Origin of the sequence: Clostridium sp. (genome assembly GCF_032576335.1) — a bacterium.
Classification (GTDB): domain Bacteria; phylum Bacillota; class Clostridia; order Oscillospirales; family Acutalibacteraceae; genus Faecalispora.
Genome location: NZ_JAWFXC010000001.1, coordinates 346,029 through 438,794, shown reverse-complemented (window position 1 = coordinate 438,794; position 92,766 = coordinate 346,029). Strand labels below are relative to the sequence as shown.

Annotated in this window: 88 protein-coding genes and 2 tRNA genes (1 of these 90 cut by a window edge); 42 read left to right on the top strand and 48 right to left on the bottom strand. The window is 45.4% G+C overall.

The window, feature by feature from the left end; genetic code table 11:
- Positions 1–276: 276 nt before the first annotated feature.
- The 6 genes from E7L17_RS02005 to E7L17_RS01980 all read right to left on the bottom strand — a co-directional run bounded on the left by E7L17_RS02005 (position 277) and on the right by E7L17_RS01980 (position 7,292).
- Complete coding sequence (locus E7L17_RS02005; RefSeq protein ID WP_316321587.1) at positions 277–741, bottom strand: gamma-glutamylcyclotransferase family protein; 465 nt, start codon at positions 739–741, stop codon at positions 277–279.
- A 44-nt stretch (positions 742–785) separates the two neighbouring features.
- Positions 786–1,673, bottom strand: a complete 888-nt coding sequence (locus E7L17_RS02000; RefSeq protein ID WP_316321586.1) for an amidoligase family protein — start codon at positions 1,671–1,673, stop codon at positions 786–788.
- 318 nt (positions 1,674–1,991) lie between these two features.
- Positions 1,992–2,924: a hypothetical protein gene (locus E7L17_RS01995; RefSeq protein WP_316321585.1), complete on the bottom strand. Its 933-nt coding sequence runs from the start codon at positions 2,922–2,924 to the stop codon at positions 1,992–1,994.
- Positions 2,925–2,936: 12 nt separating this feature from the next.
- The gene (locus E7L17_RS01990; RefSeq protein WP_316321584.1) at positions 2,937–3,686 is read right to left on the bottom strand and encodes a hypothetical protein; all 750 of its coding nucleotides are present in this window, start codon (positions 3,684–3,686) and stop codon (positions 2,937–2,939) included.
- Positions 3,687–3,989: 303 nt separating this feature from the next.
- Positions 3,990–4,517, bottom strand: coding sequence for a hypothetical protein (locus tag E7L17_RS01985; RefSeq protein WP_316321583.1), 528 nt, complete (start codon positions 4,515–4,517; stop codon positions 3,990–3,992).
- A gap of 96 nt (positions 4,518–4,613) precedes the next feature.
- The gene (locus tag E7L17_RS01980) at positions 4,614–7,292 is read right to left on the bottom strand and encodes a type I restriction endonuclease (protein ID WP_316321582.1); all 2,679 of its coding nucleotides are present in this window, start codon (positions 7,290–7,292) and stop codon (positions 4,614–4,616) included.
- Positions 7,293–7,701: 409 nt separating this feature from the next.
- Between E7L17_RS01980 and E7L17_RS01975 the strand changes: the two genes are divergently transcribed.
- The 3 genes from E7L17_RS01975 to E7L17_RS01965 all read left to right on the top strand — a co-directional run bounded on the left by E7L17_RS01975 (position 7,702) and on the right by E7L17_RS01965 (position 8,357).
- A tRNA-Thr gene (locus E7L17_RS01975) sits at positions 7,702–7,777 on the top strand.
- 61 nt (positions 7,778–7,838) lie between these two features.
- A tRNA-Tyr gene (locus E7L17_RS01970) sits at positions 7,839–7,923 on the top strand.
- Between the two features lie 134 nt (positions 7,924–8,057).
- A complete protein-coding gene (locus E7L17_RS01965; RefSeq protein ID WP_316321581.1) occupies positions 8,058–8,357 on the top strand; it encodes a hypothetical protein in 300 nt (99 codons plus the stop codon).
- 303 nt (positions 8,358–8,660) lie between these two features.
- Here the strand turns inward: E7L17_RS01965 and E7L17_RS01960 are convergent, their stop codons facing one another.
- Genes E7L17_RS01960 through E7L17_RS01935 form a run of 6 tightly spaced genes read right to left on the bottom strand, consistent with a single transcriptional unit; the run spans position 8,661 to position 10,616 of the window.
- Entirely contained in the window at positions 8,661–8,954 is a 294-nt protein-coding gene (locus E7L17_RS01960; protein WP_316321580.1) for a barstar family protein, read from the bottom strand.
- A gap of 55 nt (positions 8,955–9,009) precedes the next feature.
- Positions 9,010–9,303, bottom strand: coding sequence for a barstar family protein (locus E7L17_RS01955; RefSeq protein ID WP_316321579.1), 294 nt, complete (start codon positions 9,301–9,303; stop codon positions 9,010–9,012).
- Positions 9,304–9,361: 58 nt separating this feature from the next.
- A complete protein-coding gene (locus E7L17_RS01950; RefSeq protein WP_316321578.1) occupies positions 9,362–9,655 on the bottom strand; it encodes a barstar family protein in 294 nt (97 codons plus the stop codon).
- Between the two features lie 55 nt (positions 9,656–9,710).
- Positions 9,711–10,004, bottom strand: a complete 294-nt coding sequence (locus E7L17_RS01945) for a barstar family protein (RefSeq protein WP_316321577.1) — start codon at positions 10,002–10,004, stop codon at positions 9,711–9,713.
- 14 nt (positions 10,005–10,018) lie between these two features.
- Positions 10,019–10,291, bottom strand: a complete 273-nt coding sequence (locus tag E7L17_RS01940; RefSeq protein ID WP_316321576.1) for a ribonuclease domain-containing protein — start codon at positions 10,289–10,291, stop codon at positions 10,019–10,021.
- 4 nt (positions 10,292–10,295) lie between these two features.
- On the bottom strand, positions 10,296–10,616 hold the full coding sequence (locus E7L17_RS01935; RefSeq protein ID WP_316321575.1) for a phage minor head protein: 321 nt from the start codon (positions 10,614–10,616) through the stop codon (positions 10,296–10,298).
- A gap of 333 nt (positions 10,617–10,949) precedes the next feature.
- On the opposite strand from E7L17_RS01935, the gene E7L17_RS01930 reads away from it, so the two are divergent.
- Positions 10,950–12,665 (top strand): collagen-like protein, encoded by a 1,716-nt coding sequence (locus E7L17_RS01930; protein ID WP_316321574.1) that lies wholly within the window; start codon positions 10,950–10,952, stop codon positions 12,663–12,665.
- Between the two features lie 106 nt (positions 12,666–12,771).
- Here the strand turns inward: E7L17_RS01930 and E7L17_RS01925 are convergent, their stop codons facing one another.
- From E7L17_RS01925 to E7L17_RS01885, 9 genes are all read right to left on the bottom strand, one after another.
- On the bottom strand, positions 12,772–13,176 hold the full coding sequence (locus tag E7L17_RS01925; RefSeq protein WP_316321573.1) for an RbsD/FucU family protein: 405 nt from the start codon (positions 13,174–13,176) through the stop codon (positions 12,772–12,774).
- A gap of 15 nt (positions 13,177–13,191) precedes the next feature.
- Positions 13,192–13,806, bottom strand: coding sequence for an SIS domain-containing protein (locus E7L17_RS01920; RefSeq protein ID WP_316321572.1), 615 nt, complete (start codon positions 13,804–13,806; stop codon positions 13,192–13,194).
- 16 nt (positions 13,807–13,822) lie between these two features.
- A complete protein-coding gene (locus tag E7L17_RS01915) occupies positions 13,823–14,821 on the bottom strand; it encodes a ribokinase (protein ID WP_316321571.1) in 999 nt (332 codons plus the stop codon).
- Positions 14,822–14,948: 127 nt separating this feature from the next.
- Positions 14,949–15,407 (bottom strand): YhcH/YjgK/YiaL family protein, encoded by a 459-nt coding sequence (locus E7L17_RS01910; protein ID WP_316321570.1) that lies wholly within the window; start codon positions 15,405–15,407, stop codon positions 14,949–14,951.
- 12 nt (positions 15,408–15,419) lie between these two features.
- Entirely contained in the window at positions 15,420–16,460 is a 1,041-nt protein-coding gene (locus E7L17_RS01905; RefSeq protein WP_316321569.1) for a sialidase family protein, read from the bottom strand.
- A gap of 6 nt (positions 16,461–16,466) precedes the next feature.
- Positions 16,467–17,300, bottom strand: a complete 834-nt coding sequence (locus E7L17_RS01900) for a carbohydrate ABC transporter permease (protein WP_316321568.1) — start codon at positions 17,298–17,300, stop codon at positions 16,467–16,469.
- Between the two features lie 3 nt (positions 17,301–17,303).
- Entirely contained in the window at positions 17,304–18,239 is a 936-nt protein-coding gene (locus tag E7L17_RS01895; protein WP_316321567.1) for a sugar ABC transporter permease, read from the bottom strand.
- Between the two features lie 85 nt (positions 18,240–18,324).
- Entirely contained in the window at positions 18,325–19,638 is a 1,314-nt protein-coding gene (locus E7L17_RS01890) for an ABC transporter substrate-binding protein (protein WP_316321566.1), read from the bottom strand.
- Between the two features lie 72 nt (positions 19,639–19,710).
- The gene (locus E7L17_RS01885) at positions 19,711–20,634 is read right to left on the bottom strand and encodes a dihydrodipicolinate synthase family protein (RefSeq protein WP_316321565.1); all 924 of its coding nucleotides are present in this window, start codon (positions 20,632–20,634) and stop codon (positions 19,711–19,713) included.
- Between the two features lie 329 nt (positions 20,635–20,963).
- On the opposite strand from E7L17_RS01885, the gene E7L17_RS01880 reads away from it, so the two are divergent.
- The 6 genes from E7L17_RS01880 (at position 20,964) to E7L17_RS01855 (ending at position 28,710) form a co-directional block, all read left to right on the top strand.
- Positions 20,964–21,734 carry an IclR family transcriptional regulator gene (locus E7L17_RS01880; RefSeq protein ID WP_316321564.1) on the top strand — a complete coding sequence of 257 codons (771 nt, stop codon included), beginning with the start codon at positions 20,964–20,966 and terminating at the stop codon, positions 21,732–21,734.
- A gap of 197 nt (positions 21,735–21,931) precedes the next feature.
- Positions 21,932–23,410, top strand: a complete 1,479-nt coding sequence (locus tag E7L17_RS01875; protein WP_316321563.1) for an FAD-binding oxidoreductase — start codon at positions 21,932–21,934, stop codon at positions 23,408–23,410.
- Between the two features lie 333 nt (positions 23,411–23,743).
- Positions 23,744–24,895: a tyrosine-type recombinase/integrase gene (locus tag E7L17_RS01870; RefSeq protein WP_316321562.1), complete on the top strand. Its 1,152-nt coding sequence runs from the start codon at positions 23,744–23,746 to the stop codon at positions 24,893–24,895.
- Between the two features lie 352 nt (positions 24,896–25,247).
- Entirely contained in the window at positions 25,248–26,963 is a 1,716-nt protein-coding gene (locus tag E7L17_RS01865) for a methyl-accepting chemotaxis protein (protein WP_316321561.1), read from the top strand.
- On the top strand, positions 26,960–27,463 hold the full coding sequence (locus E7L17_RS01860; protein WP_316321560.1) for a chemotaxis protein CheW: 504 nt from the start codon (positions 26,960–26,962) through the stop codon (positions 27,461–27,463). Before E7L17_RS01865 ends, E7L17_RS01860 begins: the two co-directional genes overlap by 4 nt.
- A 251-nt stretch (positions 27,464–27,714) precedes the next feature.
- The gene (locus E7L17_RS01855; RefSeq protein WP_316321559.1) at positions 27,715–28,710 is read left to right on the top strand and encodes an aromatic acid exporter family protein; all 996 of its coding nucleotides are present in this window, start codon (positions 27,715–27,717) and stop codon (positions 28,708–28,710) included.
- 96 nt (positions 28,711–28,806) lie between these two features.
- On the opposite strand, the gene E7L17_RS01850 is transcribed toward E7L17_RS01855, so the two are convergent.
- The 10 genes from E7L17_RS01850 to E7L17_RS01805 form a co-directional block, all read right to left on the bottom strand.
- Positions 28,807–29,202: a MaoC family dehydratase gene (locus tag E7L17_RS01850; RefSeq protein WP_316321558.1), complete on the bottom strand. Its 396-nt coding sequence runs from the start codon at positions 29,200–29,202 to the stop codon at positions 28,807–28,809.
- 55 nt (positions 29,203–29,257) lie between these two features.
- Positions 29,258–30,454, bottom strand: coding sequence for an acyl-CoA reductase (locus E7L17_RS01845; RefSeq protein ID WP_316321557.1), 1,197 nt, complete (start codon positions 30,452–30,454; stop codon positions 29,258–29,260).
- Positions 30,438–31,517 carry an acyl-protein synthetase gene (locus E7L17_RS01840; protein ID WP_316321556.1) on the bottom strand — a complete coding sequence of 360 codons (1,080 nt, stop codon included), beginning with the start codon at positions 31,515–31,517 and terminating at the stop codon, positions 30,438–30,440. Before E7L17_RS01840 ends, E7L17_RS01845 begins: the two co-directional genes overlap by 17 nt.
- A complete protein-coding gene (locus tag E7L17_RS01835; protein WP_316321555.1) occupies positions 31,514–32,935 on the bottom strand; it encodes an AMP-binding protein in 1,422 nt (473 codons plus the stop codon). The genes E7L17_RS01840 and E7L17_RS01835 overlap by 4 nt, the downstream gene beginning before the upstream one ends.
- Positions 32,936–32,937: 2 nt before the next feature.
- On the bottom strand, positions 32,938–33,171 hold the full coding sequence (locus E7L17_RS01830; protein ID WP_316321554.1) for an acyl carrier protein: 234 nt from the start codon (positions 33,169–33,171) through the stop codon (positions 32,938–32,940).
- Between the two features lie 135 nt (positions 33,172–33,306).
- Positions 33,307–34,608 (bottom strand): acetyl-CoA hydrolase/transferase family protein, encoded by a 1,302-nt coding sequence (locus E7L17_RS01825; RefSeq protein WP_316321553.1) that lies wholly within the window; start codon positions 34,606–34,608, stop codon positions 33,307–33,309.
- Between the two features lie 13 nt (positions 34,609–34,621).
- Entirely contained in the window at positions 34,622–34,924 is a 303-nt protein-coding gene (locus E7L17_RS01820; protein ID WP_316321552.1) for a NifU family protein, read from the bottom strand.
- A gap of 81 nt (positions 34,925–35,005) precedes the next feature.
- Positions 35,006–36,454 (bottom strand): 4-hydroxyphenylacetate 3-hydroxylase family protein, encoded by a 1,449-nt coding sequence (locus tag E7L17_RS01815; RefSeq protein WP_316321551.1) that lies wholly within the window; start codon positions 36,452–36,454, stop codon positions 35,006–35,008.
- 154 nt (positions 36,455–36,608) lie between these two features.
- Entirely contained in the window at positions 36,609–38,024 is a 1,416-nt protein-coding gene (locus tag E7L17_RS01810; protein ID WP_316321550.1) for a hypothetical protein, read from the bottom strand.
- 604 nt (positions 38,025–38,628) lie between these two features.
- Positions 38,629–40,047, bottom strand: coding sequence for a sigma-54 interaction domain-containing protein (locus tag E7L17_RS01805; RefSeq protein ID WP_316321549.1), 1,419 nt, complete (start codon positions 40,045–40,047; stop codon positions 38,629–38,631).
- A 320-nt stretch (positions 40,048–40,367) separates the two neighbouring features.
- Here E7L17_RS01805 and E7L17_RS01800 point away from each other — a divergent pair, with 320 nt between their 5' ends.
- Genes E7L17_RS01800 through E7L17_RS01790 form a run of 3 tightly spaced genes read left to right on the top strand, consistent with a single transcriptional unit; the run spans position 40,368 to position 43,899 of the window.
- Entirely contained in the window at positions 40,368–40,793 is a 426-nt protein-coding gene (locus E7L17_RS01800; protein WP_316321548.1) for a DNA-binding protein, read from the top strand.
- Positions 40,794–40,834: 41 nt separating this feature from the next.
- Entirely contained in the window at positions 40,835–42,523 is a 1,689-nt protein-coding gene (locus E7L17_RS01795; protein ID WP_316321547.1) for an FtsW/RodA/SpoVE family cell cycle protein, read from the top strand.
- Positions 42,520–43,899, top strand: a complete 1,380-nt coding sequence (locus E7L17_RS01790) for a penicillin-binding transpeptidase domain-containing protein (protein ID WP_316321546.1) — start codon at positions 42,520–42,522, stop codon at positions 43,897–43,899. The genes E7L17_RS01795 and E7L17_RS01790 overlap by 4 nt, the downstream gene beginning before the upstream one ends.
- Before the next feature lie 83 nt (positions 43,900–43,982).
- Here E7L17_RS01790 and E7L17_RS01785 read toward each other — a convergent pair whose 3' ends face one another.
- From E7L17_RS01785 to larB, 6 genes are all read right to left on the bottom strand, one after another.
- On the bottom strand, positions 43,983–44,867 hold the full coding sequence (locus tag E7L17_RS01785) for an ATP-binding cassette domain-containing protein (protein WP_316321545.1): 885 nt from the start codon (positions 44,865–44,867) through the stop codon (positions 43,983–43,985).
- On the bottom strand, positions 44,864–45,880 hold the full coding sequence (locus E7L17_RS01780; RefSeq protein ID WP_316321544.1) for an ABC transporter ATP-binding protein: 1,017 nt from the start codon (positions 45,878–45,880) through the stop codon (positions 44,864–44,866). The genes E7L17_RS01785 and E7L17_RS01780 overlap by 4 nt, the downstream gene beginning before the upstream one ends.
- Before the next feature lie 16 nt (positions 45,881–45,896).
- On the bottom strand, positions 45,897–47,498 hold the full coding sequence (locus tag E7L17_RS01775; protein WP_316321543.1) for an ABC transporter substrate-binding protein: 1,602 nt from the start codon (positions 47,496–47,498) through the stop codon (positions 45,897–45,899).
- Positions 47,499–47,570: 72 nt separating this feature from the next.
- Positions 47,571–48,476 (bottom strand): ABC transporter permease, encoded by a 906-nt coding sequence (locus E7L17_RS01770; RefSeq protein ID WP_316321542.1) that lies wholly within the window; start codon positions 48,474–48,476, stop codon positions 47,571–47,573.
- A complete protein-coding gene (locus tag E7L17_RS01765) occupies positions 48,464–49,468 on the bottom strand; it encodes an ABC transporter permease (protein WP_316321541.1) in 1,005 nt (334 codons plus the stop codon). Before E7L17_RS01765 ends, E7L17_RS01770 begins: the two co-directional genes overlap by 13 nt.
- 137 nt (positions 49,469–49,605) lie before the next feature.
- Positions 49,606–50,379 (bottom strand): nickel pincer cofactor biosynthesis protein LarB, encoded by a 774-nt coding sequence (gene larB / locus E7L17_RS01760; RefSeq protein WP_316321540.1) that lies wholly within the window; start codon positions 50,377–50,379, stop codon positions 49,606–49,608.
- Positions 50,380–50,780: 401 nt separating this feature from the next.
- Between larB and E7L17_RS01755 the strand changes: the two genes are divergently transcribed.
- The gene (locus E7L17_RS01755) at positions 50,781–51,221 is read left to right on the top strand and encodes a DUF3842 family protein (protein WP_316321539.1); all 441 of its coding nucleotides are present in this window, start codon (positions 50,781–50,783) and stop codon (positions 51,219–51,221) included.
- 89 nt (positions 51,222–51,310) lie between these two features.
- On the opposite strand, the gene E7L17_RS01750 is transcribed toward E7L17_RS01755, so the two are convergent.
- The 3 genes from E7L17_RS01750 to rpoN all read right to left on the bottom strand — a co-directional run bounded on the left by E7L17_RS01750 (position 51,311) and on the right by rpoN (position 54,461).
- Positions 51,311–52,414 carry a glycerol dehydrogenase gene (locus tag E7L17_RS01750; protein ID WP_316321538.1) on the bottom strand — a complete coding sequence of 368 codons (1,104 nt, stop codon included), beginning with the start codon at positions 52,412–52,414 and terminating at the stop codon, positions 51,311–51,313.
- Positions 52,415–52,617: 203 nt separating this feature from the next.
- Positions 52,618–52,959 carry a DUF6176 family protein gene (locus tag E7L17_RS01745; RefSeq protein ID WP_316321537.1) on the bottom strand — a complete coding sequence of 114 codons (342 nt, stop codon included), beginning with the start codon at positions 52,957–52,959 and terminating at the stop codon, positions 52,618–52,620.
- Positions 52,960–53,114: 155 nt separating this feature from the next.
- Positions 53,115–54,461, bottom strand: coding sequence for an RNA polymerase factor sigma-54 (gene rpoN / locus E7L17_RS01740; RefSeq protein ID WP_316321536.1), 1,347 nt, complete (start codon positions 54,459–54,461; stop codon positions 53,115–53,117).
- Positions 54,462–54,833: 372 nt separating this feature from the next.
- Here rpoN and E7L17_RS01735 point away from each other — a divergent pair, with 372 nt between their 5' ends.
- The 12 genes from E7L17_RS01735 (at position 54,834) to E7L17_RS01680 (ending at position 68,707) form a co-directional block, all read left to right on the top strand.
- Positions 54,834–56,318, top strand: a complete 1,485-nt coding sequence (locus E7L17_RS01735) for a sodium:solute symporter family protein (RefSeq protein WP_316321535.1) — start codon at positions 54,834–54,836, stop codon at positions 56,316–56,318.
- On the top strand, positions 56,296–57,912 hold the full coding sequence (locus E7L17_RS01730; RefSeq protein ID WP_316321534.1) for a sensor histidine kinase: 1,617 nt from the start codon (positions 56,296–56,298) through the stop codon (positions 57,910–57,912). Before E7L17_RS01735 ends, E7L17_RS01730 begins: the two co-directional genes overlap by 23 nt.
- A 24-nt stretch (positions 57,913–57,936) precedes the next feature.
- Positions 57,937–59,298 (top strand): sigma-54 dependent transcriptional regulator, encoded by a 1,362-nt coding sequence (locus E7L17_RS01725; RefSeq protein ID WP_316321533.1) that lies wholly within the window; start codon positions 57,937–57,939, stop codon positions 59,296–59,298.
- 407 nt (positions 59,299–59,705) lie between these two features.
- Positions 59,706–60,476 (top strand): 5-oxoprolinase subunit PxpA, encoded by a 771-nt coding sequence (locus E7L17_RS01720; protein WP_316321532.1) that lies wholly within the window; start codon positions 59,706–59,708, stop codon positions 60,474–60,476.
- Positions 60,477–60,500: 24 nt separating this feature from the next.
- Positions 60,501–61,700: an NRAMP family divalent metal transporter gene (locus E7L17_RS01715; RefSeq protein WP_316321531.1), complete on the top strand. Its 1,200-nt coding sequence runs from the start codon at positions 60,501–60,503 to the stop codon at positions 61,698–61,700.
- 17 nt (positions 61,701–61,717) lie between these two features.
- Positions 61,718–62,458, top strand: coding sequence for a 5-oxoprolinase subunit PxpB (gene pxpB / locus E7L17_RS01710; protein WP_316321530.1), 741 nt, complete (start codon positions 61,718–61,720; stop codon positions 62,456–62,458).
- Positions 62,455–63,408 (top strand): biotin-dependent carboxyltransferase family protein, encoded by a 954-nt coding sequence (locus E7L17_RS01705; RefSeq protein WP_316321529.1) that lies wholly within the window; start codon positions 62,455–62,457, stop codon positions 63,406–63,408. Before pxpB ends, E7L17_RS01705 begins: the two co-directional genes overlap by 4 nt.
- A gap of 36 nt (positions 63,409–63,444) precedes the next feature.
- On the top strand, positions 63,445–64,812 hold the full coding sequence (locus E7L17_RS01700; RefSeq protein WP_316321528.1) for a 5-oxoprolinase/urea amidolyase family protein: 1,368 nt from the start codon (positions 63,445–63,447) through the stop codon (positions 64,810–64,812).
- A gap of 33 nt (positions 64,813–64,845) precedes the next feature.
- On the top strand, positions 64,846–66,207 hold the full coding sequence (accC, locus tag E7L17_RS01695) for an acetyl-CoA carboxylase biotin carboxylase subunit (RefSeq protein ID WP_316321527.1): 1,362 nt from the start codon (positions 64,846–64,848) through the stop codon (positions 66,205–66,207).
- Positions 66,208–66,295: 88 nt separating this feature from the next.
- On the top strand, positions 66,296–67,075 hold the full coding sequence (locus tag E7L17_RS01690) for a putative hydro-lyase (protein ID WP_316321526.1): 780 nt from the start codon (positions 66,296–66,298) through the stop codon (positions 67,073–67,075).
- Between the two features lie 42 nt (positions 67,076–67,117).
- The gene (locus E7L17_RS01685; protein ID WP_316321525.1) at positions 67,118–67,342 is read left to right on the top strand and encodes an acetyl-CoA carboxylase biotin carboxyl carrier protein subunit; all 225 of its coding nucleotides are present in this window, start codon (positions 67,118–67,120) and stop codon (positions 67,340–67,342) included.
- Positions 67,343–67,432: 90 nt separating this feature from the next.
- Positions 67,433–68,707 carry a hypothetical protein gene (locus E7L17_RS01680; RefSeq protein ID WP_316321524.1) on the top strand — a complete coding sequence of 425 codons (1,275 nt, stop codon included), beginning with the start codon at positions 67,433–67,435 and terminating at the stop codon, positions 68,705–68,707.
- A 174-nt stretch (positions 68,708–68,881) separates the two neighbouring features.
- On the opposite strand, the gene E7L17_RS01675 is transcribed toward E7L17_RS01680, so the two are convergent.
- The gene (locus E7L17_RS01675) at positions 68,882–69,361 is read right to left on the bottom strand and encodes an SAM-dependent methyltransferase (RefSeq protein WP_316321523.1); all 480 of its coding nucleotides are present in this window, start codon (positions 69,359–69,361) and stop codon (positions 68,882–68,884) included.
- 221 nt (positions 69,362–69,582) lie between these two features.
- Here E7L17_RS01675 and E7L17_RS01670 point away from each other — a divergent pair, with 221 nt between their 5' ends.
- Positions 69,583–69,960, top strand: a complete 378-nt coding sequence (locus tag E7L17_RS01670; protein ID WP_316321522.1) for a (deoxy)nucleoside triphosphate pyrophosphohydrolase — start codon at positions 69,583–69,585, stop codon at positions 69,958–69,960.
- A gap of 142 nt (positions 69,961–70,102) precedes the next feature.
- Here the strand turns inward: E7L17_RS01670 and E7L17_RS01665 are convergent, their stop codons facing one another.
- From E7L17_RS01665 to E7L17_RS01650, 4 genes are all read right to left on the bottom strand, one after another.
- Positions 70,103–70,834, bottom strand: coding sequence for a glutamate synthase (locus E7L17_RS01665; protein ID WP_316321521.1), 732 nt, complete (start codon positions 70,832–70,834; stop codon positions 70,103–70,105).
- Positions 70,835–70,930: 96 nt separating this feature from the next.
- Complete coding sequence (locus E7L17_RS01660) at positions 70,931–72,439, bottom strand: glutamate synthase-related protein (protein WP_316321520.1); 1,509 nt, start codon at positions 72,437–72,439, stop codon at positions 70,931–70,933.
- Positions 72,439–73,533: a glutamine amidotransferase family protein gene (locus E7L17_RS01655; protein ID WP_316321519.1), complete on the bottom strand. Its 1,095-nt coding sequence runs from the start codon at positions 73,531–73,533 to the stop codon at positions 72,439–72,441. Before E7L17_RS01655 ends, E7L17_RS01660 begins: the two co-directional genes overlap by 1 nt.
- A gap of 342 nt (positions 73,534–73,875) precedes the next feature.
- Positions 73,876–74,220, bottom strand: coding sequence for a helix-turn-helix transcriptional regulator (locus E7L17_RS01650; RefSeq protein WP_316321518.1), 345 nt, complete (start codon positions 74,218–74,220; stop codon positions 73,876–73,878).
- Positions 74,221–74,374: 154 nt separating this feature from the next.
- Between E7L17_RS01650 and E7L17_RS01645 the strand changes: the two genes are divergently transcribed.
- Positions 74,375–75,028, top strand: a complete 654-nt coding sequence (locus E7L17_RS01645; protein WP_316321517.1) for an HD-GYP domain-containing protein — start codon at positions 74,375–74,377, stop codon at positions 75,026–75,028.
- 450 nt (positions 75,029–75,478) lie between these two features.
- Positions 75,479–76,177, top strand: a complete 699-nt coding sequence (locus E7L17_RS01640; RefSeq protein WP_316321516.1) for a hypothetical protein — start codon at positions 75,479–75,481, stop codon at positions 76,175–76,177.
- Between the two features lie 91 nt (positions 76,178–76,268).
- Here E7L17_RS01640 and E7L17_RS01635 read toward each other — a convergent pair whose 3' ends face one another.
- The gene (locus E7L17_RS01635; RefSeq protein WP_316321515.1) at positions 76,269–76,661 is read right to left on the bottom strand and encodes a hypothetical protein; all 393 of its coding nucleotides are present in this window, start codon (positions 76,659–76,661) and stop codon (positions 76,269–76,271) included.
- A 4-nt stretch (positions 76,662–76,665) separates the two neighbouring features.
- Here E7L17_RS01635 and E7L17_RS01630 point away from each other — a divergent pair, with 4 nt between their 5' ends.
- Positions 76,666–78,039, top strand: coding sequence for a hypothetical protein (locus E7L17_RS01630; RefSeq protein WP_316321514.1), 1,374 nt, complete (start codon positions 76,666–76,668; stop codon positions 78,037–78,039).
- Between the two features lies 1 nt (position 78,040).
- Positions 78,041–78,472, top strand: a complete 432-nt coding sequence (locus E7L17_RS01625; protein ID WP_316321513.1) for a hypothetical protein — start codon at positions 78,041–78,043, stop codon at positions 78,470–78,472.
- A 120-nt stretch (positions 78,473–78,592) separates the two neighbouring features.
- On the opposite strand, the gene E7L17_RS01620 is transcribed toward E7L17_RS01625, so the two are convergent.
- Complete coding sequence (locus E7L17_RS01620; protein ID WP_316321512.1) at positions 78,593–79,519, bottom strand: pseudouridine-5'-phosphate glycosidase; 927 nt, start codon at positions 79,517–79,519, stop codon at positions 78,593–78,595.
- A 55-nt stretch (positions 79,520–79,574) separates the two neighbouring features.
- Complete coding sequence (locus E7L17_RS01615; protein ID WP_316321511.1) at positions 79,575–80,660, bottom strand: PfkB family carbohydrate kinase; 1,086 nt, start codon at positions 80,658–80,660, stop codon at positions 79,575–79,577.
- 325 nt (positions 80,661–80,985) lie between these two features.
- Here E7L17_RS01615 and E7L17_RS01610 point away from each other — a divergent pair, with 325 nt between their 5' ends.
- The 11 genes from E7L17_RS01610 to deoC form a co-directional block, all read left to right on the top strand.
- The gene (locus E7L17_RS01610; RefSeq protein WP_316321510.1) at positions 80,986–81,693 is read left to right on the top strand and encodes a Crp/Fnr family transcriptional regulator; all 708 of its coding nucleotides are present in this window, start codon (positions 80,986–80,988) and stop codon (positions 81,691–81,693) included.
- 69 nt (positions 81,694–81,762) lie between these two features.
- Positions 81,763–83,268, top strand: coding sequence for a YjjI family glycine radical enzyme (locus tag E7L17_RS01605; protein ID WP_316321509.1), 1,506 nt, complete (start codon positions 81,763–81,765; stop codon positions 83,266–83,268).
- The gene (locus E7L17_RS01600) at positions 83,265–84,101 is read left to right on the top strand and encodes a YjjW family glycine radical enzyme activase (protein WP_316321508.1); all 837 of its coding nucleotides are present in this window, start codon (positions 83,265–83,267) and stop codon (positions 84,099–84,101) included. Before E7L17_RS01605 ends, E7L17_RS01600 begins: the two co-directional genes overlap by 4 nt.
- A 341-nt stretch (positions 84,102–84,442) precedes the next feature.
- The gene (locus tag E7L17_RS01595) at positions 84,443–85,441 is read left to right on the top strand and encodes a LacI family DNA-binding transcriptional regulator (RefSeq protein ID WP_316321507.1); all 999 of its coding nucleotides are present in this window, start codon (positions 84,443–84,445) and stop codon (positions 85,439–85,441) included.
- A gap of 5 nt (positions 85,442–85,446) precedes the next feature.
- Positions 85,447–86,616, top strand: a complete 1,170-nt coding sequence (locus tag E7L17_RS01590; RefSeq protein ID WP_316321506.1) for a phosphopentomutase — start codon at positions 85,447–85,449, stop codon at positions 86,614–86,616.
- Between the two features lie 20 nt (positions 86,617–86,636).
- Positions 86,637–87,347 (top strand): purine-nucleoside phosphorylase, encoded by a 711-nt coding sequence (gene deoD, locus E7L17_RS01585; RefSeq protein WP_316321505.1) that lies wholly within the window; start codon positions 86,637–86,639, stop codon positions 87,345–87,347.
- A 144-nt stretch (positions 87,348–87,491) separates the two neighbouring features.
- Complete coding sequence (locus E7L17_RS01580) at positions 87,492–88,577, top strand: BMP family ABC transporter substrate-binding protein (protein WP_316321504.1); 1,086 nt, start codon at positions 87,492–87,494, stop codon at positions 88,575–88,577.
- A gap of 93 nt (positions 88,578–88,670) precedes the next feature.
- Positions 88,671–90,212, top strand: a complete 1,542-nt coding sequence (locus E7L17_RS01575) for an ABC transporter ATP-binding protein (protein WP_316321503.1) — start codon at positions 88,671–88,673, stop codon at positions 90,210–90,212.
- On the top strand, positions 90,196–91,323 hold the full coding sequence (locus E7L17_RS01570; RefSeq protein WP_316321502.1) for an ABC transporter permease: 1,128 nt from the start codon (positions 90,196–90,198) through the stop codon (positions 91,321–91,323). The genes E7L17_RS01575 and E7L17_RS01570 overlap by 17 nt, the downstream gene beginning before the upstream one ends.
- A complete protein-coding gene (locus E7L17_RS01565) occupies positions 91,313–92,239 on the top strand; it encodes an ABC transporter permease (protein ID WP_316321501.1) in 927 nt (308 codons plus the stop codon). The genes E7L17_RS01570 and E7L17_RS01565 overlap by 11 nt, the downstream gene beginning before the upstream one ends.
- A gap of 15 nt (positions 92,240–92,254) precedes the next feature.
- On the top strand, positions 92,255–92,766 hold the 5' portion of the coding sequence (gene deoC, locus E7L17_RS01560; RefSeq protein WP_316321500.1) for a deoxyribose-phosphate aldolase. Its footprint extends 157 nt past the window's final position; only the first 512 of its 669 coding nucleotides appear in the window; its start codon is at positions 92,255–92,257; its stop codon lies beyond the right edge, outside the window.

The following is a 92,766-nucleotide window of genomic DNA, read 5'->3' as shown; positions in this document are numbered from 1 at the left end:
GTAATTTGGTAATACCCATATACCCCAGCTCCTTGTAATTGAATACAGTCCAAAATGAAGTTTGGTAATTTGGTAATACCTCTATGCTGCAGCTCCTTGTAATTGAATACTATCCAAAATGGAGTTTAGTAATTTGGTAATACCTCTATACCCCAGCTCCTGATCGATAAGCAAACTGAGAATGAAAGCTGATGCCATTCCTCAATTTGAACTCTGGTAATTTGGTAATCGCTCGATTTGCTCAGAACTCTTCTATGCCTATATTCTAAATGGTTTTTACACTCCGTATTGAAAGCCACACTGGAGAGAACTTTTCTTTTCCAGCAAACTGGACTGTAACGCTTCTTGCAGTGGACTGATATTCAGGTCAAAATCCCGATACCCCTGCTCCACTATGTTGTAGTAGTGGACAGATGGCGGTGCGATAAAGCCACCTTTCATTAGATAAATCATGCCACTGTGCGTAGAACCATCAGAAAAAGGGATAGAAAGTTGTTCCTTCCGATAGAAACTGGGGTAGCCCTCATATACATCCAATTTTTCTTCGTCTTTCGAAGAAATGTGCCAGACTGCGACCGGTACACTGGAGCCGGGGCAGGGAACGATCGTAAGTACTCTGCGAAATTGCAATTGGTAATTTGGTAATTGGGCTACCCCAACTATTTCCGCATCGGGGCAGCGGTTTTTCATCTGTTGTTTGTTCATGTTGGAACCGTATGCGATATAAATCTTCTTTTTCATAGTAAGAACTCCTTTGAAATATTTTAGATGGGGAGAATCCCGGCTTATGCCGAAATCGGTTCCCCATATCTCCAAGCAGAATTTCCGGTCAGGTGCTTGAGCAGGTGATGTCGGCAAGTTTTGAACTCTTTCCCAATCAGCCCCAAGCGAAGCAGCCAGCATCGAAAGCTGTATTTTTCATTGTCTGTTTGTACTGCCTTGCTGCTTGCAAATTTCTGATTAATGGCCTGTGCGGAGATTGCCAGCGAAAACTGGATGTAGCTTTTGACCTCCCCTGCGTGCAGCGTGGCATTAAAGCAGCGGAACTCGATATTATGGTTCAGAAAGTAGCTGTGCAGATTCACCACATGATAGCGACTGTCGTTATAGTGAACGCTGCGTCTGCCATCGTCTACATACCACACATCCGCCAGCCGTTCCATTTTCTTTGTGGCTTTCGCTTTGTCCACCATGGGAGAGGGCAGCTTTTTACAGTAGGTAGTGCGCCTAGAATCTACATCTAAAGCCCGATAAATCATATCCTGCCGGGCGTGTACGATGCTGAGCAGATTTTTCAGACTGGTCACGGTGTGTGCGGATCCATCCACATGAACATGTATTCCGCAGCTGGAATTGGTGATTGCCTCGGCAGCTCGTATCTTTCGGACAATCGCTTGAATGGTTTCAATATCTTCATAGATACAGATGGGGGATACAAATTCGACCCGGTACTCGTCACTGGCAATAGCTCCGCTTTTTCGTTGAGTACGAATGGAGCTGTCTCTCAGGATTTCCCATTCTCGACCGGATTCATAGATGGTGTATTTGTCATACGAGCCGCCAACATGCTGAGCCGATACCCCAAAATGCGTTGCTACAACCGCAGCAGCCTGAGACCGGGTGATACCAGTAAACTCAATTTCAATCCCGAAACGCTGATTCCGCAAGTCCATTTTCGTAACCTCCACACAGCTTTTTATTTCTTCTCTGGAACTGTGTGTATGTTAACTCTGTTGTGCTTTTTGTTCCAGATGCAAAGTGACGTTTGTGTGGACTTCTTTGTGTTGCTTGTGCCTAGTTCTGAACAAAACAAAAGCCATGTGTGGAATTATGAGCAGAGGGAACAGGGGGAATAGAGGGAACAGGGGGAATAGAGGGAACAGGGGGAATAGAGGGAGCAGAGGGAACAGAGGGAGCAGAGGGAGTAGAGGGAACAGAGGGAGTAGAGGGAACAGAGGGAATGGAAAAGCTCCGAGGTATATCCCGGAGCTTTAGGCAGACCATTTCACAAGATGATACTTTTTCTGCTTTGCTAGCTCTTTTTTTCTCGCTCTTTTGATGCTTCTTTCATGGACAAGATCAGCAATAAACGAGGGAACCGGAAAGTTTGTCCAAATGAACTCTTGTGCGAGCTTATCTTTTGAGTCACTGCTTTTAGAAATATACCCCAATGAAGTTCGTGTCCATCCTTTTGCGAGCATCCCATCATAAACCAATCTGTCTTCTTCTCGTCCACATAAAATAATCTTATTCTTTGTTTTGGATAAGATATCATTCAGTCGCTCATAATCTTCCAGACTCCAGTCATTTTTGTAAGTCTTCGTATTGTAATAGGGCGGGTCGATAAAAGAAGTAATATCATCGTAGTCTATGTAACGCTCCAACACATCAAAGCAGCTACCGCAGGTTACAAGCATTCTTTGGATTCGAGTAGGATATTTCAAAAGACCCTTTTGCATACTCTGATCCTGAAAATACTGAATTGCTTTATTTTCATTATATGTGGTTCGGTTATTCGCATAGCTTGCATAGATACAGTAAAAGGTGTAAGCTGCAGCCAAAGTGAGATCTAAACCGGGTTGGTCACGTTGACTTTTCGCATGATTAAAAACATCTTTGGGGTCATGGGATAAACAAAGCTGTACCAGCCTGTCCACCAATTGAACTACCTTCCGGGTACGAGCCTCATCGGTTAGGCAAGCCATGAGAGCCGCCATTCCTCGCTCGTATTCGTTATATAGGACTTTATCATACAGAAACTCAGTTGCAACATTACAGGCCAGTTTCCCACCACCACCGCAGACATCCAGAAAGGCTCTTTTGGGGGATTCCAATGCGAGGTATTTAATCAAGGGCAGCAGAAATACCAGAAGATCCTTTTTTCCACCCTTGCAGGGCAGACCGAGCATTCGTTTTATTTTCATGAGTTTTCTCCCTTATTCTTTATCTGGAGAAATGCGGAATATGCTGCATTTCTTTTCGTTTCCGGTAGACAGAGTAACATCCTGTGGCTTTTTAAAAACTAAGAAACCTTCTTTTTCCATTTGCCCTTTGACCAATCCCAGCTTCTTTGTATCGGTAATTTCCAAAAGCTCGTCCACCTTTGAATTCAGGAGTGCCAGTACAATTTCTCCATCATATTTTTTCATCAGTCTGGGTGTATCAAGCCAAGCTCCGGTATACGCCTCCATTTGAAACGTGTTCTCAGATTTAAAGGCAATGCTCTCATAGTTGTTTTCAATATAAGAGCAAATCTGCTTTTTATATTCCTCAATATTAATACTATTCTCCTCTTCTTCACAGTTTTCCAGAAGATCGTCCAGCAAGTCTGATTCTGAGTAGATATCTTTTAGCTTTAAATATTCGGCATACCTTTTCAATTTTTCAAATTCCTCCAGATCACAAGAACCCCAATTATCCATTTCCTTACGAATGGACTCAGCCTCTTTCCCGGTAAAAGCAGAATACAAGAAGCAATCTTCTTCCTGTTTTCCAGTTTTGCAAATCACTTTAATAGCGTAGGTAAAATGCTTTTGTGCCTTTAGCTTCCCGTATTTTAATTCGATGTCCCAAAGTTGACTGTCCAGTTTTACTTTGCTATTGCATTCTACACTTTCAATCTCAGTGAGAGAACCCTTCATTTCTTCCAAGACCTCGGGGTTTGCGTTATTATTTAAGTTTGTCATAGTGATTAACACCTTTCGTTATTTAATGTTAAGCACCATTGCAATGGTTTGGAACATTTTGTGTGTTCCCCTGTCGACATCCTTATGGTATCACGGGAAAGGCTCCCTTTTCATTATCTTCGTTTTTGTGTGTAAGGCTAAAATGGAGATGCCAAAACTCCGATAACCGCATAAAACCTGTGTTTCTTAACGCAATTCTTCTTTTTTGTTTTGCGCAATTCACTTAAATACAATAAAGGCATGTACAAAAAAGAAGAATTTCCTTTTTTGTACATGCCTTTTTAGATTCTATTGCTTTTTAACTCAGGGGGTTAAGCCATGCTTTCGATACAATTCTAGAATTTTCAATTGGTTTTCTGTTGTTAGAATACAGCGGTTAGAATAGGGGTCAATCGTATCCTCCCCAGAGTAAATACCAATTTCAATGTCAAACTGTTCTCCTAGCTTAGACAGGATATATACGAGGAATCTATCAAAGTCTTTCCCTCGTTGCCACTTATAGCAGTCTGGATCTCTTTCAATGGGTTCAATTTCTTCTATATTTACAATTCTTCCATCCGTATTCTTGGCTTCAAGCTTAAAAGATTTCATTTGGAACAAATTATCCTGAACACGTTTTTGAAAGCTTTTTTCTAACTTCTCTCGGTCTGATTGATCGTCCTGCTGACTAATCCAAAGCTCTTTATTATTGGATATGTAGTCCACAATTTCATTGATATTAATATCTTTACGATTGAAATTCTTTTCTTCATTGAAAAATAGAAGAATTAGAAACTGAAGCTGTGTGGAGATAAGAATATCTGTGTTGTGGTTTTTTGGATCACGAATCATGTGGTTGCTCCTTTTTATTAAATCATATTTAACGGCTAAATGTGCTTGAGACTGCTTATAATAATGGATAAATTTTCTCATAAATAAATACGTTGTTTATTGATTAGTAACTCTAGATATATAAAGTAATTCAAATCGTCCATGATCTTTGCGAAACTGAATAACTTTTGCTGTTATAATATCTGCGATGTTAAAATCATAAGGATTATTAGTTCCTAAACTACGCATTGAAATAAAGCCATCTTCAATACATTCCATTGTCACAAATAAACCGTAAGATTGAATGCTTGTTACAAGGCAATCAACAATTGTGTTAGGGGGGAATTTCTCTTTTTTTTCTGCCATACTAACTTCGTTATCCCACTTTATTTTCATAGAACTAATTGCTTCAACGCATGGTGCTAAGTCAAATATTTTAATATTAACATCTCGGATGATATTTTGTGGTTGGGAAATATAATCTTTTCTATATTGCTGCAAATAGTTGATCATATCTTCCACGTTAGATAACATTGTAGTTTTTGATAAATATCCATCTCCAGTTTTTCCTGTTATTCTATCAGAAATATTCTGTGCAATTTCCAGATTTCGATATAAAACATCTTCAGAACATGCAGAAAGATAATTTATATTTCCAAGAAGTTGTAGGTGTAAGCTTCCATATGGGGATATACGGATTAAGTTTTCGCATGAGGTAACATTTTCTAAGTTTCCAGAAAGAATTAAACGATCCTGTATCATCGTTTCTAATTCTTGCATCAATCTAAACCGTTCATGCCCAATCAATTCCATATCCTGAAAAATCGTTTTAACCGTGAAAAATCCTTTTGTGCCGCTATCACCCTTAATATCTCTTCTATCATTAAGCCAAATCAATACATCGACTCTAACGAATGGGTCTACCCATTCGTCACTGAAATCTGAGGAAAATACATTTTTGATTTTTGAATTTTGGCTGGAATAATATAAGCGTGTTCCCCGAAGTACAGCTTCCATCATTCTATAGTGTGGGACTGTATATGTGCCGCCACTTGCTTTCACAGCAAAAATATCTGAAGCCAGCAAATGACCGCTTTTACAAAACTCAATAAACAATTCTATACCAGATCGAACGTCTCTTCCGGCTATAGAATAAAAAACACTGCGAATCAAACCATCTTGACGAATAGAATGAAGAATATATTTAAAATATTCCAAATATTCATTTTCTTTTAGAATTACTTTCATGCCATTTTCAATTACATAATCTCTATCTGTTTGAATATCATGCTGTTCTATACGACATATATATTTTAATCGCTCTTGCAGTACGGCTAACAAATCTGGTGGATCAATTCTAAATACATGATTCTTGATTATGGTATCTAAAGGAGGAACAGCACGATACTCATTATAAGTTGAGTCTCTTAAGGACATCATTACTAATGAGTTGTATTTATTTCTAAACCATTCGGCAACTTGAAAGATTAAAAGTTGTCGATCTGCTACGCCTTGATCAACATTGTCATATACAAAAATAATAGATTTAGAATATTTTATTTTCACATAATCCATTAGGCGTTTTAAAGTTAATTCTTTATCATCTTTAGATTGCTTTATAAGATTGAATAGCTGAATTTTGTACTCAGTTGTTCCAATAAGATAACTTCCAACTCCCTGTTCAAATTCTTTGATTTCTTCTTTATACAAGGTATTCAAAAAATCTACATTGGAGAAATTACAACCACCAAAATTATTAATAATATTTTCTATACAACACTCAACTGTCCATCCATATATTTTATCTTTAGACATAGGTGCATAGTTCATATTAATAATATTCCAGTAAAGATTATCAACTAAATCTGTTTTTTGAGGTATTGCAACATTTTGTATATAACGAATAAAGGTGGATTTTCCACTTCCTACATTACCAATTAACAGAAGCAAAGAGTTTTCTGACTTTATAGTATTTAATTGCTCACTTATACTATCGAATAAATTTAAAATATCATTATCATTAGAACTTATTGGTTTGGATTCATCTATTGACGGTAATCGCACACGTTTTATAACCTTGAGTATTGGTTCTACATGCGTATCTTTACGCTTGGAATGTACAAATGCGTTTTGGACGATATTTTTATACTCACTTTCACTGTCGGGACTTAATATGCTTCTGTACTCAATAGATAATGCTTGTCCAAAAGTGTTACTTTTAATTTCTGCATCTACAGCTCTTTTGAGGCCAATACGCCCAACAGGACGTTCGAAGCGAGAGTTTTTTCTTTTCTTTTTAATTAATTCTTGGTAAAATTTGACTATTTGTGTTTTTGAAGCAAATTCACACAATTTATTAAAATTTATATTACCCACGACATATTCATCAAATGAGATTTCAATTTGGGGTGTGCTTTCATCATAAAATCCTGCAAGTGTGTTTAGTCCATTACTAACTATGATACGTTTGCAAGGATTTTCTCCATGTTGCCATTGTGAATTAATTTCATGAGCATAAAGACGAGCTTCATTATATGCTTGTTCTAAAGAAATATTTGGATGCTTGGCTTCTAAAACTATTAATGGGATTCCATACAATGAAATAATGTAATCTGGTATGTATACTTTCTTTGCAGTTTTTCCAATTGTATAGGGGATAATGCTATGCTTTGTTAATATTTCTGAAGGAGAATAACCACATCCCATAGGATAGCCAGAACTTAAAAAATTATATAAGAATTTCTGTTCCACATCACTTTCATTAAGAAGATCAGCTTTTTCACAAAATAAACTCATACATTCACACCTCATTTTTACAGTCACTAACTATAACTAGTTGTTTAATATGCAAGATGTTATAACTAATTCTATTTTACTTTTTTACAAATTATAAATCAACTAAAACAGAGCATTTTATACATTTTCATGATAGAATATAATATCAAGTAAGTGTGCGAACTGCACAGATGTGAGAATCTTGGTATCCACTGGTATCCAAAGGTATCCACCTCACAGCACGAAACAGCCATTGCATCAAAGGAATACTGTATTCAGTGATTATGAGAAATCTTCTTTCAAGCCTTGTTAAACAGGGTTTTCACTTAACTTTCTGCGCCTTTCTCTAAAAAAGAACGGTTTTTTCAAAAAATATGTTGACAAAATTACATTAAAGTGATATATTATTCAAGCATTCTATTTCTGAAACGCTGGTGTAGCTCAGTTGGTAGAGCAGCTGATTTGTAATCAGCAGGTCGGGGGTTCAAATCCGTCCACCAGCTCCACGCTTCGGCGTTTCAGCAAGAGCGGACAAGTTACCGCGACTTGTTTTTGAAAGTTAAATATGGAGGAGTTCCCGAGTGGCCAAAGGGGGCAGACTGTAAATCTGTTACGTTTCGTTTCGGTGGTTCGAATCCACCCTCCTCCACCAATTTATGAAGATAATAAAAGGATTTGAATCCTCGTGATTCAAGTCCTTTTATTATCTTATTTTTTATGGTATACTCAGTTCAGATTATTTATAAAACACGCGGGCAGACGAATTTAAAACAACAGGAGACTTTTATGAGCGAATTCTTGCAATTGGAAGATTTAATAGACTTCTCAGATACCGGCTACGAAGAAGCAGTCGTTAAACTCTTACAAGATAATGGAATAACAATTGATGATTTTCAGTATGTTGGAAAGTGTGATTCCGAGTGCCCAAATTGTGAAGCGGAAAGCTTCAGCATTTGGCGAAGAAATATAGGCTTCATAAAAGACAAAGAAATATTTACTTTCGACTTAGATGCATCTGATGATATTTTAGACTTCGCAATATACTTGTGTAATAAGTGCGGAAAGTGGACTACTTATATTGAGTAATGTAACTAAGGATTACCAATCAATTACAAGTATCATTATGAGCATAATTCGAAGTCTGCGTCCGAATTGAGCAAATGATATAGAAAAAAGCTGCATGGTTGTTAACAACCATGCAGCTTTTTTCTATGCGTTCAAATACCCCGAAATAGTATTGTATTGTATGAAATTCGTCTTAGAACGCGAGGCTTTTGCTCCATCATCCATTCCACAAAATTAATTCATGCTGGGCGAAACAGAAGAAAATAAGGAAAATCCATCGGTATCCAAAGAAAGAGAAATTTGGATAGGTAAGCTTGGAAACAATCAGCTAATAATTTTATAATCAAAACTCCAACCGTATTTCGCATTTTCTATTTTGAGATCCGATAAAACAGTGTGCATTAATTCTAATTCAGGTAAAAACTCTTTATGTAATGTATACTCACCTATAACTTCGACTATTTCTGCATCGGATTCAGTGCACATAAGATCCCAAAAAGCATCCCAGTTTTTGCCGTACCACTCCGGGAAATCAAAAGCGATGCGAATCCGTTCGTGCAGTTCCCATAAATTTTTGCAGTCAGTTAGATCTAGAGTGACGGTTTTGTGTTCGTTCATGATATCCTCTTCTTTTAATAATAAGAACGTTATAATTATAAAAAGCTATAGGAAATTAGCTGATAATTCTATAGTCAAAGTTACAACCGAATTCTTTCCGTTCTTTTTTAACATCTGATAATACTGTGTGCATTAGTTCTAACTGGGGTAAAAATTCTTTAGGCAAAGTATGTTCTCCAACAATTTCAACCATTTCTGCTTCACAATCACTCCACATAAGATCCCAAAAAGCATCCCAGTTTTTGCCGTACCACTCCGGGAAATCAAAAGCGATGCGAATCCGTTCATGTAGCTCATCTAAATATTTACAGCCGGTTAGATCTAGTACAATTGTTGTTTTTTCGCTCATGAATACATCCTCCTCTTTCAATAATAAGAACGTTATAATTAGAAAAATCAATGGTAAATTAACTGATAATTTTATAGTCGAAATTCCAACCGAACTCTTGGCATTCCATTTTATTTCTTTGTAGTATCTCATGCATTTTCTGTATATGTGGTTCAAATTCTTTTGATAGAGTATATTCCCCAACAATTTCAACCATTTCTGCATCACATTCAGTCCTAAGGAAATCCCAGAAAGCACTCCAGTTTTTGCCGTACCATTCTGGAAAATCAAAGGCAATGCGAATTTTTTCGTGTAATTCCCACCAATTTTTGCAATCGGTTAAATCCAATACAATAGTTTTATCTACATTCACAAAAAACCACCTCTTAAAATCAAAATAACGTAATTGACAGATGGATTATTAATAATTAGCTAATAATTCTATAATCAAAACTCCAACCGTATTTCGCATTTTCTATTTTGAGATCCGATAAAACAGTGTGCATTAATTCTAATTCAGGTTGAAACTCTTCGTGTAATGTATACTCACCTACAACTTCGACCATTTCTGCATCGGATTCAGTGCGCATAAAATCCCAAAAAGCATCCCAGTTTTTGCCGTACCACTCCGGGAAATCAAAAGCGATGCGAATCCGTTCGTGCAGTTCCCATAAATTTTTACAGCCGGTTAGGTCTAGTACAATTGTTTTTTTCTCGCTCATGAATAAATCCTCCTTTAAATAATCTCAAAAAAAGTTTCATAGTGGTCGTAGGTAACAAACAGTAGGCCGTCGTTTGACCAGAGCAAGCGGTGCGTGTTTCGTCTACCGCTATAATAATTAATATCTGCTTCCCACCAGATACGTCCGGGAGCTTGTGGTAAGTGACCATTGCGATTAGAATAAATTCCCCCTGTAATCATTTGTCCTGGAGCAAATTTAGCAGGGGCTTTCCCTTTTTTCCAACCTAAAACTGATATCTCTTTTGTGGAGATATAATAGTCGGGCAAAATATTATAATTTTTTACCCACCAATCTGCCCCGTTTTCTCCATCCTTTGTTCCGTATTCCAGCTAATACAGCTTGCATTGCTTGAATGGTACAGCGGCAGTTCCTGTGTAATGGTGGCTCCAGTAAGGGGGTATCATTTATATCGAATATTTTACCGTGCATTTTTTTGCAGGGAATACATCTTTTTTCATCAGGTTTAGTTTCCCAATGCTTCCAAGTATTACTTTGGATTGTAGGTGGGGCGTAAGTATCTAGAAGTCCTTTGAAAAAACCTGAAACATAATCCTGTGGCAATACATACCCAAATGCTTTTTTTACATACATAGTTCTCACCTCTCGTTAAATGAAAGGAATTATATCCTCTCTATTAATGAGAAAAACAAAAGGTATGTTTGTATTAAATAAGGAAAGTTGTTTAATTTATTTTAAGTGTAACATAAAAAAAGATGGAATCCAATTGAAGTGCTCATTGAATTGCAACATAAGCGCCGATTTATTTACACTAGAAGATAGCATATAAATAAGGTGAATTGGGAGCTTGTTCACAAGCGAAAAATGAACCTACCTGTACAAGCGTGCATAGTTTGTACTACGGTGATTGTATATAAATTTCTTTATAGCATCACACGTATGTTTTTTAAAAGAGAGGTTTCTTTAATGGCTTCTATGCAATTAAGTCTTTTGGCAGCGGGTTCTATTTCTAGCGGAGCACCTGTAGTTTTTGATACTACTCTATATTCATCAGGGAGTATTCTGTATAACAATGCTACAGGTGTTATTACCATTCTTGAGGTTGGTAGGTATAAATTTGATTGGTGGGTGGCAACTCAATTTACATCAGCGAACAATGTCGCTTTTGCTATTCAGGCCCCCCAAGGTTCCGTAATAGGAAACTCCCCAATCAAAACTGGTGAAGCAGTAGGGTTTACAATTCTAGAGTTCGATACTGTACCAGCACAAGTGCGCTTAGTAAATAGTAGCTCTTCCACTATTTTCTTATCCTCCACTGTGCAGGTGAAATCATCCATCACAATTTTTAGTGGAGTGGGGACGGAGGGTGCAACTGGTCCAACCGGTCCCACTGGCCCAACCGGTCCTACGGGAGCGGCAGGTGTAACCGGAGCCACTGGTCCTACCGGTCCTACGGGAGCAGCAGGTGTAACCGGAGCCACTGGCCCTACCGGTCCTACGGGAGCAGCAGGTGTAACCGGAGCCACAGGTCCCACCGGTCCTACAGGAGCGGCGGGTGTAACCGGGGCTACTGGCCCAACCGGTCCTACGGGAGCGGCGGGTGTAACCGGAGCTACAGGTCCCACCGGTCCCACGGGTCCAACTGGTCTAACAGGCGATACTGGTCCTACAGGCCCCACTGGCCCAACTGGTCTAACGGGTGATACTGGTCCTACAGGCCCCACAGGTCCAACTGGTCTAACGGGTGCAACGGGTCCTACAGGCCCCACGGGCCCAACTGGTCTAACGGGTGATACCGGTCCTACAGGTCCCACAGGCCCAACCGGACTAACGGGCGATACTGGTCCTACAGGCCCCACGGGTCCAACCGGACTAACGGGCGATACTGGTCCGACAGGCCCGACAGGTCCAACTGGTCTAACAGGTGATACCGGTCCTACAGGCCCCACGGGCCCAACTGGTCTAACTGGCGATACCGGTCCGACAGGCCCCACGGGCCCAACTGGTCTAACGGGTGATACTGGTCCGACAGGCCCCACAGGCCCAACTGGTATAACAGGCGATACCGGTCCGACAGGCCCCACTGGTCCGACAGGCCCCACGGGTCCAACTGGTCTAACGGGTGATACCGGTCCGACAGGCCCCACGGGTCCAACCGGCTTAACAGGCGATACTGGTCCGACAGGTCCCACTGGCCCAACTGGTCTAACGGGTGATACCGGTCCGACAGGCCCCACAGGTCCCACCGGTGTAACGCCGACACTGGACTACTTTATGGCCGGACTTAATGCTAATATAGGTCCCCTATCCAATAATGCGGCTATCCCCTTCAATACGGTTGTGGTACCCAGCACAACACCGGATATTCAGCTCAACACCGCAACCGGAGTTATCACTCTTCAGCCTGGAACCTATCAGGTGATTGCTATCCTGAATAATCAGATTGAAGCGAACGCAGCTACCGGTCCTTATTTTAGACTAAACGGCGTTGTGTTAAATGAAGGAGGTGGTCTTATAGTCAACCATTCCGCTACAGCTTCTGCTGTATGGTCTACGGGTATAAGAATCATTCAGGTTACTACTGCGAATACTCAACTTGTAGTAAATCAAGCAAATACTTCATTAGACGTATTTGGTGATCAGCCCATGGGTACTTCTATCCAAATCTTAAAGATTGTCTAAGCTTATCCCTCACTCAATAAACCTGTCAAAAAAACGAGCACAGGCCCCTACGTCTTTTGATGTAGGGCCTGTGCTAATTTTGTCTTTAATAAATAGTGAGGTGAATTTACGCAACGCCTACGGTAATAAGAATGTTGGCAAAGGTACGCTTTTCTCCAGTAGAGATTGCGAGGCGCACCACAGGCTCCTTGCAGGCCTCATAAAAGCCGAAGCGGTCAATGCCCTCGAGCTCCATCCCGTTGAGGATGGTACGAAATTCGCCAAAGATTTCCGGTTCCCCGGAGCCGGGAAGCATAACTTCCGCTTTTTCAATATTGATGCAGGTTAGTAAGGTCTTCAAAACATCCGTAACGGTTGGAATACCATCAGTAAGGCCGAGGTATACTTTTTTTGCATCCCCGCTTTTGGCATTCAGAGGGTAATTGCCGTCGGCAATCAAAATTTTATCTCCATGCCCGCAAAGAGAAAGAGCACTCATAATCTCAGGGTGAATACAGCCAGATTTTAACATGCCGAAAGCCCTCCCTTATTTCTCGTTTTCGCGAAGATTACCCAATGTTCCACCCGGGTGCCACTTCACATATTCCTGTGGGGTCAGGCCACGCACAGCCTGCAAATAAACGCTAAGTGCCTGAAGCACGTAGATCTCAGCGAGAATGGAGGCACGGGGTGCACGGTTAAGCGGGCCGCCCTCTTGTGCTACTCCAGCCAGAAGCGTTGCGTCGGCTTGTTTTGCGAGCCATGATTCTGGATTACCGGTTACGGCAATTACATGGCAGCCGTTGTTTTTAATAGCAGTTACAGTCGATTTCAGCTCGGCTGTTTCACCGCTGTTTGAAATGCAGATGACAACATCTCCGGCAACAAGCTGGCCGCAAGAGCCGTGAACGGCCTCGGTGCCATGCAGGTAATAGGTGGGGCAGCCGGTAGAGGAGAAAAGCGATGCCATGTAAGCCGCCACATGAGAGGGCTTGCCAATGCCGGTAATGTGCATGCGGCCACCATTTTCTTTCGCCTTGATGATCAAATCTGCGGATGATTCTAGACTTTCAGGAGTTACCGACTGAATAAAACGGTCAATCTCTTCTGTAGAGATTTGCTGGAACTGGCTTAACACCTCGCGAGCTTCTTGTGATATCATCGAAGATTTCTCCTTTCTATTTCAGGCCATCCAAAGCGGATAGGGGGAAGGTCAAATCGTTTTCTCTCTGCATGAGCGCGACTACTTCCTCCAGCCGCGGCAAGGAGGGCTGTGCGCCCATCCGCGAAACGGTGAGCGTTGCGGTATAGTTCGCAAAATGCAGAGAATCCTTCAGGCTTAACCCTGCGCAGTAAGAGGTAGTAAACGCGCCTACAAACGAATCACCTGCCGCAGTCGGGTCTTTTACTTCAACAACATCAATGCAAGGCTCATATATAAATTCCTCTTTGTTTGCTACTACGGCCCCCGCGTTGCCAAGGGTTATCACAACGTTTTGAATGCCTTTTGCCAGCAGGGCATTTACGGCTTTTTTTACATCCTCCATATTTACCTGCTTGCCATCTTTGCGAATGGGAACTCCCGTTAAATCTGCCGCTTCATGCTCGTTTGGCGAGATGAATGTTAAGCGGGATAACATCTCATCCGTAAGCGGGGCAGAGGGAGCGGAATTGAGCATAACGGGAACTTGTTTGTCATATGCGTATTTGGCCACCAGCTCATTGATTTGCATGGGAATTTCATGCTGTAAAATGACCATATCGTATTTATCAATAATGTCCTGTAAAAAGGCAACGTCCTCGGGTGTTATTTCCATATTTGCTCCGGAAACAACAATAATTCGGTTTCGTGTGGTTCCGTTTTGAACCTCAAGCTGTACATTCCCAATGGCAGAGCAAGCGGTGCTGTGTACCCCAACATAATCGGTATTCACGCCCGCCTCTTGGCATGAGGCGATTAAACGGCGGCCAAAGTCATCATTGCCAACCTTGCCGACCATGGTTACATCGGCGCCAAGTAGAGCGGCCTGCACGGCCTGATTTGCGCCCTTGCCGCCGGGTGCTGTTTGGTAGTCCAGCCCCAGAACGGTTTCTCCTGCATTGGGGAAACGCTCCGTTTTTACGATAAGGTCCATCACAAAACTGCCAACGACTAGTATTTTCGGTTTTCGTGACATATGGATCTCTTCTTTCTTAAGAAATTTTACAATTATTATAAAATTGGTTCTTTGCAAAATATGCTTTCTTCCCTCGCAAAAAGTGAAGGAAGAAAGCGGAATTTTGTAATCGCGAAAGTTCGCCAGATTACGGTATTAATATTTTAATTACAACTTTTTTAATCGCTCCCGGTGTGTTTTCACAAACCAAAGGCATGTGTGCATCCTGCGGGAAGCAAACAACAAAGCTTTCGGGTACCAGCGGTACAAAAAAGCCTTTGCCGTTATCGTGGTAAAACGCAATATCCCTCTCGGTGTGATACGGCTCCTTTATGGTAAGTGAATCCGTGTTTTGAAAGCCAATCCATTCGTTACCGGTAATTAGATACTGAATGTCAATGTAACGCTTGTGTGATTCCCAAAGTCGTTCTTCTCGCTTTGCGGTTTCGGGAGCCTGAATCAAAGCAAAAACAGAATCCCCTTGGATGGGATATTTGCCCGGTTCCAGCGCATTTAGATTCGTAGTCTCTAAATAGTGCAGTGCAAGGTCAAAGAGCGTGGAATACCCGCGATATAGTGATAAATTGCTGCATGTATCAAAAATCATAGTTTCGCTTCCTTACTCGGATTTGTTGAGCTGAAAGCTCCAAAAAGAAATATCCTTACGGCAATTCGTATAAGTAACATACAGAGTATCACCGCTGCAATTAATGGAAGGGTAAGAATACTCGCCTTCTGTTTCTTCGAGCGTGTAAATGTCTTCCCACGTTTCTCCGTCATCCAGCGAGCAGGCAAGGCGTAGTGGGAATCGTGGCCCCCAGTTTTCGCCCACTGGGTTGTAAACAAGGAAGAGCCGCCCATCATCCGCTTTTACAAGGTCAATCCCACTGTTGTTATTCGGCAGGCTGGTGGGGTAGCCCTCGCACCACGTTTTGCCGCTATCCAGCGAATCGCTTCGAGCAATGTAGCCTTCGGAGGTACGCATGAGCATATGCACATTTCCATTTTGAGATTCCCACAGCGTAGGCTGTATGGCTCCCCGACCACCAAAGGACTGTACCGATACCGGAATCTCTTGGTATGTTTCGCTTTTGGTTGCTGCTTTTTCTAGCGGAATAAAAACCTCACTACTTTTTGCCCATGTTATTCCGTTATCATCCGAATAATCGGCAAAGCTGCGCCAAACCCCATTTTCCAGGGATGCCGGGGCAAGCCACCGCCCACTGGAAAGTACAATCAGCTTATTGCGTACCGGGCCTCGGCCTCCTACATCTCCGGGAACAAGCTCCCGTGCCGGAGACCACGTAAGGCAGTTGTCGTTCGATTCGCATACCCAAGTTTGCCAAGAGGCGATTTCGCGCCCTACCTTAAAGAATAAAAGCACGCTGCCATCTTTTTTTACAAATAGAACCGGATTCCAGTGAGGTAACCCGTTCTGCTGAAGAACCTGCGGCGCAAGCCATTTTCCACCGGTGCGCCGTGCACCCCAAATGGCTACGTCGTCCTCACCCTCGTGGCTGCCGGCAAACCAAACGCAGAACAAATCGCCGTTTGGCAATACAGCCAGAGTAGAGGAATGGCAGGCCTCAAAAGGGGGCTTCTCGCCTAATATACTCTCTTTCTCAATATGCCGGAAAAACCCGGCGGTTGCTGTATTCATGATTTATTACCCCTTAATGCCTGACGTTGCAATTCCCTCTACAAAATAACGCTGCAACAGCAGGAACACAATCATCGTTGGAATAATTGCCATACAGCAGGCCGCGAGCGCGGTGCCATACTGGAACTGGGCATTCGAGTTTACCGAGCCCATGAACTGCGCAATACCAACGGGAAGTGTGAGCATTTTATCGGAGCGGATGGCAATCATCGGCCACAAGAAGCTGTTCCAGTTTGCAATAAAAGTTAATATGGTCACGGTAGAAAGCGCTGGCTTTGACAGCGGCAGCATAATCTTTAAGAAGATTGTGAATTCACCGCATCCGTCAATTCGTGCGGCTTCCTCCAGCTCACGTGGAAGACCCCGGAAGAAGCTGGTTAGAATAAAGATACTGGTCACGTTTGCCGCCGATGGAAAAATAATAGCAGCATACGTGTTGAGTAAATGGATTTTTGCGCACATTAAATACAGAGGAATCATGTAAGCCTGAATGGGAATTAAAAGCATGGTTACAATTGTACCAAAAATGAACTTCCGCCCGCGGAACTCAAAACGACCAAGCGCATATGCCGCCAGAGAGGAGAGAAAAAGAATCATTAAAGTTCCTAAAATGGCGGTAATCAGGCTGTTCATGCCCCAAGAGAGGTAGGGGTATTTTTCCAGCACCGTAGAATAGTTTGAGAAAGTAAGTGTGTCGGGAATCCACTTGGGCGGGTAGCTGAGGATTTCCGCTTCAGGCTTTATGGAACATGCCAATGCCCACGCGAGTGGGAATAGAAACACAATGCAGATGATTAGTAGTAAAACGTATTTTGGCAGTTGTTTAAGTCCTTTTTCCATTCCTTACACTCCTTCCTCAACTTTTAGCAGTTTATTCTGAATGAAAATCATAATGACAAGGATGACAAGCACCGCAACCTCAATAGCAGAGCCATAACCCATTTCGTAGTTCTGGAATGCAGAGGTGTACAGGTACTGTACCATGGTAAGGGTTGAGGTTCCCGGCCCACCATTGGTCATCACATATATTTGGTCAAAAAGCTGAACGGTATTTACCATGGTGAGTGTAACCACCATGGAGGTAGTTGGTTTTAAAAGGGGGAGTGTGATTTTTAGAAAGGTTTGAAAACGCGTTGCTCCATCGATTAATGAAGCTTCATAAAGCTCCTTAGGGATGCCCTGGAGACCTGCCAGGAACAAGATGGTGTTATATCCTAAAAAGGACCAGATGATTACAACGGCAACCGAAATAAGTGCCACGCGCTCATCCGTTAGCCAGTGTACCGCAGATCCTCCCATTTTCTTTAAGTAAAAGTTGAGAATACCAAAATTGTTGTCGTACATCCAGTTCCAAATAATACCGACGACCGCCGGAATCAGAACATAGGGAATAATAGCGACAACGCGGCCAACATTGCGCCCGCGCATTTTCTTATTAAAAAATGAGGCCAGCAAAAGGCTTAGGATGATGAGGGGTGGCAATGTGAGAACAAAAAAAACGAGAGTGTTAATAATGGAGGTATGAAAGTTATCGTCGGTAATCATACGCTTGAAATTGTCAAGACCAATAAAGGACAATGAGCCGGCGAGATCCCACTTACAGAAGCTGATGAAGATACCAGCAATACTGGGGCCAAGGCGGAACACCGTAAAAACGATTAAATATGGCAGCAGAAACAGCGCCGCAATTTTGCCCTGTGAGGCTTTGAGCGGCTTTTGTTTCTTAGGGCGATTTAGGTTCGGGGCGATTACGCCCGTATTCGCTTGTCTGTTGGACATACGCTTATCACTCCTTAGATGAGGAACAACATTCTAATGAAAGGGCGGGCAGCCCGATTGGAGGATGCCCGCCGATAAAACCAGGTTAGCCTGCCAGAACTTTATTAATGTCGCTTTCAAGCTGTTTTGTAATCTCTGCCGGGTCCTTGTGGTTCAACATCGCGTTTTGAGCCGCGGTGAGAATCGGGCTAGGAGCAGCACTGGAGAATACCTTAACGGATTTCTTGTGTGCAGGCAGGAATTTTACATAATCCAGCTCGCTGTTAAAGGCATCAATACCTTTAATTTTTGTAGCGGCCTGCTGGGCTTTTACATTAGATGGAATCTGACCGGAGAGTGCCCACTCTGCGGAGTTATCGGAGAGCCATTTTACAAAGGTTTGAGCCGCTTTCACTTTATCTGCATCTTTGTTTTTGGGAATAGCGAGCAGCTCGGAAGCGCCCCAAACAGCCTTCTCACCAAAAATCTGCGGGTAAGCGGCGGTATCCCAATCGAATTTCGCAGCGCTGTTTACGCCGGAAAGCTGCCAGTTGCCGTCAACAACCATGGCAACGGTACCTGCTTTAAAATCGTCGATGGGAGATTTCTCACCGGCGGGGGTAACCTTATACTTGTAAACCAAATCCTCAAGGAATTGGAACGCTGCGGAGGTCTTTGTGCTGTCAAGCGAAACCTTGCTCATATCTGCGGTGAAGGGGTTGTAACCTTGCTGGTTCATAAGAGCAAATGCCTGATAGAACGCATGGTGATTCTGTAAGAAGCCAAAGCCGAACTGCTTAATGTTTGCAGCATCAAATCCGCTTTCGGTTGCATTTTTACCATTTGCGTCAATGGTGAGTTTCTGTGCGGCTGCAATCAGCTCTTCCTTGTTGGTGGGAGCTTTTTCAATGCCAGCCTTCTTAAACAGATCCTTGTTGTAGTACAGTGCGTGCATGTTAATATCGAGCGGTACGCCGTACTGCACGTCGTTTAGAATGGTGCCATCCCAGCCGGTTTTAATGTAATCGCTGGAATTGAGGTTCAGTCCCTTAATCGCGTCAGCATCGAAAACGCCCATATCTACAAACTGGCCGAGCTCAAAGGAGTGCAGAGCCACAACATCGGGTGTAGAACCTGCCTGGTAATCTGCCAAGAACTTCGTAAACATTTGTGACCACTGCAAAGAGGTAAAGTTAACCTGAACTTCTTTTTGGCTTTCGTTAAATTTCTTAACCAAAGCACCCATTTTGTCGAGGTCTCCACCAGTCCAGCCGCCATAGTAGTTGATGCTTACGGTAGAAGCGGGTTTGCTGGCTTCTCCCGATGCAGCAGCAGAGGACGATTGTCCGCCACCTGAGCATCCGGTAAACACAGAAGAAACCATTGCGATGCTTGCCAAAACGGCAACGATTTTTTTCATTTCTTTTTCCTCCCAAATATTTTTTACAGTTGATTTTTCCTCCCATAGTTCTTTAAAAGCAACTGCAAATAACTAAATTCCAAGTTTTTTCTCCAGCCTTTTGGTAAGGTGAGCCAGTTGAGAAAGCTCTAAACGCTCGGTTGCATTCTGAACACTTTGCCTGCCCTTACGTGCGGCTTCTCCCATTGGTACGCCAATCATATTTAGGTAGCATTTTGCGTTTGCAGGGTAATTTTTCATCTCGATGTAGGAACATACCGTTAAAATGTCCTGCACATAGTCGGTGGTTTCGGGGTCATCCTGCCAATGCTTTACCAGCCAAGAATACAGCTTCATTTGAAAGTTTGCCATTACGCCGCTGTACCCGGTTCCGCCTGCCTTTATACTGTCTACTAAGGTAGCGGTGTTGGCGTTAAACAAGTAAATGCCACTGTCTTTTATAATTGCTAGCTTCTCGCGAATCTGCTCCATATCGCAGCAGGTGTCTTTTAGAAATGCAAAACGCCCTGTGGAAATGCAGTATTTTAAAACCTTGGGGGTGAGCAATCGTTTGTACGGGAACGGGCATTCGTAAAAGCCGAGCTTTACGTCTTTTGGGAGCTGCTCAAGCAACTTACCTAGGCGTTCTATAAAAATGTCGTCGCTTTCATTTTCCGCAGCGAGGCGATTGCTGATAAGAATAACAGCGTCTACGCCTGTTTCTGCAATGCGGTTGAGTTCAATAGCTTGGTCGTTCAAGTCGTACGATACGTGCCCGGAAGCAATAACAGGTACTCTGCCGGCGGCTCTCTCTTTTACAAATTGGGTAAGCTTTACCCGTTCTTCCAGAGAAAGGTAAAAAATTTCGCTCGATTGGCAAGTGGAAAATAATCCGGCTGCGCCGTTCTCAATATACCAGTCGACCAGAGCGCCAAGCGCTTCATAGTCAATTTCATTATTTTGGTGAAACGGAGTAATCATGGTTGGCCATGCTCCGCATGCAAAGCTCGCATTCATAGACAATAGTCCCTCCAAGCTGAAATATGAGTTAAGTTTTGTTTAGATAAAAAGATAAGTGTGTTCATTAATGATGAACGATGTTCTCTTATTTTTGATTTTACTCGAATTTTACATATGTGTCAAGATATTTTTAGAATTAATTCGTAAAAATAGTTAACTTATCTAATAAATGTTTTACTAAATTATTTCATAAAGAGATCCTTTTTATTCTTTTAGAGATAGAATTGACATTTTAAAAAGTTTGTTTATAATAAATGAATATAGTTTTATAATAGAGAACAAGCGAGTTGTTGAAATGTTTAGAATGATTTGGGAGGAATGATGAAATGCCAAAAGAAGATGTTTACCCCGATGGCGTAAAGGTACGTTCGCTGTATAAGGCGGTAAATCTGCTGGATTATTTCAGTTCTGCCCATCCGGAACGGGGAATTAGCGAGCTAGCTGAGTTGAGCGGAATGCTCAAGAGCAGCGTGTACAATATTATGAGTACGTTTGAATCCTGTGGAGTGGTGGAAAAGAACCCGAAAACCAGCCAATATCGCCTTGGGCTGAAGATTTTAGAATGGGGCAATGCACTGAGCCAAGAGGATATTTTTGGCCGTGTGATTCGCCCGTTTATGGAGGAATTGACGGACCGAACCGGCGAAACCGTTTTCTTGGCGACTCCTTATGGAACAAACATCATCTACCTTGGTGCCGCATTCCCCAAAGGGGCAATGTCGGTTCGTACCATTAAGGGTGTGGTAGCACCTATGTACTGCACTAGTTTGGGTAAGGCGATTCTTTCCTGTATGGAGCCGTTTGTGACCGAGCAGGTGATTTCGGCTGGTTTACAGGAGTTTACCCCGTACACCATTACAGACCCCCAGCGCTTTCGTGAAGAAATCAATCAGATTCGTGCCGTTGGTTACTCCGTAGACAACATGGAGCATGAGTATGGCATAAAATGCGTTGGTGTACCGATTTGCAATGAGCGCAATCAGGTGATTGCGGCAATTAGTCTTACAGGGCCGTCTCTTCGATTTAACGAGCAGCAGATTGTAGAATATGCTAAGTTGCTGCAGGAATACGCACTTCAAATTCGCCACAGGCTTTAAATGCCTAGTTGCGTGTACAATTAAAATTACAAGGTAATAATAAAACGCCCGGCGGGGGAGTAAAAAGCTTACTCCCCCGCCGGGCATTTTTGGCCGTTGTTTTATTGAAATACGCATTTAGGCGCGGCGCCCTTTTTCAACATAGTATAGAATACCCTTTTCAGCTTATCGAAATACAAAAGAAAAGGAGGGGTTCTATGAATAGTGAAAGTTTTCAAGGGTTAGGCGGCCGTGTTGTTACGCCTTGTGATCCTTCTTATTCTGCCGCTAGGCAAGACTGGAACCGTGCGATACAGCAGTTCCCAGTCATAATCAACTATTGCAGTACCGCACAGGATGTATCTCGTGCTGTACTGTGGGCTAGAGAAAATTCGATTCCGCTTCGAATGCGAAATGGCGGTCACAATTACGAAGGGTACTCCAACGGGGATTGTGTACTCGTTATCGATGTAAGTGAAATGAGCGGAATCACTTTGAATGAACAGCAGCAAACGGTGACGGTTCAGGGTGGTGTAACAAACGGGCAGCTATACAATTTTGTTGCATCCAGAGGCTATCCCTTCCCCGGTGGTACTTGCCCCACGGTTGGTGTGTGCGGTTATTCACTGGGGGGCGGCTGGGGGCTTTCTTGCCGCATTTTTGGCTTGGGCTGCGATAGTATTGTAGAAGTACAGCTCGTGGATGCGCAGGGAGAAATTATTACCGCAAATGCCCAAACAAATCAAGATCTATTCTGGGCACTGCGCGGTGCTGGCGGAGGGAATTTTGGGGTCGTGGTTTCCGTTACGTTTCGATTGCCTCCCCCAGTGCAGTTTGTAACACTCATCGAAATCGATTATCTTGGTGTAAATGCCAATACGCAGGCGCTGCTTTTAGAAACTTGGCAGAATTGGATTGATGGTGCTGACGCTCGGTTAACACTCATCGCCCGAATATACAATTCAAAGGCGGATGGCCTTTCTATGTTGGTACGAGGGATTTTTTATGGAGAAGCCGCGGATGCGACACGGCTTGTTCAAAATTTTCTGGCCATTCCGGGTGCTGTCTTTAATATTCAATATATGACCTTTTTAGAGGCGGTTACCATTATAGGAGAAGCTTACCCTAGCTTTGAGGTATTTCAGTCCGTAAGTCGGTTTGTGTATCGCTCTTATTCACCGGAAGAAATTTGCAGATTGGTTAGCCTGATTCAGCAGCCAGCGCAGGGTTCTGTTTTCGCAGGGTTCTCTATGTATGCCTTGGGTGGCCAAGTAGCCAGAGTGGGAGAAGACGATACGGCATTTTACTACCGGAACGCCAAATATATTGTGTGGCTTCAAACCATTTGGGAAGAGAAACGCTACGCTTTCGTTAATAGGGAATGGATACGTGCCCGACTGCCAATTTTGGAGCCCCTTACGGTAGGCTCGTATGTGAATTTCCCATATTCCGACCTATGCTGTTACCTTACCGAATATTATGGACCGCATGTCGCAGAGCTAAAAATGATTAAGAAAAAGTATGACCCGTGCAATGTGTTCTCTTTCCCGCAGGGGCTTGCCCAGTGGGACGACGGCTATGCGAAAACTGTTTTTTCTGCGGAGCCGTTCGCGCCCTTCGGTAAAAGTGACACCGTACAAATTACAATGCCCAACACGAATTACCGCGGATTCCGCTATGTTCAATCGGAGCTTTAATTTAATATGTACGGTTAAAAGCATTAATAAAGTGAAAAGCGTTCCGATACAGATAATTTCAATGCATCTTAAAAACATTCCCCTACTGCGGCCGTGAATATTGTAAATATGACACGAAAATGTCGCAGTTTATCTTAAACGGTGACTTCCATGTTTTGACATACTACGACAAATTTTATTATATATTATCTTATTTTGCTTGTCAATGTGACGAAAAACACAGCCTTCGCGTTCATTTGTAGATAATTTTTAATGAATATGTTGCCCTTTTTTGATAAAAGCAAAAAAAATCGCCGTCAGCAAGAAACGTCATATTTGAAAGGAGCATTTTAAATGCCGCGAAAAGGAGAAAATATTTATAAGCGTAAAGATGGTAGGTGGGAAGGAAGAGTCATTTTACCGGATGGAAAGTACCGCTATTTATACGCTAAATCCTATAAAGAGGTTCGTTTAAAAATGAAAGACACTCGTGAACTGAATAAAACGAAGAAAATAGATAAGGAAATAAATACCAAATCTGCAAAAGATTTGTTTGAAAATTGGCTTACAGGAGAAATTACAACCCGGTTAAAACCATCAACGTACGAAAATTATTACTACTGCATAAACAGATATGTAATTCCTTTTTTTATGCATAACGCTAACTCTCAAATAACAGAAGAATCTATAAAACGATTAGTAGAAGAAATCAACTGTAATACCGCTCTTTCTGCAACGTACCGAAAGAAGATTCTATCCATTCTTAAGACTGCACTAAAAGAAATTAATAAAGAGTTTCCCCATGTGCCTGCTGTTGCAGAATTCGTTACGCTACCAAGAGTAAAAAGCAGTAAAAAAGTTGAGGTATTCACTATGAGAGAGCAAAGATTGATTGAACACATAGTATATCAATCGAGAGACAAGCGTCTTTTGGGTATTACGTTGAGTTTTTACTCAGGTATTCGACTTGGTGAGCTATGCGGTCTTAAGTGGGGAGATTTCGATTTTGAGGCAGGTGTTGTCTCCATTTCACGCACAGTGACTCGTGTTAAAAATCGAGAGATGAGTGATGAAAAAACAATCCTTCATGTGGGAACGCCCAAGAGTGAAACTTCAATAAGGAAAATACCCCTACCAGCTTTTTTAATTGATAGCTTAAAAGAATACAATGCCCTTTTAAAACACGAAGACTGTTATGTTTTAAGTAGTAAAACAGTTCCTTTTGACCCTCGTATTTACCAAAGGCTTTATAAAAAGGTTCTAGCTGAAGCAAACGTAAATGACCGTAAATTTCATACGATACGCCATACCTTTGCCACAAGAGCTTTAGAACTAGGAGTTGATATTAAAACACTTAGTGAAATTTTGGGTCACTCCAATGTAAATATCACATTAAATGTGTATGCTCATTCGTTCCAACGTATTCGCCGTCGATTCTACCGTCATTCCCGCTCCTGCAGTAGGTTGAATCAAGGGAATGGGAAACAAAGTCACCGTTTAAGATAAACTGCGACTAAAACATGCAAATCATTATACTAATTATTATTATATTCTTGCTGCATTTTTTTATTCAAATAAATAAAATTGGACTTTGTAGAAGTCCTTCAATTTATCATAATCGAATACGTTTTACAATGGTAGCTCTTCTGTAGAAGATTTAGTCATTTTTCGTAGACAGCGATAAATCGAGTAGTTGTTTTTATTTGCAGAGTATTTGCTACTGCAAGAGATAGATATTTTTTGCGAGCAGCTTTTCCCCAGCAGGGTGACGATTTATAGGAGGGAGGCAAGTCAGAAAATCTTCTCTGGAGGAGCAAGGAAAGAAATTAGAATAACATTACAGGAGGGTCTTGTATTTATGAAACGGTTTAGAGATAGGAATATTTCCCAAAAGTTACTTTTGGGTTTTCTTAGTATGGTGGTATTTATGGTTATTGTTGGCGTAGTTGGTGCCTATGGCATGATCCAAATCAACAATATGGACACCTACTTGTATGAAAGTCAGACTGCCCCCATCGAGGATATTTACGATGCAAACAGCAGTTTGGCATTAATTCGTTCTGAGGCTCGAGGCGGAATGATTTATGCAGGCGATCCCCAAAAGGTGGACGAATACTACCAAAAGTATTTGAAAGAAAAGAAAGATTATGATGAAGCAATTGCAAGATATAGAAAAACGATGTATTTGCCCGAGTCTGTTAAAATGTATGAAGAAACATCAAAGATGATTGAAACGGTGTTTGTTCCGGCTTTAGAGAAATCCTTTGCAAGTGCAAAGGCGGGAGACCGGGATGCGGCAGTTAGTGCAATAGTAGATATTACAGACGATATGAACACCATTTATGGGAATCACGAAAAAATGGTAGAAGCTCGTATGGAAGAAGCAAAACGTACCAGTGATTCCAACACCTTTGTTGCAATGATATTGTTAGCGGTTCTTATTGCCGTTAATGTGGTTGGTGCAATCGGCGCCATTTTTCTCGGCCGCAAAATCTCCCAAAGTATTTGTGTGCCAATTGGCCGAGTGGCAGACGCCGCCGGTGATATTGCTTTGGGTCGTATAGATGTTGACCTGAGCGATGTGAATTCTAAGGATGAAACTGGTATGCTGGCCACCGCATTTATTGAAATGCTCGAAGGTATCCGCAAGCAGGTAACGGTAGCTGAGCTGATTAGTAATGGTGATTTCACCCAGCCGGTGCCGCTTCGTTCCAATGAAGACGTGCTTGGGCTTTCATTGCAGAAAATTGAAGATGACCTTAGCTCAACTCTTCATACTATTCGCGCGGCTGCCGATCAGGTCAATACCGGGTCCGAGCAGGTGTCCGCAGCGGCTCAGGCTTTATCATCCGGTGCAACCGAGCAGGCGGCTTCCGTAGAGGAGTTGAATGCTTCTATTGTGAGTGTAGCACAGCAGGCAGAGCAAAATGCCATTAGCGTGAAAAAGGCAATGGATTATGTGAATGAAGCCGGGAAAGGGATTCTAGAAGGAAACAAGTGCATGCAGGAATTGAATCAGGCTATGCGTGAGATTGGTGATTCCTCACATGAGATTTCTAGAATTACAAAGCTTGTGGAGGACATCGCCTTCCAAACCAATATTCTCGCACTCAATGCCGCAGTGGAAGCTGCACGTGCAGGTAGTGCTGGAAAAGGCTTTGCGGTTGTTGCGGATGAGGTTCGCAATCTCGCGGCAAAATCGGCTCAGGCAGCAAATCAAACAACCCAATTAATTCAAAAGTCCGTTTCTACCGTTTCGCAGGGAGAGCAGCTTGCAGAAGAAACGCTGAAAATATTAATTACGGTTGAAGAAAAAGCGCAGATGGTAGACCAATCCATTCGTGAGGTAGAGGCATCTTCCTCCGCACAGGCGGCTGCCATTGAGCAAATTAACAGCGGGCTCTCACAGGTATCAGCCGTTATTCAAACCAATGCGGCTACTGCAGAAGAGAGTTCAGCCTCCAGTGAAGAACTGGCAACGCAGGCGCAGGCACTTCAGAGTGAAGTGGTTAAGTTCAAGCTGGCAGGTGTCAAAGATTGGATGCCCATGCAGAACGGAGAGTTGTTCTTATGACAGAAGAACAGTTTGAACAAGAATACCAAAACAAAGATGAGCTGGAAGGGCGTTATCTAACGTTTTGGGTTCAAAAGCAATTGTTTGGTATTTCTATTGATAAAGTGGTTCAGATTGTTGGAATGCAGGAAATTACGGAGTTGCCAGAACAGCCGGCTTATGCCAAAGGGATCATTAACCTACGTGGGCAGATTATTCCGGTAATAGACATAAGGCTTCGGTTAGGCAAACCGGAAGCGGAGTATACGGAACGAACCTGCATTATCATTACCCGTATAAATGAGAAAGACTTTGGACTAATTGTGGATGAAGTGGATGAGGTTACCAAAATTGTGAGCGACCGCATTTCGCCACCGCCACAAATGGGTAAGGATAAAGTTAGCTGTTATCTGACCGGAATTGCCCGAATGGGGTCACAAGAAAAGAATACGGAAAAAGTGGTGCTGCTCGTTCACCCCGGGAAGTTGATAAATGATACGCCGGAGATAATCCTGAAGTAATATTACCCCAAAGCTTTCTATTCTATTTTATCACATTTTAAAGGCCCCACTCCATGCAGTGCTGTTTTTTCACACTGTATAGAGTGGGGCTTGTACGTTTTTGACTGTAAATGAAGAGTACACCAAAAGTTCAGTAAGTCTCTTGTAATTTGATTTTTCCCTTATATAATAGAACTTATTATTCCATAATACTTTTATCAAAGCTTAATACGATATACTGAAGATAGATGTGAATACGGGAGGAAATGCGCTTGAAGGCAATTGTTAAATCAGCGGCAGCTAAGGCGGTAAAAGCAACTGCTGGTGCCTGCGCCGCCATTGGGCTAGCTCTTATTCTAGGGCTGCAATACCCCACAGCGGCAGGTATTATTACTCTGCTCAGTCTACAAGAAACGAAAAAAGAAACGCTAAAAACAGCCGGGCGGCGCATTCCTATTTTTGTAGCGGCAACTGCAATTGCGTATGTAAGCTTTCGTTTATTCGGCTATACCGTAACAGGGCTTGGTGTGTATCTTCTGGCTTTTGTTACGTTATGCCATAGTGTTTCTGCCGCGGCAGATATTGCAATGTGTTCGGTATTGGTCACCCACTATTGGGTAGAGCGCTCTATGAACCCTTGGCTAATCGGGAACGAATTCTTGCTTTTGGTTATTGGAGCGGGCATTGGCATTTTGCTAAACCTGTTTTTACCGGTTGGGATTCATTCCGTACGAAAAACCCAGGAGGAAATTGATTCTGCAATTTGTCGAGTGCTTGATGACATTGCCGAAGCGATTGAAAAACAATCCATAACCCAGCTGCCAAGGCTTCTGCTATTGGAGCAATTGTTGGAGAAAGCTCGTTTGCAGGCAAACCGTGCGGCAGACAACGCCTTAACTTTGGATTTAAATTATTACGTGGAATACCTTGATATGCGCACCAACCAATGTATGGTGCTTCGCCGCATTCAAATCGCTTTGCTCCGCTTAAACGGTGCACCCGCGCAGGCAGAACGAGTCTCGTTGTTCTTGCGCCGCATTTCCTCTTCGTTTGGGGAATCCAATAATGCGGCAGCTTTATTGACGGATGCAAATGAAATTCGGGCAGAATTTCGTGCAAGTGAGCTGCCTCGTACAAGAGAAGAATTTGAAGACCGTGCCGCCTTGCTCCATATTTTTAATGAATTGGAGCATTTTCTGCTCTTGAAAAGTACTTTTGCGCAGTCGTTAACGGAGGACCAAAGAATCCGGTATTGGAATCATAAATGATGCAGAAGACAGGGTATCTATATTAAATTGCATATTAACTTAAAAAGGCATTCATCGTTTACCTGCGGTAAATAATGAATGCCTTCTTTGAAGCCTTTATGCGGGTGGCAATACAATAGCGTAGCCAGATAGCACCAATTTATTGTGTTGGTTACGCATTAAAATTCGCAGGCGAGCAAGCTTTGTTTCCGGGTAGAGCTCGGTTACACGGCAGGATACGGTGACGGTGTCTCCACAAAAGACCGGGCGTATAAATCGTATCTCTTGGCTAACGTAAACACTGCCCGGCCCGGGAAGCTGTGTTCCAATTAGGGCAGAGACAATTCCTGCAAGCAACATTCCATGAACAATCGGAGCATCGAATCGGGATTCTCCGGACTCCATTTCGTGCAAAGGGTTTTGATCGCCGGTAAGGCGCATGTACTCGATTAAATCTTGTTGTGTAAAGCATTTACTGCGCTGTGCGGAATCCCCAACAGTTAGAGTTGTCAAGAATAAACCCTCCTTTCCGTTAATGAGTTAGGCTGTCATTATTTTAAGAAGGGTTTCATTCGTTTTGAATTTCAATGCTACGGCTCATGGAACAAATGAGGTCGATGCCATCCCAAAGAAGAGAGAACTGCATGCTGTTTCCCAATGGTACAATACGGTCACAACCCCTTGGGCGAGTGCAAAGCAAAAATTCGCGCAGCTCTTTTGGCGCAATCCCATAGTAGCACAAGGTTTGGCAGCGTTCCCCTAATATGGGTAGGAGTGCATCCAGTGAATGGGAAGAGGCCTCCAAGAACATGCCGTCACCCGTCCATAAATCCAGAAGCTCCGGTGTTAGCTCTTGGGTGATGACCCGTACTGCATAATTGCTTTTTCCAGCCAGTCTTATTTCTGGATTTTGTGCAGCCATGCGGCAAAAATGCTCTCGCTTTTTTACTGCATGAACGGGTAGGAACTCTCCATTTTGTCGGCAGAGCTGTTCTATTCTCTCCCATAACATGGTTTGTGCCGCTTTTATTTGGGCGGGTTCTCCCAGCCAAAGCAAGACGCGGGGAGAGGTGCAAGCCCATTGGCCTGCAAAAAAGGCATCTGCATAAAACCGTTCTGCGAGCTGTTCGGGGTGTGAGTCGCACATAAAAGCGGCTGCGTCGATGGCACAAACAGAATACCGGCTGGCAAAGGTAAGCTCCAAAGCGCGAGGGGAGAGTGGCAAAAGCCGAATTTGCCGAATGGCCTGATCCCCACCCCATAACACACGTACACGGCACTGTTCGGAAAGCTGAGCCAGAATCGGGTGGTCGTGCTCACATTGAAAACAGGTAATAAAGGGAATGAGAGAACGAAAATCGGAGCGGAGCAGGGAATCCATTTCACGGCACAATAGGTCGGCCTGCGGGAAATTTCGTGATGATAGCCGAACGGCGCAGGGGCACCCCGCGAGCAGACCTGCCGCCAGTGAATAGGCGAAGTTTAGGGGAACATTGCCGGGGCATACATGAAAAGCCAGTCCTCGCCCAAAGCGAAGCTCCTCGGTATTCCATTTAGTTTTTAGGCGCTTCAGGTTTTTAAGGCGGCACCAAAATGCAAATGCGGTTAGATCTGGGTGCGATTTTATCTCTGGATTCTGACGCAGGCGATGACTCAGCGCTTGAAAAAATGAAAGAATGCTCTCGTCAAAAATAGGGAATGGAGATACTTCATTCGTTAAGCTGGTAAAATCCCCAGTAAGGAGTGTTTTATCTTGCGTAAACATCGCTGCACCCCCTAAGCTGTGCCTGTAAAAGGCGCCCATGAATACGAAAGCTGCGACCAAGTCTGCCGCAGGGGCAATTATCGATTCCAAGGAATGTTGCAGAATCTTCCGTTAAGATGCTGTGGCCGGGGTAGGAGCGAGGCAACAGAGAAAGTACTTGAATAATGCCCGGTTCCCCTACACTGCACAAAGAGAAATCGTCTCCTCTGCGAACAAACACCTCTGAAAGCTCACTGGCATGAAAACGCCCGGCTTCGCACTGAAAGAAAATGGAGCCAGCCTGTTCTGCCATTCCGTAATAATTATAAATGTGGTGCAGCCCACAGCATTCTTCGAGCGCCCGGTGGAATTCTTCGGGAGGTACGGCTTCGTCCTGAAGCTTTTTCCAACCACCGCCATGAATGAGGGTTCCGGATGAAAAATCCACATACTCTCTATTCTCACGAAGCGCCTGACAAAAATACTTCCACACCATAAAAGTGAACCCAAATAGCAGAAAAGGCCCGCCGTTTACCTGCTCCAAAAAAGAGCGAATAAGCGGCAGGTTTAGTGTGTAATCATCCTCTAAGGCAAATACGCGCCGCCGCGCAAACATAGAAAAACCAAGAACTCCGGCTGCACGGGCAGAAAGCCCACCATCCTTACTTAGAATGGATGGGCGGTCAATAATGAGCATAGGCAAGCGTGCTCCACCAATAAAATCGGATGCAATGTGTGCTAAAGCCCGTTGTTGGTCCGCGGCAGTTTCTCGGTCTAACTCCACATGTACCTGCTGGCTACCCGTTGTACCGGAGGAGGTAATCGAACGGCTGTAATCTTGCCCTTCTAGACTTTTTAATTCCATGGATTTAAAAAGTCCGGAGGGTAGAAAGGGCAGTTCTTCAGTTCGGGTTGCAGCGTCCGGATGAAAATTGAGTGCCCGAAGCATATTGGCATATGGCTTGCAGTGGGCACTGTGGTAACGAGTGAGCTCCAATGCCGCTGGGAAAAACAAGGATTCCTTTACCGCCTGCGGAAGCGTAAAAGGTGGAAATTCGAGCAAGCGCTCCACATCCTTTGTCATAGCTGCTCCTCCAAACGGGTATATTGGATTTTGCCCGCCTCTGTGCGTGGGATTTGTTCAATTTCTATTGCTTTGAATGCACGGGTTGGGAAGCGAAGAGTATCGGATAAATACATAAGAATTGGCTGGGTGTCGCAATCCGCTGTTTTTTCTACGAATATCGTAATATGGTCGTCTTTCCCAACGCATGCAAAATCTGCTCCACTGAATCTTTCACGAAGCAATCTTTCGCATTCATCTAAGCTTACACGACTGCCGAATAGCTTAACCATCCGCTTTTTGCGGCCGGTAACGTAATAGTAGCCATCTGCGTCCCGCATTGCGAGGTCACCAGTGTGCAGTACACCGCCAAAGTCATCCTCGCGAGCCAAATCCTGCGGGCACTCTGCGTAACCGAGTGTCACGTTCGGCCCTTTGTATACAAGCTCGCCCTCTTGGTTTGTCTGCGTGATTTCTTCCCCGTTTTCTTGAAGCAGGCGGAAAGTACCGCCGGGAATGGCGATTCCAATACTGCCGCATTTTTCTTCAGCTCGCTCCCAAGGCAAGTAACTCATGCGTGCTGTGGCCTCAGTTTGGCCATACATGGCATAAAAGCGCTTACCGTGCTCTCGGGCATACACCGCACATTTTTGGTGCAGGCGGTGCGGTAGTTTACCACCAGCCTGCGTAAAGTAGTGAATACTTGGCAGCTCACGCTCAAAAAAGCCGGCACGTTCCAGCAGCGCGTAGGTCATGGGAACACCGCTGATACTGGTGGCTTTTTCACGCTCTAAATAATCCCAAAACTCCTGTTGAATCACACTATAATCACTAAGCAATATGGTACCGCCTGTGAGCAGGTGGCTGTGCAAAATAGAAAGGCCAAAGGTGTAATACAGCGGTAATGTTAGAATTGGACGTTCCGAGGTGGAGTCGAGCTCCAAATACTGCGCGATTGCCTGTGCATTTGAGAGGATATTGCTTGCGCTTTGGCGTACTAGCTTCGGGCTTCCTGTTGAGCCTGAGGTTGTGAGAAGAAGAGAAAGCTCAGGGTGAAGCTCTTGGCAGGGGTTAAAATCTGTTTTTAGCAGAGTGTATTCATAGAGCGTGTCTATCGGTTTGCAGGCAGGAAAGGCTTTTGCCTTACTTTGCGGAACCCACAGATAGGCGGGTTGGTAAAGCGAAAGCAAGTTCTGTAATAGCACTGGGTTGAGCTCGCCGTCCAAAAGAAGAGGCACAGCCTGTGCAGACAAAAGGCCAACATAGCCCGCAGTAAATGCAATGGTGTTGCTGGTAAGACATAAAACAAGGGAGTGTTGTACCGACCATTCGGCAATATGCTTTACGTCCGCAATTAACTGGGAATAAGTATGTATGTGGCCGCTCGGTTCTACCAAAGCAGGCTGCTCTTTTGGGTGTTGTTCCAATGGAAAAAACATGGTTAGACCTCCACGCCGTATTTCCTTAGAATTTCTTTCCCTTTTTCGTAGCTGTTAAATAGAATTACGTCGGTCGAATTGACAGAGATATCAAAGGTATCTTCCATCATGGTAATCATTTCAATGTGTTGCAGAGAATCCCATTTACCGCGCAGGTAAATCAGAGAGCTAAGCTCTTCTTCGGCAACGCCGAACAGCTCGATAAAAACGTGGTTGTATTGTTGCAAGTGAGTCATGGTTATTTTCCTCCAGAGAACAGTAGTAAGTGCGTGCCGCCTTTTTATGGCGCTTTTTCTTTGAGTAGCACACCGGAGGGGCCGTAGCCCCTCCGGTGTACCTGTTGTAGGAGAGTGTATCGTTATCTAAAAAAGTTATACTCCAAATCGTTGACGGAAATCTTCCATCAATTCCTCACGAAAATCAGGGTGCGCAATTTCAATTAAAGCCAGTGCACGTTCCCGTAAGGTTTTGCCCTTGAGCTTAGCAACACCATATTCGGTTATGATGTAGTTTACATCGTAACGGGAGGTGGTAACGGCTGCTCCGGCGTCAATCTGCGGCACGATTTTAGATACACGCGTGCCGTCCTTTTTTACGAGTGACGACGGCATCGCCATAATGCTTTTTCCGCCGCGGCTGAGGTTTGCCCCACGCACAAAATCAACTTGACCCCCTACACCGGAAAACTGGCGAGGACCAATGGTGTCTGATACAACCTGACCCATTAGATCTACCTGAATGCAGGAGTTAATAGAGATTAAATTATCGTTTTGTGCAATTACAGTGGGGTTATTTACGTAATCCACCGAGTACATAGCGACGGAGGGATTGTTGTTTACATAATCATACAGGCGTTTACTGCCCATTAGGAAAGTGACCACGCATTGGCCTTTGTGCAGCGTTTTGCAGCGATTGGTGATAACACCGGCTTCTACTAGCTCCACCACTCCATCCGAGAACATCTCTGAGTGGATTCCCAAATCTTTCTTTTCTTTTAGGAAGAGCAAAACGGCATCGGGAATTGCGCCAATGCCAAGCTGCAAGCAGTCACCATCCTGAATGAGGGAGGCACAGTGCTCGCCAATGGCACGCTCGGTATCGCCGATTTTAGCCTGCCCCAGTTCAATAATGGGGGTGTCTACCTCAACAATGCAGTCCAGTTCACTTACATGAATGAAGCTGTCGCCAAGGGTTCGAGGCATCTTGGGGTTGATTTGCGCAATTCGGATGTCTGCAATTTCAGCGGCGGGCTTTGTGTAGTCCACCGATACACCATAGCTGCAATAGCCATGCTCATCTGGCGGAGAAAGGTGAAGTAACGCCACATTGGGGTGCAGTTCCTCGCGCAGTAGGTCGGGGATTTGTGAAAAGTAAACAGGGGTAAAATCGCCGCGCCCTTTTGCAATGGCATCGCGCGTTGAAGCACCTAAGAATAAGCTGTTATGGCGAAAATTCTTTTGGTATTCGGGCAGGCAGTATTCGCCTTTTCCCATGGCTACCATGTGAACAATTTCCACATTTTTATAAGCGGCAGCATTTTTCACCATGGCGTCAATTAATACGCTGGGTTCACCAGTAGCGTGAGCTACAACCACGCGGTTGCCGGATTTAATATGAGAGACGGCCTGTTCTGCCGTCATTTTCTTTTGTTGGTACAGTTCCTGCCAGGACATGTTACGTCACTCCTTATTGATTTGTTGCACTGGCATGCCGAATGCTTAAAAACTCCCGTGCCTGATTTAGCAGAGAATCACTCACCCCGGCATCCAGTACAACACGCCGTACCTGCGGGAAATGGGATTGCACGGCAGAGGCAATGAATTCTTCAGTGGTAAGGGTGGCAGAGGGGCAGTTCGCACAGGTGCCCAGTAGGCGAACTGTCAGCACATCGTTTGAAAGGCTGACAATGGAGATGTTCCCTTGGTGTAGGGCAAGCTGAGGCCGAACTTCTTCATCCAGCAGGCGTTCTATTTTGGAAAGTAAGGTCATAAAAAAACACCTCATAAAGCAGAACCGGTTCCCGCTGCCCAGTGGAGTGAGCAGCGGAATGTAACCGGCATACTTTTGTAATTAGTCGATGTGAGCAATGGCTTTGGCAAGTTTCTTTTTCGCGCCAATGTTCCCCTGGCGGGCAATCATAATGCGCTGTGCCTGCGGAGAACCAGCACCGTGCATCGATTCGGTACGGTAGCCAACAGCCGCCGTGCCGAGAGCGAGGTTTTCAATCAGGCGCAGAACACGCAGGCGGGTTTCGGTAGAAACGGCTGCGGTGCCGCGCAGGTATTTGTCTACATAGGGGCCAACAACCGGGTCGCGCAGGTCTTTTTCAGACGGAGCGGTCACCATCAAGCCGCCGGCTATGTCTTCTGCAAGTCTTACAATCTCATAGGGGAAACGGGTAACGTTCTGCTTACATACGTTAGCGAGCAGCAGGTCGATTAGGTAGTTGCCGGAAAGAGTGGCCTTACCCTCGGCGGAACAAGCAATGCCGCAGGCAAACAGTGTTTCATTGAGGTGTACCATCTCAATGAGCTTATCCTTTACGGCAGAAGCACGCTCTACGCCGTTGTATTCAGCGGCCAAAGCGGCAGCGCCAATCAGAACGTCGCCCACGCCTACCTTACAGCCGCCGTAGCTCTGTCTGTGGTAACCGGCAAAGCGCTCTACGAGCATTCCGGCAAACTCAACCTCACCGTTGAGGAAGATGCGGTCATTCGGTACAAATACGTTGTCGAATACCACGAGAGCTTCTACACCGCCAAATTCGCTGTTTCCTACATCCATCTCACTGCCTTCCAGCTTGCGGGTGTCGCAGCTCTGGCGGCCAATAATCATGAGGATGCCTTCTGCATCGGTTGGTACAGCAAAGGATACGGCATAGTCCTTATCGTCCGGCCCCATAGCAATGGTGGGCATAACAATAACCTCTTGGGAGTTAATGATACCCGTTTGGTGCGCTTTTGCACCGCGAACCACAATACCATCCGGGCGGCGTTCAACGACGTGCAGGTACATGTCGGCATCCGGCTGTGCGTGAGGAGCAAGAGCACGATCCCCCTTGGGGTCAGTCATTGCGCCGTCAACGGTCCAGTCGTGCTCTTCTACATAGGCAACGAAGTTTTTAAAGTTCTCAAAGTAGTTTGTTTTGTATTGTTGGTCGGTTTCGTATGTAGTGGAGTAAAGAGCGTTAAACGCATCCATACCAACACAGCGCTGGAAGCAGGAAGCGGTTTTCTGCCCAAGCAGACGCTGCATTTTTACTTTTTTAATTAAGTCTTCTGTGCTGTGGTGGATATTACAGAAACGGTTGATTTTATTACCGGTAATGACCGATGTTGCGGTCATTAAATCGGCATACTGCGGGTCCTGAGCCAAATCGTAGGTCATACGAACCGAGTTCAGCGAGGGGCGCAGAATCGGGTTATCCACCGGATTCTCTATTTTCTCACCAAACATATAAATCTGCATATTCAGCTTGCGAATACTTTCAATGTACTGTTCTCCAGTCATAAGTGCCATGATAAAGTCCTTCTTTCTAAAATAAATGATTATGTGAATTGATTCCTGACAAATGGTTGTGAAACTGATTTTGTGAAATAAAGTTTTTATGAAATCCTTGTTATTGGAGTATTGTGAAACTAGTGAAATGCTTGGTTAAAAAGAATAAGAAAGATTATTTTGCAGCTACCAGCTCGGGTTCTGCTTCTTGGCTAATTTCGACTTTTTCTGTTTCATCTTCGCGGACAAAAACGTCAACATCATACTCTTTTTTATTACCGAGCAGTACCAATAAGCTAAGTACAATGCCTACTGCAAGGCCCCATGCGGCACCTCTGGCAACAATAACAGCCGCCATAACGCCTGCGATACCTAGATCGTTCATGGTACGGGCTTTGAGAATTCCGATTCTTACCGAGACATATCCCTGAACCATCATGGTCAAAGCCAGAGCAATATTTAAAATGGGTGTAACTAAAGTAACAATGGGCAAAAGGAAGTAACCGGTCAATGTACCAAACCGGAAAGAACCTGTGCCGCCGTAGATGGAATCCATGGATTTTTTACCATGGGTATAACGGTCGCATACCACTACCTGCATAGCAGCCCACAGAGGACCGCACATGGTAATATCGGGGCCGATAATTGCCATCAGGCAGTTACGCAAGCCAAAGATTAAATGCGAACGGTTGGGGTTATAGTCGATCAGTTCATCCGGGCGAGCTTTTGATGCGTCTTGCAGCAACGCTTGTGCCTGAATCATCTCACCAAACAAAATGACATAGGCAGAGAAAACCATTGGAATGGCCTGAATAAACATTTTTGCAGGAGGGAAGCCGATGGACCAAAAGGTCCAGTGACCCCATAGCTCCCCGAAAGATGGAGCTGAAAATCCCCACTGAATGGAGGGCCAAGCGGTTTCACCTACGAGCGGAGCTACCACCACTGCCAGTAAAATGCAGGGCAGAACACCTAAATTAGAGAGGGTTTGAAAGAACTTGTTTTTATGCCGTAAGCTCTTAAAAAAGTTAGAAAAGAGCATCCAAAATGCAAGACCAATGCAGATTACGATAGAAATAGGATATTTTGAAAAATAACCCGTTTGGCCAAATACGGTATTCACAGCCGCAATACCAGCGCCAATAATAATACCGGCCTGCACGCAGTTGGGAATGAGAGTAATGATTTTTTTGCCAAGCCCTGTAATACCGAGGAATGCGGCAAAAACACCCAAGCTCAGCTCAAATGCAATCAATGCCTGAACGCGTTCCGGCCCCATGGGGAACTGACTGATGTATAGCAGCAGAAGCGGTATTGCTGGCGTAACCCAACCGGGTACAACCGGGTCACCCAACAAAACATGAGTGCAGTATAAAATACCATTCAAGGTAACAATAGCCAGAGCAACGCCAAACGGCATTCCCAAATACTGCTGGAGAATGGGAACTGCACCAAGACAGACAGCGCACATTAAAAGACCCTGAATATAATCCGCAACTTCAAACCTATAATGTACACCTGGTAAGCGGATTTTAAATGGACCCGCCGGTATGTAAGGACACTCTTTGCCATATTCTCTTTCTAATGCCATGAATATTCTCCTTTACTGATTCTTTGTTTGCAAAGTGAATTCAATTGTCCCGCAGGCTTTCGCATTCCTTTTCTTAAGAAATGAAAATACACTTTCTTTCACGATGCTTTCCCTCCTTGCACCCTAATCGAACTCTACCCTCTAACCTCCCTCATGATTGTTTGAATCGTATTGCAAGAATCCATCTGTTATAATATGGAAGCAATTACGATGCCAGATGGTACAGAATGTACCACTTGCTTTTTAATTTTCTAAATCGAACAATTTCGACAACTTCCTTTTGGCAATCTCACAATAGAAAACAACACTCTAACTAAAGGGACAAGTTTTAAACTAGGTAAATTTTTATTAAATAAAACAAAAAGTAAAACGTTGTAAATTTATTATTTGACAAAAACATAAAAATGTAGAGAGTTTTTAGTTTCATTTTTAAAACTAAATTTCAGTTATGAAACAAAATGGGACAGGCAGGTATTATTTTTTTTAATGTATAGAACTCCCTGTTATGATGATAAAAAATTACGCCATGAAAGGCTACATGAGCCAATCATGACGTAATTTATGTAATTGCTTTTATAAAATAATTTTATCAATAAATAGGAAATTAAGTTATATCTTGGTACTTTTGGCGCTTGCGAACATAGGTGGCGGGGTCCATATGCAGGCTTTGCGCCGCTGCCCGCACATTCTTTTTGTTTTCGTAAGCCTTTTCAATATACTCTTTTTCAATGGTTTGCAGGTAGGCCTTTAAATCGAAGCTTTGGTCCCCCTCCAGTGATTCGGAACACAAGCGGGTGTTTTGCAGCATAAGGTGTGCGCTGTCTATTTCATCTGCCTCGCTTATAATAAACGAGCGTTCCATCACATTTTTTAGCTCACGCACATTACCCGGCCAATGGTAGCCCAATAAGCTGATTACTGCACTCTGGGTTAGTGATTTTGTGTCGTTGTATTTTTTGTTGAGATTTTCCAGCATATTTTGTGCCAGCTTTGGAATATCATCCTGCCGTTCACGCAGAGGGGGGATTTTTACCGGGAACACATTGAGGCGGTAATACAGGTCTTCCCGCAGCTTCCCGCTTTTTACCATTTCTTCTACATCTCGATTGGTTGCAGCTACTACCCGTACATCTACTTTCATGGGTTTGCCGCTGCCAATGCGGATGATTTCTTGCTCCTGCAATACGCGCAAAAGCTTTACCTGCAGGTTTGCAGGCAATTCACCTACTTCATCTAAAAAGATGGTTCCTTTATGGGCTATTTCAAAGAGGCCGGCTTTTCCTTCACGGTTCGCACCGGTAAAAGCACCGCGTTCATATCCGAACAGTTCGCTTTCAGCAAGTGACTCGGGGATTGCACCGCAGTTCACTTTAATAAATGGGCCGTCTCGCCGCGGGCTTTTTTTATGTAGGTAAGAGGCAACCATCTCTTTGCCAACTCCGGTTTCACCCAGCAGCAACACAGGGGTATCGAGTAGGGCGGCGCGGCCAACCATGCGCAGCAGGTTTAGCATTTTTGCATCACCTACTACCATGTTGCTGGTCTGCATCAGCTGCCTGCGTATTACTTCAATTTCACCCTCATAGCGCTGTGCCTGCTCCTGTTTTTGTGCGAGCTGTTCCTTTAAATTGTACAGCTCCGATATATCGCGTACATTGGTAACTACCATAATTACTTCATTCTGCTCGTTAAAAACAGGAGTGCTTGTTACGATAGCGCGCTTACCGGTTCGAAAGGTTTGGTCGATGGTAATGGTGTTCTTGCTCTTTAGAGCAATGAGGGAAGCGGAGCGCGAAATAATACCGTATTTTTCTAGCTCCAGCATATTTTTACCGAGCACATCCTCTTCCAGTAATCCAGAAATTACTTCGTAAGAATGATTAATCCATATGGTTTTTGCCTGTCCGTCGGTAATGTAAATTCCATCAAAGGAGCTTTCCAGAATGGCAATTAGGGCGTCGGTTGTGTTCATGGCATCCGGGAAGTTGGTAGCTTTGTGCACATGCACAGGTTTTCTCTGCATATGTCCTCCTTTGTCCGGTAGGTTTTTACTCTCTTGTTTATCTTGATTCCACATGGATATTATAACAAATATTTCTGTAAAATCAAATCTGTTTTTGGCATGTTTGCATTGTAAAAATACTGCAAAAAGGTTTTAAAGACAGCACAATTACAATACCGAAGTCCACAATTCTTTCAAAATCGTTATTTTTTGTAAAAGCTTTGTTCATTTACTTTCGCATATTTTCCGGGTATAATATGTGAGAAATAGCCGTATACATGGAGTTTGCGGCAAGCAGGTTAATTATAATTCTGCAAAACGACCGTGAAAGGACATACAAAATGGAGTATAAAAGATTCAAAGATGCAATTGTGGCAAGAATCGACCGTGGGGAAGAAATACTAGCGGTCATTCGTGAGCTTGCATTAAAAGAAAATATTAAGCTGGCAACCGTTCAAGGGCTTGGAGCTGTGAATGACTTTACAGTGGGTGTTTTTCGAACAGCCGAAAAGCAGTACGATTCAAATCAATTTTGCGGCAACTACGAAATTGTATCGTTAACGGGAACCATAAATACCATGAACGACGAATTCTACTGCCACCTTCACATGAGTGCAGGCGGTGAGGACGGCAGTGTAGTGGGTGGACACCTCAACCAGGCTATGGTTAGCGCTACCTGCGAATTGGTAATAAATATAATCGATGGCAGGGTAGACCGAACCTTTTCGGAAGAGGTTGGGCTGAACCTGTTCGATTTTCATAACTAGCTTATTGCTGCCGATACGGCTGTAAAGAAAGGGGGATTCGTTTGCTGGCTCAATTTTTTTCATTTTTAGTAACTGCGCTAACTGTAATTTTATTTGCTTTGCGAGTGCTGATACCGTTGCTGTCTCTTATTGTGCTTTGGCGCTGCTTTGTGTCACTGCGGCGCGGCCGCCGGCGGGAAGACCCGGTAATTGTATTAGAAGAAATGACAACACATGCGAAAATACCGGTGTTATATTGGGAGAATTCGATTGGCCGCAGCCGAAGCTGCGATATTGTTTTGCCAGATAATACGGCAAGCCGTGACCACGCGGTACTCATGCGCCGGGAGGCTGGCTGGCTGGTTACCGATACAAACTCAAAAGCAGGCACCTTTGTAAATGGAACCAAGGCGGCACCTACCTTGTCGGTAATGCCAGGAGATGTCATCGCAATGGGTTCCACCGCGTTAATGCTCAAGCGGGTAACGGAAAGCGATATAAAAAAGAAAAACAAGCTAATGGAATGGAACCGCAGTCTTCCATCTCCGTTTGGTCTGATGAGCACCGTATTTCTCATTCAAATCTTTCTGGTAGCACAGCTATGCTTTGGCGGTGCAGCATATACCTTTGAGCCGCTGATTCCATTTGGTTTACTGGCGGTGTTGGAATGGAGCTTGTACTTTTATTTTATGCGAGTAAGGCACCATGTGAGCTTTGAACTGGAGACCATTGGCTTTCTGCTCAGTGGAATTGGAATTATGCTGCTTTCCGGAGCCGATATAAAGCTGGCATACACTCAGCTTGCAGCGTTGGCGGGTGGTGTGATTCTGTTCTGCATTATGATTTCCTTTATGGGGGATTTGGATCGTGTTACCAAGTGGCGCCTTGCCATTGGTCTGTTTGCCGTGGCTTTGTTCGCCGTTAACTTGGCATTTGGTATTGCCGCCCATGGTGCAAAGAATTGGATTAGCATAGGGCCGGTTACCATACAGCCCTCCGAGTTCATTAAGATAGCCTTTGTATTTGCGGGTGCTTCGACACTTGACCGCTTACAAACCGCAAAGAACCTGACAGAATTCCTGGTGTTTTCCGGCATTTGCATTGGCTCTTTATTTTTAATGCGGGATTTTGGTACCGCATCCATCTTTTTTATTACCTTTTTACTCATTTCTTTTATGCGCTCCGGCAGTTTAAGAACCATTATTTTGGCCTGCTCTGCTGCGGCACTTGGCGCATTTATGATTTTGCAGTTTAAACCTTATATTGCAGACCGCTTTGCAGCTTGGCGGCATGTGTGGGAGTATTCCGATGGCACGGGTTATCAGCAAACGCGTGTACTCTCTTATACTGCCAGCGGCGGCTTATTCGGTGCCGGAATGGGACAAGGCCACTTGAAAAAAGTGTTTGCCGGTACGAGCGACCTTATCTTTGGAATGATTAGTGAAGAGCTCGGATTAGTGCTGGCCGTTGTGATTACATTCTGCATTGTGATGCTTGCGCTCTATACAAAACTGGAAGCAACCCGTAGCCGCTCTTCCTTTTACTCCATTGCGGCATGTTCGGCAGCCGGTATGCTGCTCTTCCAAACCGCTCTCAATATTTTTGGCGCAACCGATGTTCTTCCGCTTACCGGTGTTACTCTGCCATTTTTGAGTGCGGGTGGTTCGAGTATGGTTTCTGTATGGGGTATGCTGGCGTTCATCAAAGCATCGGATGAACGGACGTATGCCGCAAGGAGGAGAAGCACATGAAAACGACCGGAGGAAGAGCCGGAATTCTCTATTTAATGATAATTGGCTTCTTTGTTGGGCTTGGTGTATTCTTATACGGTTTTGTACTGGATGGTGGCTCTTGGGCCATGCAGCCGTTTAACAAATATGCTTCCGGTAATAGTCAATTAACCACCGCAGGTGATGTGCTGGATCGAAAAGGTGTTGTCCTTGCAAAAAGTGAAAACGGGAAACGTGTGTACAGCAGTGATGAAACCATTCGCCGCTCAATGCTGCATGCTGTTGGGGATACAAACGGGTATATTTCTACCGGAGTACAGTATCGCTTCCGTACTGAAATAGGGGGCTATAACCCAATTACTGGGCTTACCTCACCCACTGGGAAAAAGCAGGGCAGTGATATTTCGCTTACGCTTTCCAGTGAGCTATCGAAAATAGCGTACAATAAGCTGGGAGACCGCAACGGTGCTGTGGCAATGTACAATTATAAGACCGGTGAAATGCTGGTAATGGTAAGTAAACCAGATTTTGACCCTGCCAATGTACCGAAGGACATTGACACGAATACAAAGTACAATGGTGCATATCTCAATAAGGTTCTTTCCGCTAGTTATACGCCCGGTTCTATTTTTAAAGTGATAACCACTGCCGCCGCGATTGAGAATCTCTCCGATTGGGATACGAGAACGTTCCAGTGCAAGGGCAGTGTCACGATTAACGGCAATAAGATTACTTGTGACGGTGTGCATGGAACCGTAAATGTGAAGCAGGCACTGGCAAAATCCTGCAATGTGGCGTTCGCACAGCTTGCTGTGGAGCTTGGTGAGGATAAAATGACCGCCGAGGCCAACACCATGGGCTTCAACCGCAGTTTTTCTGTGGATGGAGTGGATACCTCAAAGAGCAAATATGAGGTAAAGGGGGCCGAAAAGCAGGCACTGGCATGGTCTGGCATTGGCCAGCATACCGACATGACAAACCCTTACCACATGATGCTGTTGATGGGTGCCATAGCGAACGGCGGTACGCCAACACAGCCCTATCTTATTCAGCAGGTGAAAAACAGCTTAGGAATGACACAGCAGCAAGGGAAAACCCAGCTTGGCACTGCACTTGTCAATTCTTCAACGGCACAAACGCTTCAGCAGTTGATGCGCTATAATGTAACAAACGATTATGGCGATGATATGTTCCCCGGCATGAGTGTGTGTGCTAAAACTGGCACGGCGGAGGTTGGGGGAGGCAAAAAGCCGAATGGCTGGATGATTGGCTTCTCTTCAGACCCGAAAACGCCATATGCGTTCGCTGTGGTGGTCGAAGAGGGAAACTATGGCCGAACCTCCGCAGGGCCAATCGCAAAGGCGATTATGACACAGGCGAAAAAGCTAGCATTATAATTTTTATAAAGAGAGAGCCGCAGATGTTTATCTGCGGCTCTCTTGCTCATCTGTTATTGTTCTCTACTCTAATTAAGATAAAACTATTCGTATAAAAAATGCCCTTGACTTACCTCGCGAAATGTGCCAGCTTCGGGAATGCAGCCAGAATCAAACTCCAGCACACGGCGGCTTCTTTCTCGAATGGGGTCTGCGGTTGGTATGGCAGTGAGTAGAGTTTTGGTATAGGGGTGCAGTGGGTTTTGGAATAGCTCCTCACATTCGGCAAATTCCAATAAATGCCCCTGCCGCATGACTCCAACGGTATTGCAAAGCAGGCGAATCACGGAAAGGTCGTGGGCAATCAACAAAAAAGCAAACCCATATTCTCGTTGAAGCTCTTGAAAAAGAGTGAGTATTTGCGCCTGAATGGAAACATCGAGCGAAGCGACGGGCTCATCCGCCACCAGAAGCCTTGGATTTGTGCTAATGGCACGTGCAATTGCAACCCTCTGCCTCTGCCCACCAGATATTTCGCTTGGTCGCTTGTTACAAAAGCTTTCATCGAGCCCTACTTGCTCCAGTAAAGTAATGATTCGGGTGGAAAGCTCTTTGCCGGAGCAAGCACCGCAGGAGGTTATTGGTTCGGCAATAATACGACGAATCGTCATTCTGGGATTTAGTGCGGCAGCGGAATCCTGAAAAATCATCTGCATGTTTTTTTTGATGCTTCGTTTGCTTTTCCGGTATATATTTGAGTCCGATATCTTTTCCCCCTGAAACCAAACCTCACCGTGAGTTAAACGGTATAACCCCATAATGGAGCGGGCGAGAGTGGATTTCCCCGCACCGCTTTCACCCACAAGACCGACGATTTCCCTTGCATTGATTTGAAAGCTAACGTTTTTCACTGCCTGAATCGTAAGACTTCGGCTGATTGGAAAATGCTGTGTTACATGCCGCAGTTCTAAAAGAGGGGCGTTGCTCATATCTGCTCCCTCCTTTTTATAAATGCGGGCGGCTCAATGCTTGGCGCCTCTGGGTGAAGCAGCCAAGTAGCTGCAAAATGGGTGGCGCTAATGGGAAACAGCGGCGGCATTTCCTCGTAATCAATTGCCAAAGCATATTCATTGCGCGGTGCAAATAAATCTCCGGGAGGTGGATTGAGCAAGGAGGGGGGAGAGCCGGGGATGCTGTAAAGCTGTTTGCTGTCCATTGCCAGAGCAGGCTGTGAGCCTAACAGCCCCCATGTGTATGGATGGCGCGGGTCATAAAATACCTCTTCGGCGGTGCCGATTTCTACGATTTTACCGGCATACATGACGGCAACCCGGTCTGCAATTCGTGCGGAAACGCTTAGGTCATGTGAAATAAGCAGTAAGGCAATATCATTCTGTTTGCACACGGTTTTTAATAAGTCTAGTATTTTGGTTTGTATCGTGGCATCCAGTGCAGTGGTGGGTTCATCCGCAATCAGAACCTGAGGGCGGGAGGCAAGCGCGATAGCTAGTACACACCGCTGGCGCATTCCGCCGGAAAGAAAATGTGGCTGCATGTGAAAGCGTTCCTCAGGGTGGTCCATATCCAGCTGTTTTAATAGTGCGATTGCCTTTTCTTCTGCGACCTTTTTGCTTATCTTTTCGTGCACCAAGATCGCTTCCACGATTTGTTTGCCAACCGGAATCGTAGGATTGAGAGTTGTCATGGGGTCCTGAAATACCATGGCAATCTGCCGCCCGCGCAAGGGGCGCATTCTGCGGTCGGAGTACGCCGTAATGTCCTCCCCGCAAAGTAGTACCTGCCCGCTCTTTACATACGCGTTTTTGGGCAGCAGTTTGAGCAGTGATTTGCACAAAACCGTTTTTCCACAGCCAGATTCCCCTACAATGGCAAGTATCTCGCCTTTTAGCAGGGAAAACCCGGTGTTTCTTACGGCATGGATGTCTCCCTCCGGTGTTTGAAAATGGAGAGAATAATTGGTTACTTCCAGTACGGTTTCCATTGGTAGCCCTCTTTGCTTACTTTTTCAGAGTCCATTCCTCAATATTCCACATTACACCCACGGCGTGGTGACCCAAGGTGCGCGTTGTGTCGAGACCATTTAGCCCTTCAATGCCAACATAACAGCCGTCCAAAAATGCAACTAAAACAACACCGGGCTGTTGCGCGTAAGCGGCTTCAAATTCTTGGTATATTTTCTTTCGCTTTTCTTCCTCTTTGGTGTGGCGCCCCTGTGTTAATAGCTCATCCACCACCGGATTTGAATAATTCATCGTGTTGTCGCTGGCACCCGTTACATAGTTTTTGTAGAACATATCGGGGTCAAACTGTGCAGCATAGCCGGACAAAAAGCCGTTGTACCCGGCTTTCCAGTCAAACCTTGTAACCAGCACAACCTCCATCTCTACTCCGGCGGCCTTGAGCTGGCTGGAACACAGGTTGGCAATATCCACTCGCTCTTCTTCGTAATCGCGCACCTGAACCGTAAAGTGGAATTTTTGGCCGTGGCGTTCGTAAATACCACTGCTGCCCTTTACCCAGCCAAGCGCTTGCATTTGCTTTGCAAACTCAGAAAGGTCGTAAGGGTAAAGGTCTGCGGCTTTATTGCCGCCAAACCGACTTTGCTGAATGGGGCTGTAGGCGGCGGTGCCGTGTCCTGCGAGCACACCTTGTACAATAGCGTTTTTATCGATGGCATAATTGAGCACGCCGACGGAGTCTTCGTTCTCTTGCCAGAATTTCGAACTAAAATCCATAGAAATGCCGCGGTAATCGGCGGTTTTAAAATCGATATTTTTAAAATGCTCTTTCCCCCGGAAGGTGTCGGCATATTTTGCGTTGAGCCAAGCCAAATCAGCTTCGCCGGATTGCAGCATGGTCGCTTTCGTGCTTTCTACAGAAACGGTCTTATAAACAATCCGCTCAATGTTCGGGACTTTTGCATAGTAGTTTTCATTTCGCTGTAAAATGATTCTTCCTCCGGCGGTATCCCATTGCACGAATTTGTAGCGGCCAGTTCCTACGGGAGACTGGTTAAAGGACATGGTATTGATGTCCTTGCCTTCTGTCAGGTGTTTTGGCAGAATGCCGATTGTAAAATAGTCGAGCATGGCGGCATTGTATTTGTTAAGGCGAATCACAACGGTGGTCGCATCCGGTGCAGTTACGCTATTAATATCTTCGTAGTTACTGGTTAGGCTCGAAGAGAGGGATTTGTCTTTCGTGAGTAAATTATAGGTGTATACAACATCTTCAGCCGAAAACGTTTTGCCGTCGTGCCACTTTATGTTATTGGGCAGGTGGAAGGTATAGGTAAGAGTTGCTTCATCATAGTCAACGCTTTTTGCTAAATCTGGAATAGGGGAGCCCTTCCCATCGTATTTCATTAGTCCGGAAAAAATAAGGTCTGGCAGCTCGTCGTGGTTATTGAGAAGTGGATTAATGGTGCTTTCCGATTCCCCCGCATACACCAAAGTGTTGGTTAAAACCTGCGATTCGTTTGCCGCTGGAGTGGAAGCGGAGCTTGAGTTGTTTTGTGAGCCGGAACAGGCGACGAGTGAAAAGAGCAGAGAAAATGCGATAAGTAAGGAAATTCCTCGTTTGGGATGAGTAAAGTTCATTGCTTGCCTCCTGAATTTTATTGGTCATTCTTTTCCCACTACATATTTTGGGGTAGAAAATGTAAAAGGTAGTTAAAGGTTACTGTGTTTCTTGTTGATTTCTTTCCGGTAGTAGTTGCCTAGGCTTGTAATACAGTTTAAGGTAACAATTAGAAAAACACCGGGTATTACAATTACCCACCATGTGCCAAGCAACAACGCACGGTTCGCCAAAGAAAGCATACTGCCCCACGAAATTACATCTACCGGCAGACCAAGGCCAAGAAAGCTCAGGGTAGATTCCATCGACATACTCGAGCTAATGCTCGAAATAACGACAAATAGAATGGATGATACAAAGTTCGGGATGAGATGCCGTGTCATCATTTGAGGGAATCGTACTCCCATACACCGTGCGGCAAGTACATATTCACTGCTGCGAATCTGCCGAACCTCACTGCGTACAATTCTTGCCAGAGGGAACCACCCCGTAATGCCAATCGTGACAGAGAGGGTAAAGGCGTTCTGCTTGCCGGTTACTGATACCAATAAAAGCACAATCAATAAATTGGGGATGCTACTAGCGGTTTCTACAATCCGCATGAGAATGGCATCCACTTTTGTGTTTGCTAAGCCGCTGATGCAGCCATAAGGAATACCAATAGCGCAGATGATGCACATGCTCATTAAGCCAATGGAGAGCGACACACGCCCTCCGTACCAGATCATAGAGTAAATATCGCGCCCCAAAGAATCCGTGCCAAAATAAAAATCTGCATTGGGGGGCTGGTTCAGGCTTTGCAAATAAAAGCCGGAGGGGTCATGATTTGCAAGAGTGCCTGCGAATAAGCACCCTGTGGTAATCAGCAGCAGGAGCATCGCTGCAATCATTGGTTTGCCGCGGAGCCTGCTTTGCAGTGTAGGTTTTTGCCTTTGCGGAGAGTATGGTTTGTAGTTTGCACCAACCACCCGAAAAGCGGATTTATCTACCTTTGCCATGTGGACACCCCCGTTTCTTTTATGCGGGGGTCGATTCTCTCATTGACTGCTTGTGCCGCCATGCTGCTAAGAAAGACCAGAGCGCCGGTAATCAGCACCAAGAGCATCAGCAGGTTATAATCGTGGTATTTCGCACTTTCAATGGAAAGTGCGCCGATGCCGGGGTAGTGAAAAACCGCTTCCACAATATAAGTGCCGCCCAAGACGTGGGGGATAGAAATTGCCATGATGCTTACAATGGTAGGTGCTACATTACGAAGACAGTGCTTCCACATAATTTGTCGATTGGTAAGACCCTTTGCCTTTGCCAAAAGCACATAATCTTGCCGAAGCTCATCGAGCAGCTTGTTTCGTATCATATAAGCATAGTACCAAAGGTGGCTGATGATTAAAACGGATACGGGCAGAATCATGTGCTGTATGCGGTTGAGGATGTCTCCCGCTTTGCCAATGTCATAAGCACCACTGCTGGGGAGCCATTTGAGCTGTACGCTAAAGAGTAGAATGAACACCACACCCAGCCAGAAAGCAGGAAGATTGTAAACGGCGGTGCCGATTTTGCAAATAAGGTGGTCAACAAAGGAATCCTCATGCAGAGCGCTGGCAACTGCCAGTAGGGTTGCCAGCAAAAATACCAGCAGATATGCAGTGCCACCCAGCAGCAGCGTGTTGCCCAAAAGTGGAGATACAACCGACATAGCGGGGGTTTTGTATTTTAGGGAAAGGCCAAAGTCACCCCGAAGCGCATTGCCCCCCCACCGTATGTACTGTGTGGTAAGGGGAGCGTCCAGCCCTAGGCGGGTGCGAGCTGCGGTTAGCTCCTGCGTGCTCATAGATTCCACCGCGTCGCCGTAAAAGGATTGCAGCGGGTCGCCCGGTGCACATCTTGAGAAAACAAAGACGACGATAGAAAGAATCAACATGGTGAGCACAAAGCTGAACAGGCGGAAAAAGATTTTTTTCAGGATAGTCAGCGCCAAATTTTCGTACATAAAAGGTACTCCTTGCAGTATTTCAAAAAAGAAAAGCCGCTAAAACACCTGCTGGTGTTATAGCGACCCTCTGGTCACATATTTTTGTTTGTATTCGTTGTTCTCTTCATTTCAATTGCTTCTGCAATCAGTTTAATTTATAATTTTTCAGGTTCGTGCCAATTGCCCATATGGTTAATTTGGCTTGCGAGGTACCCAGCGCCAAAGCCATTGTCTATATTCACTACACTTACGCCGGAAGCGCACGAATTCAGCATAGAGAGCAATGCCGCCATCCCTCCAAAGCTGGCGCCGTAGCCCACACTGGTTGGCACGGCAATGACCGGGCAATCCACCAGACCGCCAATAACACTGGCAAGAGCACCTTCCATTCCAGCAACGGCTATGACGGCACGTGCTGTCATAAATGGCTCTAAATTACCCAGCAGTCGGTGCAGCCCTGCCACGCCTACATCATAAATGCGCGTAACAGAATTTCCCAGCGCCTCTGCTGTAATGGCAGCTTCCTCCGCAACGCCCATATCGCTTGTGCCGCCGGTGGCAACCACAATGGAGCCATACTGTTCCGTAACCTGCGGGAATACGACTGCGAGCCTTGCCAGGGGGTGGTAGGTAACCTCCGCTTTCTTCGCAATAAAATCTGCGGTTTCTTGCGAGATACGGGTTACAAGAATATTTTTGCAGCCTCGAGCCTCGAGCGCCTCCAGTATGCCGGCAATTTGCTCCGGTGTTTTCGACTGTCCGTAAATCACTTCTGGTACCCCTTGGCGTAGGCCGCGGTGGTGGTCTACCTTGGCATAGCCTAAATCTTCAAAGGGGGAAAGCTTAAGCTTTAGTAAGGCATCTTCCGGGCGGATGGTTTTGTCCGCAACGTGCTGCAATAGGGAGAGTACATCTCTTGCTGTATCCATAAAAGGCATCTCCTTCTGGTGCGGGAAGAAAGTAGAGGGCTAGTCTAAAAAAACATCGCCCAAACGGAAGCTTTTTTAAAGAGCTGTTGTCCTGTTAAGTGTCTATTGGTACTACCTTTAGAAAATCAAAGTGCTTTGTTGTTTCATATGTTTCGCAGCTTACAATACAGAAATCCGGCTCTTCAGAACCGGAACGGAGTCTTCCAGACACTATTTATAGTAGAAACGAAGCTGCAAAGCACGGTACTGTTATCTAAATTGATTATACCGTTGAGTAGCCGTGTGGTCAAGTAAAGTACAGCAACGTTTTTCTCAGGGGGATTGACAAATACACCGTAACTGTATAAGGTAAAGTGAGAATTGCTTGAAGATATAAAGAATGGGCAAGGTGGGGAAAAAACATGAAACGGGAGAGAATACGGGTAGCCGTGGTAGATGGGCAGGGTGGAGGAGTTGGAAAAGCCTTAATTGAACGTTTTCGGCAGGTTTGCCCGGAGGTTGCTATTTTGGCTTTGGGAACCAATGCGGTTGCTACCGCCAATATGATGAAAGGCGGTGCGGCAGATGGAGCAACCGGCGAAAATGCGGTTGCCGTAAACATTGCAAAGACGCATATATTGGCAGGGCCAATTGGTGTTTTAATGCCCAACGGGCTGTTAGGGGAGCTTACTCCCAAAATGGCAGAGGCAATCGGATTGAGCGATGCAGTTAAAATTCTGATTCCCTCCCACCAGTGCAACATTCGCTTGGCAGACAAAAGCAAGCAAAGCCTCAAGTATTACCTAGAATGTGCCGCACAAATCTATGAGGAAGAAATTCGCAAGCTTGAAGAAGAGCAGTAATGCTGTAATTAAGTATAAAGAAAGAGGATGTTCTCTATAACTAAAATAGAGAGCATCCTCTTTGCTGTTAATTTGCGCAGAGAGTGGTCTTATGCGCGTTTACTTTTGTAGTAATGACCCATCGCATCCGCTGCAATAATTGCATCGCAAACCATTTGCGGAGTGACTGCAAACGGCATATTGCCCATAGTGTCGTTCGGTGCACAAGCAAGCTCCGCCACTTTTAAGAGTTGCTCACGGTTTACCTCAGTAATGCCAAGGTCAGAGAGGGTGGTAGGCAGGCCTACATCCATGCAGAAGCCATAAACCTCATCTAGCTCTTCTTTCGTGGCGTTCTCTAGCATCAGCTGGGAAAGTGTGCCGATGGCAACCTTTTCGCCGTGGTAAAAATGGTGCGTTTCCTCAATCGCGGTAAAGCCGTTATGAATGGCATGAGCAGCGGCAATACCACAGCTCTCAAAGCCAATACCAGAAAGGTAGGTGTTTGCCTCTACAATATTTTCAAGCGATTTGCTGCAAGAACCAGCTTGTACAGAAAGAAGCGCTTTTAAACCGTCTGCCTGAAGCGTGTCGTAGCAAAGCCTTGCAATTGCCATAGAGGTAACGGTGCATTTTCCGCCAAGGAAGTTCTGGCTGTCCGACTGTTTGCAGGCACGCGCCTCAAAATAAGTTGCCAGTGCGTCACCCATACCGGAGACCAGCAGCCTTGCAGGGGATTTACTAATAATATCAATGTCAACCAGCACAATGTTGGGGCTCTTTGGCAGGAACAAATATTCTTCAAACACACCGTCATCGGTGTAGATGACAGAAAGGGCACTGCACGGTGCATCCGTTGCGGCAATGGTAGGAACGATCACAACCGGTGTGCCGGTGTAGTGGGCAACCGCCTTGGCCGTGTCGTGAATTTTACCGCCGCCAATGCCAACAACAACATCACTGCCTGATGCTTCAAACGCCTTGATTAAGCGGTTGATTTCGGTACGGCTGCATTCCCCATTGAATATTTCGTACGTAAGGGGAGTGTTGTGTTCCTTTGCACTTTCGGCAATGGGTTCTTCCACACGCTTTTTGCCAGAGGCACTCACGAGTATAAATGGTGCTTTCCCAATACGCTCCACATGCTGACATAGCTCTTTCAGAACTCCTCTGCCTTGAATGTAGCGCTCCGGACTGCCGATAATATTAGCCATAAAAAAGCCTCCTTCATTTTATTTTGCCAGAAAAATATCAAACTGCTTTTTATTATTGTAACCTCGTTAGTTATTGATGTCAACAAAAAACAAATAACAACAAAAAATGTGCAGTTTATACAAATATATGAATGTTTTAGAAAATGCGCACAAAGACTATTTTCTTACCAAAAAGCAAATTTATGCTAACCAAAATAATAGTATTAAGAGAAAACACTCATATCACCAAACACCAGCTCTGGCTTCATAATCGAGTAATTCTCTGGGTCAATGCAAGCTGCCATGTACTCAAAATGCTTTGCGTCCAATGGGTTCCCACTGGACTGTGCCACCTCACTCGCATGCTCCAAATCATCGGCAAGCACAAAAAAGTACAAATAAGTGTCTTCGTTTTCTTTTTGCATAAAATAAATTTCAAGGTGTTCTTTTTCGTTTTTTAACGTTTTTTCACCCTCTTCCTTATTGGCAAGAAGAAACGCAATCCATTCTTTTGTAAGCTCTTCTTTTCCAGGCTTTACACGAGCCTTGCAGAGCATAATATCCATTTGAAATCTTCTCCTTTCGCTAGTTAGTTATATCTAACAAAAGCATAGTCGCAAATGACTGGGATGTCAAGGGGTACAGTTTGCAGAATAAGAATTTACAACACAAAAAGGCTCCCACCCACTGCGGGTAGAAGCCCATAAAAAGTTTGCTTTGTTCATGTAAAATAGCGGCGTTGGTCGGAGTTGGGGATGCCCATTTCTCCGCGGTATTTTGCAATGGTTCTGCGCGAGATATGAATGCCCCGCTTTTCCAGCTCGGCTACCAGTGTATGGTCACTGTAAGGGGCAGATTTATCTTCACTTGCAATTAAATCTCGAATTTGCTCGTGAACAGCATCCAAACAAGAGCCATTGTTTGTTTGAGGTTCAATACCGCTGGAAGTGAATAAATCCTTTACGCGCACGGAACCGTACTGAAATTGCAGGTACTTTCCCCGAATGGCTCGGCTAACGGTGGAGGGGTGAATTTGCAGTGTTTCCGCAATTTGCTGCATGGTCATGGCGGTAAGCCCACCTTGTTTTAGAAAATAAGGCTGCTGTCGTGCAATAATTTCCTTTGTAATGTTTAGAATGGTTGTTTTGCGTTGCTCCACACAGCGCAGCAGAAAGCGCGCACGCTCCAAATGGTTGCGAAAGTATGCGTTGAGTTCACTGTCCGCTGACTTTTTCATCATATGTATGTAATACTGGTTTAGTTGATAGCGTCCCATCCATTTGTCGTTGAGTGCAATCTGCCATTCCTCACCCCTGCGGGTCACAACGATGTCTGGAACAATGTATTCGGTTTGCGTTTTCTGTGCATTCATAATTGGTCGGGGATTCAGCTTGCCGATTTGCAGTAAATACTTTCGCACTGTGGCAGTGCTCAAATGCAGCGCACGAGATACATTGCTCAATTGTCCCTTTAAAATATCTGGAAGATAGTCCCGAATCATCTCGAGCAAAACGGTGTCTTCACAGCCCTGTTGCTCCAGCTGCCGAAGTAGGCATTCTGAAAGGTCTTTTGAGAAAATCCCAATTGGTTCTAACTGCTTTAAGGAATGCAGACATTTTTTCACCATGTGTTCGGGGCAGCGAGCTAAAAGAGAAATCTCGCCCGTATCCCAAGGGAAAAAGCCAGAATCGTCAAGGCAATCAATCAGAAGTGGGAACAGCCGCCATTCCTCTTCTGTGTAGCAGCTTCGTTTAAGCTGCATCATCAGCTCTTTTTGTAAGATGTCCGACGGCTCGCAGGGAATATCGTTTTTGCGGGTTTCTTCCTCTTCCTCCCCATAGGGTGTGCCTTGTGGAAAGGAAGAGCTAGTTTCATAAAGTGCATCTATGCTTGTAAAAAAATCGTCTCGCTGGGGAGCGGTATGCTCCAGCATTGGATTTTCGGCGTACTCGTTGGAAAGCAAATCATCCAGCTCCTGATTGTTACAGGCTAAGATTTGCAGCGATTGCATTTGCCTTTGGGTTAAAATTTGTCGTTGCTCCATCGAGAGCTCATTGCCAAAGTTCATAAACCGCTCCCCCCTTTCGTTGTTTTAATTTACAAAATTCGACCGATTTCTAGCATTTATTTTTGTTATTTTATTATACATTAGTTTGAAAATAAGTCAATTCTCTTCTGGTGCAACTTTTGGATTGCTTCTTATTTTTTATTAATCAAAGGAAGCTTAATTACGGGCGGTTTTAAATTGAATTTACAGATCTGCTGTTACGTTGGTTAAACGATTTTTGATTGCTTTTTTTGCTTGGTGTGCTAATATAAAGCCATATTAAACCCTTTATTTTATTTGTTTTTTGTTTAAAATGAGGATTTTATTCGCTGAAAATGCAATAATTGGGAGTACGGCAATCGAGGGAGACCAAAAGCAGAGGGGGTTCAAGCGGTGATTTGGGATAAAGAGATACTATTTTTGGGATGTTTTGCTTTTTATTCGATTATTTTATTAATTGTGGGGAAAAGCAGAACGCAGCAAAAAGATACACTGCGGCATTTCTACTTGGGGAATCGGCAGCTTAGCCTGTTTCGCACAACGCTTACGTTTATTGGAACATGGGTTTCTGCCGCCACGGTGCTGGGATTTACGGGCAATGTGTTTGAAAGCGGCATGGCACCGCTGTTTTATTCCGTAGTTCCTTGGTTTTTGGGAGCTTTTCTTTTGCTTAAAATCAGTGACCGGTTGTACGAATACGATGTATTGACCATTCCGGAGCTTATTGGCAAAAAATATGGCTCCAAGTGGCTTCAGTTCTTTTTTGCACTGGTGATGATGGTAACCTATACGCTGTATATCATCATACATATTAAAGGATTCGGGTTAGTCGCAGCTGGTCTTTTTCATATTCCCTATCATGTGGCAACCTTAATGATTTATCTTTTTATTTTGTACTCTACCTTTGGCGGCTACCGTGCGGTAACGCGAATCGATGTAGCGCACGTTCTTTTGCTTACGGTAGGCACGGCTTGTGTGTATTATTTGGTGGTAGACAAATCCGGCGGTATTCTAGAGCTTTTTAACAAAGCCGGTGAAATATCCGGTTTTGCGCACAGCGGCAGTACCGCGGCAAACGAACCGGGTGATTTATTTCAGCTTTTTGATGGAGAACGCTTTACTCCACGAATGAGTACAACCATGTTCTTCGGCTGGGGGCTGGGGCTTGCCAGCAATCCGCAGTATATGGTACGGATGCTTTCGGCAAAGGACAAGCCCACTGCCCGCAAAACAGTGAAAAGTGCGTTGTGTTACCTTGCACTGTTTTATTTTTTCTTATTGACCATCGGTTTGGGAATGCGGGTGTTGTTTCCGTCACTGCTAGAGGTAGCAAATGCAGATGACGTCGTTGTATATATACTCAACGACAGCCTATTTACACCCCTAAACACATTCTTTTTATTCGCCGTGCTTGGCGCATGTGTTTCCACCGCAAACTCGCAGCTTTTGCTGTTCTCAACCTCCTTTGCTTACGATGTAATACGCCCTTTGTGCCCAAAACCGCCAAGGGAATATACAACCATTCTGCTTACACGTCTTGGGGTGCTGCTCGGTGGTACCTTGTCGCTGCTGTTTTCCACACATCCTCCCGCCAGTCTGCTTTCCTACGGGGGCGATATTTGGGGGATTTTCGGAGTCATCTTTTTCCCCACACTATACGGCGCATTTTTGTACCCCAAAGCAACACGGGAGGGGGCTTGGGCGGCGCTACTCGTGGGTCTGGCTGCAATTGCAGCTTTTTACCCGCTCTATTACCGTCAGGTTTTGCCGGTACACCCGGCATTCCCGGGAACGATTTTGTCTTCGCTAGGCTTTTTCCTTGTATCTCGTATTACGTGGAAAGGGGGAAAGGCTGATGCTTCGAAAGCCAATGATTGATATTGAGCGTAAAATATTGATTCCGTTTCTCCTTTTGGGAGTGCTTTCTACTGCTCTCTTTGGTATGATTTTGTACGATACAAGCCGAAGCACAAAGCTGGCAAAGGAACAAAAGCTGGCGGAGAGCAGTATCTCTTTCATTGAGTTCGATATTGATTCTTCCGTGCGCTTGGGGCAGGAAAGCAAGCTTCGAGAAAAGTACAAAAATCTGCCGCCTATTCACATTTTGCTGGAGGATCAACACGGCAACTATATTGGCGGGGCAAAAGCAGGCACCGGTGCCGTACTATACTCCAGTAAGCAAAACCAACTTGGCTGGAGCATCACATACATGGTTGACCAACAGCTTTTTGACAGCGAATTGCTGCATGAACAAAAATACACCGTTTTGGCAATCATAGCGCAACTGATTTTGGTTCTGCAGGCCAGTATTTTAATAGCCGATAATATTTCAACTCCCATACGCAGGCTGAGCTATGCCTGCCGCACGATAAGCGAGCAGCCGCAAGAGCTGTGGGATGTGGATGTGGAATTTACCAATCGCGGCGATGAACTGGGGCAGCTAGCCCGCGCATTTCAGGGAATGCTAGGCAATCTTCAGCATTACATGGCAGATTTACGGCGGGAGAAAAAGCTTACCCAAACCATTGTGGAGAATTTACCACTTGCCGTTATTGCATATGACCAGAACCAGAATATTTTGCTGAGCAACAGCCGCGCACAAAATTTACTCGCAAAAACGGAATTCCGTAAGGATGGCAAACCACTTTCCGCTATTTTAGAGGAATCGTTGGACAGCCAGAAGGTTTTTTACGACCCCATTCAGCTAACGGACGATGAAAACCGGAGGCTCGATGTAGAGCTTGGCGTTTGGCGGCTTATGGATGAGGATCAAAATTCGTGGGGCGTGCTCTGCACAGTGGATGATATTACCTACCGAAAGATGATGGAAGAGCAGGCGGTGCAGGACGAAAGGCTGATTTATACGGGGAAGCTTGCCGCAGAGCTTGCACACGAAATTCGGAATCCTTTGGCGGGAATTCGTGTAGGGGTGCAGGTGGTGGAGCGCCATGTAACGCAAGAGACGGACCGGCTTCTGTGTGAAACAATTGTTGGTGAGGTAGACCGTATTAACCTGTTGGTAGAAAATTTGTGCAGTCTGGGTAGAAAAAGAGAACTGAAAAAAGATTTACTCCCCATTGAGGAATTGTTTGAAGAAATTTTGTTACTCTACTCTAAAATTGCAGAGAACAGCCATATCACTTTGCGTTGCGAGTCACCCAAAGACGTTGTTTTATATGCGGATAAGAGCGCAATGAAGCAGGTTCTGATTAACCTGATAAATAACAGCATTAAGGCGATGAAAAACGGGGGAGAGATTCAAATGAGAGCCGAAGTGCTGGAGGAACTGATATGCCTTTGGGTCATTGACGACGGGCCGGGTATTTCTTCCGGTTTTCAGCTAGATAATAACCGTGGCGGCGGGATGGGGCTATCTATAGTATCGCGGCTCCTTCGGCAAAACGATGCCGCTTTTGAGATAACTAGCATTCCAGGCCAAGGCACAAAGGCAAAGATTACCTTTCGCAGGTAGCCCAAAGAGAGGAAGTAACAAGCCATGCAAAGCAAAATTTTGATTATAGATGACGAATACCTCATTCGAATATCCCTGCGAGAGGGGTTGACGGACCTTGGGTACCTCACGCAGGAAGCCGGCAGTATAGAAGAGGGCCTAAAGCTGGCGGAGCAATTCCGGCCGGATGTTGTTATGCTAGACAACCGGCTGGGAGATGTACTGGGCATTGAATACATTGAAGCAATTAAAAAGCTCGATGAAGACATTCAGATTATCATCATTACAGCTTACAGCTCCATTTCACAAGCGGTGCAGGCAATCCGTCGCGGTGCCTACGATTATGTGCAAAAGCCGTTTGATATTGACGCCATAGACATTGTAATTCGCCGTGCATTAGAGCAGCTCAAAAGCCGACGCAAGCTCGAATTGCTCTCCACCGGGGGGCCGCCGGATTTCATAGGAATCAGCCCACAAATGCAGCAGATGAAAAAGCAGGTTGAGCTGCTTGGTAAACAAGACAATGTAGACCTTTTGGTGCGTGGCGAAACCGGGAGCGGTAAGGGCGTGGTAGTGGCGCAGATTCACCAAAAGAGTGCACGTCGGAATTTTCCGCTGGTAAAAATCAATTGCAGTGCCGTGCCTGAAAATTTATTTGAAAGTGAATTGTTTGGGCACGAAAAAGGCGCCTTTACCGGGGCTTTGGCTCGCAAAAAGGGGCTGTTCGAGCTTGCCAACGAAGGTACGGTCTTTTTGGATGAAATTGGAGATATGCCTTTGGCAATGCAAGCAAAGCTTCTCACCTTTTTAGAGGATCGCAAGTTCCGCCGGGTAGGCGGTTTGAGCGATGTAGAAGTAAATGTTCGGGTGATTGCCGCAACCAATCGTCCGCTTGAACAAGCCATTGAAGAAAAGGCTTTTCGTGCAGACCTGTTTTTTCGCCTAAATGTGGTACAGCTTTATTTGGCCCCGCTGCGAGAGCGACCGGAGGACATTGAACCACTGTGCCATTATTATCTCGATTTCTTCAACCAGAAGCTTGGGAAAAACATTCGGCAAATCTCTCCCTCCTTTTTGCAAACGCTGATGGGCTATTCTTGGAAGGGCAATGTGCGTGAGCTGCGCAATGTGCTCGAGCGTGCCGTGCTGTTTTGCAATGGGGATGTACTGGAGCATACTGGCCAGCTTCTGGAGGAAAGTGGTTCGTCACAGGTACCGCAGCCTCCGCCCGGGGAGTTCTGGCCCATGCAGGATTTAACCCACCCTATCGATTTACAGAAAGAGCTTGAAAAGCTTGAAATGGCTTATATCGAAAAAGCGCTTAACAAAACGGGAGATAATTATTCGCAGGCAGCAAAGCTGTTGGGTTACAGTCGCTTTTCTTTGCGCCGCCGGTTGGAGCAGTAGAACCCTTTCCTGAAAGAGGGCAGCATTGAAGAGCAGCGTTTTTTTCTGTTACAGGTTGAGGAAGAGCAGGGGGCTGTGGTTCAATAAAATGGGTATGTAGTAAATGCACTTTATAAAAACGGTTTAATGCTTCTCTTGCCAAAGGCGGGAGAAGCATTTCTGTTTTTCTCGTAATTTAATATCAAGTAAATTAATGATAACAGTTCAAAAGCGCACATTGTGCGAAATTGAACAGGTGGACCGTGCGGTTTCGCACGGTCTTTTTTGTTTTGCCTATTAAATCAATAACGAATTAGTAGAGAAATACAGGAAAATACGCAAAATAACAGGTTGGCACGCTAATTGCTATAACACTTTAGCGGCAGATGTTTTTATCACATCAAATATTGGAAAAGGAGAAAAGGAAAATGAGCAGAATTGATTTAAACTGCGATTTGGGAGAAAGCTTTGGAGCATATACCATCGGCCGTGACGAAGAGGTAATTGCCTATATCTCTTCCGCAAATGTGGGGTGCGGTTTTCATGCGGGTGACCCCTGCGTGATGGAAAAAACAGTACATATGGCAAAAGAAAAGGGTGTCAGCGTAGGTGCTCACCCCGGTTTCCCAGATTTAATGGGCTTTGGGCGCCGCAACATGAACATAACTCCCGCAGAGGCGAAAGCATACATGAAATACCAGATTGGCGCTCTCAATGCGTTTTGTGTTTCAAACGAGGTGCAGCTTGCACACGTTAAGCCCCATGGCGCGCTTTATAATATGGCAGCCAAAGATATGAAGCTGGCAATGGCGCTGGCAGAAGCGGTTTATGAGGTAGATCCGAAGCTGATTTTCTTGGGTCTTTCCGGCAGTAAAATGCTCGAAGCAGCACAGCAGGTAGGCCTTACCTGTGCCAGTGAAGTATTTGCGGACCGTGCCTACAATGCAGATGGCAGCCTTGTTGCTAGAGGAACTCCCGGTGCGGTAATTCACGATGTAGATGAGTGTGTGCGACGCATTGTTGGCATGGTGAAAGACAATGTGGTAACGGCAATCACCGGCGAGCAGATTTCACTGAAACCGCAGTCCATTTGCGTACACGGTGACAATGCAGAGGCCGTTGAGTTTGTAAAACACATTCGTGAAAGCTTGACCAAAGAGGGCGTTGAGATTGCTGACCTGCGTGCCTGTACAAAGTAATAAAGGGGTTTAGGAGGACTTGTAATGGAAGCGGAAACCAAAACCAAAAGTAAACGCAGTCAAGCCATTGGCGGCGTATTCTTAATGGCGGCATCGGCCATGGGGCCGGGATTTTTAACCCAAACCGCGAAATTTGTCAACGACTTTCATGGGAGCTTTGGATTTGTCATTGTTACATCGCTGCTTCTGTCAATTGTCGTTCAGATTAATGTGTGGCGTGTTTTGTGCGTAGCCAATATGCGTGCGCAGGATGTAGCGAACAAGCTGCTCCCGGGCCTTGGCTATTTTCTGGCTCTGTTGGTATTTGCCGGCGGCCTGGTGTTCAACATCGGTAACGTTGGTGGTGCGGCACTTGGCCTAAATGCCATGGTTGGCTTAGATTTGCGTGCCGGTTACATAACCGCAGGTATTATAGCCATCATTGTATTTTCCGTAAAAAATGCGCAGCTTGCGGTAGATAATATTGCAAAAATACTTAGCATTTTGAAGATTATTATTATTCTGGTTGTAATGATTATTGTTCAGCCTCCCGTAGGTATGGCGCTGAAAGAAACCTTTGCCCCCAGTACGGGTGTGCCGGCGCTGTTCCCCTCCATTCTTACTCTGGTGGGTGGTACGGTTGGCGGTTACATCACCTTTGCGGGCGCGCACCGACTCATTGACGGCGGTGTGGTAGGTATGGAGAATGAAAAACGGATTGTAAACAGTGCCTGCGGCGGGTTGGGAATTGCGGCATTCAGCCGATTCTTCCTATTCCTGTTGGTACTGGGTGTAGTAACCAAGGGCGTTTCACTCGACCCATCCAATCCGGCAGCGGATGCCTTCTTGCAGGGCGGCGGTGAGTTCTGCTACCGTCTCTTCGGTCTGCTGCTGTTCTTTGCCGGTATCACCTCGATTATCGGCGCGTCGTATACCTCTCTTTCCTTTGTGAAATCGCTGAGCAAAACAGTGGCGAATCACAACAAAGCAGTAACCATTGCATTTATTGCCTGCTCCATGCTGATTATGCTGTTGCTCGGTAAGCCGGCTACACTGCTGATTATTGCAGGAGCCTTGAACGCACTTGTGCTGCCACTGGCGCTGGTAATCAGTTTGGTTGCCGCTTACCGCAAAGACATTGTGGGCGAAGAGTATCGTCATCCCATCTGGCTCACCGTGACCGGTATTGTTTCTGCAATTCTATTTGCGTACTTTGCTGTTGTCGGGCTGGGCAGCCTATTTTAATCGTCAGGAGGATTTTTATGTATTCGCAGACGAAATATCTCATCGCGGGGGATTCGGCGCTGGTTGTGGAATTCGGCAATGAAATCTCCCCGCAGATCAATGAACGGGTTCGCGGAATGTATTTGGCAATTGAAAAGGCCGCGCTTCCTGGAATTGTATCTCTAACTCCTACCTACCGTTCTCTTTTGGTGCAGTATGATTCGCTAACCGTCCCTTACGGCAAAATGCTGGAGGCGCTGCAAAAGCTGGAGGGCAGTCTTGAGAAAATGGAGCTGCCAATGCCGAACGTGATGGAGATTCCCACTCTTTACGGCGGAGAATGCGGTCCCGATTTGGATTTTGTATGCCAACACAGCGGACTTAGCCGCGACGAAGTGATTCGCATTCACTCCTCACGGGAGTATTTAATTTACATGCTGGGTTTTGCCCCGGGCTTCCCCTATTTGGGCGGTATGGATGAGCGCATTGCAACCCCCCGCCTGAAAACCCCCCGTACCAAAATCAACAGCGGCTCGGTTGGTATTGCCGGGCAGCAAACAGGTATTTACCCGCTGGCAAGCCCCGGCGGTTGGCAGCTGATTGGCCGTACGCCGGTTCTTTTGTACGACCCACAACGCAATCCCCCCATTTTGTACCGTACCGGAGATTACCTGAAATTTGTTCCCGTCAGTGAACAGGAATATGGCGAGATTGAGCAGCAGGTGGCAGAGGGCAAGTACCAGTATCGCCTGTACCCCAAAAAGGAGGCGAAAGCATGAACGCAGTAAAAGTGATTTCACCGGGTGCCCTCACTACGGTTCAGGATGCAGGCCGGTTTGGATTTTTGCAGTCGGGCATTTCTGTTTCCGGCGTAATGGACAGCTACAGCCATCGTGCGGCCAATATTTTGGTAGACAACCCGCAGGAGGAAGCGGTGCTCGAGGTAACCCTCATGGGGCCGATACTGGAGTTCCAGTGCAGCACACGAATCGCTGTAACAGGCGCCGCAATGCAGCCGAAGCTGAACGACCAGCCGGTTCCTATGTGGCAAACGATTCCGGTAAAAGAGGGTGACCGCCTATCATTTGCAATGATTCAGGGCGGGTGCCGTGCTTACATTGCCTTTGCCGGCGGGCTGGATGTACCCGTGATTATGGGCAGTAAATCCACCAATATGAAAGCGCAAATGGGTGGTTTTGAAGGCCGTATGCTTAAAAGGGATGATATGGTACCGCTCAAAGCGCCATCGGAGCAAGAAAAGGTGTGGGCCGCCAGTGAGGAATTTATTCCGAATTTCTCCACACAAATTACGCTGCGGGTTGTGCTTGGCCCGCAGGATAACTTGTTCACGGCAGATGGCATCGCCAGCTTTTTGAATACAGAGTACCTTGTCACACCTGCGAACGACCGTATGGGTTACCGTTTGGAGGGAGAAGAAATCACTCACAAGGCGGGAGCGGATATTGTGTCTGACGGCATTGTGATGGGTGCGGTTCAGGTTCCTAGCAGTGGCCAGCCCATTATTTTAATGGCGGACCGGCAGACCACCGGCGGTTACACAAAAATCGCCACCGTGGTTACGGCAGACCTGCCCTTGCTGGCGCAGGCACAGGCCGGAACGAAAATTCGTTTCCAGCAGGTCAGTGTAGAAGAAGCGCAGCAGCTTCTGCGTGTGTTCCATGAAAAACTCCAGGCACTTGCCAGAACCCGCCGCCAAATCAACGGCTGACGAGTTCTCCCGCAGTGCGGGAAGGAGGAACAAAGCATGAACAGCGCAGTCGTACTTTCCCCGGGGCTTTTTACCACCGTGCAGGATTCCGGGCGGCTTGGCTTTCTAGAATCGGGGATTTCCCCCGCCGGTGCAATGGATGATTTCAGCTTTCGGGTGGCGAATCTTCTGGTGGGTAACGAGCCAGGCGAAGCGGTGCTGGAGGCAACACTCCTTGCTCCCAGCCTGCGGTTTGAGAGTAACTGCCTAATTGCCGTGACCGGCGGTGAGGCAGAAATGAAAATCAACGGGCAGTCCACTTCTATGTGGCAATCCGTTCTGGTGAGTGAGGGAGATATTCTCTCTTTTGAGCCGATGCGGCGGGGCTGTCGGCTGTATATCGCCTTTGCAGGCGGAATTGCGGTTCCCAGTGTTCTGGGGAGCAAATCAACCTGTTGCAAAGCGCAAATTGGTGGTCTGGAGGGACGGCCTTTGCGTGTGGGTGATGAGCTGCCATTTGGGGGATGTAAAAACACCTCTGCGCTTGCAATGCGCGCAGAACTGGTGCCGAATTACCCTAAGCAGGTTTTGCTGCGTGTGGTTCTGGGGCCGCAGGAGAATGCGTTTACTCCAGAGGGGATTCAAACCTTTCTCAGTGAAAGCTATATGGTTACCCCTGTAAGTGACCGCATGGGGTACCGACTGGAAGGACCACAAATTGAACAGAGCGCGGGAGCAGACATTATCTCTGACGGTATTGTGATGGGTGCGGTTCAGGTGCCTGCTTCCGGTCAGCCGATTATTATGATGGCGGACCGGCAGACCACCGGAGGATACACAAAAATCGCGACAGTTATCACGGCAGATTTGCCCCGGCTGGCGCAGGCGAGACCCGGAGATGCCATCTGCTTTTGTGCAGTTGGTGTGGAGGAGGCACAGGAAGAATTGAGAACCTATGAGGAAAAATTAAAGGATATAGAAGTAACCATGCTGCCAGTGCAGAATGCAGAAATGCAGATGTCCCTAAAGGATGTACTTAGGGTAATGCAAGAGTTCCAGAACACTCAAATTGGCGTACTGCGCGTATCGAACCAGCAGGGCGAGCTGTATTTAGAGAAAAGCAGCACGGTGAAAAGCGGCGGGACGGAGACCGCCGCTAAACCGCAGGAAGAGTCTAGCGTGCCTGTACAGGACAGTGTAGTGACCTCGCCATTGGTTGGACTGTTTTACGAGTCTGCCTCGCCGGACCAGCCGCCTTTTGTTCAGGTTGGAACAGCCGTGAAAAAAGGCGACCCGCTGTTTGTCATTGAATCCATGAAAAATATGAATGAGATTGTCAGCGAACGCGACGGCGTAATTACAGAAATCATAGTGCAAAACGAGCAGGCGGTGGAATTTGGTCAGCCAATTCTGCGGATGAAATAAGAGCTGTTTCAGGCAGCGTGGCGGGGGATAAGAATGTTCAAAAAGGTATTGATTGCGAACCGGGGCGAAATTGCGGTTCGAATGGTACGCGCATGCGCAGAGCTTGGGCTTGGCACGGTGGCAATCTTCTCGCAGGCAGATAAAAACGCTCTGCATGTTCAATTGGCAGACAAGTCGGTTTGTGTGGGGCCGGCACCATCTGCAAAAAGCTATTTGAATATGGATGCGATTTTGTCTGCCTGCAAAATTACCGGAGCCGAAGCAGTACACCCCGGTGTAGGCTTTCTAAGTGAAAATGCGGAGTTTGCCGAACGGTGCGCTGAGCAGGGAATCTGCTTTATAGGCCCTAGGGCAGAAGTAATTCGCAGCTTGGGTGACAAGGCGAACGCCAAACGTGCGGCTACGGCTGCGGGTGTGCCTACAATTCCTGGTTCCTCTGGTGTGGTGGGGGATCAAAAGCAGGCAGAGGCGTGTGCACAAAGCATAGGCTTCCCAGTTTTAATCAAGGCGTGTGCCGGTGGTGGTGGCCGGGGAATTCGGCAGGTGGATTGTGTGGGTCAACTGCCGGAGGCTCTTGCCATTACGAAGGAAGAAGCCCTACGCTTTTTTGGTTGTGGAGATGTTTATCTCGAAAAAAAGCTATTGAACCCTCGCCATGTTGAGGTGCAGATTCTGGCGGATTCGTTTGGCAATGTGGTGTATTTGGGAGAACGCGACTGCTCTTTGCAGCGGCGGCACCAAAAAGTTCTCGAGGAATGCCCCTCCCCTAGTACGGTGCTAACGGATGAGATTCGTGAAAAAATGGGAAAAGCCGCTGTTCGTGTAGCCCAACAGGTAGGCTACACCGGTGTGGGAACCGTAGAATTCCTCCTCGACCACGACGGTAGCTTTTATTTTATGGAGATGAACACCCGTATTCAGGTAGAGCATCCTATTACAGAGCTGGTGTGGGGTGTGGATTTGGTGGAGTGGCAAATTCGTGTGGCGCAGGGAGAACGGCTGCCCTTTGAGCAAAGCGATTTGCACCCAAAGGGACATGCAATTGAGTGCCGAATTAACGCAGAAACTCCGGAAAAAAACTTTGCGCCCTCTGTGGGTACGCTAACCAATCTTCGGCTGCCGGGCGGTGGCGGAATCCGGCTTGATACCGCAGTGTATGAGGGGTATTCCATTCCCCCTCATTACGATAACCTGCTTTTAAAGCTCATTGCCTATGCCCCAACCAGAGAACAGGCAAGAGCAAAAATGCAGCAGGCAATTCGGGAGTTTTCGGTTACCGGTGTAGACACCAATGCGGCATTTCAAATGAAGCTGCTGCAAAGCAAGGCTTTTTTAAGCGCACAGTACGATATTTGCACGCTAGAGTCGGAAGACAATATTGCCGCGCTTATATAGAGCCCCTTTAATGTAGAGAGGTATTGTGGTTTTACAGAAACTGTTTTGTTTTTTTACTCGTTTCCAAACAGACGAATGGAGGATTGTTATGAATTTGTATCATCAGGAATCCAAAGTAGTCCGTCAAATGATCCGGGAAGGAAAAATCACCTCTCCCACAAGTGGGATGTGTGCCGGGTATGCACAAGGGAATCTGGTTGTGTTGCCCAAGGAATTTGCATACGATTTTCTTCTGTTTACACAGCGTAATCCTAAGCCTTGCCCTGTTTTGGAGGTCAGCGACGTTGGTTCGCGTGAATTCTCCATTACCGCAAAGGGAAGCGATATTGCCAGAGATATTCCCAAATACCGAGTCTACCGCGACGGGGCGTTGGAGGGAGAGTACGAAGATGTCTCCTCCTTCTGGCGCGATGATTTGGTTAGCTTTTTGCTGGGGTGCAGCTTCAGCTTTGAGGCACCAATGATAGAAGAAGGAATAGAGGTACGGCACATTACGGAAAACTGCAATGTTCCTATGTACATCACCAATATCCCCTGCCGCCCGGCAGGTATATTCAGTGGTCCTGTTGTGGTCAGTATGCGGCCAATTCCCTACGAACAAGTGGTAAAAGCCGTTACGGTGACTGAGCGGATGCCGCAGGTGCATGGTACACCAATTCATATTGGCAACCCCGCGCACATTGGAATTCGCGATATTCACCATCCTGATTTTGGCGACCCGGTTACCATTAAAGAGGGAGAGGTTCCGGTTTTCTGGGCGTGCGGTGTTACCCCTCAAGCGGTAGTTATGAATGTAAAGCCGCCATTTGTGATTACACATGCGCCGGGACATATGTTCATTACCGATATGAAGAACTCTCAATTATAAGAGCTTAAAATAATAAATTTAATTACAAAAGGAGATTTTACAATGAGTGCAGAAGCAACAATTATGAAGGCAGACTTCCCCGGTAAAGTTTTAGATATTATGGTACATGAGGGTGACTCCATTACCGCAGGCCAGCCGGTCATTCTGCTGGAAGTTATGAAAATGGAGAACGAGCTGCTTGCTCCCGCAAGCGGTGTGGTAGAAAAAATCAGTGTTGAAAAAAATAATTCCGTCGGTGCCGGTGATCCTCTCCTTACAATTCGGTAACCGTTTCGTTTATGCTAACAGTTGAGGCCCTGCGGAAGCTCCGCAGGGCCTTAACAAAAACAAATAGAGTAGATGGAGGAGTTTGTTCTTATGAATCAAAGTATTGCATTTGGTGTGGATTTTGATTTTACAACAGGGAAAGCACAGCGCTTAGGGGCTTCTATTGGGAAAGCACCGGGAGCAGATTTTGACCATGCACGCATGTATGGTGGCAGGAAGCGCTGCAACCTGACCGACGACGGTACGGTTGTTGCATACTACGGTGAAGAGGGATATTCCGAAACCGGAGCACTGAATACGACCCTTGTAAAGAACGGCAAAACCTACGCGGCAGGCACACCTGTTCAGGTTATGGTGGAACAGCCTAAGTTTTACTATAAAGTAGAACCTGTTGATTTAGAGCCGATAGAGGGCGGTCAGGGGCATCATATTCGCAGGGCGCGCTGGTGGGTGAGCGAGTATGCACAGCCTGGCTTTCGGGTGTACCCAAGCTTCTTGCGTCGTGGTGTAGAATACGACTTCATTTACGCCAGCGCGTATGAAGCCAGTATCTATGACAAGAAAAAAGCAGCCTATTATTATGAAGATGAAAACGTTTTTACTGCAACCCCGAGTTCGACGCTTACGTTGTCCTCCATTGCAGGTACAAAGCCGGCAAGCGGTGCAAACGGCCAAATGCTCAATCGCGCGAACGCGCGTGTTTTAGCAGCAAATCGTGGGGAGGGCTGGCAGCTTATCGACTGTCTTTCACTCAACGCCACGGAATTATTGATGCTGGTGGAATATGCAAGCTTCGACTCAAAAAAGGTAATTGGCAAAGGTGTGGTAAATAAAGAAGTAGGCGAAGGCGGCAGTGGTGCAGAAAAAACAGGGCGCACAGCGCACCTTGGGAATACCTCCGGCTCCGGCGGACCTGACGATGGTTTTTCTTCAGTTACATACCGTGGGGAAGAAAACCTATGGGGAAATATTTGGAAGCTGGTTGACGGTCTGAACTTTGAATGCAGTGGAATCAATGCGGTTTGGTGGAGTGACGGGGAATACCAAGACGACTATAAGGGAGCGCCCTACCGCAACACCGGCTTTACCCTTTGCAAGGAAAATGGATTTACCTCTGCGTTTGCATACAGTGAGGAATGTGATTTTATGTTCCTTACCTCCGAGGTGAAGGGTACCGAGGAAGGCCCCGTTGGGGACTATTTCAAGCAGAACAATACGTTTGAGGGTTGGCAAAGCTCCATGTTTGGTGGGCGGTGGTGCCAAAAAACGTGGCCTGGTCTCTTTTTCTGGTATGCCGATTTGGCAACAGGTAGAGCTTCCAGTAATATTAGTGCGCGTATTATGTATCTTCCTATACAACAATAAAAGTAAAAGACCCGCGAAAATGTCGCGGGTCTTTTACTTTTGTGTGCTTATAAAAAGCTTGTAATTTTTAGAACTATTTGCAGTGGGTTGAGTAAAAGCGTTGAATTTGCAAATGTTTTCAACTGAATTTAGAAAAACGGTTGAATCTTATCCCGTTTTTAAAATGGAAGCAGACTAAAAATTAAATTCAGCAGACCAATCAAAATCGCCGCTGGTTTCTACATTTTTAGGCCAGTGTGCGCACCAATCTGGTACACCGGGATTCTCGACCCGGTCCAGGCTGGGGGTATAGGGCTTAATGTCTAAAATGGGGCTTTGGTCGAGTGCGTCAAAATAAGCAAGGCCAATGATTCCTTTTTCCATATCCAAATACGTTACCTGTGCGCAGGTGAGCGCAATGGGGTTTGGGCGTTCCGGAGAGCGGGTGGCAAAGGAGCCAAGCACAGCAGGGCCTTTTGAGTAAGGCTGCTCTTCTGTTAAAACAGCCCGGCAATCGGGGGTATCGCAGCGGTTAAACCACCATAGAATGTTTAGGCATTCAAAGCCCTCGAGCCCAGTCATCGCTTTTTTATATTCCGGGTCTAACTCAATCCAAAAGTTTTGTTTATCGTCGGAACGAGCAACACCAATTTGTTTTACTGTAAATAAATCCATAAAGAATCTCCTCATCTGATTTGATTTTTACGGTACCGTGATTACCAGTATAGCAGAGCTTTTTTACACTTCAAGCTTTTTTAACAAAATAAGAAAGAAGCTAATTTAAGTTCCGTTTTAAAGAGAAAAAAGCGATTCATGCTCTTCAAAATTGACAAATAAAGTCTTTCGTAAGAAAATAGGGCGAGAATGACAAAACACTTATATGGAGGCGAAAAGGATTGATAGAGGTGGTAGCCGCCCTGATTTGGCAAGGGGATCGTTTTTTAATTTGCCAGCGCCCTACAAATAAAACACGGCCTCTGCTGTGGGAATTTGTTGGGGGCAAGGTAGAAGAGGGTGAAATAAAAGAGCAAGCTTTAATTCGGGAATGCAAGGAAGAACTGGATATTACGATACAAACAGGCAATGTATTCTGTGAGGTAACGTACGAATACCCAGATATTCAAATTCATTTAACACTGTTTCATGCAGCAATTGCATCCGGAGTGCCAAAGCGGCTCGAGCACAACGACCTACGCTGGATTACAATCGATGAAATACCGCAGTACGAGTTTTGCCCGGCAGATGTTGAAATTCTAGAGCGTTTAATAAAATAAAAAATAATAATATTAGATGGTTTAAAATTTATTATTGCAATAGAAAACCGCCCCTTGGCCATTTAGCGTAAAGGGGCGGTTTCCTTGCTTTTCATATCAAATTATATAGGAGTTGGGGGGCGGTAAAATAGGAGGAACAGCATTACGACAAGTAAGTGGTGTAAATGGAGCGGTAGGGGTTGTTTGTATTGGGCTCTAAAACATAAAAGGGCTTTTCTAAAATTTGCTCTTTCTCTACACCGAAATGCTCACAGAAGCTTTCAATGTATTCATCGATGTGGTCTAGGTCGATTGCGTTCGCTTTTCGGGTAACTACCTGAGCGGGAAGATCTTCCGGCAGTGAATCACAACGCAGAAAAATGCTGCCGCCGTGCATTCCGGTACAGCATTGCGCGCCCACCGGTGCCTGTTCTTCCTCATTTAGGCCGAGCACAATGATGGTGCCGCCCGCTTGATACTCGCCCAAAAAGCTTCCGGCTTTGCCGCCGACCACCATAACAGGGCAATTTTCTTGGTAAGCCTTCATATGAATACCGGCTCGAAAGCCAACGTCGCCTTTAATGTAAATTTCACCACCACGCATGCCGTAGCCGGTTGCGTCTCCGCAGTTACCATGAATGACGATGCAGCCGTTGTTCATGGTGTCTCCGGTTGCATCTTGTGCATTGCCGTTTACCTCAATATCGGCACCGTTGAGGTAAGCACCAAGCGCATTCCCGGGTGTGCCATTAATGGTGAGCTTACGTTGCCCCAATCCACTGCCAATGAATCGTTGCCCAAGGCAGTTGTCAATGACTACGTTTTTGTCTTGGGTGTTTCGAATCTGCTCATTCAGCACCCGAAAGTTCAAGTTGTTGGTTGCATTAATTCTCATAACCTGCACCTCCTGTAAAATCACGTTTGATTGTATTTCATAATAGTTGAGGAACTCTCCTATGGAGGAGAGATACCAATATTTTCGTATACTTAATTATTCTCCGGCATGCTTAATCCCCAGAATATCGAGTTCTTTCTGGCTTAGGCCAATACCGCGGAGCATTAGTCGGTTGCCTTTGAGTGCTTCAATGGAGTTAATGCCCATACCGCCCATCATCTCCATAATTTCGTGCTGCCAGGCAGATACCAGATTTACCAATCGCTGCGTTCCTACATCGGGGTTAAGCCGTTCTACTAAATCTGGCTGTTGGGTCGTAATACCCCAGTTGCATTTGCCCGTTTGGCAGCTGCGGCACATGTGGCAGCCAAGTGCAATGAGTGCAGGGGTTGCAATATACACCGCATCTGCCCCTAGTGCGATGGCTTTGAGCACATCGGTAGAGTTGCGAATACCGCCGGAAACAACCAGCGAAACATTATTGCGAATCTGCTCTTCCCGCAGGCGGTCATCTACCGCGGCGACTGCCAGCTCGATGGGGATGCCCACATTATCGCGTATACGTGTGGGAGCGGCACCGGTGCCTCCCCGGAATCCATCAATTGCAATAATGTCTGCACCGCTTCGAGCAATGCCACTTGCGATAGCGGCTACGTTATGAACCGCTGCGATTTTTACAATGATGGGCTTTGTGTAGGCGGTAGCCTCTTTTAAAGAATAAACAAGCTGGCGTAGGTCTTCGATGGAGTAAATATCATGATGAGGTGCAGGCGAAATTGCATCACTGCCTTCGGGAATCATGCGGGTTTTTGAAACCTCGCTTCCCACCTTAAATCCTGGTAGATGCCCGCCGATTCCCGGTTTTGCTCCTTGACCAATCTTTATTTCAATCGCGGCTCCGGCTTCTAGGTAATCCTTGTGAACGCCAAAGCGTCCGGATGCCACCTGAACAATGGTGTTGCTGCCATACTTGTACAGGCTTTCGTGCAGGCCGCCCTCGCCAGTGTTATAATACGTACCCAGCTGCTCGGCAGCTCTTGCCAAGCTTTGGTGAACGTTGTAGCTAACTGCACCGTAGCTCATGCCCGCAAATAGAATCGGAACATCTAACGTAAGGTGAGGCGGGGCTTTTTCAAAATTTAGCTGGCCTTGTTCATCGCGCTCCAGCTTGTTAGGCCTCTTGCCCAAAAAGGTACGCGTTTCCATTGGCTCTCTTAGCGGATCGATGGATGGGTTTGTAACCTGAGAAGCATTAATGAGTATTTTATCCCAGTAAATGGGAAAGTGCCTTGGGTTCCCCATAGAGGAAAGCAGCATTCCGCCGGTGCTAGCCTGTTGAATGACCTCATTAATTGCGGAGGGAGTCCAGTTGTCGTTGAGTTTATAGGTGTTATCCGACTTTACCACCTTTAACGCCAGAACAGGACAGAACGCCACACACCGCTGGCAGTTAATACACTTAGTACTGTCGGTTTTCATTCTCTTGTTTTTCGCATCATAGGTATGTACTCCCAGTCCGCATTGTTTTACACAAATTTGGCAATTGGTGCATAAGTCCTTATCTCGTACAACGGTATAATCTGGGTAAATAAAATCGACGGACATTACAACTGCACCTCCTTATTGAGTGTGTAAATTACTGGTTCACCGTATTTGGGAGCAAAAATGCGGTCCAGATTTGGCTCAATCGCACGGATGGCACATTCCTCGCTGGCTATGTAAACCATATCCTCTTTTTCTGCCGCCACAAGGGAGCGGAGCTTTAGGCGGTCGTTCAATGCCATAATCCCGCCTTCAAAGCCAAGCAGAATCGAAAAAGGCCCGGTAATTAATAAATCTGAAAAAATGTTGCGTAGGGATGTGTGGTAGCGTTTGCGTTCCTCCGGCATACGGTCTATTTCTTCCCAAAAAGGGGCGGCAATTACGCTGGCTACTTCAGGCAAAGTAAGGCCCTTTCGGCGGTGCAGGTAATCAATCATGTAAGTGATGACCTCAGTGTCAGTCAGCAAGGAGCATTTGTAGCCATACATTTCAATAAAGCGCCGATTTGCGTCGTAGCTTGAAATTTCACCATTATGTACAATGGTGTAGTCCAGCAATGCAAAGGGATGAGCTCCGCCCCACCAGCCGGGAGTATTTGTGGGGTAACGTCCGTGAGCAGTCCAAGAATAGCCTTGGTATTCCTCCAGCTTGTAATATCTCCCTACATCCTCCGGGTAACCTACGGCTTTAAAAACTCCCATGTTCTTCCCGCAGGAGAAAACATACGCTCCTGCAATATTGGCATTCATTAGAAACACGCATTCTACAACAAGCTCCTTCTCTTCTAACACCTTATCTTGAAGGAAGTGGGGAGAGGGAACTGCAAAATAACGCCAGATAATGGGTGCGTCTATAATCTCTGGAATAGGCCGTGTTGGGATTTTTTCTGATTCCACGATTTCGAAATATTGTAACAGAAGCTTTTCTGCTTCTTCTTTTGCAGCTTCATTTTCAAAGAAAACATGGAGAGCATAGCAGTCTTTACGTTCCGGGTAAATACCATATGCTGCATACCCACCGCCCAGTCCGTTGCTTCGCACACGCATGGTTTCAATGGAGCGAATAATTTCATCTCCGGCAATTCTAGTTCCATTCCGTGAAAAAATTCCGGAAATTGCACAGCCGGATGGAATCCGGATTTGACCCTCTTTTAACATGTTATCAACCCCTATGGTTTGTAATGGGAAAGTATTGAAGATTGCATGATTTAATAATGAATCCTGCAAAATTAGCAACCTCATCATATTCCATAAGGAATTACTTGTCAAGGCGAAAATGAAATAAATCAAAGAAAATACTTCATATTTGTGATAGAAATTGAATTTTTTTGAGTTATTGAAAAAGTTATTGTGCAAATCACAAATGAATAAAACAGTGAAAATGCAATTGAGGAAAGTGATTATTGCAATTGTTTTATCGCATTAAAGTGTTAGGAGTATCAATTCTGGTTATAAAATGAAAAGAAGAATTCAACGAAATCTTCTTTTCATAAACATCTATTAAGAATTTCCAAAGGTGTTTCGCATGGAGGATTTTAACGATGAAATCGTTTCTGCAATCACACGAATCTCTTTTGGGGAGCAGTCGTTGGTAATGAGCGTTATTTCATTTTGAAAAACGTGAGTTGATTGGTCAATATTCCCGCAAAGCAGTTCATCTGGTGAAACCTCAAGTGCATTTACAATGGCAATAAAGGTTTTAAGGCTGGGGATGGTATTGCCTGTTTCAATATGGCTGACGTGAGTTGTACCGGTGCAGATAAGCTCGGCTAATTTCTCTTGGGTTATGCCTTTTGCGGTTCGGGTTTTACGAATTCGCTTTCCAATATCAAGGTAGTCCACCATAATCTCTTTACCTCCAAAATATTTGTTACTTGTATTGTATGTGCAGTTTGACCATGCTATAATGGTCTAAAAAGGCAGTTAGACTAAATAGTTAATAACTAATAATTATTATTCCGGAACGGCGACGGTAAACTTGAGTATGGAGATGACAAGAATGAATGATTCGCCAGCATCGCAGTTAACCCTTGACCATTTACTACAAAAAATGCCCCATAGCTTGTTTACACACATGAGTCGTGTAGAGCTTTTTACGAGAGTATTTTGCTTTTGCATTACATTGAACAAGTATCCGGAAGTGGAACTGGAAGACTGCCTTATGTTTGGTCGCGCAGCCTTTTATCACGATATTGGTAAGCTTTGGGTAGACAGCTCAATTTTAGAGAAACCGGGTAAGCTTACTCCAGACGAGATATTGATTGTACAGCAGCACCCGATGTATGGAAAGAATATTTTGAGCTGCCTAAAGCAAAATGCAACATGCTTTCAGGATGAACAATTTTTTAAGCTAACGGTGGAGGCTACTCTGAGCCACCACGAGCATTGGGATGGACAAGGGTACCCATTTGGTCTGCAAGGAAGAGAAATTCCAATTGTTGCCCGTATTACCTCTCTATGCGATGCATTTGATGCAATTATAAGCGGTAGACCATACCGCCTTAAACGTTCCATAGATGAGGCGTTTAATGAAATTGAACGGTGTGCTGGTACGCAGTTTGACCCTGTTCTATCAGAATTATTTCTAAATAACAGAGATTTCATTCAAAAAGCTGTTTGGTCCCAAATGCACTTAGTGCAGAACGATGCTTGAGAGTGAGTAGAAACAGGATTGAAAGTTTGTCTAGACTAACGACTGTATGAATGATTTACCACAGATATGAAGCGCAGAAATAAAAATATCGCATGTTTTCTATATGAAAAAACTGCTAAGAATTTTTCTTAGCAGTTTTTTGTGTTTCTAGTAAAAACAACAATTACAATTTTATTCAACTGAGTACTTAAAATTAAGAAGATAAGGGTTATCGGTATTGCTGATAACCCTTATCTATATTTAATATATTATATTTCTTTATTTTATCTCATGAAATTCTAATTATTTTTCTTGTTTTTTCGATATATTAACTAGAATTATAATATTAATACCTTAGAAATAACTCAATACATACATGAAAGCTAGTGAAAAAAGTCGTATTTGGAGGAGATAAATAATAAGAATCGCAAAACAGTAGTGCTACCTTAAAAACATGGAAGAAGGGATTTTATGAAAATCAAGTTTACGTTACACGAAAGCCCCTATCTGTGCGTGCAAAGTATCTCTGTGTTAGGTTCATTTAATGATTATGATGAAAAAGCGGGAGAGATGAAGTGGGAGCAAGATGGATGGGTTACCGAAGCAGAGCTGCCTCCCGGTGAACATTATTATAAATTTCTAATTAACGAGAAGTTTATGCTCAATGATCCGCAAAACAATGTATTCCTGCCACATTTGTATGATGAGCTTTGGTCGGTAATCGTTATTAATGAGCAAGACGAGCAGCTGTTTAGTAACGAGCAGTATTCTTTAAATATAGAAAGCTATGCAGTAACCTCGGTTCAAACGGAGCTTCCGGTGGCTATAAACAAAAAAACATTCCACTTGGGAATGGATAAACAACTGGTAACGCGTTTTAGCTTTACCAATATTAAAGGTCTGCATTGCATTAGTGCCCTTTGGTTTGATGCCCAAGGCCATTTTTTTGATTATTCTGAAAATATTCTATTTGAGGACGAGTACTCGCCAGATGACCCAGTGTACCTATGGTTTTGGCTGCCGTTGCAAGAACAGGATAAGGTTTACCCGGAGGGGCAGTGGACGCTAAAGCTGTTTGTAAACGGAGGTTATGTATTAGAGGATCAATATACCTTGTCCTGTTCGTCCACATATGCTGCAAACGGCAGAGTGTTTGGGGGCTCTTATTAATTTGCAATCATTACATAAACATAATGTAATGAAATAAATAATCAGGAGTCTGTAAGTTTATGGCAAGAATAACGAGATCATCCAGTTCGTCCTACTCCTCGAGAAGAACGAACACAAGCACAAGCAAGGCTTCCGCAAAGCCTGCCGCGTCTTCTTCACGCAGCAGTACCTCTCGTGTGCAATCCTCCGTTAGTACAAAAAGCACCGCAAAGGCAACGTCCTCACGAGCGTCCGCTTCAACGAGCCGGGTTAGTTCCACAAAAAGCAATACCAAAAGCTCCTCCAGCAAATCCTCTTTTAGTTTTTCCAGCATGGTATCATCTGTGAAAAGCTCGGTGAAATCTGCGGTGAAATCCGTAAAATCAACCGCCGCAAGTGTAAGTCGTTCCGTAACAAGTACCGTAAAAAATGTGGTAAAGTCAGCCTCAGCGGCAGTTTCTTCCGCTAAAAAGAGTGCTACCGCTGCAATTTCTACCGCGAGCAAAAAAGTGACTTCGTCTGTAAAAAATACGGCGAGCTCCGTAAAGCGGGCGGCATCTTCTGCCGTGGCAAAGGCATCTCAGGCAGCAGCGAGTGTAAAAAGTTCGGTCAAGTCTGCGGCAAAACAGGTAGCGGCTGCTTCTGTAAGCGTAAGCCGCTCGGTTAGCACCGCAGTAAAGAATGTTTCTACATCAGCAAGAAATACCGTGGCGGATGTGAAAAAGAATGTGTCTGCTGCGGCGGTCTCTACGGTGAAAAAAATTGCATCCTCCGCAGCGCATACCGCAAGTTCCGTAAAGCAAGTAACGTCTGCCATCTCGTCTAAGGCATCGAAAGTAATCAGCTCTGTGAAATCCACTGCAAAAGCGACTGCGAACAATGTTCGCTCTACTGCTGTACAGGTAAGCCGCCAGGTAAAGGATACGGTAAAGCATGTAGAGACGAAGGTGCGGAATACCATTTCAGAGGTAAAGCGAAATGTTTCGACTACGGCAGGCAAAGTCGTTTCTGGTGTGAAAAATACGGTTAGCTCTGCAATGGCATCCGCAGGTAAAGTGGTAGATACGGTAAAAAGTTCATTCTCGGATGCCGGAAAAACAATACAGTCTACGGCCGTAACTGTGGGACAAGCCGTCACCAGTGCAGTGAGCCAAGTAACGGAAGCAGTAACAAAAGCAAAAGCTGTGGCAGCAGAGAATGTGGAGAAAATCCACACGGGGCTAGATGTAGCAGGATTTGTACCCGTGTATGGAGAGGTAGCCGACGCTGCAAATGCCTTGATTTATTTAGTGCAAGGTGATATAAGTAATGCAGCAATCTCTGGAGCAGCATTCGTACCAGTTATCGGTTCGGCAGGTACAGGTACCCGCCTGGCGGCAAAAGGAATTGGAGCAGTAGCGGATGCCTCCGCCGCAGCCAAGGGCATGAAAGCCGCCGGAGCAGTAACGGATGGAGTTAGAGCCGCAGAGCAGGTAAAGGATGCAGAGAAGGTTGCTAGTGGAGCTGTTAAGGGAACGAGTAAGACTGTATTTAATAGTGGCAAAATTAGTGTTGAAGCAATAGAATCTAATCCAGATGTATTTAGTGGTAAATCTGTTAATGAAATTGCGGATATGTTAAAAGCTCAAGGATACGATATTACAATTCAAGCATCTACTAAATCACGTTCGGGTGCACAAATTATTAAAATTAATAACCCTGGAGTTGGAAAGAATATTTCTCAAGTACAGGTATCACCAGGAGGAGGAAGACATGGAGCAAATCCGTATGTGAAAATAAGTACAACTGACCAAGGTACAATTAAGGTTGTTGATGGAGTAGAAAGTACTTATAAGACGGATGGAACAGAAACAGCGAAAATTATTTTCGCAGGAGGTAAATAAAATGGTTGATTTAAATGCACCTATTATCCCTTGGGAAGGTATGGGTGGTATCAAACTATATAGTCATATAAACGAGTTATACAATGCAATCCAACAATCAAAACAAGAACCTTCATTAATCGGGAAGTTTTTATTAAAGTATGAGATAGAAGATTCAGTAGACTTATGGTTCAATGTAGTAAATGGAAAGTTATTTAAAATTACTGCACTGAAAAATTATACTGGAAAACTAATGGAGAATATATATATTGGAATGCCTATTGATGAAGTTCTAAAAATAGAACCAAGTTTTGAATATGACGATTTTGAAGAAGTCTATTGCAGTCCAAAAGGAATATATATCGAAACTGACCCTGTAAAACATACGGTCTTGTGGATTTCCGTATATATTAATGAAATTGATAATGAAGATTTTGAAAGTGGCAATTGGTAGTTTGTTTTTGAGGTTGTATATTTTAGACATTAAAATATTTATATAGTAACAAACAGGGGCAGAGAAACGAATTCGTTTCTCTGCCCCTGTTTGTTACTATAGCTTACGCGTGTAATAAGCTTACTTTAATTTGCTAAGCTCAGCGGCAACCTTTGCGCCGAGTGCGGCGTTATTAAATACCAGCTGAATGTTTGCTTCCAGGCTTTTGCCGCTGGTGATTTTCTGAAGTTTATCCAGCAGGAAGGGGGTAGCTTCTTTTCCGTGAATACCAAGCTTTTTGGCTTCCTCACAAGCATCTTCAATGGATTTGGAAATGTAGTCGTGATCCATCGCAAATTCTTCCGGAATCGGGTTTGTTACCAGCAAACCGCCCTTCATGTTCAAATCTTCCTTTGCCTGGAAGATTTTTGCGAGCTCTGTGGGGGTATCCACACGGTAATCTACTTTAAAGCCGCTTTTACGGGTATAGAATGCGGGCATTTCTTCGGTTTGGTAGCCGAGAACAGAGACACCCTTGGTCTCAAGATATTCTAAGGTAAGGCCAATATCCAGAATGGATTTTGCACCGGCGCATACGACCATCACAGGAGTCATTGCCAATTCATCCAAGTCAGCAGAAATGTCCATCGTGGTTTCGGCTCCGCGGTGTACGCCGCCGATGCCGCCGGTTGCGAATACGGAGATACCGGCCAGTGCAGCAACAATCATAGTGGTAGCAACTGTAGATGCTCCATCTTCGCCTTTCGCAACCAATACAGGAATATCTCTGCGGCTAGCTTTTGTTACGCTTAAGCCTTTTTTGCCAAGATAATCAATCTCATCTTTGGAAAGACCAGCACGCAACTTGCCGCCAATGATTGCAACCGTTGCGGGAACAGCGCCGTTATCTCGAATAATCTGCTCTACCTTCAGTGCAGTTTCTACGTTCTGGGGGTAAGGCATACCGTGAGAAATAATGGTTGACTCAAGAGCAACCACCGGTTTGTTTGCTGCAAGTGCCTCTTGTACCTCGGGAGAAATTTCAAGATATTTTTTCAGTTGATTCATAATCTGACTCCTTTCAGCAGTGCTTCGCTCTTTTTAAAGATTAGCGAAAGCGGTTTTATCTATTTTTCATTTTGTGTAATACATTTTCACAGCTCATCTGTGGGCTGATGGTTGCCGTACTTTCAATGCAAATGGATGCCGCAGCCATACCAGCACGGGCACAGTCTTCCATTGAGAAGTTTTGCAGCCAGCCCCAAGCAACCGCAGCCATCATGCTGTCTCCTGCACCTGTGGTGTTTACAATATCGCTGGGAATCGGCGGCACGGTTACATGCAGCTCTTGGTTTGCACAATAAACGCCGTTTTGCCCCATTGAGATAAACACCTGCGATAATCCGGTTTGCAGCAGTGCGTTTGCCGCTTGCTCCAAAGAGCGTTCATCGTGGATTTTCACGCCGCTGAGCAGCTCTGCCTCCAAAAGGTTCGGCTTCAGTGTGTGGAATTTACCCAGCAAACCCGAAAGCTTTGTCGCTTTTGCGGTAGATACCGGGTCGCAGAATAGTGGCACATGGAATGTTTCTGCAATATAGCGGATGGTCTCCGCGGACAGGTTGGTATCAATAATGCACAACGCTGCATTGCTAATTAGGTCTGAACGCTTTTCCAAATACTGCGGGGTCAGGTTTTCGTAAATCTTCATGTCTGAGATTGCAAGCTCCATATCCCCATGTTCATTGGTGATGAAAACATAGGTGGAGGTAGTGCCACCAGGAACAGTTAAGGATTCGGTAATATCAATTCCTGCACTGCGGCAGCTTCCAGCTAGCTCGGTTGCATACGCATCTTCACCTAAGGCGGTGATAAGTTTTACCTCGGCGTCGAGCATCGCTAAATTTTGTGCAATATTTCTTCCAACTCCTCCGGGGGAGAGAGAAACCCGCCCGGGATTTGAATCACGCTGTACAAGAGTGGAATACGGTTTTCCTGCAATGTCGATATTTGCTCCGCCAATGACTACAACATAGGGCGTTTTTTGCAGAATATAGCTTTTGCCCAGAATTCTGCCCTTTTTCATTAGGTTTGAGATGTGCACTGCAACGGAGGAACGAGAGATGCCCGCTTTATCTGCCAGCTCTTGCTGCGATATCGAGGGATTCTTTTCAATCCATAGTAGTATCTGGCGTTCTCTTTCTGTTATCATCTCATCACTTCACTTCACTTAGTAATCAATTGTTTAGTGTTCTAATCTTATGCTTATATCTTACGCGTTTTAGTGTAACAATAAAACTGTTTGCTGTCAAGAACAAAACGTAGAAATCCAAAAAAAAGCATTATTACCGTCAATATGTACAAAATAGATGAATTGCAATAGAAGTTATGCTATATTTTTTAAAAGAGGACACGAGTCCTTTTATTTCTCTGATCTATTGATATAAAATACAATTAAAGCAACCATTCAATATGAAGAAAATATAAAATAAATTTTAGTTACAAGTAACAGTCTTTTGTATTTGGAAGGAGGGGAAATGGTGAAGGTAGGCGAATATATAGAAGCAGAAAGCGAACCTTATCGCAAAGAGCTGCGCAAAATATTGGCGAAATACCCGACAGACGGGCAAGTATACCCCGTTACCCTTTCCCCAGGTGAAAGTCTGATTCATGAAGATGACCCGAGTAACATGGTGTATTACCTCATGAAAGGCCGCGTGTCCGTCGTTACGAATCAAACCCGTATTTCACGCTACATGCTAACCGAGTCGGATGCACCAGACTTTTTTGGTGAATATGAAGCATTGGGAGGAATTCCCCGTTATATTGCCGAGGTTCGTGCGGTAACTCCCTGCAAGCTGGTTGCTTTCCCAACTGATGTATATCTATTGTGGATGCGATGTGACATGGAATTATTTTTTCTCCATGTCCGGTGGATTTTAAACAGCTACATTAACCAAACTGCCAATGAACGGAATTTGCATTTTTTAGATTCAGACGGCAAGGTGGTACAATTTTTAATTCGCGCCTATGAAAAAAGTGGGGATATGCCCGACTCCATTCGCCTATCATATACCCGTATGGAGATTGCCGAAACAACTGGCAACAGTGTTCGCACGGTTAATCGAGCTGTCTCAAGGCTGGCAGGCAAGCATTTAGTAAGCGTGAAAAATGGAAAACTGCAAATTACTGCCTCACAATACGAGGCATTGAAAAAAGAAATGGAATCATTTCTTATGAAATAACCCTGCGCCAAGCGATTTTTCGCAAAAGCGCACCGTTTCCGCATGGAAGATCGGAAAGGAGAATTATTTATGATGAATCTGGAAAGCACCTACAAAACCCTTACCTCTCGCGAACTGACCCATGAACAAAAGATGATGGGTCTTGCCAAAGCCGCTGAAAACGCGCTGGATGTACTGAACATTCCAGAGCGTACCAAGCATTTTTTTGCGACCGGAGCGATAAACGATTTATTTGAAGGCGCTGCGCCGTATCGTCCTCGCTATATTTTGCCGGACTATGAAAAGTTTGTAGAGCAGGGCAGCGAGTTTTTAAAGCTGAGTCCTCCCAAAACGCTGGATGAGCTAATTTTCTCTTTGATGATTTTGTATCGACATGTTCCGTCCATTACAAACTTCCCGGTCTATTTGGGCAGCCTTGATAAAATGATGGAACCGTTCCTCGGTGACCTTACGGATGAACAAATCTGCGATAAGCTCCGTTTGTTCTTTACGTATTTGGATCGCACCATTACAGACTCCTTCTGCCATGCTAACTTAGGGCCGGAAGAAACCCGTGCAGGCCGCCTTATTCTTCAGGTGGAGTCAGAGCTTAAAAATACCGTACCGAACTTTACAATTAAATATGACCCTGCCATTACACCAGATTCCTTTATGGAATATGCAATTCAGTGCTCATTGGCGTGTTCCAATCCGGCTATTTGCAATCATGTGGCAAATAAGGCTCCGTTTGGTGACCGTTACGGTGTGGCAAGCTGCTACAATATTCTGCCAACACAGGGCGGTGCCTATTCGCTTACCCGCGTAACTCTTACGGAACTAGTGAAAGAGGCGAGAGATGAAGAACACTTTATGAATGAGCTTTTGCCCGAGTGCCTTGGCCTTATTGCAGATTACCTCAACGAGCGCATTCGCTTTATAGTGGAAGAATCCGGGTTTTTTGAGTCCAACTTCCTAGTCAAAGAGGGGCTGCTCTCCAAAGACCGTTTCCTCCCAATGTTCGGTGTTACTGGTCTTGCAGAATCGGTCAATGCGTTGATGCAGGCAAAAGGCAAAAAGTATGGGCACGACAAAGAGGCTGACGAACTCGGCGTTCGCATTATGGATCGCATTAACGAGATTGTTTCACAGCATAAAGCCTTATATTCCCCCATTACAAACAATGAATTCCTGCTGCATGCACAGGTGGGGCTTGATACAGACCTCGGCATTACCTCCGGCGTTCGTATACCGGTGGGAGACGAGCCAGAATCCTTTGCGGACCATCTGCGCCATAGTTCGCTTTACCACCACTATTTCCCCTCGGGTGTAGGTGATATTTTCCCGATTGCGAGCAATGTTCACCAAAACCCCGCTGCACTGCTGGATGCAGTAAAGGGTGCGTTCTCTCTAGGTGTTCATTATATGAGCTTCTATTCAGCCGATACAGACCTCGTTCGTATTACCGGCTACCTTGTTAAACGTAGCGAAATGGAGAAGTTCAACAAGCATGAGGCGGTTCTGCAAAACACCACTCAGCTTGGCGCACCAAGCTACACCACGAACCGCTTAGCAGAAAGAAAGGTTCGAATGGCATGACAAAGGTGCCTGTGAACCAAATCATTCCCATAAGTACGGTGGATGGCCCCGGAAGCCGAACCTCTATCTTTTTGCAGAAATGCAATATCGCGTGCGGCTACTGCCATAACCCGGAGACGCAGAATCTATGCAACAGCTGCGGTGTTTGTGTGCCGCAGTGTCCAGAGGGAGCGCTCTCTATTGTGAACGGTGTAGTCGAGTGGGATCCGGAAAAGTGTGTGAACTGCAATACCTGCATTCGTGTTTGTCCGCGCAACGCGTCCCCTAAAATCCGTTGGATGGATGCCCCCGCAGTCATGATAGAAGTAGAGAAGAACATTCCATTTATTCGTGGCATTACGGTATCGGGCGGGGAGTGTGGGCTGTACCCTGAATTTTTGCAGGAGCTATTTACTTTGGCTCGGGCAAGGGGGCTGACCTGCTTATGTGACAGCAATGGAACGGTGCGTTTTTCGCAGTACCCGGAGCTGATGAAGGTTTGCGATGGTGTAATGCTGGATGTAAAGGCTTGGTCACCAAGCGTATTCCGGGCGCTTACGCGCGGCGACAATGCGGCCGTAAAAGAAAATTTAATGTTCCTTTCTTCTTGTGGGAAGCTTGAGGAGGTTCGCATTGTTAACGTAGAGGGTCATGTGGATGCCGAAGCAGCAATTCGCGGTATTGCAGAACTGCTTGGTCCTTTAACCGGCAGTACGCGTTTATTGTTAATTTCGTTCCGCAACAATGGTGTAAGAGGTTCCTTTGCAGCGCTTCCATCGCCAACGCCAGAGCGAATGCAGCAGCTTGCTGGTTTGGCTGCTTCCGTTGGGTTTCGAAATATTATTGTAAAATAAAAGTGTATGTCCATTCCTAAGGATGGTTTTATAGCAATTTGATCCGTTGGGCAGGATCCGCCCTTACTGAGCGGGCGGGTCCGCATACGGAAATAAATGCCATTTATTTAAATTATTATGAAAAAATTGCAGTTTTTTAGAAAAAATATATAAATTATTCTATTTTTAATTTACGAATCGGTAAGTTTAGTTTATAATATGGACAAAAGGTTTTTTGCGGCCACAAATTGAAACCGGTTTCAAAACATGGCATTTGAGAAAAGCGATTGTCTCAGAGTTGTGAAATTGGCAATCATAATTTAGCGTACAGAAATCAAAGTTGACTACATAAAAGGTTTTGGGTGAGCAATTTGATTCATATCAGCGATATTGCCCGCATGGCCGGTGTTTCAAATGCAACGGTGTCGCGTGTGATTAACGGTACGGCTAATGTGAGCAAAGAAAAAACAAGGCGGGTGGAGGAAGCCATTCGCAAAACAGGATATAATCCCAATGAAATCGCACGTTCTCTTTATAAAAAATCCTCCCGGTTAATCGGCTATATTGTTCCAAGCATATTAAATATATTTTTGAGTGAAATAGGCCGTGCCATTGAAGATGAGGCTTACCGAAACGGCTATAAAATGATTCTCTGCAATTCCGATGAAAACCCAGAGAAAGAATTATCTTATATTAAAATGCTGATTGGGATGAATGCAGACGGTATCATTATTACCGCAAACAACGAGCATTTGGATGAAGAGATTCGCAGTTGCCCTATTCCAATTGTGGTGATGGATAAAAACGCAGATTCGGTATATACTGCCTCCGTTCAGTCTGACAATTACAACGGTGCCCGGCTCGCTACACAGCACTTGATTGAATGCGGGTGCAGAAAGCTTGTGCTTATGCGCGGGCAGCTGCAATACTCTAGTAGTCTCCAGCGTACCCGAGGGTTTGTGGATGTTTGCACAGAGCACGGAATTGAGCCGCTATTTGTGAGCAGCCGGTACAGCTACGATGAAGGGATTCAAAGTGCGAGGGAGCTGTTTGAGCGGTATCCGGATACGGACGGGATTCTGGCCTCCACTGACATAGTAGCGTTTGCACTTTATAAAGTAATTTGTGAGCAAAAACGCAAGGTGCCGGACGATGTGATGATTGTAGGTTACGATGACGTATTTTTGAGCCGTCAGATGATTCCCACACTCACCACGGTAGCTCAGCCCATTGAAGATATCGGGCGGCTGTGTGTACAGTTAATCGTTGAGCAAACAAAGTATGGTACGATAAGACAGCGTGAAAACATGCTGCCGGTTACACTGAAAATTCGGGAGACAACGAAACGGAAAGAAGGATAATCATCATGAACAAACGAGTGTTTTTGATTGTATTAGATAGCTGTGGTATTGGCGAAGAACCGGACGCCGCAGAATACGGCGATGAGGGCAGCAATACACTGGCAGCTTGCGCTACCAGCTCGTATTTTCATATGCCCAATATGCAAAAGCTTGGCCTGTTCAATATTGATGGAGTAGACTGCTGGCCAAAGGAAAGCACACCTGCCGGAGCATTTGCTCGATTGCAGGAGGCTTCAAAGGGAAAAGATACCACAATCGGCCACTGGGAGATTTCTGGCATTTATTCCCCCAAGCCACTGCCCACGTATCCCAATGGCTTCCCGGCGGATGTGATTCAGGAATTTGAAGAAAAAACAGGCCGCCGCGTTATATGCAACAAGCCGTATTCCGGCACCGATGTCATCTGTGATTACGGGAAAGAGCATGTGGAAACCGGCGCTTTAATCGTGTATACTTCCGCAGACAGTGTATTTCAAATTGCGGCTCATGAATCCGTTGTACCACTGGAAGAACTCTATCGTTATTGCAAAATCGCGAGAGAAATGCTTCAAGGGGAGCATGGGGTAGGCCGTGTGATTGCCCGCCCGTTTATCGGTGAGTTCCCGAACTTCTCGCGTACTTCAAACCGGCATGATTTCTCTATGGAGCCGCCTGCCGTAACCATGCTTGACCAGCTTAGTGAAAAAGGTTTTGATGTAATTGCCGTGGGCAAAATCAACGATATTTTTGTTGGCAAAGGCATTACGGAATCGATTGGTACAAAAAACAATGCAGACGGCATTGAACGTACACTTGGTTACCTGCAAAAAGATTTTAACGGCTTATGCTTTGTCAATTTAGTAGATTTTGATATGCTGTATGGCCACCGCAACGATGTGGACGGCTACGCAAAGGCACTCGCTTACTTTGATGAAAAAGTACCCGAGCTGTTAGCTGGGCTGCGCGACGATGATCTACTCATGATTACTGCAGACCACGGCTGCGACCCTGCCACACCGTCAACGGATCACTCCCGTGAGTACATTCCGTGGGTGATTACAGGCAAGCAGGTAAAGGCGGGCGCAAATTTGGGAACAAGACCTACATTTGCGAACATTGGTGCAACAATCCTTGAGTATTTCGGCATTGAGCCGCGCATTACAGGTGAATCCTGCCTTAACGATATTGTAAGATAAAAAACAGGAGGTAACGAAATATGTCTAGCATACCAACGCCCCATAATGCCGCCAAGGAAGGCGAAATTGCCAAAACCGTTCTCATGCCGGGCGACCCGCTACGCGCAAAGTTTATTGCAGAAACGTATTTGGAAAACGTAACCTGCTTTAACACCATTCGCAATATGCTTGGTTTTACCGGTACCTATAAAGGCCGCCCCGTTTCTGTAATGGGTGGTGGCATGGGTATTCCCTCCGTGGGTATTTACACCTATGAGCTATTTAACTTCTATGGAGTAGAAAATATAATTCGTATTGGTTCCGCTGGCGGGTTGGATGATTCGGTTCAGCTTCGCGATGTGGTAGCCGGTATGGGCGCTTGCACCAACTCCAGCTTTGCAGACCAGTATCGTCTTCCCGGTACCTACGCACCTATTGCCGATTTTGGCCTATTAAGCCGTGCGGTAAAGGCTGCGGAAGAATTAGGGATTTCTATGAAGGTAGGTAATGTTCTTTCCAGCGATACCTTTTACGACGATAATGAAGATTTTCTTCCCGCTTGGAAGAGAATGGGAATTCTCGCTGTAGAAATGGAAGCGGCGGCGTTATACATGAATGCCGCTCGTGCGGGGAAAAATGCTCTATGTCTGCTTACGATTTCAGATCGCCCGCTTGCAGGCGAATCCCTTCCGGCGGAGGAGCGCCAAACAGGCTTTACGCAAATGATGGAGATTGCTCTCGCACTCGCCTAATTATTTCTTTGGTTTTTAAAGCTGAATACATTGCCAGAATAGGGAGTGTGTAAGCTTCCGGTTATTCTCATCCCCCGTCCTCAAAGCCAGAAATACCGCTTTACAGCGGTGTATCATATTTCAAAATTATCAGGAGGAAAATGTATGAAAAAGGTACTTGCAATTTTACTCGCAGCATCTATGGCTCTTTCTGCCACAGCATGCTCAAGCGGCTCGAAGCCGTCCTCAAGCACAACACCCAGTGCAGCCCCCTCTGGTGCTGAAACATCCAGCACAGCAAAAGCTGATTTTAAGGTCACCATGGTTACTGATACCGGCGGTGTAAACGACCAGTCCTTCAACCAGCTTTCTTGGGAAGGCCTGCAGAGACTGAAGACCGACACCGGTGCAGAAGTAAGCTACACCGAATCCAAGCAGGATGCAGACTATGCAACCAACCTTGACAAAGCAGTGGATGACAACAACAACCTGATTTGGGGCGTTGGCTTTGCAATGGGTGATGCAATCAAAACAGCTGCTACAGCAAATAAGGATGTTCAGTTTGCTATTGTTGACAACGATTATGGCAAAGAAACTCCCGCTAACGTAACTGCGGTTGTGTTCCGTGCACAGGAGCCCTCCTTCCTTGTTGGATACGTTGCAGCAAAAACCACCAAAACCAACAAGGTTGGCTTTGTGGGCGGCATTAAGAGCGACGTTATCGACCAGTTTGAATACGGCTACAAAGCCGGCGTTGCTTATGGCGCAAAAGAGATGAACAAGAAGATTGAAGTTGTTGCTCAGTATGCAGAGAGCTTCAGCGATTCTGCGAAGGGTAAAGCAATTGCTTCCAAAATGTTCTCCGGCGGATGCGACATCGTATTCCACGCTGCGGGCAACGTTGGTACCGGCGTTATTGAAGCTGCAAAAGAGTCAAAGAAATTTGCAATCGGTGTGGATAAAGACCAGGCTTACCTTGCTCCCGAGTATGTTTTGACTTCTGCTTTGAAGAAGGTTGACAAAGCTGTTGAAGAAGTTTCCAAAGAAATCAAAGAAGGCAAAAAGACCGGCGGCACCACAATCAGCCTCGGCGTAAAAGAAGATGCTGCTGGTATCCCGGCTGAGCACAAGCTGATGGGCGAAGACACCTATAAGGCTGCTGCTGCTCTGCAAGACCAGATTAAAGAAGGCAAGCTGGTTCCTCCCGCAAGTGAGAAGGACTACAACGCTTTCGTTAAGGACATGAAATAATAATTGCATCTGACTAGACACTTTTTTATGGAGGGGCGCCCTTCGGGCGCCTTTCCCATAGAAAAGAAAACGGAAGGTTAGGGGAGAGTTACTATGGAATACAGCCCGGAATATGCAGTACAGATGCACGGTATTGTAAAAATGTTCGGCTCCTTTTGTGCCCTTGATCAGGTACATTTGGACGTAAAAAAAGGCTCTATTCACGCTATATTGGGCGAGAACGGCGCCGGCAAAAGCACTCTTATGAATGTGCTTTATGGTCTTTACCAGGCCGAAGCAGGAGAAATTTACTTAAATGGCGAGAAAGTCACCATTAAAAACCCGAACGACGCCATTGCACATGGAATCGGAATGGTTCACCAGCACTTTATGCTGGTAGACAATTTTACCGTTACCGAAAACATTATTCTAGGTAAGGAAGTAACCAACCAGTTTGGTGTACTCGACATGAAAAAAGCGCGTGAGGACGTTGTGAAGATTGTAAAGGAATATGGTCTTCAGGTTGACCCCGACGCGAAAATTGAAGATATCTCTGTTGGTATGCAGCAGCGTGTTGAAATTCTAAAGGCGTTGTACCGCGGCGCAGACATTTTGATTCTGGATGAACCAACCGCTGTGCTTACTCCGCAGGAGATTCATGAACTGATTGAAATTATGCGCGGTTTAGCGGCCAATGGGAAAACGATTATCATCATTACCCATAAGCTCAAAGAAATTAAATCGTCGTCCGATGTTTGTACCATTATTCGCCGAGGTAAGTATATCGACACCTTCCCCGTGGCAGATGTAAGCGAAGAAGAGCTTGCAACAAAAATGGTGGGGCACCAGGTAAAGCTGGTGGTTGATAAAACACCCGCGGAACCTGGCGACGTTGTATTTGAAATTGAAAACCTGACAGTGAAGGACGAACGCGGGCTTGAAGCGGTGAAGAACCTTTCGCTTCGCGTGCGCAGAGGCGAGATTGTCGGAATTGCCGGTGTTGACGGAAATGGTCAAAAAGAGCTGGTAGAGGCAATTACCTGCCTAACGAAGGTGGAAAGCGGAACCATCAACATAAATGGAGCCGAAATTCAGAACACCACTCCCCGCAACGTCATTGAACATAAAATTTCTACCATACATGAAGATCGCCAGCGCCGCGGCCTCGTTCTCCCGTTCACCGTAGCGGAGAACTCTGTGCTCGAAAAGTACCGCAGCGATGAATTTAGCAAGCGCGGTATGCTAATGCTGGATAAAATCACGGCCTTTGCGAAGCGCCTGGTAGAAGATTACGACATTCGCCCTGCGGGGTGCGAATCCCACCCGGCGCGCGGGCTTTCCGGTGGTAACCAGCAAAAGGTAATCATTGCGAGAGAAATTTCGAATGAACCCGATTTGCTGATAGCCGTACAGCCTACCCGTGGCCTCGACGTTGGTGCCATTGAGTACGTGCACAAAATGCTGATTCAGGAACGCGATAAGGGCAAGGCAATTTTGCTTATTTCGCTGGAGCTGGATGAAATTTTAAATGTAGCCGATACCGTCAACGTTATTTACGACGGAGCCATTACCGGTTCGTTTACACAGGAAGAGGCCGATGAAAACACAGTTGGACTATTAATGGCGGGAGGAAAGCGGAATGAAAACGCTGGTTAAAATTCTAAAGAAACCAATCACCTCCACGCTGATTGCTGTTTTATTTGGCTTTCTGGTAGCGGCGATTGTCTTGATTCTGGCTGGGTATAACCCCATTGAGGCGTTTGGTGCGCTGTTTAATGGTATTTTCTCAAAGCCCAAGTACATATCTAACGTAATTATAAAAGCAACCCCCATTATCCTCACGGGTCTTTCGGTTGCATTTGCCTATAAGACCGGCCTGTTTAACATTGGTGCAGAGGGGCAGTACATTGCGGGTACCGTGTTAGCGGTGCTGGTTGGTGCAAAGCTCGATTTGGCGCCGGTGCTGCAAATCCCGATTGTTGTGCTGGCGGGTGTGCTCGGCGGTGCGCTGTTTGGCGGTATGGTTGGATTGCTAAAGGCAAAGTTTGGTATACACGAGGTTATTACCAGCATTATGCTGAACTGGATTGGTCTGTATTTCTGCAACTTTGTGGTGAATTCTGAAGCGTACCACAGACCCAATTCCACTGCCAGTCTTCCGGTAAATGAATCAAGCTTTACCATGCTTCTTCCAAATTGGAAGGCTTCTCCCGAGGGAGTGGAAGCACTTAAGCCTCATAAATGGCTTTATGACATGTTGGTTCGTACCGATGTGAACTTTGGAATTTTAATCGCAATTATAATGGTTGCAATTATTTGGGTATTGCTGTATCGTTCCAAAAAAGGTTACGAGCTGCGTGCAGTTGGTTTTAACCGCGATGCAGCGGAATTCTCTGGCATCAATGTGAACCGCAATATTATTGACGCAATGCTGATTGCGGGTGCGCTGTCTGGCCTTGCTGGTGCACTGACGATTACTGGCGTGGCTCCGCATAGTATCTCTACGCTGGCCGCATTCGAGAACAACGGCTTTAACGGTCTTTCCGTAGCGCTGATTGCTGGTTCGTCTCCGGTTGGCTGTGTGTTTGCTGGCTTGCTGTTTGGCGGCCTATTGTATGGCGGCCAGAGTGTTCAGCAGGTGGTAGGCGCACCGACTGAAATCATTAATATCATGATTGGTACCATTGTGTTCTTTGTTGCCTTAACTCGGATTATCCCGATTTTGGCAGACAGATTGGGAAAGAGGGGTACTGAACATGTTAAATGATATCTTGCTTTTAATCGGCATTACAATGATGTACTCCACCCCCCTGGTCTTTGGCGCATTGGGCGGTGTTATTTCGGAACGAGCCGGTGTTGTAAACATTGGTATTGAAGGTATGATGACCATGGGTGCGTTAACCGCAGCCTCCGTCAGCTACTTTACCGGCAACCCTTGGCTTGGCTTCTTGGCGGCAGGTGCAGCGGGCGCAGCAATTGCGCTTTTGCATGCGATTGCTTCCATTACCTTTAATGCGGACCAAACCATTTCTGGTATCGCCATTAACCTGCTTGGCCCCGGCTTCGCACTGTTTTTCTGCCGCCTGTTATTTGACAATGCGGCAATGACTCCCCCTGTAACCACTTTGCCAAAGCTGTTTGGCGAAAATGGGTTCCATGGCACTGCTTTTGAGAACCTGAATGTAGACGTTACGGTTCTATTGAGTCTGATTGCTACGGTTGTGATTTGGTTTGTGCTTTATAAAACCAAGTGGGGACTTCGCATTCGCTCTGTGGGTGAATACCCTGCAGCGGCAGATACCCTCGGTATCAATGTTACCCGCACCCGCTACATTTGTGTATTGCTGTCTGGTGTATTGGGTGGTTTTGGCGGCGCTTCCATGACCTTGGCGATTATTTCTCAGTTTAATCAGACGGCCATCAGCGGTCAGGGCTTTATTGCGCTGGCAGCGGTCATCTTTGGTAAATGGACTCCGTTTGGTGCGTACGGTGCATGCTTGCTGTTCGGTTTGGCACAGGCACTTACCGTTGTGCTTGGCGGCAGTGACAGCAGTATCGTCCTCCCCAGCCAGATTCTGGCCATGCTGCCATATGTATTAACCATTATTGTGTTGGTTCTCTTTGTTGGCCGCTCCGTTGCCCCCAAGGCAGACGGTGTGCCCTATGAAAAAGGAGAACGCTAATAGAAGGAGAAACTTATGGAACAATCTAAAATTGTCGGTACGGTAGACCATACCCTGCTCAAGCAGGTAACCACTTGGGAGCAGATAAAAGAGCTTTGTGATGACGCAATGCAATACCACACCGCGTCTGTGTGTATTCCCGCCAGCTATGTAAAGCAGGCCAAAGAGTATGTGGGCGATGCAATGCGTGTGTGTACGGTCATTGGTTTCCCCAACGGCTACTCTACCACAGCGGTAAAGGTGTTCGAAACCCAAGACGCAGTACAAAACGGTGCCGATGAAATCGACATGGTAATCAATATTGGATGGGTGAAAGACGGCCTCTACGAGCAGGTTGAGGATGAAATTAAGAAAATAAAGCAAGCCTGTGGCGGCCACATTCTCAAAGTGATTATTGAGACTTGCCTTCTTACGGAAGAAGAAAAGATTCGCATGTGCGAGGTTGTTACAAGCTCAGGAGCCGACTACATTAAAACCTCCACCGGTTTTTCTACGAATGGTGCAACCTTTGACGATGTAGCGCTGTT

What these genes read in the sequence shown, in the direction of transcription:
- E7L17_RS02005 (WP_316321587.1), bottom strand. Translation starts at nt 741, where the DNA reads ATGAAAAAGAAGATTTATATCGCATACGGTTCCAACATGAACAAACAA.
- E7L17_RS02000 (WP_316321586.1), bottom strand. Translation starts at nt 1,673, where the DNA reads ATGGACTTGCGGAATCAGCGTTTCGGGATTGAAATTGAGTTTACTGGT.
- E7L17_RS01995 (WP_316321585.1), bottom strand. Translation starts at nt 2,924, where the DNA reads ATGAAAATAAAACGAATGCTCGGTCTGCCCTGCAAGGGTGGAAAAAAG.
- E7L17_RS01990 (WP_316321584.1), bottom strand. Translation starts at nt 3,686, where the DNA reads ATGACAAACTTAAATAATAACGCAAACCCCGAGGTCTTGGAAGAAATG.
- E7L17_RS01985 (WP_316321583.1), bottom strand. Translation starts at nt 4,517, where the DNA reads ATGATTCGTGATCCAAAAAACCACAACACAGATATTCTTATCTCCACA.
- E7L17_RS01980 (WP_316321582.1), bottom strand. Translation starts at nt 7,292, where the DNA reads ATGAGTTTATTTTGTGAAAAAGCTGATCTTCTTAATGAAAGTGATGTG.
- E7L17_RS01965 (WP_316321581.1), top strand. Translation starts at nt 8,058, where the DNA reads ATGAGCGAATTCTTGCAATTGGAAGATTTAATAGACTTCTCAGATACC.
- E7L17_RS01960 (WP_316321580.1), bottom strand. Translation starts at nt 8,954, where the DNA reads ATGAACGAACACAAAACCGTCACTCTAGATCTAACTGACTGCAAAAAT.
- E7L17_RS01955 (WP_316321579.1), bottom strand. Translation starts at nt 9,303, where the DNA reads ATGAGCGAAAAAACAACAATTGTACTAGATCTAACCGGCTGTAAATAT.
- E7L17_RS01945 (WP_316321577.1), bottom strand. Translation starts at nt 10,004, where the DNA reads ATGAGCGAGAAAAAAACAATTGTACTAGACCTAACCGGCTGTAAAAAT.
- E7L17_RS01935 (WP_316321575.1), bottom strand. Translation starts at nt 10,616, where the DNA reads ATGTATGTAAAAAAAGCATTTGGGTATGTATTGCCACAGGATTATGTT.
- E7L17_RS01930 (WP_316321574.1), top strand. Translation starts at nt 10,950, where the DNA reads ATGGCTTCTATGCAATTAAGTCTTTTGGCAGCGGGTTCTATTTCTAGC.
- E7L17_RS01925 (WP_316321573.1), bottom strand. Translation starts at nt 13,176, where the DNA reads ATGTTAAAATCTGGCTGTATTCACCCTGAGATTATGAGTGCTCTTTCT.
- E7L17_RS01920 (WP_316321572.1), bottom strand. Translation starts at nt 13,806, where the DNA reads ATGATATCACAAGAAGCTCGCGAGGTGTTAAGCCAGTTCCAGCAAATC.
- E7L17_RS01915 (WP_316321571.1), bottom strand. Translation starts at nt 14,821, where the DNA reads ATGTCACGAAAACCGAAAATACTAGTCGTTGGCAGTTTTGTGATGGAC.
- E7L17_RS01910 (WP_316321570.1), bottom strand. Translation starts at nt 15,407, where the DNA reads ATGATTTTTGATACATGCAGCAATTTATCACTATATCGCGGGTATTCC.
- E7L17_RS01905 (WP_316321569.1), bottom strand. Translation starts at nt 16,460, where the DNA reads ATGAATACAGCAACCGCCGGGTTTTTCCGGCATATTGAGAAAGAGAGT.
- E7L17_RS01900 (WP_316321568.1), bottom strand. Translation starts at nt 17,300, where the DNA reads ATGGAAAAAGGACTTAAACAACTGCCAAAATACGTTTTACTACTAATC.
- E7L17_RS01895 (WP_316321567.1), bottom strand. Translation starts at nt 18,239, where the DNA reads ATGTCCAACAGACAAGCGAATACGGGCGTAATCGCCCCGAACCTAAAT.
- E7L17_RS01890 (WP_316321566.1), bottom strand. Translation starts at nt 19,638, where the DNA reads ATGAAAAAAATCGTTGCCGTTTTGGCAAGCATCGCAATGGTTTCTTCT.
- E7L17_RS01885 (WP_316321565.1), bottom strand. Translation starts at nt 20,634, where the DNA reads ATGAATGCGAGCTTTGCATGCGGAGCATGGCCAACCATGATTACTCCG.
- E7L17_RS01880 (WP_316321564.1), top strand. Translation starts at nt 20,964, where the DNA reads ATGCCAAAAGAAGATGTTTACCCCGATGGCGTAAAGGTACGTTCGCTG.
- E7L17_RS01875 (WP_316321563.1), top strand. Translation starts at nt 21,932, where the DNA reads ATGAATAGTGAAAGTTTTCAAGGGTTAGGCGGCCGTGTTGTTACGCCT.
- E7L17_RS01870 (WP_316321562.1), top strand. Translation starts at nt 23,744, where the DNA reads ATGCCGCGAAAAGGAGAAAATATTTATAAGCGTAAAGATGGTAGGTGG.
- E7L17_RS01865 (WP_316321561.1), top strand. Translation starts at nt 25,248, where the DNA reads ATGAAACGGTTTAGAGATAGGAATATTTCCCAAAAGTTACTTTTGGGT.
- E7L17_RS01860 (WP_316321560.1), top strand. Translation starts at nt 26,960, where the DNA reads ATGACAGAAGAACAGTTTGAACAAGAATACCAAAACAAAGATGAGCTG.
- E7L17_RS01845 (WP_316321557.1), bottom strand. Translation starts at nt 30,454, where the DNA reads ATGTTTACGCAAGATAAAACACTCCTTACTGGGGATTTTACCAGCTTA.
- E7L17_RS01840 (WP_316321556.1), bottom strand. Translation starts at nt 31,517, where the DNA reads ATGACAAAGGATGTGGAGCGCTTGCTCGAATTTCCACCTTTTACGCTT.
- E7L17_RS01835 (WP_316321555.1), bottom strand. Translation starts at nt 32,935, where the DNA reads ATGTTTTTTCCATTGGAACAACACCCAAAAGAGCAGCCTGCTTTGGTA.
- E7L17_RS01830 (WP_316321554.1), bottom strand. Translation starts at nt 33,171, where the DNA reads ATGACTCACTTGCAACAATACAACCACGTTTTTATCGAGCTGTTCGGC.
- E7L17_RS01825 (WP_316321553.1), bottom strand. Translation starts at nt 34,608, where the DNA reads ATGTCCTGGCAGGAACTGTACCAACAAAAGAAAATGACGGCAGAACAG.
- E7L17_RS01820 (WP_316321552.1), bottom strand. Translation starts at nt 34,924, where the DNA reads ATGACCTTACTTTCCAAAATAGAACGCCTGCTGGATGAAGAAGTTCGG.
- E7L17_RS01815 (WP_316321551.1), bottom strand. Translation starts at nt 36,454, where the DNA reads ATGGCACTTATGACTGGAGAACAGTACATTGAAAGTATTCGCAAGCTG.
- E7L17_RS01810 (WP_316321550.1), bottom strand. Translation starts at nt 38,024, where the DNA reads ATGGCATTAGAAAGAGAATATGGCAAAGAGTGTCCTTACATACCGGCG.
- E7L17_RS01805 (WP_316321549.1), bottom strand. Translation starts at nt 40,047, where the DNA reads ATGCAGAGAAAACCTGTGCATGTGCACAAAGCTACCAACTTCCCGGAT.
- E7L17_RS01800 (WP_316321548.1), top strand. Translation starts at nt 40,368, where the DNA reads ATGGAGTATAAAAGATTCAAAGATGCAATTGTGGCAAGAATCGACCGT.
- E7L17_RS01790 (WP_316321546.1), top strand. Translation starts at nt 42,520, where the DNA reads ATGAAAACGACCGGAGGAAGAGCCGGAATTCTCTATTTAATGATAATT.
- E7L17_RS01785 (WP_316321545.1), bottom strand. Translation starts at nt 44,867, where the DNA reads ATGAGCAACGCCCCTCTTTTAGAACTGCGGCATGTAACACAGCATTTT.
- E7L17_RS01780 (WP_316321544.1), bottom strand. Translation starts at nt 45,880, where the DNA reads ATGGAAACCGTACTGGAAGTAACCAATTATTCTCTCCATTTTCAAACA.
- E7L17_RS01775 (WP_316321543.1), bottom strand. Translation starts at nt 47,498, where the DNA reads ATGAACTTTACTCATCCCAAACGAGGAATTTCCTTACTTATCGCATTT.
- E7L17_RS01770 (WP_316321542.1), bottom strand. Translation starts at nt 48,476, where the DNA reads ATGGCAAAGGTAGATAAATCCGCTTTTCGGGTGGTTGGTGCAAACTAC.
- E7L17_RS01765 (WP_316321541.1), bottom strand. Translation starts at nt 49,468, where the DNA reads ATGTACGAAAATTTGGCGCTGACTATCCTGAAAAAAATCTTTTTCCGC.
- larB (WP_316321540.1), bottom strand. Translation starts at nt 50,379, where the DNA reads ATGGATACAGCAAGAGATGTACTCTCCCTATTGCAGCACGTTGCGGAC.
- E7L17_RS01755 (WP_316321539.1), top strand. Translation starts at nt 50,781, where the DNA reads ATGAAACGGGAGAGAATACGGGTAGCCGTGGTAGATGGGCAGGGTGGA.
- E7L17_RS01750 (WP_316321538.1), bottom strand. Translation starts at nt 52,414, where the DNA reads ATGGCTAATATTATCGGCAGTCCGGAGCGCTACATTCAAGGCAGAGGA.
- E7L17_RS01745 (WP_316321537.1), bottom strand. Translation starts at nt 52,959, where the DNA reads ATGGATATTATGCTCTGCAAGGCTCGTGTAAAGCCTGGAAAAGAAGAG.
- rpoN (WP_316321536.1), bottom strand. Translation starts at nt 54,461, where the DNA reads ATGAACTTTGGCAATGAGCTCTCGATGGAGCAACGACAAATTTTAACC.
- E7L17_RS01730 (WP_316321534.1), top strand. Translation starts at nt 56,296, where the DNA reads ATGCTTCGAAAGCCAATGATTGATATTGAGCGTAAAATATTGATTCCG.
- E7L17_RS01725 (WP_316321533.1), top strand. Translation starts at nt 57,937, where the DNA reads ATGCAAAGCAAAATTTTGATTATAGATGACGAATACCTCATTCGAATA.
- E7L17_RS01720 (WP_316321532.1), top strand. Translation starts at nt 59,706, where the DNA reads ATGAGCAGAATTGATTTAAACTGCGATTTGGGAGAAAGCTTTGGAGCA.
- E7L17_RS01715 (WP_316321531.1), top strand. Translation starts at nt 60,501, where the DNA reads ATGGAAGCGGAAACCAAAACCAAAAGTAAACGCAGTCAAGCCATTGGC.
- pxpB (WP_316321530.1), top strand. Translation starts at nt 61,718, where the DNA reads ATGTATTCGCAGACGAAATATCTCATCGCGGGGGATTCGGCGCTGGTT.
- E7L17_RS01705 (WP_316321529.1), top strand. Translation starts at nt 62,455, where the DNA reads ATGAACGCAGTAAAAGTGATTTCACCGGGTGCCCTCACTACGGTTCAG.
- E7L17_RS01700 (WP_316321528.1), top strand. Translation starts at nt 63,445, where the DNA reads ATGAACAGCGCAGTCGTACTTTCCCCGGGGCTTTTTACCACCGTGCAG.
- accC (WP_316321527.1), top strand. Translation starts at nt 64,846, where the DNA reads ATGTTCAAAAAGGTATTGATTGCGAACCGGGGCGAAATTGCGGTTCGA.
- E7L17_RS01690 (WP_316321526.1), top strand. Translation starts at nt 66,296, where the DNA reads ATGAATTTGTATCATCAGGAATCCAAAGTAGTCCGTCAAATGATCCGG.
- E7L17_RS01685 (WP_316321525.1), top strand. Translation starts at nt 67,118, where the DNA reads ATGAGTGCAGAAGCAACAATTATGAAGGCAGACTTCCCCGGTAAAGTT.
- E7L17_RS01680 (WP_316321524.1), top strand. Translation starts at nt 67,433, where the DNA reads ATGAATCAAAGTATTGCATTTGGTGTGGATTTTGATTTTACAACAGGG.
- E7L17_RS01675 (WP_316321523.1), bottom strand. Translation starts at nt 69,361, where the DNA reads ATGGATTTATTTACAGTAAAACAAATTGGTGTTGCTCGTTCCGACGAT.
- E7L17_RS01665 (WP_316321521.1), bottom strand. Translation starts at nt 70,834, where the DNA reads ATGAGAATTAATGCAACCAACAACTTGAACTTTCGGGTGCTGAATGAG.
- E7L17_RS01660 (WP_316321520.1), bottom strand. Translation starts at nt 72,439, where the DNA reads ATGTCCGTCGATTTTATTTACCCAGATTATACCGTTGTACGAGATAAG.
- E7L17_RS01655 (WP_316321519.1), bottom strand. Translation starts at nt 73,533, where the DNA reads ATGTTAAAAGAGGGTCAAATCCGGATTCCATCCGGCTGTGCAATTTCC.
- E7L17_RS01650 (WP_316321518.1), bottom strand. Translation starts at nt 74,220, where the DNA reads ATGGTGGACTACCTTGATATTGGAAAGCGAATTCGTAAAACCCGAACC.
- E7L17_RS01645 (WP_316321517.1), top strand. Translation starts at nt 74,375, where the DNA reads ATGAATGATTCGCCAGCATCGCAGTTAACCCTTGACCATTTACTACAA.
- E7L17_RS01640 (WP_316321516.1), top strand. Translation starts at nt 75,479, where the DNA reads ATGAAAATCAAGTTTACGTTACACGAAAGCCCCTATCTGTGCGTGCAA.
- E7L17_RS01625 (WP_316321513.1), top strand. Translation starts at nt 78,041, where the DNA reads ATGGTTGATTTAAATGCACCTATTATCCCTTGGGAAGGTATGGGTGGT.
- E7L17_RS01620 (WP_316321512.1), bottom strand. Translation starts at nt 79,519, where the DNA reads ATGAATCAACTGAAAAAATATCTTGAAATTTCTCCCGAGGTACAAGAG.
- E7L17_RS01615 (WP_316321511.1), bottom strand. Translation starts at nt 80,660, where the DNA reads ATGATAACAGAAAGAGAACGCCAGATACTACTATGGATTGAAAAGAAT.
- E7L17_RS01610 (WP_316321510.1), top strand. Translation starts at nt 80,986, where the DNA reads ATGGTGAAGGTAGGCGAATATATAGAAGCAGAAAGCGAACCTTATCGC.
- E7L17_RS01605 (WP_316321509.1), top strand. Translation starts at nt 81,763, where the DNA reads ATGATGAATCTGGAAAGCACCTACAAAACCCTTACCTCTCGCGAACTG.
- E7L17_RS01600 (WP_316321508.1), top strand. Translation starts at nt 83,265, where the DNA reads ATGACAAAGGTGCCTGTGAACCAAATCATTCCCATAAGTACGGTGGAT.
- E7L17_RS01590 (WP_316321506.1), top strand. Translation starts at nt 85,447, where the DNA reads ATGAACAAACGAGTGTTTTTGATTGTATTAGATAGCTGTGGTATTGGC.
- deoD (WP_316321505.1), top strand. Translation starts at nt 86,637, where the DNA reads ATGTCTAGCATACCAACGCCCCATAATGCCGCCAAGGAAGGCGAAATT.
- E7L17_RS01580 (WP_316321504.1), top strand. Translation starts at nt 87,492, where the DNA reads ATGAAAAAGGTACTTGCAATTTTACTCGCAGCATCTATGGCTCTTTCT.
- E7L17_RS01575 (WP_316321503.1), top strand. Translation starts at nt 88,671, where the DNA reads ATGGAATACAGCCCGGAATATGCAGTACAGATGCACGGTATTGTAAAA.
- E7L17_RS01570 (WP_316321502.1), top strand. Translation starts at nt 90,196, where the DNA reads ATGAAAACGCTGGTTAAAATTCTAAAGAAACCAATCACCTCCACGCTG.
- E7L17_RS01565 (WP_316321501.1), top strand. Translation starts at nt 91,313, where the DNA reads ATGTTAAATGATATCTTGCTTTTAATCGGCATTACAATGATGTACTCC.